The sequence below is a fragment of the Photobacterium profundum genome (assembly GCF_003026285.1).
GTDB classification, from domain to species: domain Bacteria; phylum Pseudomonadota; class Gammaproteobacteria; order Enterobacterales; family Vibrionaceae; genus Photobacterium; species Photobacterium profundum.
Genome location: NZ_PYOD01000003.1, coordinates 115,343 through 230,685, shown reverse-complemented (window position 1 = coordinate 230,685; position 115,343 = coordinate 115,343). Strand labels below are relative to the sequence as shown.

The window sequence follows — 115,343 nt, the reverse complement described above, 5'->3', positions numbered from 1 at the left end:
TGGTCTGTATCTGCATGGTTGGTATAGCAAGCATCGCACCCCATCGGCATACCAGATAGCTTACCCATGAAGTGATCTTCAAGGCCTGCACGGATGATCTGTTGATGGTTATAAAGGTACTCAGGACCAATAAAACCAACAACGGTATTCACCAAGTGCGGGTTATAACGCTGTGCAAGCGCGTAACAACGAGCTTCCATCGTCATCTGATCAGCACCATGGTGCGCATCTGCTGATAATTCTGAGCCCTGTCCAGTCTCGAAATACATCATGTTTTCGCCGGCCAGATTGCAGTACTGCTTACCGATTTCGTAGGCTTCATCCAGCATCTCGACACTGACACCAAACTCAGTAAGGCCTTTTTCAGAACCCGCAATACTTTGAAATAAGAGACCGCCAGGTGCGCCGCGGCGAACCGCTTCCATTTGGGTCGTAATGTGTGACAACACACAAGGTTGAGTTGGAATATCCCACTTATTGATCACATCCTGAATCGCATTCAGCATCTGAGTCGTATTTTCAACGCTGTCTGTCACCGGGTTGATGCCAATCACGGCATCGCCACAGCCGTAGGTCAAGCCTTCAAAAGTCTGAGCCAAAATTGAGCTAACATTGTCGCGGGTATCGTTTGGCTGTAAGCGACAGCTAAAGTGGCCAGGTAAACCGACCGTTGCATTGGCCTTAGTCACCACCGGCATTTTTTTTGCGCCATACATCAAGTCGCCGTTCGAGCAAACCTTACCAACCGCCGAAACGATCTCAGCCGTTAAACCCTTGCGTACGCGCTGCATGTCTTCGTGCGTCATGTCGTCTGACAATAAATACTCACGCAACTCACTCACAGACCAATTCTGGATCTTCTCAAACATCGAACGGTTTAGACTATCTTGATTAATCCGAGTAATGATGTCGCTTTCGTAGCTAACTACTGGGTTTTCACGCAAATCTTTCAAGGTCAATTCAGAAAGCACATGCTTAGCAGCAACACGCTCCTGAGCGGTTTCAGCAGCAACACCCGCTAAGATGTCGCCCGAACGTAGGTCAGAGGCTTTCGCCAATACTTCTTTTACATCCCTGAATTGGTAAGTTTGACCAAACAGGTGGGTTTTCAACTTCATGCATAACTCCTATTAAGACGGGAAGGCGAGTGATTTAACTGTCAAAGGAACGATCTCCCCGCCGAAGTAACTGTTGCCAATATCGATGTAGTCACCTTCATGGGTGATCACTTCATCTATTACGCTCACAGGTTGTGGATGGAGTAATGGCTGTAACTCCATGCCGAGCGCTTTTCCAATATCGTTGTGCACGACGATAAATGCTGGTGACTGGTGATTACCATGCTCACGATAAAAACGAGCTAGCTCGCAAGCCACATGCTGAACAGCGTAATAACGCACGGGCATGCCACTATCGATTGCAATTGCATAGCGATCACAGCCCAACGCTAAATCCATTCGCTCTGCAGCAATCACAATTTCAGCGCAAATCGAAGGGCTTTCACTTTCCCAATCAACCGCCGGATGCACCACCGGAATGTTTTTCAGTGGTAGCTCATCAGAATTCAACCAAATCGTAGATCCTGATAGCGAAAGCGAATACGCACCAGCACCGATAACAGTGGCGCGCACAGTCTGGTTGGGTTTTCTTACTGGTCGATCAGCGAGATCATGATGGCTTAGTAAGGCATTAGCCAAACGCGGACCAATATCACCAAACTGTTTTTCTTCGCTATTTCGCTGGTAATAACACTCACCAACACCACCGCTCAAAAAGACAGCATCAATGTCTGCCAGAGAATCTAACGCTGGAGTTTGTAGAAGCTGTACCGCGAGGGGGGATAGTTGCCCCGTCATCACCTCGACAATCAAATCAGCCATACGTGAGACAATTCTATTCAAGTGATCAACGGTAATTTGCCGTGGGTTTAATGCTTCACCAAATAGATCTTGCATCACAGCAATAGCGGGCTTGTGTACAAAAGTGATATCTCCCTGTTCATTCAACTCAACCAAGCGCCCACCAATATTCAGGCAAGCTGTCGACACAACACGACCGCAGTCAAATACCACATAATTCGAGGTACCCCCGCCGATATCGATATTCATTACCTTAAGATGATTATGTTGTGATAACTCCTGAGCACCACTTCCGCGACCAGCAATCACCGACTCCAAGTTCGGTCCTGCTGTTGCCACTACGAAATCACCCAGCTGCTGCGACAAATCCATAATGGCATCACGCGCGTTGTGTGCTTTCGCAGTTTCACCCGTGATTATAATGGCACCAGTCTCAACGCCTTCTGCGGCAAAGCCAGCCAATTCAATCTGCTGCTCAATAAACTGACGTAGACGATTCGCATCAATCGTGCCCTGATGGTTAATCGGGGTGAAAGACACCGGACTTTCATACGATATTTCGCGATCAACAAACTCATAAACTGGTACTTGCGATGCAGGAGCACGGTTGACTACGGTCAAATTCGAAAAAATCACTTGGGTTGTCGTAGTACCGATATCAATGCCGACACTGTGGACAATTTTCCTATCCATCAGCAATATCCCTCTGGTAGTTGCCCTGCAATAACTTGCTTCAACAACTCAACGATCTGAACTGGCGTTACCTGACGAGGGTTGCCCTGCAAGCAAATATCTTGCATAGCTTGTTCTGCCAACAAAGCCAAATCCTGTTCGGTAATACCAACATCGGCCAGTGATGTCGGTAATCCTAAATCCACGACTAGCTGACGCACCGTTAAAATAGCGGCACGGCAACGATCACGTTGGGTCATCGCTTCGCGGCTCACTCCTAGTGCATTGGCAATTTCGGCATAATCGGCTTCACAGCTCAATGCATTGAAGGCCATTACATAAGGCAATAATATGGCGTTAGCCACACCGTGTGGTAGGTGGTATCGAGCACCGATTTGGTGTGCGATAGCATGTGTTAATCCCAAACCAGCATTGCTAAATGCCAGCCCGGCTTTATAAGCCGCCACTGCCATGTCGTAACGTTTATCCATATCTTGACCATACCCCACAGCAACCGGCAGCGCTTTAATCAACGCTTCAATCGCATGATAGGCATAGGCTTTTGATAATGGGTTTGTCTGGCGAGACACGTAGGCTTCAACTGCATGAGTTAAGGTATCAACCCCTGTTGCTGCCGTAATACTAGCCGGAACACCCAGCATCAAGGCGGGATCCAGTAACGCCAGATCAGGCACCAAAGCAGGCCCTTTCACTGGCACCTTGATATCTAATTCGACGTCTTTAATTACCGTGATATCGGTCACTTCCGATCCCGTGCCTGCTGTTGTTGGAATAGCTCCAAGCCCGACTTGACGAGAGGCAATACCACCGACTTTAAATGCAGTCAATGGACCTTGATAATCACCAATAACTGCAATTGCCTTGGCTGCATCCAGAGCAGAACCGCCACCAATACCAAGCACAAAATCAGCCTTGCTTGTCGATAGAACAGCCTGGCCGCGAGCAATTAGGCGGCTATCAGGCTCCCCTTCGACGTCGGTGAACAGCGTCAGTTTCAAACCAGCCAAACGAATGGCATTTTCACTGCCCGTTGTAAGCCCCAATTGATAAACCATCTTATCGGCGACGAGTAAAACATGAGTCGCACCGAGCTCAAGCAAAATGTCACCCAGTTGATTTACACAATGCCCCCCCGTCACCGTAATGGCAGGCGAACGAAACGTAAAACCGCGATAAGGTCGATATTGCTGCAATGTCTGCTGCACAATAGAGGCTATTTCGTTACTGGATACCGACATGACTTACTCCTTCCCCTTCAGCGTGAGGCCATAACTAGCAATCGCAAGCGGTGTCAGGTACAGCGCGCGCGTCAGCTCAACCACTTCCAGAGCAGGGAACGTTTTACGGAAGATCTGGGCAAAACCAGCAATCAAGGTGCCACCACCAGTCAGATAAATGATGCCCGGCTGGTGTTCTGCAATATGGCCTTCGACAATATCTGACATTTTTTCAATGACTGGCTTCGCCATCGCCGCAATCAATGGGTCTTCATGGCTTCGGCGTTTTTGTTGCTCCGCTTCTTCCATATCAATACCCAAACCACCCGCGATAGCCAAGCTGACATGACGCCCACCAGATGGCTCATCCAGAGAACTGACCAATTGCCCATTCTCAATGATTGCCGTACCTGTCGTACCGCCACCAACATCTACAACCGCACCGTTCTCAATATGCAGTAATCCCGCCACACTGCATGGTTCATCAATAACATGACTTACAATAATACCTGCAGATTCAACAACATTGATTGAAATACGGGGATCGGTACCAGGAGGGTAAGAGGTAATCGCTTCTTCCACTAAAATGCCGAATTTCTGCTGAACTTTTGCCAGTTGAGCACGAACAATGCGACAAGCACCCACGTAATCAACAACAACCCCATCGCGAACGACATCGGCCCAGTCAAGGAACGCCGCAACAGGCGTTCCTTCTCCATCAATGACCACGGTCTGAATATCAGCAGTACCCAAATCAATACCGATAAACCAAGTATCAGGTGCTGTACTCGCTGTCTCGTCATTGACTATCTCATCGATAATCAACAAATTTTGGTTAGCTTGTTCGAGGTATGTCGTCATGACTTATACAATCCTGAATGCATCAACAGCAGTACAACGACGCTTACGAGTAAAGGTCAACGCGTTCGTAACCCCTTCCCCTGTTGGCGTCGAGATTGTCATCGTTGTCCAGCCTTCGCCACCCGCACCAATCGCCGCAATAGCCGGACCATTTTTAGCCAACAGGCTACAGTCCATCTCGTAAGCCATACGAGTCAACACATCAATATTCTTGGAGTGAATTGCTGCAGTGTGGCGATTGCCTGATTCCAACTCTACTGCCCAATCTATGGCCTGATCAGCATTGGCAGCACGAATTAACGGAAGAATCGGCATCATCTGTTCAATTACCGCAAATACATGCGATTTATCGGCATCAAAGATCAACAAGCGGGTATCAGCAGGTACATCAATTCCTGCTGCTTCCGCTAGTTTGGCTGCATCACGCCCAACCCATTTGGGATTAGCCGTAGGCTTATCACCCGGATAACATTTCAGTACCACACGAGCAATCGCTTCTGCTTGCTCTGGTGTTACCTCATAAGCCCCATGACGACACATCTGTGCTTTAAGCTCATCAGCAATAGAAGCAACAGCGATGATCTCTTTTTCAGTAGCGCAGACAATATTGTTATCGAATGATGCCCCTTGAACGATAGAGATTGCAGCACGCTCTAAGTCAGCAGTTTCATCAACCACAACCGGTGGGTTACCTGGTCCTGCTGCAATCAAACGTTTGTCTGTCACTTTACGGGCAGCATCAACAACAGCATCACCACCGGTAACAACCAACAAACCAATACCTGGATAAGTAAATAGAGCCTGCGCATTTTCTAGCGAAGGCGTCGCCACAGATGTACAGATATTGGCTGGTCCACCAACACTTTCAGACGCTTTGTTAACCAACTGAATCGCGTACTGAGACACTTTTTTCGCCGCTGGGTGCGGGGCAAATACCACGGCATTACCAGCAGCAATCATACTAATTGCATTATTAATAACAGTGCATGATGGGTTAGTGCTTGGTGTTACTGACGCAATCACCCCCCACGGGGCATTTTCCATCAGGCTCATACCGGCATCACCCGATACCGCCTGCGGAACAAGAATTTCCGTACCAGGAGTACGGTGTGCTACCAAAAGATGCTTAGCTACTTTGTCTTCAACACGGCCAAAGCCGGTTTCTGCCACCGCCATCTCGGATAGCTCTTTGGCATGTTTTTTCGCCGTTCGGCGAACAGCTAATATAATGTCATCACGCAGGGCAAGGGTACGAATTTCACGCTGGGCAGATTTCGCAGCTGCCACGGCACCATCCAATGTCGGATAAATACCGTAATCCCCTTGTTCATTCACAGAAGGCGTGCCTACCGCGCTGCCATTAAGCTGCAGGACGACACGTCTAACAATCTCTTCTATTTGCTGCTGATCCATAAGGAACCTTCTCCAAACAGCTAGCCGCGCTTACTATACAATTGCTTGCTAGCTGCTGTTACTTCATCAATAATTCCGACCACACAAAGGTCAACCGGAGAATCGTTTTCCACACTGCCATAAGCGGCTCGAGCGGAACTGCCGGAAACAACCATTACCCACTCACCTTCACCAGCACCAAGCTGATCCATTGCGATATGAATATCCCCTGATGTACCACCATTCTTATCAACAAATTCAACGAGACAAAGCTTGTCCATTCGCATGTGCTGACTTCGAACCGTAGCAATCACATGGCCTATAACGCGTGCAACTCGCATACGATCTCCTACCTTTTCGAATACTCCTCATTTATCGCTAAGGGGAATCGAATTATTTAATTTTAATTGGAAACACTTTTTCCAAATCACTATGAGGGCGAGGGATAACGTGTACAGCAACAAGTTCACCCAAACGTTGTGCAACAACAGAACCCGCATCTGTCGCCGCTTTACAAGAAGCAACATCACCGCGGATTAACGCTGTTACATAGCCAGAACCAATTTGCTGATAACCAACGAGCTCAACACGCGCGGCTTTCACCATTGCATCAGATGCTTCAATCAGTGCAGTTAGCCCTTTTGTTTCTAGAATTCCTAAAGCGTCCATTTATTTGTCCTCACTCAGATTTATTTGGTTGTATTACGAGGTTTGGCCGCAGCCGTTTTTGTTTCTTCTTCTTCAATAGTAATTGGGAAGATTGCTTCCAAATCACCATGTGGACGAGGGATAACATGAACCGCAACCACTTCGCCAAGACGTTGCGCAGCAGCCGCGCCTGCATCTGTTGCCGCTTTGCAAGCAGCTACGTCGCCGCGAACCATCGCAGACACGATGCCCGAACCGATTTGCTTGTAACCGACCAACTGTACGCGTGCTGCTTTGACCATCGCATCAGATGCTTCGATCAGTGCCGTTAGACCTTTGGTTTCAATTATGCCTAGCGCTTCCATTATTAAATCCTTAGAGTTCTTTACTGGTTAAATAGGTTTATTTACACAGGCTAGATGCCAAAACCGATATATCAACGATATCGTTCGCACTACAGCCCCGAGATAAATCATGCACCGGTGACGCCAAGCCTTGCAGCATCGGGCCCAGTGCGATATAGCCACCTAAACGTTGGGCAACTTTGTATGCAATATTGCCCGCATTCAAAGATGGAAAGATAAACACATTTGCCAGACCGCCTAGTGGGCTATCAGGCATTTTCTGTGCAGCAACGGCCGGAACAATTGCAGCATCAAACTGTACTTCACCATCGATGATCAGATCAGGTTGACGCTGGCGAACCATCTCCGTCGCTTCCGTCACCTTACTAACTGCAGGATGATCCGCACTGCCTTTGGTTGAAAACGACAACATCGCCACACGCGGAATATTGCCCGTTAGCTGTTGATAGTTACGTGCGGTATCAATCGCAATATCGGCTAACTGCTCAGCCGTCGGCAACGGAATGACCCCCGCATCCGAAAAAGCATGAACCTGTTCACCATCGGGCGAGAGCATCAAGAAGAAGCTAGAAACTGTTTTAGAACCCGGCGCAACGCCTGTACCGCGAATGGCAGCACGAATAACATCACCCGTTGTTGACACATTGCCGCCGATACAAATATCGGCGTAACCCTGATCCACCATCATCATGGCAAAATCGAGGGGCTTTTTAAGACGATCGGTAGCCTCTTCGACCGTAATAGGCTTGCGTTGCTTGGCAATATAACTCTTCACCATCTCATCAAAGCAACCCGCAGATTCTGGCGATAACAACGTCAGACAAGGCACGGCAATACCACTACGGTGCGCAAGGTCACGTAACTGAAACGGACTACCCAACAAGATTGGCTCAGCTAATCCTGCAAGCTTCATGTCATTGGCGGCGTGCAGTAAACGAACATCATTGGCATCAGGAAATACGATACGTTTTGGGCTCTTCAAACACTGAGCACGGCATTGCTCAAGTAATTTCATTGCACAAACCTCTTAATATCGACGATTGACCGTTTTGGCATTGAAGTACCAAAATCATCACCACATACACCGCGCTGGATAATCGGTTCAAGCCAGCAACGATGTCATTGCGAGTCAGTTGCATGCTGTGATCCATATAGACTTGACTAGCCATCAGCTCTAACTCACGTACTAAGGCACGTAAGTAGTTCAATTGAGCGACTAATCCGCCGTAACTCACATCTGGCAACAAATGGTCATGGCCTAGATAACGCAATGGAGTATGCGACCAGCGATGAACTACATCGGCATTAAACTCACCCATAGTGGGCTCAGGTAACAGGTTTTCCGTAACCTCACATTGCATGGTTTGACCAAGATAAGAACGAATGTCCGCCATAAAACCCTGAAGCATATCTGGCTGTTGTTCCATCGCACATTGCACTAAGACACAATAGCTAATGCAACTGTCGAGTTTGCCTCGCAGCTGAATTCTTGGATGCGTTTTGGGTACCAGCATGTGATCGTTTAAATGCGTCATCAACGCAGGTTTTTGTTCAACATCTGAACCACATAGCATGCAGGCATTATCAGGGCGTACATTGTTAGTCTTGAGCGGGTGTACCTTTTCCAGCACCTGACCCTGCTCTGTTTCTTCACCAACAAATACCTGACCTTTTTCATCTCTCCAATGCACTGTGATCTGCTTTTCGCTCAGCATTTGCTGTGCAGATGGTGTAAATCGGGTACCAAGAGGAAGATGGATCTCCCCTCCCTGACGCAGCCCAACATGCTGGCGAAGGTAATCTTCGGTGACAAACGAAGGTGTGACAGGCTTATCCATACTTACGCCCACTCAACCGGATAAGTAATGTAGACGTATCGCACATGAGTAGGAGTACCAAACTCAACCGAACTTCCCTTCGGGATAAAAATGACATCACCAGGCTTACCAATCGTTGTGCCGGCAGCCGTTTTTACGTGGAATTCACCTTCTAGTACGACATTGACTTCGTCATAGCACAGGGTCCATGGAAAAAATGCATTCTCCCACCCCATATACCCGACCCCCATATTGCTATTTTCCTGAGCACCAATCACATCTGTCAGACCAATATTCTTACCCGGGGCACCATCAAACGCGCCGAGCTGAACAGCATTACCACGTACAAGTACAATACCGTCATCATTAATTTGGCGAGGCGAATCTGGTGCCTGCATATTAAAATCAGCTAAAGCTTTGGCAACTAACGCTTGAATTAACTCACTTTTTTCGCCATTAACGTTGGCAAGCTTTGATTCAACTTCAGCTTGAATATCTTTCGCGATAGATGAGGTCGGCACAACCGCAGGCTGTATTGGCTGAACTTGCATTTCTGCTGTTAACACCGGTGCTGCCACTGGAGGGGTTATTTGCGGTTGCGGCGCAGCAGGCGCTTCATCAACAAACTCGATGCCTTCCACTTTGGCAACATCGCGGGCTTCAGGTGTAATAATAAAATCTTTCACGGGTGCGATTAGGTACAGACGGTTTTCCGACTTTGCCTTACGCACATCCGCAGCAGAGATTAATGTTTTCATTACTGCAATCCTTGGTGGTTACACACAACTCACTCCAACACGACAGGCTGGAATGAAAGTAAATGGTCATAGAGCTGATCAATTGATGCCTGATCAAAAATGGACGTATAAAAAAATGGTCCATGAATACCGTGTTGTTTGAACAGAGCACTTGCTCGCTCACAATCAGCACCTTCTGCATCAACCTTACTAATTACCCCAACAATATTTTTATTAGGATATACACGCAATAAACCACTCGGAGCAGTTAATCTTTTTGCCGTAGCAGGCTGCAAAATCACAATTGTTTTAACACTGGATATCGTTGAAAGCAGTGCACCATTCCACGAACGATTATCAATAAACTCTCCAGGAGTATCGATAACACGCCCCTGATAAAATATCGGTGACTGAGTTTTACCAATATTAGTTTCCTGATCGATTAATTTATTAATTAGCGCAGACTTACCTGCGTCAACCTCACCAATAAAAGCGATATTTCCTAACTGAGTATTTTCCATAATTATGTTCGCGTTAAATCGCAGGTGTTATAAGCCAACGTATCATTTAATACTCTTACAACGGTTTTTAATGACTCCTCTACAGAAGCAACACTACCTGTAATAACAAGCGCCCCTGAAAATCGGTCAAGAAAACCAATACTGACATTGGCAGCTTTGGTTGCTATATCACCAGCAATGATGGATGTTTCACCAGGTGTTAAAGTTAGGATTCCTATCGCACCTAAACTTTCTACCCCTACTCGTTCACATAACTCTTCGGTTGGATTTGCAACAAGATGCGCAAGTGTGACTTGCTTTCCCGGTACAAACTCCTGAATTATTCGCTCTTTACCAGCATTAATATCTATCATCAGATCATTATTCAGAACAATACGAATTGCATATAATCTACACCTGAATATAGAGTTATTACTCAACTTACGTCACATTTTTTGTGTAATTAGTCATTAAGTATCATATTGCGTTCTGAATTTTTGAGCCATATCACCTTATTGGGTATATGGGTATAAGCCATTTCATTTATCTTGCCACCAAAGCTAACCAGTAATACTCAATTAATAAAAGTATTAACAGCTCCTGAACAAATTAAAACTAGATAAACAATTAACATTTCATATAAATAAAATGTAAGCAAACATTAACAATGGCGGGGATTAATTATTTCAACAAACAAAATAATTACCCCCCCAGCTCTTATTGTTAATACTTTGTTTATTCTTTTACTGTGAAAAATATTCTTTCATTATTGATAATATAATATAGAAAATATATTTTTCAGGTATGTTGTTCATTAGCGCTTATTAGACGATTTCCGGATGTGATGCTTTCTTACTCAGTTATATACAGGCTCTATGCTAAGAATTCCCCCTCAACCAGGGAGGTCTATTTGCTTTCAATCTAATAAAATTAGCCGAACAAAAAAACGGCGCTTAATGCGCCGTACTAGTCGAATAGTGAGATGTCACGTTGATATCTTAAACATCATATCCAAATGGGTTATCAATCGAATGAGCAGGCTCGGTAAACCATTTAGGACCCGATTCTGTCATATAGAAATGATCTTCTAAACGAATACCAAACTCTCCGGGAACACAAATCATCGGCTCGTTACTAAAAACCATACCAACAGCAAGCGGTGTCATGTCGCTTCTCACTAAATATGGCCATTCATGAATATCTAAGCCGGTACCATGCCCGGTGCGATGTGGTAGTCCAGGTAAGGCATAATCACTTTCAAAACCATCTAGCAGAAGCTGTTGTCGTGCTGCAAGATCAACACTCCCACATGGCTCGCCTAATTTAGCCGCTTCAAATGCTGCTTGTTGAGAGGCTTTTTCTGCATTCCAGACCTGACGTTGCCTCTCATTGGGTTCACCGTACACATAGGTACGTGTAATATCTGATTTATAACCTTCAACCTCACAACCCGTGTCGATTAAAACGATGTCACCTTCCTTTAGAAGCTGAGGATTTTTTACACCATGTGGGAACGAAGAACATACACCGAACAAAACGGTACAGAAAAATGCCCCTTTGGGGGCACCAACCTTAATGTGTGCTTGGTGGATAAAATCTCGTACTTCCGTTGTACAAATACCTGTTTTTAGAATACGAGCAGTGGCTTTATGCACTTCCATTGTCATTTCTTTTGCACGCTGTAAATAGGCTATTTCAGTCTGTGTTTTACAGCTACGGCAACCTGCAGTTACAGGTTTCGCATCAACGAGTTGATACCCTTCTGTCGCTAAATGTATGCCATTTGAAATAAAAAATGGGGTTGATTCATCAATACCAATATTGCCAGAAGCTACATTCAGTTCAGCAAGCATTTGGCTAAACAACTGATACGGGCTTTCATCTTCATGCCAGCAATAAATTTCACCACTTAACACCATAAAATCTTTAATTGTATCTTCTTCGAAAGCGGGGGCGATATATTGCACCATACCCTGTGCAGGCAACACAGCCCCTACCATACGCTCACTGGGTTTCCATTGCATACCCGTAAAATAAAACAGGTTTGTTCCGGCATTGAGGTAAACAGCAACAATGCCTTCTCGCTGCATGATTTGCTGTGCCCCTACAATTCGACGTTGATACTCACCCTGCGACACAGGTTCAATCCCTGTGGTCATATCGAATAATCTTGCCAGTTCCTTTTCTGGAGTGGAGCCTCCAACACCAACTGTCATCGCCATTTAATTTCTCTCTGTCTATAAGGATAAAACTTAGGCTACCTAACGAATCATATAAGCTCGCTTACTCAATCAGTAAATAGCTACTATTCAATGTATATTTCGCTGTACGTAACTTATCAGCAATTATGTTGACCGACGCTTTTAACATGACCGACTTTTCTGGAAAAACATCAAAAAATGGCTTTAATAAATGAATTATACTGGTTTCATATTTTTCAGTTTCTAATTGCTCACGTTTAACCAAAGATATTATATTCAGTAACAAACGCTCATATGCATCTGTTTGTTGACGGTGATAAAGATGACTACTTTTAGTGTTACTACATAATGGGTAAGCATCGAACATATTATTAAGCACTATTTCAATATCACTTCGAAGTATTTGCGGTATTGAACGTTTGATACGAGTTCTCTAATTATATTTTTATATAATATTGACCTCAGAAACCTGAATGAATACTGACATCACTCAATCAGCCCATGATCAACCTCACAAAAATGAGGCTAAAACACAACCCATTACGGCCATGAATCAATCATGATAGCTCTTATTAGCCCATATAATACCCGCACTTAGAGTTGCTCAAAAAATACCCGACTAAAACAGTGGGTTATCGTCAATAATGTGACACCGAGTGGAAAAATAATGACTATCACAGATAATTCTACCTAGATATGCGTTAATCCCGCCGAGCCTCTGGCTATCAATAATAATGAAAAAACGTGTGGGGCTTTCATTCTATTTATCACAAACTGTAAATAGCACGAACCTTAAAATTAAAATTAAAATGAGGGATTTTAGTTTGAATTTATCAATTAAAAACAAACTATCTTTAACATTTGCCGGAATAATACTGACAATTGCAAGTGTACAAACATGGCTCACAAGCGAACGGTTAGAACAAGATGCAGATCGCTCGACTCAGCAACTTATATCATCATTAACAGATGCAAATATTAACAGTATCGAACAATGGCTTGATGGAAAAAAAGCCATTGTTGAAGCCTCTATCGAAGGATTTAATCAACAATCAGAACCGATACCATCACTGCATCAGGCCATTTTGGCTGGTAATTTTGATCTTGTATACGCGGGTACAAAAGCTGGGCAAGTCATAACTGGTAAACCTATCACCTTTCCTGACAATTATGATCCTCGCCAGCGCCCTTGGTATTTGGATGCTGTTAAAGCAAATAGTATGACGGTTACTTCCCCATATGTTGATGCTGCATCCGGTAAATTAGTCATCACAATAGCAAAGCCTTTCACTGCTAAAGAAAATGCTGGAGTTATTGCAGGTGATGTTTCAATCGATGCGTTAATTAGCGATATTTTAGCGGTTAAACAAGACGGTGTTTATGCCACGCTGTTAAGCGGTAATGGTATAATTATCGCGCACCCTAATCAGGCATTTACCCTAAAACCGACCACTGAACTCAATAGCACCTTAAACGCTAATACGATAAAGCAAGCGGCAGCCAGTAATGAGCTGATTACATTAACGGTCGATGGCAGCGAAAGCCTTGTTGGTATAAAGCAGGTACCCGGCACAGATTGGTACTTTTCACTTGTTATGGATAAGAAACTTGCCTACCAGCATGTCAATGATGCGTTTACTGATGCAATAATTGGTGTGATTATTCAATTAATTTTAGTTATTGGTGTCGCAACGCTGCTTGTAACTCGTGCACTAAAGCCATTGAATGCCCTTTCTGATGCAATGAAAGATCTATCACAAGGCGATGGTGATCTAACTCGTCGCCTCGCAATTGAACAAGATGATGAGATTGGTCAGTTAGGCAAAGAAGTGAATGCCTTTATTGAAAAGCTACATACTTCAATAACAGGAATTTCAACCTCGTCGGTGCAGCTTTCGCAACAAGCAAAAACCAGCCATGACGCTGCGTTAACAACCAGCAATGCTTTAAACGTACAGTTAAATGAAATATCACAAATTGCTACGGCTATTCATGAGATGTCAGCCACTGCACAAGAGGTTGCAAGCCACGCAGAGCAAACGGCATCAGCAGCACGTGCATCAAACGATAATTGTAATGAAGGTAAAGCGGTAATCACTCGCAACCAAGAATCAATTACTCACCTTGCAAATCATGTGCAAGATGCTTCTGCTATCATCAAAGAGCTAGAAAATAATGCCCAAGGTATTAATGCTATTCTTTCTACCATTCGTGATATTGCAGAACAAACTAATTTACTTGCACTGAATGCTGCGATTGAAGCTGCACGCGCCGGTGATCAAGGTCGTGGCTTTGCAGTTGTTGCCGACGAAGTACGTGTACTGTCTCAACGTACGCATAGTTCAACAGAAGAAATTCGCTCAATGATCGAAACACTCCAACGTAATACGCACAATGCAGTAGAAACCATGCAGCAAGGTAAAGACTTAGCAAACTCCAGTGTAGCTGATGCTAATAATGCCACCAATGCCTTAGAACGTATTACCGGTTCGATACAAGACATCTCTGACATGGCGACCCACATTTCAAGTGCAGCAGAAGAGCAACGTGCAGTAAGCGATGAGATTAGCCGCAATGTTCAAGCAGTGAATGATGTGTCCGATCAAATGTCGACAGAAGCAGATCACGCACAAACTTCATCACAGGAGCTAAATGAAATAGCTCAACATCTAAACAGTGAGGTGAGTAAGTTCCGTATCTAAGCTGAACTTAGGCTAAGAAGTAGACTGAAAGAATGACTGTTCGTGGAGGTCATAAATTTCTCCAACTTCCCTCAAAAAGGCGATATGTTGTAATGTATCGCCTTTCTAGTATTGTCTCGCTTTTAAAGCCAATTTAAACTAAATATTACCGTATGCATTTGCAGGAATTTTTAGCGCATCAATGATGACATAATCATTGCCCGTAACGCATGAGGCCAATCTCTTTATTTTTGCTTCTCCTTCCTTTTGAGTTGTGTAATCAATGGCTACAATATGATGAAATGGCGAATCAAGCTTAGTAAAAGGGTTAATCTTGAAATCAACGACTGTGTAATTACACGAAGCGTTTGAATAATGAAGGATTTCATTGCACTTTTCGAAAGCTTCTGACCCCATATTTCGCCTTATGTGTAAGCTTCTTAAGTTAGATATGACATCTGCATCATTTTTATATAAGTCACATGGTCCACCGTAAGCTACCGAATTAACAGAACTCATAAGAGGCTGGTAGCCTTCAGCAATAGCCATCGTGCATGTCTTCTTGTTGATAATTCCGGTTGAATGTACTCCTAGCTTCGTCTGGGCCAGCGAGATAACTTGCCTTTGGTCTTTACCTTCGAGGTAGGCTTTTGCATCACCTCTTTGGCTCTCAGTAACATATTTGTAAGCGAGTACATCTGTAGTAGAAGATGAAAACTTCTTTATATCTTCAGAAAAGATATTCAGTAAAGTAAAACCAGTCGCGATAACGATAGGAATAAAAATAAACTTAAAGCCATTCTTTTTAACCGCAACCTTCTCTCCACAATGAACACAGCTCTCATCATGGCTAGAGATGTTTTTTTGACAGTAGGGACAATTTATAATCATACAAATGCCTTTCTTTATAATCCAAGCTCAATTTTAGTTCGTAGGGCAATTACGCCACCTCAAGGATATTTCTCACATAAAATTTCGAATGACTATTATTTCGTAGTAAACACCACCTTTGTGAATTTATTACTTAACAAGGTAAAGCATCAATACCTTCTTATATTGTATCGCTCTACGATTTTATAAATATCGAATCATCATGAGTTTTATTAACACCCACACATCGCCGTCGTTATATATATTCACATGCTAAATGCTATTAATTACTTCCAAGTGCACATATTCATAAATACACTCTATAAGCATATTTTGCGGATAATCCCCCTAAAATCAACATGAAGAACGAACAAAACACCTTCAGGTTGCGCTTAAATCAGTGATGGTGATAAGTTTGTTATATTATCGATGTCTTGTATCTTAGCTCTAGCCCTTTAGTAGAGCGGTTTTGCTAAGGGTCATAGTGGATAATTACTACAGAAAGCAAAGAATTATAATATTGTAACCTCATGTAACCTTGTTAATATTTAATGACACAATTAAGATTACAAATTGAACATTTCAAATGAAAAATAAGTTCAGAAAAATAATTAATTTAGAACGATTAAAATAAATACATTTTCAATCATTCAAATTAACATTATAAGTTCAAATTCAAGAACATTATTATTAGAACAATCAGTAGAAAGTTCACTCTATGGGATGTTCAAACAGGTTACCCTCAAAAAACCTGACATTTTTTTGACGATACAATGAACCGTACTTACCAACATGATGAGATACACTGTTTGGGGATTTGCTGCATATTTTTATAACTATAACGGTAACTTGAATGGTGTTTTAACGCATTTGATATCACTAGAAAGACAAAAACGCCAACGCAAGATATAAATCTGTACGCTGGCGTTTTGTATGATTTATCAGCTCAATCGTTTTGGAACACTTACGGTTCAATATAACTGTTACGCATGATTAGAACTTACGCTTTACTGTTATATCTTCACACTCACCATCAATCACATCATGTGACGGCGTTGCTTTATCTAAAGGCGATTCATCGAAAGATCTTTGCTCGGCAGTAGTAGAGTAAGCATGTGCCATTTTTCGTTGAATAAATGGCTTAGCTATAAATGCCGCCACTCCGATAAATAATGCCATTATTGCTGCGAACGACACCGTAAATAGACCAATGACAATAGCAATAAAACCAGCAATAATATTTCTCATAATCGTGCCTCTTTCATAATTCAATTTGGCCTAAACCATCACTTGCTGTGAACTTACCTCAGTAAATGCAACTTAGCAAATCACATTAGACCTCTTACCATCATATTAGATTGCTCTATTGAGTGTGAATCTAACTTGAACAGAAGTAATATTTCGCAACCATTTCATGTATGATTTAACGCAAATTACCTCAACGTCATTATGCTCCGATAATTACAGCAGGCTTTATGATTACATCGCTTTCCATCAATAACTATCGCTCTGTTTTACAATTAACATTACCTTTAGGCCCGCTAAACGTTATTACTGGCGCCAATGGAAGTGGAAAATCAAATCTATATAAAGCTCTGAAATTATTAGCAGATACTGCTAATGGTGGCGTGATAAATACATTGGCTTCTGAAGGCGGATTAGATTCCACCTTTTGGGCTGGTCCCGAAAATATTACCGCAGCAATGCGTCGCGGCGATGTGCCAATAGAAGGAAGTGTACGTACTGAAGTACGACGTTTACGTTTAGGATTTACCACCGAAGATTTTGGTTATTCAATCGCACTTGGTTTACCTGAACCATCCAACTCATACTTTTCACTCGATCCTGAAATAAAACGTGAATGTATATGGAGTGGTCCGTTTTATCGTCCAGCCAGTGCATTGGTTGACCGTAAAGGCTCGATGATAAAAGTACGTAACGGGCGAAGTTGGCAAGTAGCTTCTCAGCACATTCAGCACTTCAACAGTATGTTCGATCACATATCAGATCCTAATGGCGCACCCGAAGTCTTTCACATGCGCGAACTCATTCGCAGCTGGCGGTTTTATGATCATTTTCGTACAGATAAAGACGCACCAGCCCGCAAGCCACAACTAGGTACACGTACTCCCGTATTACATCACGATGGGCATGATTTGGCAGCTGCGCTACAAACCATTATTGAGATTGGTGACAGCGTCACTTTACATAAAACTATTGATGATGCTTTTCCAGGAGCTCGCCTTCGCATTGTCTGTCACGAAGATAGTCGGTTCTCCATTGAATTTCATCAAGAAGGACTACTCCGCCCTTTATCCGGCGCAGAACTCTCTGATGGCACTTTACGTTATTTACTTTGGGTAGCAGCATTGCTAACACCACGCCCACCCAATTTGATGGTTTTGAATGAACCTGAAACCAGTTTACATCCTGATTTATTACCAGCATTGGCCCGTTTAATTTTACATGCTTCAGAACAAACTCAAGTCTGGGTGGTATCACATGCCAGCCGCCTGATTGCAGCTCTAGAAGAACACCCTTCATGTAATGCAATCAATTTAGATAAACAGCTCGGTGAAACCATCATTCCCGATCAGGGCTTACTTGATGTTCCGTCTTGGTATTGGCCAGATAAACACTAGTCTGATTACCTCGTGTATTCACTTATGGCGTAAATAAAAAATCCCTCAGTGAATGTATTAATACTCACTGAGGGATAGTTTTTTGTGAATACCTACCCTGTAGCTAAGGTAGATAACAGTAGTTAATTATGCAACTCGCTATATCGTTGTCGCGTAATTATTTCGTTGAAACAGGTAAACCTACACCACGTTCACCACTACGTTTTTGCACAAATACAACTGGTGTCCATGCTGGTACTGTCAACTTGGTATCTGCTACTGATGCACCTGTTGTTAACGCTGTCGTATGCTTCTCACTCACAGTGAAACCAGTCTGCTTAATATCAAACGTCTTCACGGCTGGCGTTGCGTTAATCACAATCACCAGCGCATCTAACGTTGAATCTAAATCTGTACCAGAAGTGGTTCCGTTATCGATACTCATCACAATCAGACCCGCTTCTTGTGTTGTACCTGTGTTATGGAAATCAACACGCGCATTAACTTCTTCGCCCGTACCTAACGTGATGAGAGGATAAGATTGACGAAGATTAGCTAGCTCTTGATAGAAGCTCACCATATCTTCCATATTCTGTGATGTTGGCTTAGCATTTTCACCGCTGCCTTCAATCACTTCGGTGATAATGTCGTAGTTATCACCATCTTTATCTTTACGCGGCAACCCTTTATTCCAGTTGTTATCTTCTAGCGTAAAATCAACCTTGTTGAACCAATCACCTGAATCGTATGAGTCACGCTGCATTGATTTAGAGCGTAGAAGCTCTGATCCCATATGCAAGAAAGGTACACCTTGACCTAACATAGCCGTTGATAAAGACACCGTTTGCATTCTTACACGTGTCGCTGATGTTACACCATACGGGATCTTGTATTGATTGTTATCCCACAAGGTTTGATTATCGTGCTTAGATACGTAGTTTTGTACTTCCGAAGGGTCAACCGCATAGCCAGCAGGTTGACCATTGTAATCAACTTGGTCACCACGCACTTTACTTCCAGTTGAATCAACCATTACGAAACTTTCAAGGTTTCCAGCCATACCCAAACGCGTCAGATCAGCTAAGTGTAATGCTGTTTCTTTATCCGTTGTTGTAATGTCATTTGGTTGAACAAACGCACCATTACCAAAACCTTGGTTTTCACGTAACCCATTACCGCCATCAAATGGACCACCACCACGGACGGCATCACGTAAACGGTCAGAGAAACTACCTATGCCCGTACCACCTAAGTTAGGTTGTGTTGCTTGTACAAAAAGACGATCGTTTTCAACTTCACCAAAGTTCCAGCCTTCACCATAAAAGTAAGTATTCGGATCGACATTTTTAACGGCTGCTAATGACTCTTGGATTTGTGCTAATGGGTGATGCCCCATCAAGTCAAAACGGAATGAATCAATCTTGTAATCACGAGACCACACCACCAGCGAGTCTTTTATCAACTTACCCATCATCGCGCGTTCAGGTGCGGTGTTTGAACAACACGTCGAGTTTTTGACATTGCCTGTTTCAGGGTCTAGGCGGTTGTAGTACCAAGGTACAATCTTATCTAGCACTGATGTTTTAGATTCAGGACCTGCCGAATTCGTATGGTTGTATACCACATCCATAACAACGTTCATGCCAATGTCTGTTTTAATCGACTTCACCATTTCACGCATTTCTAAAATACGTGTAGTGCCATCAGGATTGCTCGAGTAAGACCCTTCAGGCACAGTGTAATGCAATGGGTCATAACCCCAATTAAAGCTATCAGTAGCAGACACTAGACGGTTAAGTTCTTGAACAGATGGATTGGCTGTTGTGTCGTTGCCCTGCTCACGCTCAAGTACTTCAGCAATAGTTAAGCCAGAAGAGCAATCATTCTTAAACGATGACGTTTTCACATCTGAGTTCACATCGCATAACTTACTGAAGGGTTCATTAATGTTAGCAACTTGATTTGGATCTTCATTGATAGTCGCTATATCAAAGATTGGTAATAATTGCAGGTGAGTCACACCGTTCTCTTGTAACGACTTAAGGTGACGAACAGGCACAGTGTCGTCTTGAGTGAATGCCTCAAACTTCCCGCGAACTGCTTCTGGTGTTGATGTATCTTGAGCAGAGAAATCGCGCACGTGCGATTCATAAATAACAAACTTTGATGGATTATCTTGTTTGAACGGACGCTCTAATGAGTCCCAACCATCTGGCTTCAATGCTGGATCATCAAGATCTATCACTTGGCTATATTCCGAGTTCGTCGACAAGCTCAGGGAATATGGGTCAGTAACTTCGTATTCTTCAACATCACCCGTTACAGGGTGAACGACTGACACTAAGTAACGGTAGAAGGTACCGCTTGGTGCTTTATCTGTCTTAAGAGACCACACACCAGAGTCTTCATCAAAGTCCATCTGTAAGCGACCTAACTCTTTCTTGTTGGCATCGTATAATACGGTAACAATATTTTGTGCCGACGGTGCCCATACTTGGAATGTCGCTTCACTACCCGCGAGTACTACTCCTAATTCAGCATTACGCGCATACTGTGCAAACATATCATCATAGGCACCAGCTGGTTGTACTTTGGTACCGCCAAGAACATTGCCGTCTTTATCTACAGCAATCACTGCCATTTCGGCTTTCATTACTGGGCGCATATTAATTGCGCTATCGACACTGAACGCAGGTTTACCAACCAATTGTGGGAATTTCGTAATAGCATCGGCCGACATTGTGCCACTGTCTAATACGATATAATCATTTTCATACGCGTAAGCATCACCTTTAGGTTCAATGTCTGCTGCTAACGACACATATAAACGAACTTCATCTGCCCCTTCTGCGCCATCCCACACTAATGTATTTTGATCGACTAAATGCGCAGAGGCGTTAGCTATACCAGAAATTGAAACAAATGCACTTTCACGGCTATCAACTGAGGTTCCACTCCCTGCAACAATAGAAGCGGTTCGGTCGGTAATATCATCAAAATTGATTGAACCATCAGTACCAAGCAAATTTTGCTTATTGTTATCTCGTACAATCAAGTTAATACAATTCGTACTACCTGCCGTTAATGGCAACTTCCAGTACGGACCATACTGATCGGCACCAACTGGTTTATTGCTTTCATCATCCCACCCTACTAATAGTTCATCATCAGCACGGTCACATTTGTCATTGTTCCAAATATGCAGGCTGTAATTTAAATAATCAGCGGTACTTTTAGCCACCGCAGAATCACTTTTTTCAACAAAATAGAGCACAGCCTCGCCATTAGCGGCTTGAATAGGCTCTTCAACAGCACCACCTGCTGGCAGTTTTGCGACTGGACCATCTGTTGCGGGTAGATTGATATCAATCGGTGGTGGATTTGTGGTATCGAAATATCCGTTACCAGAATCACCAGAAGAATCTGATGAACTATTACAACCAACAATGGCAGCAGTAGAAAGCAGAGGGAACATCAGTTTAGCTATCGTAGACAATTTAAAATTCACGTTTCTTTCCTTGAATAATTCATTCTTATTGGTCTTGGGGAAGATAAGAGTGTTTTATTTTTATGAGCGGAAAGTAAGATAAAACTGTCTATACAAACTGTGATTTCAGACACTTACTGGTAATTAATATAAGTAATTTTATGCTTATTAGCAGATAGTCACAGATTGTAGGCATACAAATTAACCAACTGTAATGTACAAAATGATAGATAGATCAATATTTTAAGCTGAGAACAAAATAGACCGTTTTTTTATACCATGTAAACTATCACTAATGATTAATAGCGATCGCCTAAAATAAAAACAAACAGTTCAAAACTCCTTCAGGTGTATTTTCAACTGTTACCCTTTACTGCCCAGATCTTGTATTAACGATTTGTTTAATCAAATAGAACATAACCATTAGACAAGATATAAAAAATCACAAATGTGATAACCTTTCCTTATGATTTTAATTTAACATTCGAAAATATTATGCTGAATAACCAATGGCTGAATACATTTATTACGCTGGTCGATGTAGGGCATTTCACTCAAACGTCAGAAAAACTCTTTATGACGCAGCCTGGTGTTAGCCAGCATATAAAAAAGTTAGAGGATCAAGTTGGCACCCTGCTATTGCATCGTATTGGCAAGAAATTTGAGCTAACTCAAGCCGGTGAAGCGCTTTATCATTTTGGTCGGCGACGCGCAAATGAAGAGGCTGAATTATTGGTATCATTAAAAACTGACACCCCCTATGCAGGTGACTGTCGTTTTGGATGCTCAGGGTCTATGGCGATGTTTCTCTACCCCAAATTTTTAGCAAGGCAAAGCGAGCACACCGACCTTCATATCTCTATTGAAGCTGCACCAGACCAACGTATCATCAATGAAGTTTTAAATAATAATATTGATATAGGTATTATTACACAGCATGTTATTTCAACAGAACTCGAACAAGAATCACTCGGACATGATGCTCTTTGTTTAGTCGTACCTCATCAATATAAAAATCAAAAAATGACGTTAGTAGAACTTAATCAGTTAGGGTTTATTAATCACCCCAATGGTGAACAATATGCAGATCAAGTATTACGTGCGAATTATAAAGATGATTATCAATCAATAAAACAGATTAAAAAAAGCAGTTACATTAACCAACTCAATCAAATTTTATTGCCAGTATCTATGGGATTAGGCTACACCGTACTGCCTAGAACAACAATCGAACAATTTGAATTACAAGATAGTATTGCCATTTTACCAAGCGATACAATCGTGAATGAAGAACACTTTTTGATTAAGAAAAAGTTTCGACAACTCCCTAAACGTTATCAATGGTTTATCGATCTGATAAAGAAACAATAATGATATAAGCAGATTTAATAGAAATGGACAGCCTCGATAGCATTCTTTTGTTCGAACAAACGTTCGTTATAACAATTGATACTATCAAGGCTTTTATACTCAAGATATTACATTTTACTCTTTATCTAAGTCGGCCAGTGGTAACCAATCAACATCGACCCCTGCCTGCGTAAACATACCTTGGCTGATTTTAATTTTATCACCCCAGCGAGATAAGAAGTCTTCACTCTGCTCAGGGCAATGCACCATTGATATACCCGTTTGGATAATTTTTGCAGCACAATTTGGACAAGGAAAGTGGGTTACCCAAATTTCACACCCTGACAGGTCCCTTTTCGCAAAAAGAATTGCATTCTCTTCCGCGTGAAGTGTTTTAAGTAATTTCATATCGCGATCGTCGGTATTTGCACTGTCTGAAATACCGTGTGGATAGCCGTTGAAGCCCACAGAAACAATACGATTATGCTCTGTAATAACTGCACCTACCTGTGTAGAAGGATCTTTACTCCAAGAGCCAACTAACTCTGCCATTTGAAAAAAACGTTGTGCCCATTTTGAAATCATACTCTCTTCCTCTACTGCAAATGCGTTCTATTCATCATTGTGCAAAACTTAACGCTAGGTCTCAACTAGCATTCGCTTTTAAGGTTACTTTTCTTTATACATTTTATGTGTAAATGCTTAATCGAGTGGATTTTGGTCGAGATATGCCCATAAGGCAAGCGCATAAAGTCATTGATAGCGTGTGAATACTACTAGCATAAAAAACGACGCTCTATAAAGAGCGTCGCACTTAATAAAGAACAATATTATAAAAGCAATATTAAGCCATTATTTTTGCGCTTTAGGCTGAATAATTAGCATGATGCCGTCAACATCAATAACCTCGACGAGTACACCAGCTTCTAAAGCAACATCGGTTCGGACAAGCCATGTTGTATCACCTAACCTCATTCGGCCAGTACCTGCTGCTAAGGGCTTGTCTAACACAGAAACTTGCCCTATAAGCTGTTCTGAACGTTTATTGAGCGTGCGCCCTTCATCTTCAGCTCGGTCTTTCTTGCTTTGATAACGCCACCATAACCACGTTGTAAATAACGAGAAAACCGCAAACGTTAGCCATTGCAATGACCAACTCAATGGTAGAAACGACAAGAGCAATCCAACAAGAACAGCAGAGACACCCAACCAAAGCAAGTACCCAGCAGTTCCGAGTAATTCAAGTAGCAACAAGGCTAAACCAAATGCTACCCAATGCCAGAAGTTCATCTGTTCAAGTAGGGCTATCATGCGTTGTTACCCTTCGTATTATCTGATTTAGATTGACTTAATAATTCTGCAATACCCGCAACAGAGCCCATCAAGCCTGTTGCCTCAAGCGGCAGCATTATTACTTTGCCATTTTCCGATTGACCAATCGCTTTCAATGCATCGGTATAACCCTGTGCAATAAAGTAATTAATAGCTTTAACGTCACCCTTGGCTATTGCCTCTGATACAACGCTTGTTGCTTTTGCTTCGGCTTCGGCTTCACGCTCACGTGCTTCTGCTTGAAGAATAACCGCTTGCTTATCACCTTCTGCACGTAAGATTTCTGATTGCTTGTGGCCTTCAGCTTTAAGGATCTCAGCCTGACGAACACCTTCGGCTTCTAGAATATCTGCACGCTTATTACGCTCTGCTTTCATCTGCGCATTCATCGCAGCAATAAGATCAGCGGGTGGCTGCACATCTCGAATTTCAATACGTGTAACCTTTACACCCCAAGAATTCGTCGCATGATCAACAATGGTCAGCAATCGGGTATTGATGGTATCTCGCTGAGATAGCATTTCATCAAGCTCCATCGAGCCTAATACTGTACGCATATTGGTAAGCGTTAAATTACGAATCGCATGTTCTAAATCACTGACTTCATACGCAGCTTTCGCAGCATCAATGACTTGAATAAAACACACGGCATCGATAGTCACACTCGCATTATCACGAGAAATAACTTCTTGCGCGGGAATATCGAGTACTCTTTCCATCACACTGATTTTATTACCAATACCATCAATAAATGGCACAATTAAGTTCAAACCAGGTTGAAGTGTTTTCGTGTATCGCCCAAAGCGCTCTACTGTCCAATGGCTACCTTGGGGCACCATCTTTACACCAGAGGCAATGAACGCGATTGCAACAACAATCAGTACACCGATAGTAATTAATGAATCATATGGCATTTACTTATCTCCTTGACAAAAACCGAAGGTGGTAAAAGAGGTGTCAGGGGTCTATTGTATATGCCTCGCCAAATAGCTCTACTGCTTTATGATTGATTTTTCAGTGAAATTAAATGAATCAGCGTTTTATTGAATATAACAGGCAAAATTTTACTCGTCTATATGAAATGAAACTTCATTCATACAACTTATACTTTCTTATCTTCATAACTAATAATCGATAATACTGATCCGCAATTATCCATAAAGGAACATAAACGCCCTACTCCTGGAACATCCATCGGGGCAAAAACAGCTTTACCCCCCGCTATTTCAACTTGCGACAATGTGGCATCAACATCATCCACCGTCACATACACTCCCCAATGATTAGGTACATGGCTCGCTTCTTGTGGTTTTGCCATCAGCCCACCAACAGGTTGCCCGTCGGCTTTAAATACATAATAGGTACCAGTAGACATCGGCATTTCCTCGACATCCCAGCCAATCACATCTTTATAAAATGCGAGTGCTTTTTCTGGTTCATCAACCATCAACTCAGCCCAACTGAACGCACCATGTTGTTTAAACTGATTGTTCATTATTTGCTCCTTTAGCATTACACATGCTAGAAATGAAAAAGATAATTCATACTGATTACTTATAAAAATAGCTTATTCTGACAAAGCAGCACGATTGATACCCTGCTCATGGTTTTATACTACTGGAAGGAACTTAGGAGTAGCTATGTGGATTTCTTGCAATTCATCACAAAGCTCATACACTGCTCATTATAGGTAGCAGCGTGTTGATTTTAATTACAAAAGAAAAACAGGGCAGAACGAAATGGATGTAACAGTACAGCTTCCCATAAACTTACTGTCTCGGTATGCTTTAGATGCGTTTAATAGCAAAAATCGTTTACAGTATCCTTTAAATGGACAGCTCGTTTCGAATTTAGAAGCCGTCGTTTTTTACCTGCAAGAAGCGCTTACACTGTCATCTTCAAGCTTTGAACATCATTTCACCTTAGCCAACATGCTGACCTTTAGCGGCGATATACATTCTGCCCTAAAGTCTTACCAACAAGTTTTGCTAACAACACAAAACCATCAAGATAAAGTCACGGCTTTAACCTACCTTTCTGTTTGGCTACACCATCAAAACGCTCATAAAAAAATGACATCTTACCTGAGTCAACTCGAAACGTTAGATTCGCATCACGCGTTACAAGTAAGAACATTGCTCGCGACATTAGAAGTAATTCTAAATTATCCTATGGATTGTTTATCTCGATGTTCAACATCAAAAAAAACAATGAATAAAACGGCACCTTCTAACTATGCCATTATCGCCTTGGGTTATTTATTGAATGATGACGGGGCAATTGCACCGCCATTATTAAAGCGATTAACACTGACGCTCTCTCTGGCGAATAAATATCCGAAAGCGCTTATTATCGTTACAGGAGGGTTAGCTAAAGCTGGACAAACAGAGTCTTCAGCAATGAAAACATGGTTAGTTGAACAAGGAGTGAATAAAGATAGAGTTATCGAAGAAAATAAAGCAACAAACACCATTGATAATGCCAGATTAAGTTTAGCGTTATTGAATAAATACAACATTCAAGCGGCAACACTGGTGAGTGCTTCTATTCATGTTCACCGCTCTCATATTTTATTCGATGTTTTACATTGGCAGAATAATTTACAAAATAACAAAATAACGCAAAGCATTACTTTTAGTCATGTTGCAGTTAACGACAAACTCTCTACATCTGATTTTCCAGAAGGCAAAGTAAAACGTGATTGCTATATCGATGCCTTACGCAGTTTTGGCTTACCGGCTTTTAATTGTCCGCCGTTTGTTCAAATTTAAATTCCTTGCACCTATGCCTGATCATAATCTTAACCTTTAAAGTCGAAGCTAGGATTCAACTATTGCTGGTTAATCAGCGTTGATAATAACCGACCCCAACTAACTTATTATCAAGTACTCGGTAATAAGTGTGCTTAGCTTCAGCTTTACCTGTAGTCGGGTTTTCCCACAGATAGGTTAACTCGCCTTTTCCTTCTTCTTTGGCTTGATTAAGCATTTTAGTGATCACTGCTTTACCATCAGGGCTAAACACTTCATTGTGCGACTGTCCGATCAATGATGGTGTACTACCATGCGCGATAAATGTGCCTTTCTTCATGTCTAATACAAACACATATAAGTCATTTTTTACAAAGTTACCATCAGGCTGATTAAAGGCTTTCAACGCTTCACCTTCATTCGTTACCATAGCTTTAACGGCATCATCCAAAAACTTGCGTGCTTGAAAAGACGTGGCACGTGAAGGGTAATAACCGACAGCAACGATGATGTCTCCCACGCGTTTAAACATTGTTCTTTTAGGTTCACCTTGGCTATCAGTTGGGTTCGTCCAATGGTATTCAACCATACCACCGCCATCATTCACTGCCTTTTCAATCATTTCACGAAAGAACGGTTTACCAAAAACATCGGTAGTATCTAGTACTGTGTCACCAACCAGAACAGAAGATGAACCACCACTTGCAAGAAAGCGTCCATCGACTCGTAAAGCAAATACATACAATTCACGATCAGTAAACTCAGCCTTTTGGCTAAAATCATTAACCCCGTCAGGCCCTTTCTCTTTCACATTTTCAACTGCAAGGTTTAATAATTTAACAGCACGTTGTTCATCTTCCGCCATTTTATGCGGTTTAATAATACCGCTTTCTTCTACCATTTCAGTTGCTGGCTGCGAGCTAGTATTGGCACTTGCTGCACCACTGATTACTGTAATTATCGCAAAAATAACAATGCGATGTTGATTGATCATTCTTTGAACAAACTCTTTTACTGAGGCACTCATTCACACGCTCTCCACATTATTTAAACCTTGCGTCTATAACTGTTTTTTTAGCACTAACTTTTGAATACAACTAATAACCCACCATCGATGGCAGCCATAAGGTTAGTTGAGGAAAGAAAGCGATAAGGAATACACCAATAACCGACGCCATAACAAATGGATGAATCCGTGCTGTTATTTCTTCAACCGTTGAACCACCAATACCGGAGGCTACAAAGATATTCTCACCCAGCGGCGGCGTTGCAAAACCGATAGAAAGAGCACATACAATAACGATACCAACATGTGTTGGATCAGCACCTAACATGTACATTATTGGCAGCAATACAGGAACAATTATCATAATAGCGGCTAATGTTTCCATGAACATGCCAATAAATAACAACAGCATGATAGTTAACGCCCACACTAGATACATGTTGTCCGTTAAGCTCAACAAAGAATCTGCAACAATTACTGGGATTTTTTGTTCGATTAATAAACGTCCAAATACCGTTGCGGCAAATAAGATTAATAATACTCGCCCAGTTATCCATGTGGTGGTGGTTAATGATTTAAGTACGTTTTTAAAAATCAGTTCACGGTGAATAACAAAACCGACAAAAAGTGAATAAAAGATAGCAACAATTGCTGATTCCGTTGGTGTAAACATGCCACTATAAATACCACCAAGAATAAGGAAGGGTGCCATAATCGACCAAATGCCAGCGCGTAACGTGCTTCTCACCTCACCAAAAGACCATTTCTCTGTTAACCCTTTATAACCACGCTTATTCGCAATGATATAGTTCGTTACGATCAAAGTTGTTGCCATCAATAAACCAGGTACAACACCCGCCACAAATAATTTGGGAATGGATAATGATGCAAACTGACCATGAAGTGCAATCGCTTCTGGTGGCGGCATTAAACCCATGGATGAAATACCAAAAATAACAATTGGAATAGAAGGTGGAATAATAATACCCAAACCGCCAGATGCAGCCGTTACTGCCGAGGCATAGCTTCTTTCATAGTCACGCTTTACCATTGCAGGTACCATCAACATGCCAACTGCAGCTGTGGTGGCAGGCCCTGAACCCGAAATTGCTCCAAAGAATAAACACGCAATAACGGTTGCGGCACCTAAGCCTCCAGTTACCGGCCCAGCAAGGCTTTCGGCTATGTCAACCAAACGTTTAGAAATGCCTGCGGCTTCCATTAAAGCCCCTGCCAATACAAACGCAGGCAAAGCCATTAAGGGGAAATTACCCACAGATGTAAAAGCGATTTGTACTAGCGCTATTGGGTTTTTATCCAACAGTAAATAGGCAGCCATTGAAGCACCAGCAAGCGATACAGTTATGGGTGCGCCTAGCAACAACAACAAAAGAAAACCGCCAAACAGTATGAGTGTTAAATATGCTTCCATGAATATTCCCTACTTCAATTAGAGCCTGTTAGACGGCTGAATTTTGAACGTTAATTTTTTCCATTTTCTTAATTTCTTTTGTTTCTGGATCAAGCGTTTCTACACCTTTAAACAGGCGTTCATAGTTGTTCCATAAGATGCGGATTGTCATTAATGTAAAGGCAATAGGCAGGATCATATAAAAATATTTCATCGGAATACCCGTAGTTTGGGACTTCCAAAACAAATTCATCTTGTTAAATACAAAGTCATGACTTAAATAAACAAAATACAAATTAAAAGCGACCCATAATAGATCAGCAATGGTTTCGCTTATTGTTTTAACAATAGGTGGAAACCATTTAAAGTGAAAACTCACACGATTATGTGCCGACATTTTTGCTGCAACGACAGCCCCTAGATAGGCAAACCAAACAAACATATAGGTTGCAACTTCATCTCCCCATGGGATCGAATATTGAAAAAATTGACGTAATAAAATTTGTAAAAACAGCAGTACAACAAATACAGCAAGTAATAGAGCACACATGTACTCTTCTATATTATTCAGGTGCTTTAAAATAGTATGTTTGGTAGACATATTGCCTCCAGTAACCACTTAGCGAAATACGCGCCATTTAAAGGCAATAAGGTATACATGGGTAAAATAAAGCAGGGCATAATAATGCCCTGCCCGTTTTAATTAACGCCCCAGTACTGTTAGTGCAGTATCAAGTTTGTCTTTACCACCGATGCTAGCGTAGAACTTAGGCCAAACAGCCGTTGTTACTTTCTCGATCCATTCTTTTTCATTATTTGCAGGGTCTGTAAATACCATGCCTTTAGCAGCTAGATCTTTCTTAATATTGTCTTCCGTTGCTAGCAAGTAATCGTAGCTGTACGCTGTTGCTTCTTTACTGGCTTCTAAGATGGCTTTTTGCATTTCAGGTGTTTGCTGTTGGAATACTGATTCACTAATGATCAATGGTTCAAGTGAGAAAATATAACGCAAATTCGTCACGTATTTTTGCACTTCATTAAACTTCATGGCTGAAACAGTGATATATGGGTTGTCTTGACCATCGACTACACCTTGCTGTAAACCAGTAAAAGTTTCAGACCATGCCATAGGGGTTGGGTTCACACCCCAAGCTTGGTACGACGCAATCATAATTTCATTACGAGGAACGCGAATAACCAATCCTTTCAAATCTTTCGGTGATTCAATTGGACGTTTAGAGTTAGTTAAAACTCGAAAGCCAGAATAGGCCCAACCGATAATACGGACACCCGCATCACGTAATGTGTTATCCACTAATTCTTGCCCGATCTTTCCTTGAGTTAGGGCTTTTGCATCTTCAGGACTTTGAATAACGTATGGCATAGTGAGCAAGCCAACAGTAGGTGAAAAAGGTGTTACGTTATTTATTGCCAGTACAGAAAAATCGAGCAAGCCAATGGCAGCATCATTGACCGTATCTTGTTCATTACCAAGCTGGCCATTGGGAAATAAATCTACTTTAGCTTTACCACCGGTTTTTTCGGCTAACAGTTCCGTAAATTTAGTCCCAAGCTCCCATTGTGTACCACCAGCAGCATCACCCAGTGCCATTTTATAGGTTTGGGCCATTACAAGGGGGGAAGCAACAGTCAAACTAGCAGCTGTGACCAATGGAATTAATACGCTTTTCGTGAACGTCATAGTAGTAACCTTTTTAATCAATATCGCATTACATTTAATGTTTGCGTTGGTTTAAGGAGACCAAGGTATAACTGCATACATGCCTCAACATGCTCAACCAAGGTTTTACTTACATGTATCAACTTTCCTTTTCACTTATACCAACTTAAATTGGTATAACTTTCTTATTTACAGCGACTATCTAGCCCGTATCAACTATCAAAAATTCAGATTAAAGCACTTCATCTTTAAGGTGATACCAACGGTATAAAAAGTTTTGCCCTAAGCGTCTAAACGGAGCAAAGGCTTCTGATTCAACGACTTCTCGTATATTGGGGAACGGTAATTTAGACTGAAATATAGGAAGATCTAATTGTGTGCCTTCACCAGCAATCCACTGAGCTAATCGCTTGCCTGCTTGCGCAGAATACATCACACCATTTCCACCATAACCCATTGCATAATAGATAGTTTCTGATGAGTTAGGCTGGTAAACTCTTGGCATCATATCGTGACTAACATCGACCCAGCCCCACCATGAGTAATCCACATCAATACCCTTTAACGCGGGAAACTTACGGGCTAAATCATTCTTCAACATTTGTGCATATTTACTATCTGGCGCATCTTTTCCAGTAATTGCACTTCGCGTTCCAATTTGTACGCGATTGTCAGGCAGCAAACGGTAGTAATGACGTAAAATGCGCGTGTCGGTAATCACTTGGTTAGTTTTAAAGTTACACGCTTCTATTTCAGCATTAGACAATGGTCGAGTAACCATAGAATTAGAAAGAATAGGCAATAAGCGATTCTTTAATTGTGAATGTAAACCTTGCGACGTATAGCCTCCTGTTGCGACACCTACAGAGCGTGCTCTAACGATACCGCCCGGCGTTCTAATGTGGTGAATACCATTGCGAGTTTCCCAACCAATAACAGGGCTAGAAGGGTGAACCGTTGCGCCAAGAGCACGTGCTTTCTTTAAATATCCAAATGCTAGTTTTCCTGCGTGGATACCGATACCTTCTGGTTCATGCATTGCTCCAGCTGCTTCATTGTCACCAACAAAATCACGCTTCACGGTATCTGCATCGAGTATTTGCGCATCGTAATTAAAGGTTGTACGTAATAATTTGGCTTCTTTTTCTAACGTAGGCATTACCTTAGAACGGTGAGCAACATACAAGTGCCCTCCCGTTTGTGGATCACAGTCAATATCTTTGATCAGGTTCTTAAAGGTTTCCATGCCATCAAGACATTCTTCATGCATTTTTAAGGCAGTATCAACACCCCAACGTTCAATCCATTGCGAGCGTTTAAGTCGGCCCGATGCACATTGTGCTTGTCCGCCATTACGGGTGCTACATCCCCAGCTTGCACGGTTTGCTTCCAGTACGGTCGCTTTTATACCGTAATTTTCAGCAAGGTGAATGGCCGTCGTCAAACCGGTGTAGCCCGAGCCAATTATCACAACATCTACGTCGACATCACTGTCTATTGGTCCATCATCTGCTGGTGGTTCACCCGCACTATCGACCCAATATGTTGGTGCATAGTCGCGACCTTGCCCTGGTGTTTTATCCACTAACGGGTCATAAGATGGATCATATGCTTTTGTTGGTTGTGTCGATTTTTTTATACTGGCTGTTGTTGTTACATCTGAATCTTTAAGTACTTCACGCTCTTCAACAACAAAACTCATATCCCTGCTCCTTATATCAACATGATGTTAATTCGGTATTAACGGTCAGAATTGAAAAAAGCAGGTCGATCTTTTCTAAAAGCATTTTTAACTTGGATTTTCCCATCATGAAGTGTGAAAACATCAACCATACGCGCTTCAATACGGCTTCCGTCAGGTTTAGTGGCACAAAATGTTGACTCACTCACCGCACGATCACCGGAAACAAAATGTTCACCGTCAAGCCATTGTGCATCTGGGAAGTTTTTCCAGACCAGTTGAAAGCTTTCACGTACCGCCTCACGGCCAGAGAATGTGCTGCCTTGTACATCAGGACCTGCCGCAGTATGAAAAACACAATTATCGGTAACAAATGTCATTAATTCATCAATGTCGTGGCTATTCCATGCATGACTAAATGCTTCTAAAAATGCCACATTTACCTGATTTTGATTGCTAACACTGGTTTGAACACTCATTTTATTTCCCTTTTAAATTAAAACGTTACAAAAACCGAGTCACTTAAAACGCTCAAATGTTAATATTTCGTTAAATATATCATTAAGAAACACATCGTCAAATTAAAACATCAACAAACGAGACATAACGTTTTGTTTTTATCTAACTACATTCTCTTACGCCATATTCAGACTAATTACCTATTTACTTTTAACGATTAAGATTTAAAACCAACTATTAGGATAATTAAGATATTTTATTCAACTTTAAAAGTATCGTTAACCGTTCAATACAGACATCCACCGTTGCCATCAATTGAAACCAAACATCTCATTAACAAAAACTTAACTTAACATTAGACTCGACTCATGCATCCGTCAACAAATAAACCATAAATTGAAACAAATAATTCCGGAAAATGAGAGATGAGTGTTTTGGTGATTTTTTAGATTAAAAAAGGTAGGGGAAAACATGAACGACAGAACAACCACTCACGCTTTCTTCTTGATAAATAAGAAGATATTATATATTTGGCACTGTATCTCGGTACTGTCTATATTGCAGATACAACAATAAGCCCCTTTCGAGGCATTATTTATGAAGAGGAATCATAATTAACTAAGGCAGCTAACAAGCCGTCAGTAATAGAGAGGAGCTGGATTAATCAAAATCAAAATCTTTCGTGTAAGACTGTTTATATTGTAGAAAGCCATCAAGTGATTCATTGCTCTCAGAGCCTTGGCTTACACCTTTCATCAACGGCTTATGTCGATGTTCTCTCTTCCCTCCGCTTGGTGCATTAAGATTTGTCCGGAAGAAACTAAGAGCGTTATCAGTAGACAAATTAAATTCAAGGCCACATTTATTCTCAAAGGGAGCTTCGAACAGCTTATTAATATGCCGACATAAACCATCCAAATCTGGATAAATCATTCGTTCATTAATACCGCATTGATCGAGTTCTATAAGTAGCTTTTCTTTCATTTCAGGCAGAATCGGGATCTCTAAAAGGATGTCGTTGCCAGACAGCTCTACTTCTAATGGAATGAATCGTTGCTCTATATCGTCAGTATTATTGCTGCTGGGGTGAACGGTAAACCAACCATTCTGAGCATCGCGTTTAGGGTGGCATAATTTGGGGTGAAATACCCTTGTGTAGTGTTGCTCAAACGGATCTGAATTGAAATCTACATCAAGTAAAGTATCTGCTTTTAACAAATAAACGTGCGGACGTGTCCCTGGTGTTTGGCAGGCAAACCATAAGGCAACTAGTGGATTACTACTCCAATCGAGTAGTCTTGTTTTCAAGCCAAAATGTTGAGCTTCTGATAATAAATACCAGTAACCTGAGTATTCTGCCGATAATTTAGAGGCGCCATATTTTCGCAGTACATCGAGCATATCTTTTTCTATCGAAATGGAATGAATATGTTCCATATTTCTTGCGATAGCAGGAAGTAGACTGCGCTTTTTATTCGGTTGCCCTCTGAACAATGTCAGGTTATTACCCACACTAAACTCACCAACAGCATCTAAATACTTAGATACAGAACTCACATAAGATGAAGACTTCATGAAAACCCCTAAATACTAATATCATGTCTGTTTTAGCCTTTCGGCTATCCTTTACAGCACTTTTCCTTTATTTATATCTCTCCCCTTTCAGTCAGATACGACCTAAATACACAATGCACAACATATAGGCAGCAATAAACACGGCATTACCCATTAGTAAAATAACGGGCTTCCAACCTAATTCAGACAGTTTTTCAAACGACGTTTTAACCCCTAACGCGGCGATTGAAATAACTAAACACCACTTAGAAATATCGGAACTAAGGTTTGCAGCATCAGCAGAGATCCAACCAAAGCTGTTAAGAACAACTAACCCGATGAAGACAACAAGAAACAAAGGCACGATGGGTTGCTTTTGCGCTCCGCTATCACCATACTTTTCGCGATCTTTACGAAACATAAAGACAAACAAAACGACCACGGGCATCAACATCGCTACCCTAAACATTTTGGCTAACGTTGCTGCATCACCGACTTCAGGGGAGATCATAAACCCAGCCCCAACCACTTGAGCTACATCATGAATAGAACCACCAAGAAATAACCCAGCTTCTGCAATTGTTAATCCACTCGTCGTAACAACTAAGGGGTACAACACCATTGCGACAGTTGAAAAGGTCGCGACACCAATCGCGGTCAACAATGTGTAATGTTCATTGTCACGGTTTTGAGGCAGTGTTGATGAAATAGCCATTGCCGCCGAAATACCACAGATCCCCGTTGCCCCACCCGACAGTAACCCCAGCATAGGGGGTAACTTCAACATACGCGCAAGCAATAAACTAAAACCGATCGTTAATACAACGGCACCTACCAAAGCGCCCACACCAGCAGCTCCTAAATCACTAACATCACTCACCGCTATTCTAACGCCAAGTAATGCGACACCAATTCTGACTAGCTTCTTTGCAGACATTTCGATGCCAGCTTTGCATTTATGGTTATCAGAAAGGAAATGAAATGCGATACCAATAAGCAAAGCGTAAAGAAACTTGGGCCCCCCATAGTGATCAGATACAAATGAAGCGGCTGCCGCTATTACAATACACAGTAAAAAACCAGGAAGGACCAAGCTAAAGTCATTAAACATGACTCTTGGCATTCTTATCGTTCTTGTTGTCATCAAAGATTACCTCATTTCGTGAAAAAAAAGCCTGACTCAGAGATCTGTGTCAGGCTGTTCTGCGAAGTGGGAATTACACGTAATCTTTGTACTTATCTAAGAAACGAACGGGGGTAGACAGCGCATCTCTACGGAACGGGTCACCAAGCTCTTGCGTACACATAATTTCAATGACGGTTGTTTTACCTTCATTCATCTGCATATCTAGCGCTTTCTTCAAGGCAGGGCCAACATCAGCCAAGCTATCAACAGTAATGCCTTCGGCACCCATTGCGCGTGCAATTTCAGCAAAACTCTGATTCTCAAGCTCACCCGCAACAAAGCGACGATTGTAAAAATCAACTTGGTTTTTCTTCTCTGCACCCCATTGGCGGTTATGGAATACGACAGCGGTTACTGGAATATTATGACGAACACATGTCATTGTTTCCATTAAGCTCATGCCCCAAGCACCATCCCCCGCATACGAAATAGCCGGACGATGTGGTGCAGCCGCCTTTGCACCAATAATGGTAGGGAACGCGTAACCACAATTACCAAAGCTCATTGCAGCAAAGAAACTGCGGGGCTTTTCAAAACGCAAGTAACTGTTTGCGACCGAGTTTATGTTGCCAATGTCTGTTGATACCATGACATCTTCTGGCATCGCTTTTTCTAATTCACGTAATACCTGACGAGGATGTAAATATTCACCACCTGAGAATGGTTTTTCTTTGGCATTTTCATCGATCATATCCAAGCTGAATGCATCACGTTCGTGCGTCCAATCGTCTAATTCTTTCTCCCAGATTTCTTTTTCTGCTTGTACTTTATTAAAGCGGTCATCTTTGGTTGCATCACAACCTAGAGTTCGGCCTTCTAGGCGCTCACTCAGAGCAACAGCTGCGGCTTTGGCATCACCACAAATGCCTACTGATATTTTCTTTACCAGCCCCAACATTTTGTGGTCGGCATCAATCTGAATTATCTTGGCATCTTTCGGCCAATACTCCATTCCGTGCTGCGGTAACGTACCAAATGGACCAAGGCGAGAACCCAATGCTACAACAACATCCGCTTGCGAAATCAACTTCATTGCCGCTTTAGAACCTTGGTAGCCAAGGGGACCACACCACAATGGGTGACTAGCTGGGAATGAATCATTGTGCAAATAACTGTTCACAACGGGTGCACCTAAACGTTCAGCCAACGCCTTACATTCTTCAACCGCACCAGCCATTACAACACCACCACCCGAAATAATGACGGGGAATTTAGCTTCTGCTAGCAAGTCTGCCGCTTCATTTAAGCTTTGCTCGCCACCCGGTCCACGATCTAAACGGGCTGGTTTTGGAATTTCGCACGTCACTTCACCATAGAAATAATCACGCGGAATATTCAGCTGAGTCGGTCCCATTTCACTCATTGCGCGATCAAAACAGCGACCAGTGTATTCAGCCATACGTGAGGGATGCGTTACATGCCCTTGATACTTAGTGAACTCTTGGAACATAGGTAGCTGGTTACATTCTTGGAAGCCACCTAACCCCATTGTTGTTGTACCCGTTTCTGGGGTCACAATAACAACAGGGCTGTGTGCCCAATAAGCCGCTGCAATCGCTGTTACACAGTTACTGATACCCGGTCCATTCTGACCGATAACCACTCCATGATTACCCGAAACACGCGAATACCCATCGGCCATATGTGCAGCGCCCTGCTCATGAACAACGGGAACTAAACGAATACCTGCTGGTGCAAAAATATCCATGGCATCCATAAATGCAGAACCCATGATACCGAACATATCCGTTACACCATTCGCTACCATCGTTTCAACGAAAGCTTCTGAAGGGGTCATTTTAGTTGGACCAGTAACAACAGTACGTTCACCTTGATCATTCATTATCTGTCTCTCCTTGATGATGACACTTATAACCGTAAATGGAACTTAACGTATCGATATCCGAAACTTGGTTTAACCCTAGCGTTCAATAAACACACCGTCAAGAAAAAACAATAAAACGATACAAATAATTCCGAAAAGTGATATTCAACTATTGTTTTGAGTATCCTCTGTCAGTATATTGAGAAAGAAATCATAGATAGCCACACATCACCAATCACACAAGAAATGGATAAATAAAATCATTTTTAAATTGCTTTAATGATGAGCGAACTAAATAGCAGTGATGCAGAGGGAAATAATGGAGAATAAGCCGATGACAGATATAGCGCTTTGCAAACCTGACACAATGGTTTCCGTACGAAGTATGTTTGGAATTGATTCAGACCTTCAAGTACCCGCTTTTTCTGAACGTGATGATCATGTACCAGACATTGATCATGCTTACCGTTTTAATCCAGAAGTAACACTGGCTATTCTAGCTGGGTTTGCACAAGACCGACGCACTATGGTTCAAGGAATGCACGGCACGGGAAAATCGACACATATTGAACAAGTCGCTGCTCGGTTAAATTGGCCTTGCGTACGCATTAACTTAGATGGGCACTTAAGTAGGCTTGATCTGGTAGGAAAAGATACCATTGTTATTCGTGGCGGCAAACAGATCACCGAATTTCAAGAAGGCATCGTACCATGGTCATTACAACGTCCAATCGCGCTGATCTTTGATGAATACGATGCAGGTCGCCCAGATGTTATGTTTGTTATTCAACGCATACTCGAGCGCGATGGTAAATTTACTCTGCTTGATCAAAACCGTGTCATTCATCCACATCCTGCATTCCGTATGTTTGCAACGTCTAACACCGTTGGGCTCGGTAATCTCTCAGGGCTATATCACGGTACGCAATTACTCAATCATGCACAACTTGATCGCTGGAATATCGTTGCCACACTGAATTATTTACCCCAAGAAGAAGAAATAGCTATTGTTCTCGCACGTGTGTCAAGTAAAGATACCAAATTAGGTCGAGAGCTTATTCAGCGTATGGTTTCAATCGCAGACTTAACCAGAAAAGGCTTTGCTGCAGGCGATTTATCGACCTTAATGTCACCTCGAACTGTGATCACATGGGCTGAAAACTGTGAGATATTTCGCAATCCTGCACTGGCTTTTCGACTCTCGTTTTTAAATAAGTGTGACGATGCCGAACGACATATTGTCGCTGAATATTACCAACGTTGCTTTAATGAAGAACTGGAAGAGTCTTGGCTGTACCATGCAGGAGGAATTCAGTAATGGCAGAGCAACCTAAAACACCCCATCAACACAAAACCAATGAACTGTATGCAGCAACAGTGCGGGCGCTCAGTAACAACAGCCATATTCATTACCGACGAAATAGGCTTTATCAAGGCAACACTCCACTACCTTTCTTTGCGGCACATTTACAAAGCCCTATCATAGAAAGTAATATCAGCGCGAAACGCGGCAATATCGATGCGATATCTCTGCGCTTGAATCATTCTGATATCGAATTACATCAGCAACTTAGCCCTACAGAACCAACTGAACGATTGCTGTTTGAATTACTGGAACAATTCCGCGTAGAGACTTGTATACCGCCACAATTGTCTGGCATGAAAACTAATATTCAACATAACTTTTCACTCTGGGCGGATCAATTCCATCACACAGGATTAACCGGTACTCGATTAGGCCTTTTACTTTATACCGTTGCCCAGATCAGCCGATCACGCTTAATGGCACAGCCTGTTTCTGCACATACCGAAGACTTTATTGAATCAACCCGCGCGGCTATTGTTCCGATTTTAGGAGAGGCTCTTTCAGGGCTTCGGCGCTGTAAAAACAGCCAACAAGATTACGCACAGTATGCTTTAGAACTAGCGAAAATTGTCAGCGATATGATTCAAGCTGAGATGCAGAACAACCCTGATGATGCAGAAAATAAAACCGACCAAAAAACACTTAATGCCTTTTCTTTACTATTAGATTTTGACAGTGATGAAAGTGCTAACATCGCAGCCGTAGTCAGTGGTAGCAGCAAAATTTACCAAGAAAACCATCAGTACTATCAGGTTTATACCACACAATATGATCGTGAAATAGAAGCAGCTACGCTTGTTAGAGATGCCCTGCTGATTGAATACAGAGAAAAACTAGATAAGCGTATTCAACACCAAGGCATTAATATCAAAAACATTGCTCAACAGCTAGCAGCCATACTTTGCACTCCACAGAGAAATGGCTGGTCATTTGATGAAGAAGAAGGTCATCTTGATGGTCGTCGTCTGAGTCAACTCATCAGCTCTCCCGCTGAACGGCGGCTTTTTTGTACCGAACAATATAAACCCCATTCCGACAGTATTGTTAGCTTTCTGATCGATTGTTCTGGTTCAATGAGGGAACATATTGAAAACATCACCATCATTATCGATATCATGGTAAAAGCATTAGGAATGGCAGGCATTACCAGTGAAGTGCTTGGGTTTACCACTAACGCATGGAATGGTGGTAAAGCGTATTCTGACTGGCTAAGTACCGGACGTCCCGCCTTTCCCGGACGGTTAAATGAAGCGTGCCATCTTATATTTAAAGATGCTGATACTAATTGGCGGCGCAGCCGCAAGAATATAGCAGCCTTATTAAAAGCCGACTTATTTAGAGAAGGAATAGATGGTGAAGCGATAGAATGGGCGTGTAACCGCATGCTATTACGAAAAGAAAATCGCCGTATTCTTTTTGTAATATCAGACGGGTGCCCAATGGATACCGCAACTAATTTATCTAATGATAAGTTTTATCTCGATAACCATTTAAAAGATGCAATCTCTCGATTCGATAAAACGAGAGAAGTCGATATTTTAGGGCTAGGTGTGGGGCTTGATTTGAGTCTTTATTACCGAAAACATTTAGCAATTGAAACTGCTGATACTGTCGATAATGCCTTGTTCCATCGTATTCTTAAGTTAATTGCCAGCCTACGTCGCTAAAGAAGTCTTACGTTACACAAATAGCGGTATTACATAAACAATGCAAGATAAGAAGAGGTTATCAAAGAAATACCGATTAACATTAAAACACTAAAGACAACCCGTCGCATGGCGTCTGCGCTTAACGGCGGCGGAAAGCGACGCCCAATAAACGTCATCAGTGTTACCGCAGGCAAGGCAAATGCCGTTAACAGCAATATGTCTGCATTCAGTTGCCCTTGTATGCCGATAAACATGCTACGAAATACGGAAGTACATGCAAATATCACCAACAACATATTGCGTATAGTTTTTATATCAAATGGTTGGCGATAAAGTTGATAAACGAGCGGAGGGCCTCCCATGCCGAATAATCCACCAGTTAATCCTGAGCTAAATCCACTCACAAAAAAGCTAGTATCACCTGTACGTTCAGTTTTTTTTGTAGGACTTACCAAAAAGCTCAAACCACTATAAACAACCATAATGCCAAGTAGACCTTGTAAAATACTGGTTGCAGAGGCACTTAATAGCTCTAATAACAAAACACCCGTAATAATTCCGGGGATTGCTCCTACTGCGACAGCGCCAATAGCACGCCAATCTATCTGTTTAGTTGCACCAGGTAATGCCACGGCACAATTAACGACGGTGACTAAACTTACAACGGCAGCCATCATCGCAACCGTTGCTAAATCTAGCGCACTAGAGCCACCAATAACAATAATACCTAACCCAAACCCCGTCACGGTTTGAAAGTATGTTCCAACCATAATTATGGCAACTAAAGCTAGCAGTGTTTCTGTACTCATTAATTAGTGTTCTCTCATGTTATTGTCAATTCTGGGGCACGTTTTTTCACTATCTCAGACTGTTGAGCTTGTACAACAGTAACAGCAATAACATGGTATATATCATCGGTATTACACCCGCGAGACAAATCATTAGCAGGTTTAGCCAACCCTTGTAGCAAGGGGCCAATGGCGACAGCACCTCCAACACGTTCAGCCAACTTATACCCAATATTTCCCGCCTCAAGATTTGGGAATATCAACACATTGGACTGCCCTTTCACTTTTGAACCTGGTACTTTCTTATCCGCAATCTCAGCCACAATAGCAGCATCTAGCTGAACATCATCATCAATAGCCAGATTAGGAGATTTTGCCTGAACGATTTGAGAAGCTGCTACCACTTTATCAACAGCAGTATGCTTTGCACTGCCATTGGTTGAAAAAGACAGCATAGCGACTTTAGGCTCTTCCATTAATAAACCACGAGCACTGTCAGATGCTGATAACGCAATATCAGCTAATTGCTTAGCATTAGGATCAACCACCAGCCCACAATCTGAAAAAATCATACCACCTTTTAGATGATGGAATGGTTGACAAAGCATCATAAGAAAAAAGCTAGACACCAACTTACAGTCAGGTTTAGTTCCTATTATTTGGATGGCATTTTTAACAACATCACCAGTGGTATGTACTGCCCCTGAAACAGAGCCATCAGCCATTCCCTTTCTTACCATTAAATTGGAAAAACATAGTGGTTTAAGCACTTCTTGCTTGGCTGTTTCTAAAGTCATTCCTTTTTCAGACCTTAAATTAAAAAGGCATTGGCTAAAAGATTCGCGTAAAGGGGAAGTTTTTGGATCGATCACAACCATACTTTCAAGTGAGATAAATTGCTCTGCTGCTATGCGTAACACATTAGATTTATTACCCACTAATATAATGCTAGCAATCCCTTCCTGTGTAACACGGTATGCTGCTTGTAGTACTCGCGGGTCTTCAGCTTCGCATAAAACAATACACGCCGGTTTCTTTTTTGCCTGTTCAACAATACGAATAATTGCTTTCATCTTTAGTGTCCTTATTCGCCTCACAACAAAAAACATTATATAATGAGACAATTCATTCCATATATTGATATAAAGTTAAATATTAATCATTATTTAATAGATCGTCAACGTATAATCAAATAAACGATATAATTGTTATGATGTATTTGTTATATAGAAGGAACTCAAATAGATATGATGACGAATGTGAAAGAAATTAAAAAAGCTGAACAAGTACGTGTTGAAGGCGACACACCAACTTTACGCCTCTTCTCTCTGCTTGAAGTTATAGCCGAGAAAGATGAGTTTTTCTCTCTACAAGGATTAGTCGAAGAAACAGGATTACCTAAACCAACGCTCCATAGAATGCTGCAACAGTTAGAAACCGCCGGTATTATTCAGCGTGACGGCGACGATCGCCATTACAGTTCTGGGGTTAGACTGCGTAATCTTGCAGAAAAATTGCTGTTAAACAGCACAACCCACAGTGCACGGCATGCTGTTCTCGCGCAGTTAAAAGCAGAAGTGGGTGAAAGCTGTAACTTAACCGCACTTTCTGGTGGGGAAATTATCTACGTAGACCGAGTAGAAACAGAAGCCCCGCTACGTTTTTACTTACAAGCTGGTTCTCGCGTGCCAGTACATTGCTCTGCGACGGGTAAGCTTTTTCTCGCTAATATGAGCCCTTCACAACGTCGCCGATTGTTAACCAATGCACCACTAATGCAATACACAGAAAAAACCATTATCGATGTAGCAACCTTAGAAACTGAACTTGAAAACGTAAAACTGACAGGCTATGCAATTGATAACGAAGAATTCCTTCCTGGTTTATTTTGTGTCGCGGTATTAGTGCCAGCAATTAATGGTCGTTCTAACTTAGGCATTGCTATACAAGCGCCCATTATGCGTTTGAAACCAGAACAAGCATTACATTTTTTACCCGCCCTACAACGGGCAGCCAAAGCGCTTGCTAAAATTGAAGCTGAAAGCTGGCCAGAAATTTAGCATGTTGCAAAAGAGTTCATTGAAAAAGCTCGCTCATTGATTCAGTTGAAATGGCGAGCTTTCAATAAACCAAGTCAATAATCAGACGAGCCATTCTGTCTTACTTAAAATAGGCAATTTCTTCTGGTGTTAGAAAACGCCACTTCCCGACCTCAACATCCAATTTAATATTACCAATCTGCTCTCTGTGTAACGTAACTACGCGATTACCAATTGCAGAAAACATGCGTTTTACTTGATGATACTTACCTTCTGTTATCGTCAGCAACACCTCGTTAGAAGTTACCACATCAAGTTTTGCAGGCAATGTAAGTTGCTTCTCACCTTGTAACTTCACGCCCTGTGCAAACTTCTCGGCGGCATCTTCTGCAATTGGATTTCTCAACCCAACACGGTACGTTTTTTCACATTGTTTATTTGGCGTAATAATATTAAAAGACCAACGACCATCATCAGTTATCAATACTAAACCTGTGGTATCTGCATCTAAACGTCCTGCAATATGCAGATCATCTGCTTTTTCTACGTCGATGTAGTTAAACAATGATGGGTATACTTCATCGATATTCGAACAAATAGTATTCAAGGGTTTATGCATCAAAATATAACGCGAAGCACGTGCTATTAATTTTATTCCATCTAACAGAACATCATTATTTTCATGAACCTGAGTCGCCTCATTGCTAACGACTTCATTGTTAACGATTATATTCCCCGCATTGATCAACTGAGTCGCTTCAGTTCGGGTTAGATCGGTACTTTTACAAATGAATTTATCAAGACGCATTACAAGCAACATTAAGACAGTAAACAGAGGTCGCTATTATCCTTATTCATCAATGAAAGACCAGCAAGGATGATTATAAATTTGCAGTATATGACTATCAATGTCGCGAATGGTCAGGGTTTAAGACAACAATAAAAGTACTTGCTGATTCGTCGAACGTTTAATGAGTATGGTTATTTAATTCTGCCGTTCATCGGCTTCACAGTCAGCCATAATCACAATGAGACACAGGCTTCCATTAACACGCCTTTGGACAGAAGCATGTCAGTAATTTAACCAATTTAGCAAAATGAGGATTAGTCCTTGAAATGAATTACAACTACGCAGACCTATCACCAACACTAATTGAACGCGTAATATCAAGATTTAGAGCTACAAAATTCCACTCAATTGTGGCTCTAAGTCTCTTTTCTAAAAAGAAAAAAACTCCCCAGCACGAAGTACCAGAGAGTTTTACTGTAAACCTAATTATTAATCTAACGACTAACAAGCGTGATTAGTTAACTTGGTTAGTCGATACCTGAGGTTTATTAACTTCCGTCAACAGCCCTTTAAACAGGCTCACACTGCCCAACAGAAGAATAATAGTAAACGGCATTGCTGCAATAATGGTGATTGATTGCAGAGCTTGAATAGATTGAGTGCCACCAATCCACAACATAACCATTGCGATAGCACCAGAGATAACAGCCCAAACTACCTTTTGTTTCACTGGTACTTCTAACTTACCACCTGCGGTCATACCATCAATAACGATAGAGCCTGAATCTAACGTTGTTACAAAGAAAACGATAATCAGTGCTACAGCAATAAAGGATAGAATATCCCCGAACGGGTAAGCATCTAGCATATGGAACAAGCTTAGAGAGACATCGGTAATCCCTTGATCTACACCTAATTTCCCAACTTTATCTATTACTTGTTGAATAGCAACGCCACCGAAGATTGACATCCAAGCCGTTGTTACCATTGTCGGAATAAGCATTACACAAAGAAGGAATTCGCGAACGGTGCGTCCTTTAGATATACGAGCTACAAACATACCAAAGAAAGGTGCATACGCAACCCACCACGCCCAATAGAACACAGTCCAACCATGCAACCACGTTGTATCATCACGACCCGAGGTTTGACTTAACGGAATAATGTTTTTTACATAACCCGTTACAGCAGTTACTAAGGAATCCAATACTGTAGTGAAATTCAAAATAGCAATAAGGCCAAGGAATATAAATGCGATAACCATATTTAGGTTACTGAGAAACTTAACCCCGCCATCCATACCACGCAGAACAGAAATAATGGCTAAGCCCATAATCAATACGATAATGGACTGTTGAAGGTAGATATTATTTTCCATTCCGAAAACATGGCTGATACCACTAGCCGCCTGTGTGCCCCCTAAACCAAGAGACGTTGCAAGGCCAAACAAAGTAACCAATACCGTTAAGATATCAATCACATCACCTGTTTTCCCCCAAACTCGATCACCTAATAATGGGTAAAACACAGAGCGCATTGAGAGTGGTAAGCCTTTATTGTAAACAAAGTAGGCAAGGCAAAGTGCTGTCATGCCATAGATAGCCCATGCATGTAAGCCCCAATGGAAGACGGTTGCGCCTAATGCCAGTTCACGACCCGCCTCTGTAAAAGGTTCAACATTAAGTGGAGTTCCAAACCAGTTGGTAAAGAACGCGGTTGGCTCTGCAACACCCCAGAAAATAAGTCCAATACCCATACCGGCAGCGAATAGCATCGAAATCCAAGATGCTTTTGAATAATCTGGCGTTGCGTTTTCACCACCTAAGCGAATTTTACCTAAAGGTGAAAAGGCTATAATAATGGCAAAGATTAATAAGATGTTGGCTCCCCACATAAAGAGGAAGTCAAAATTTGATAGCACAGCACCCTTAATGGAATCAATAGCTGCTTTTGCATCTGCTGGCGGTAATGCGAGAAGGGTGACAATGAAGAGAATAGATAAGCCGACTGAGGCTACGAAAACTGTGTTGTGGACATCCATGCCCCATTTACTGATGTTATCTTGACCAACTTGATAATCAGTAGAATCAATACTGTACTTTTTTGATTTAAAACCCATAAATTATGATGTTCACATACCCGAATCAACGAATACAAGGACCAACTCCATATCCAGTTACTACTTGATTGGCTAGCCGCACCATATAAACAAACATGATATAAATCACCGCTGTAGGTGATTAATGGCTTTTTGCTCAATCCCAAGCGACGTATTGTAACACAAAATGGCGCTGCCTGATTAGATGTTAACCAATAGCCTTTCCCTTCTCTGTCTGCAAAAAAGGGAAAGGCTATGGGAGAATTGCGAAACCATGGGCTTCACAATCAAAAGAACTGACAGAAATATCTTTAATTATTGCTGGAATCAACACATTCTGCACCATCACAAATAGCTCAAATCTATCCGCGCTACTGCTATCTAATCAATGCTTGCAACCCACTTTGGGGCAATTCTGAGTGACACAGCCCCATTAACACACTGCTGGACAGAAACATATCAATGGCTTTGCTAAATTAGCATTTCATGGATTATCTCAGGTATAGGAGGCTGCGATAGGCGAAAAGCAATACTGTCCCCATGAATTGTGCTTAACTAAAAATGAAAAAGGCGTTAGCAAACTCTACTCTGCTAACGCCTTAAATAAATAGAACATCATGTTATGTATGATGAGCATGTTTAAGTTTAATGATTACGCTTAGTTTGACTCTTCATCAATGTCGCAATCAGTACAACTTTGTAGTGCGATTTCGTGTTCAAAGACTGCGGCATCGTTACCTTCTGCCAGTAGCTCTGCTATTTCATCTGCTACTTCTTGCTCATCTTTCGCTTCAACTTGATTCGCTAGTTCTTCTTCTGAGTAACCGTAGAAATTCAGCAATAAGTAATCACGCGCTTCGTCTTTAGTACAGGTCACGTTCACCGAAAGATCTGGCTCAACGTTACCTTGCGCGATAATCGCAGCCACTTGCGCTAGGACATTATCTTTCATCGCAGCCGTTAACCAACCAAGATCAGTGCTTACTGTGGTTTTTTTACAGTTAAAACAAGGAAGTTGATGAAAGTAATATTGAAAATCAGTCATAGGTAATTTCTTCTTTGAGTGTTGTATAGCAAGATTATGCGCGTTTTCTAGCAAAATACTATCTCAATAGACATTGAAGACTGGATTGCCGTGGATAATTTGAGGCGGGGCGCAGAGCGAGGTAACGCTGAACACTCAGCTAATACTAAAAACATAGTTTATAGGCTCACTAATCAACCTCTAGTAATGATATGACCCACTTATGTAGTGGATCGTCATTGTACCGAGAATGCCAAGCGGCAATAACATCAAAACTATCAGGACTCTGCTCAAGTGGAATGGTTACTACATCCAACCCTTTAATCGCTCTTGAAGGTAAAAACGCTATGGAGTCAGTGGTTTCGAGATACATTGGTACGATAGAAAAACAGGGAGCCGATATAACAACATTTCTTTTTAAGCCAAATTGCGAAAACCAATCATCAATCGAACCTTTAAAATTAGGACGAGAAGGTGAAGCGATAATGGTTGGGAACGCTGCAACTTCAGCCAATGAAGGTGTTTTGTTAGATATCGATGAATGACTTGATGTGACACATACGTGATGCTCTTCAAATAGCTTTACGACCCTATAGCTCTCAGGAATATAGTCTGGAAAGGCGATAGCTAAATTGACTTTGCCACTTTCCATTAAATCATGAAGTTTATCTATTTCGAAATCCCTGACTATCAATTTCAAATTTGGAGCTTGTTTCCTCAGCTTTGCTATCAAGTTCGGTAAAATAACCTGCTGAGCATAATCTGTTGCAGAGATAACAAATGTCCCCCTAGTCTTGTGAGGAATAAAGTTTGTCTGTGAAATCAATGTATTGAAATCAATCAGTAACCTGTCAACTTTAGCAGAAAGATCTTCAGCAAATGGCGTGGGAACAAAACCATTGGTTTTCCTAATAAACAATCTGTCATCAAACACATCTCTCAGTTTTTTCAGATGCTCACTAACCGCTTGTTGCGTCAACCCAAGTTCGCTTGCTGCTTTAGAGGCGTTCTCTTCTCGTATAAGTGCCTGAAACACCCTCAATTGCTTTATATCTAATCGATCTAATTTACTCACGGCCTACCTCACTATAAACATAGTCTTGCTTTGCCACCTTTCACTTAACCAATATATCTTGTATCACTTACAATTTCCTATTGTTTCTAATTGTTTTAAGCAATAGGTAAAGTCTCACCATCAAATTAATTCAATGATTGGAGAGCAAAATGAAGACAGTAATTTTAATTGGCGCATTAGGTAAAATGGGACAAGCGGCACTATCAGGCCTGGGGAATCACAAGGTAATTACAGCGGGTCGTTCAGGCGATGTGGATCATATCGTGGATATCACCGATGAGAAATCAATTGAAGCACTGTATGAAAAGGTGGGACACTTTGATGCAGTGGTCAATACTGTGGGATTTTGTGAATATGCCACCTTTCCAGAAATGACGGAAGCCCAATGGATGACGACTGTCATGAGCAAAATGATGGGGCAAATTAACCTAGTTCGTATCGGTCAAAAATACATTGCTGATCGAGGTTCATTTACCTTAATAAGCGGTATTTTAAATGTAAAACCTATTCCATACGCCATTGCAGATGCCACTACCAGTGGAGCCATTGATACATTTGTAAAATGTGTTGCCTATGAGATGCCCAGAAATACAAGGATCAATGTAGTAAACCCTACAGTACTTGCTGAAGCCTGGGATATATATGGTGAAATGATGCCTGGTTTTGAGCCTGTACCAAGTAAATTAGTTGGTAAAGCATTTGAGCGTTCTGTTGACGGGTTCATTAACGGTGAAGTCATTTTTGTCGATGCTTAACATTCAAAATTTGACGTCTATGAGCCAGGTTCCTACTTGATCACGATAACTCGTAAAAGCTCCTGAACTTAGGAGCTTTGCGAATTAGCTTACTTCACAAGTACTTCTCTATTGGTAATAACTGTAAGAAGCGTGATTGAAATCGCTCCCATCGGCCTGTCTCTGGTTCGCTTTCCCAGCTTTTTTGACCTGAATACCAACGGACTTCGCCTTCTTGTAATTTCAATCGCCAGCTATTATCCTCGTTCATCGCCTGTTCTATATCATCAGCAAGACTTTCAGCAACACTTTGATTTTCAATGACTAGAATAGACTCGGTGTTAAGGTAGGTTGAACGTAAGTTGAAGTTAAAAGAGCCGATGCTAGCCACGCGTCTGTCAAAAACAGCAGACTTAGCATGAAGACCATAAGCTAAGGTCGGAGCGCATTTAGACACGTCTCGAGTAGATTCTTCACACAGATTAGTGTCTGGTTTCAACTCAAACAACTGTATGCCGTGTTCAAGCATGTCCTGACGTCGACCTGCGTAGCCAGAGTGGTTAGTTGTTAGATCATTAGAGGCCATTGAATTGGTCAATGCTGTTATCTGAACGCCATTACTAGTCAATTTCTGCACCTCTTCTAATTGACGATCATCAAATATGAGGTATGCAGATTCCAATAATATTTCTTGCTCAGATTCACGAGCTAGTTCAGCCAATACTCTGGCAGTCGCCTTCGGTTCACTGGTGTTATCTTCGTCGACTGGTACTGGTCGGTCAGAAACAAAACGAGCTTGAACCCAAGTCATCTCACCCATTAAATCTTTTAAGAATCGATTTGCTGCCTTACTTCCTTCTGGCAAGGCGGGATAATTCTTGTAACTAGGCGCGGCAATCGCATCTAACACTGGCTTATATGGTGCGACTTCACCTCCCAGTAAATCGACTGGGTAAGACCAACGGCTGTCCCAGTATTCTCCAAAGCTAGCTTGGATGTCGGTAACTACCGAGCCCATTACCAATACATCGCGGTCACGAAAATTGATTTCATCAGAAAGGTCAAAATATTCATCACCGATATTACGCCCACCAACAATGGAAAAAGCACCATCAACGGTAAATGATTTATTGTGCATGCGGCGGTTTAGACGAGAGAAATCACCTAAGAAATTTAGCCACTTTGTGACGCCACGACGAGTTGGGATAGGATTAAATATACGGATCTCGATTTGAGGATGAGAATCAAGAGCAACGAGCAGATCCTCTCGTTCATTAAGATTAATATCATCCAGCATTACACGGACTTTAACACCACGATCTGCAGCCGCTATCAAACGGTTTGCTAGGTAGTGACCCGAAGCATCTGAATTCCATATGTAATACTGAATATCGATACTGTGTTCGGCGGTTTCGATTAATGCCAACCGCTGCGCCAATGCGTCCCAGCCTATATCTTGCAGCAGAATCGCACTCGTTTCTTGAGTAGACTGTTGAAGCTGATAAATGTCACTCAATTCGGACAATGTACTCGTTAATGGAGTGGCTACAGGCTCATTAGGATGATTAACCTCTTCGGGAAGTGATGCGCACCCAGTGAGAATAGCGACAAAGAATAGGGTTATATGAATACGTTGGAACACAGACATTTATTAAACTTCCTTTTTTAACTTTGAGTAACCAATTCTGGCTCTATCTGCTAATTATTTCTGGTGAAGCCTGAAATTGATAGGTACTTGTCTATAAAAAATAGTATACCAAACTGGCTACCTTCCCCTGCTACTGAATAATTACATTGAAACACAATGGGACAAAAACTTGCTGGAGATGAAAGTCCATTCGTGGTCGTGAGCTGTTAAATTTGGTCGAGTCATAAAATCGACTATAACTTGTTCATACGTAATAAAAAAGCCGAGTACATTGAATGTACTCGGCTTTTAGCATTTACAACGTCGTTCAACTGATCATATCAACCCTAACCGATCAGTTTTGATTATACGTTTGCACTACTTTTTCCAACTCAACCACTTCTGGTTCAGGAATGTTTTCATCTGGATATGCGTCACGCACCTTCTCTGTAAGCCCCTTCGCAAAGACTTGATAAAGAACACGTGTTGACACTGTAATCGGATATTGTAGATCTTGAGGTAATTCAAAGCGCTCGCTACGCGTTTCACCCGACTTAATTCTCGTATCTTTACCAATTTTCACATAGCGCCAAAAACGTAGACCGACAGGCTTGCCGTCTTTATCGACACCGACTTTAATGAATTTACGCGCATCTTTCGGTATATAACCATCTTTCATTACACCACTGGTATATACGGTTTTTCCATTTACGTCAGTCACAATAACTTCTAGCCAAACCTGCCGCCTTGCACCACCCGGCATATCATGCCCGGAATTAACATTAGTAACGTTAGCTATAAATTGATTACCATCTTTGTTTACTGAAAGGGTTAATGCCGTTTTGAGTATGTCGATACTCATTTTCTTGTGTTCTGGATTACGCATCCCAGTGAAGTAATAGTTCCCTCCCACTAGATGATGTGAACGTAAGTTCGATTTTACTGGTCCATCATTTGTTGATTGACCACCAACGCGATTATCAAAATCAGTTACATCTTGGGTCATGTGGCAATCGATACAGGTTTTATTTTTCTTCGGGTCATCGGGGGCATTAAAAGGTGATGCCAGCCACTCACCAAAGTTGTCGTTAACATTTGCCCCCTGACCTGTTGTAAATTCATTATGGCATGTCGCGCAATATAACGAACTCTGGTACAAATCAGGATTTGAATACGATGCTTTATGCTTCGCTGGAAGTGCATTAATCTGTTTTTCAGACAACCATTTCAGCATGCTATTTTTTGCATCTTCAAAGACATAACTCTCGCGATCTTTAATGTTAACGGTCATGTCTGTATTACCACCAGCATTTTCAGCTTTGGTTACCCGATGACAGAAAACACAGCCTGTTCCACGTTCACTCACAGATTTTCCATGTGCGAATGCTTCTTTTAAATCTTGTCCACCTTTACTGTACATATCGCCAAAACCTGACAACGCTTTCGTATCGTTGTTAATCACCATTTGCGGTGCATGGCAACCTCGGCAAAGTACCCGAAACTCTTCCCCTTCGCTTTGTGCAGCAACATCTTCTTGGAACCGATAGTACGGATGATCCATGTTCATACCATGGTTAGAATCTGCCCACTGGTCATAAATGGTAGTATGACAATCAGCACACTCTGCCGAGTTCACCCATTCGTCAGGGTGTGTATAACGTTTTCTATCATCAAGTCGAAGCCATGTTGAAAGATAAGGTAAGTTTTCAGGGGCTCGAACATATTCATTCAATGCAGACATCATTTTTGCCGCTTCAAGTGGCGGGCTTTCTACGCTGATAAGAGGTAAAGCATCCTCTCTTGGATCACCGCCCATTCCGCCCTGTGTCTTTTGAATAATGTCGATATATGCACCAATTACATCACCTGCAATCATCTTTCTAACATCGACGTGACCCGTCACCGCGTTGCTAAACCGATCTTTTTTACCATCTTCCATTAACTGGCGATTGGTAAAATTAAAGCCATCCAAATGACAGGAATTACAGCTCATCCAAAAGTCTCCTGCCATTGGGAAGTTCGGAGAATCTGCAATATTGGCACTGTTAAATAAAGTTTTACCTTCACGAAGCTGCTTCGGTAGTGGATCTGCCTTCACCAAATCAGCAAAATTGGCTTGCGTTAATTTAACCTTGGCAAATGGGCCCGCAGCCCCAGTATCAAACTTAGCAATGTCTAATGACATCGCGTTTTGTACATAAAGCTCTCGTCCATTAATCAATAGACCTCTTGGGTTATTGCCGGGAACATTACGGTATATTTGAGTTGCTTTAACCCCACCTTGAAACTTCTTACGACGGTGACGTTTTTTGTTCTTCTTACCTTGCCGCGATAAATCAAACACCATCAGGTCTTCTGAGCCTGCAAGGGTGAAAATGACCTTTTTACCATCATCGGTAAAGGCGCCATCATGTGGGTTAGAGACAATACGTACTCGGTTGCCACTTTCTATTATATTAATTTGCTTAAATAACTGCTTACGCTCATCAATGATTTCATGTTCATCGCCAACCGTCAGGTCTAAAAGAGAAATCGTTGGAAAGACTGTCGACTGAAACTGAAAGTCATGCCCGAACGACCACAAGACATGAGGCAACCAAGCCTGAGTACCGTCAGGAGAAATTACAATGTTATCCAGTAAACGAGGTTTGCCCTGAGGGTTTGTTTTAACCGAGTCGGCCTCACTATCCACTAATTGAATCGTTTTAGTCAATTTTGGCTGTTTCTTGGTTACATCATAAATAGAAACCTGACCAGACAGCGAATGCGTCACCAGCAGGCGACCATCGTCCGTCAAAGCTAGACCACGAGGCGTTGATGCTGTATCAAGCGTTTGTGTGATATCTCCCTGTCGATTTATGACTAGCAGCTTATCGCGTTCAAAACTGGTTACATAAAATTGCTGGTTCAACGCATCAAATACCACCCCAAAAGGACGAGAAGGTACAGCTGTTACTTGTTTAGTTTGTAATGTTTTAGCATCAAGAAGAACAACCTGATCATTTAAATAATCAGTCGCCAATAACAATTTGCCATCATTGGTCAGCGCAATGCGTCGAATGTCTCGACCAATGGTTGATTCATTGACCAACGCACCCGTTTCTCGATCAAGAATACTGACACTTCCGGCATCAAAATTAGCGCTAATAATTTGTGTTTTTTCCTGACTAAACAACATTGAGCTGCTTTTCTCTGAGCCAAATACCGATTGACTCAACAGCACTAACATCAACAGAAAAAGCTGCTTTGCAGGCTTATATTTACTACTTAACATCATTCGCCTATCCACTCACATTTTTTCAAGCCAGTAAGCTGAGTCACTGACTAATTTGATATAAAAAAAGACGCCTTTCACCAATAAATCTTGGAAGGAACTGCGTAACCAACGTCTGCTGGTCTAATCGTGTTCCTGATAATCGCCAAGCACTCTTAGGTGCCTGTTTCGCCGCTGCGCGTAATGCCCATTTACTGCTGGGGTAATACATGTCGTAGATTGAATAGCTCGCCAACTGATCGCGCAATAGGTTTACACTATAGTTGGTGCCCACAACATTCACTTGCGGGTGCGCTTTAATCCAAACTATCGCTTGTTGAATCGGTGCTTCCCGCTGTACCGATGAATACGTTTGATAACCTAGCGATAAACAATACAAAACAGCACCAACAGCACAGATATGCGCTGGATTTATCAACATTTTATTGGCAATATCGCTATGCGCTAATAAGGCTAATTGAACCGAAAAGACAACTAAAAACACAAATAGAACAGGTGCCCAATGCCTCAAGTTATCAGGGTTTTGCCCCACAGTTACCCAAAGCCAATACATGCCAGCAATAGCTGCAATCAAGGCTAGTTTTTGCTTTATTCCGTGTGATGTTGAATGGTTAACACCCAGACCAAACTTTGATGACAATCCGCTATACATTGCACAAAACAGTGATAAAGCAGCACACCCGACACCAACCCAACCAAAGCCCTTGCTTAAAGAGACATACCATTGATGAAGACTATTCGTATTACCTTCTGCGGTATTACCCCAAATCGAAAAGTGCCCTAACGTAAAACGCCGACCCTCTTCGAAATAAGCAGCGCCATCGTGCGCCCAAATATAAAGCAAACAACCAGCACCAATAACAGCGATAACAACACCAGCTTGTAAATATGCACGTATTGTAGAACTCGTACGATCCTCCCAATAGGGTACTAATAGCATTGCGAAAGCTAACGGCATATAAGAAGGACGCGTCGCCAGCATTAAACCTAGCCACAAACCAACCCTCCCATTTTTCTGTTGCATTGCAGCAATCAAAGCCATTAGAAACAACATGATTGCTGCTGAATCCGACAGCCCACTGAGTGCTATCGACGCAAGCAGCGGTTGCCCCAATGCCAGCAAACACCCCAAAGTTGCAGCCGCCCATGAACCACAAAGCACTAACACTAAGCGAGCAACAAGTACGGGGATCATCATCGCTGACAATAATGAAACCCATATAGGAGCAATCGTTACATCAACCCAAATCGCGGCTATTCGAGCAAAACCGATAAACGCCGGATAACCAGGAAAATGAGGACGAAACTCTAAAACTGAAAAACGTACAACACCCCGTGAGAAATTCAGCGCATCATCACTGGTTAACGCCATAGGGAAACTGCGTATCCCCCCCCACCACAGTACGTATACAGACGTGATGACGAGTAAACAACAAAGCTTATACCTCGTTGTATTAAAACGGCTGTTTACCAATAATGAGTGATACATTAATCACTCATTCAATGGGTTAATTGCATTTATTAACAAATCACGCTGCTGTTTAAATACCGCTGGATCAGCGGGCGCTTGACCAACCCCGAATACTCCAGGATTACCAATCGCGCTCAATACTCCTTGAATTGCCGATACTGCTTGCTGTCGTTGGGTGTCATCAAGCTTGGGTAACAGCAAATCAAGAAACAACTTACTTTTCACCACTAGCACTTTCGCTACCTGATAATCAGCCAAGTTATTTTCTGCTCCATCTAATCGACGAACGATCTCTTCAAACACGGCACGATCCATCACCGACTCCACCTTAGCGGCATCTTTTTCAGCCAAAGCTTGTGTCATGGGGGTCATTAAATCTACTTTGTGTTCATTCAGTAAATACGTAAATTCGTCGTTCAAACCATCAACAGTCGATTTAACCGTCGCGAAATCATTATTAGCCAGTGCCTGCATGATGGTTTCTCGCCCATCAATAACAGGTTCTTTCCCTGCAGCCGCGTAGGAATACGCCTGACTTACGGTGCTGGTCATCAGCCCTAAACAAACAACGAAGCATAAGCGTAATACACGTGCAGATATGATTAGTTTCATCTATTTCTCCTTGTACCAAGGCATGGCTTTAAGCCACGCTTTGCACTTCAATCACTGTCTTTTCATTACGAAAATCGAAAATTTCTCGTCGTCGGTCAACACCATCAATAATCGATTCTGCTGCCATCATGCCCATTTCCATTGCTGTATCGGTGAAGATATAACGGAACGTGCCCTGACGACCAGTCATGATCAGATTGTCAAACTGCGACAAATGAGTAATAGCCTTTTCACGTTTAGCTTGATAAGTCATGTCCATCAATGGATAGGCATGCTCGGTATAAGAGGTGAAATATTCCTTCGTTGCATGCTTAGGATCGACACCTAGCGTTTCAAGGTCCTTCAATACTCGTTGCTGCAGCTGGTCACCCTGCATATTCCACACGTCATCACCTTTATCACATGGGATCTCGATCATGACGGAAGTACGCCCTTCAGGAGACATGAAAGATGAACGACGTTTAGGTTCTTGCAGTCGTGTGCCCAGAATTTCCGGATCAGACAAATACTGCCATGTATTATCAGAGACATTTTCAACCTCCATCGGCATATTAAGAAAACGTAACGACCTGAACGTGAGCTCACTGTCGAAGCCTGTTAACTTACACATCAGCGACAATGGCAATGTCGATATAACCTGATCACACGCCAGCGTTTTCACTGTATCTTCATGTTGATATTCAATGACTTCTATCTGGTTATCTGCATTCACTTTTACGCCACAAACATCGCTATTTAGAACAATCTCAACCCCTCTTTTTTCTAACTCTTCTGCTAAGCGTGTATATAGTTGTCCAAATCCCAGTTTTGGGTAACGATACTGGCGAGCATATGTACGTACCGACGAACGACGCCCCGGTAATAAACGGCGAGCAACGTCTTTTAAATCCATTAGACTGATTCGTTGAGATGCCCAATCACCTGATAATGTCGCCGGATCAATCCCCCACAGTTTAGCGGTGTAGCCTTCAAAAAAGTTTTTATACAACGTGGTACCAAAGCGACTTTCTATCCATTGTGCAAAGCTTACCGCTGATTGGTCTTGTGGCTTCGGTTTGAATAATTGTTTGCCCAGATCAATAGCACCGCCAACCAACAAAGGTAACGGTGCATTTTTAATTAAATCAACTAAGGCAAGCGGGTACTGGTAAATACGTCCACGGTAACGAATAACACTTTTACGTTGTGCAAAAAGTAAATCGTCCCCCATAAGCTCATCGACAAACGAAAGCAATTTAGGGTTTTTAGTTATGAAGCGGTGTCCGCCGAAATCAAAGCGATATTCACCGTGCTCACCCTTAAATGTCTGAGTCGCACACATTCCACCAACATGATCATCACGATCAAGAATGGTAACTTGATACCCTGCTTCCACTAACTCCCACGCAGCCATTAAGCCAGCAGGACCTGCACCTAGTACGGCTATATGTTTATTTGTTGAATGACTCATGCTTGTTTATAGCCTCGGTGCCAGAAAAAAGTGAAAGTGAACATGTAACCGCCCCACACTACTAGCTGTAGTAAACCTGGTGACGAGTTATAACCGAATAGTGCTCGTAAGAAAGTACCAAATACACCGCGGTCATCTAAGATGTGTGAAATATCAAAAAGCTGGGCATGAAGAATAGGAAGTATATGAGCGGCTTGCAGCATATTGATAGCTGATGACAACAGACCTGCCGCAATGATAATAATGAATAAGCTTGTCCAGCGGAAAAACGAACGTAACGGTACATTACGGGTACCTTTTAGCATTACCCATACCAATAACAATGCGCACACTAACCCAGCAATAGCCCCGATAAGTGCATCTTGAGTACTGAATTCTCCCATGCTTGAATACATTAATGCAGAGAAAAATAGAATGGTTTCAAAACCTTCTCGTAATACTGCTAACGTTGATAGTAAAATCAATCCCCATAAATTACCGGTACTGACCATATCTGTTAGTTCTTTTTGCATTTGAGCAACTTGGTTTTTAGCTTGGCGCTGCATCCAAATCGCCATATACGTCAATACGATGGTGGCAAAAATCAATATGCCAGCCATCAAATAGTTACGGTATAGCTCGTTACTAAACTGATCAACAACAACCTGAAACACAACAGCAACAGCTAAAGAAAGCAGTAGCCCAACAAATGCCCCTAAATAAATGTACTTGTTATAATGTCGTGCATTTAATTTTGCTAGGTACGACAAAGCGATACCGACTAATAGAAATGCCTCTAACCCTTCGCGAAGGGTAATTAAAAAACTGGGTAACATGAATTCCTCACTATAAATACATGTGATTTAATTCGGCCTTTTCGGCTCTCATCGTATTAAGTATTTTTTAACATTCATGACACTCCAACGCATCGCATGTCGAAACACTAATGGTGCTAACAACCAAGATGAGTAAAAGTGTACATTTTGAATAATCACGCCCAAGGTATTCCCCGGCGTACCATAGAAAAACAAGTAAAAACCACTAAGGCTGCAAGCAATAAGCAACCACTCAATCGCAGTACCTGTTTGACGCAGGAATGGCTTTTTGCTGGATTGTATTAGTCGACGATGGGCAGCCCAAAAAGCCCCTACCACAATCGAAAATAGAGTAACGCCAACAAGCATGTGAAATAACAATGTCCAACGTTCAACTTGCCAACTGGTGTTGATCGTATCCCACAACAGTAATCCACTAAAAAACATCAAATAAAGTAACGATTCAGCCCATTTATGGTGATAAGCCAAATGCTGCCACCACAAACTAAGGCGGCTCATAGTAGGTTTATGATCTGACATTACAGATATCGACATAACAACAACCCATTCACTGCAATGCAGAGCATTGCGCGATAATGAACAAAAACGACAAAGGCAGCGACTTATGATCGCTGCCTAAATGGGTAACTAACACGCTCTATTGATTACTCAACGCTAGCCTTGTTAGCCATTGTCATTGCTGTACCAAACTTACCGCCAGCGGCAATAATTTGTGGTACACCATCTTCATCGGTATCAGTTGATAGGCTACCTTTCACTTGGTTTTCACCAGAATCGCCCATCCACTCAGCCATTTGCATTCCGCCATTAATAACAGTGCGGAACCAGCTAACATAGCGATCCGTTAGTGCTGTTAATTCTAGTGCTGACTCATTTTCACCTTCTTCATTTTTTAGGTGAAGAATCGCTTCACGTAAACCACCTGAAATTGCAGCTTCGGTATAAGGCGTATGAATTGTCGCCTTACCCGGCACAGTTGCCCATGTATTGATACCCTTATCAAACATGTTCTTATCAACGGCAAGGTAAATTGAACGAGCTGCTTGCTTATACTTCACATCATCGGTTGCAAGGTAAGCGGCTACAAGACCACGAATTGCAGCAAATTGTGCATCAAGTGATTTATTTTTGCTGTGCGTATTGGCTTTACCTAACGTCAGGCCATCGAACACAAGACCGTCTTTATCAACTAATTGATTAATAATGAAATCGGCCTGACCTTTAATCATCGCAAGTGCTTGCTTGCCTGCATCTGTTTTCAGATCTACATTGCCAGAATCAGCTGAAGCGTAGCCAACCGGTAAAGCATCTTTCGCGCGTTGGTAAATAGACAGAGCAACAAGCGAGTATGCAGCGTCATAAGTATCTACCTTATTACCTTGCTTACCGTCTTTGTATTCTGTTACTAAGGTGCCTTTTTCTTTGTTGTAATGCAGTGCTGCAATGTTCTTGAAGAGTAAGTTGGAAATGTTGTTTGCCAACGAGAATGCATCATCTGCAATTACGTCATTCTTATCATTCGAATCAATGTTTACCGCTGGTGATGCAGCAAAAGGAGCACCATCAAACACAGCTAAGAATGCAGGATTTTGCGCACTGTTCGCTGTACGTTGATCACTGAAAGCGAAGAACTCAGAAACAGGCCACAATGCCGACCACGTATCACGCAGCGTTGATGAACCATCAGTAACACTCAAGCTTGCAATAGAGTTCACGCCATTATCAGAGCCCTCTGTAACTGCAACTTTATGTGCAAACCAAATTGGTCCCTTAGCTGGATCATAATCAGGACCGAATGCTACACCCAGTTTTTTACCATCAAATCCAAGCTGTTGCTGCATAATCAATAGCTTATCGATAGAAATTTCTGTCAGCATCATGCCGTTAAAGCCATCGGCAGCAGAAACACCCAAGCTGTGCTTGCCGTCTAAATCCATTTTTGCAGATTCAGCTTCAACTTCTTCATCAGTCGTTGTTACGTGCATGCCACCTAAGAAATCTTGTGCCCACATCACTTCTTTTAAAAGAATGCCGCCAGTTGCTGCAGGACTGAATGACTTATCGAATGACGCTTCGTTCCAAGCTAACGATTTATAATCACGAAAATAAGCTGGTACCACTGTCTGTACTGTTTTGCTGTTACCTTTCGCAGTGGTTATTTCAACTTCGTCACCATTTACCGTAGTTACATCAGGCTTTTGAGCAAACTCAGGGCTACCAGATACATATGGAATAGAAATCGGGTACATGTTCTGAGGAATTTCACTAGCAGGGAAACCTACAGCTGCTGCCATCTCGATAACACGCTTACCCAGATCTGACATCTTGCCGCCACGTGCACGGTTAACAGGTCCATTAACTAGGTGCGGCCCCATTGTTGACTGATAATTCAGTGCGTACATCGCCTCTTCTGAGTATTCATAGCTCTCGATACCAGCAGCAAAATCAAAAGGTGTTGGATCATCAGCGACATTTGGATCAAGTACATCCAAATCTAAACCAAGAGATTCAGCTAACGGTTCACCCGAAAGCTCAAACTCGGTATAGGCTAAAAAGTTACCAGCTGGTTCATGGGTTTTATCTAATACTTTCACTTGAGCTGTAGCACTCACTGCTGACGAAAACACTGCAGCAGTAATAGCGATACTAAGAATTGATTTCTTCACGTTTTATCCTTTTTATTTTTTCATCTCATTGAGCAAGCTTGATGCCTAAATCGTTTTTTATATCCATCAAACGAGAATAGTTCGCATTCTACATGTTTCTAAATGTAAATGCAGCAATGAAAATCATTATTATTTGCATTATTGATCCAAATCAAACCATTATGAGCACGCATACATAAGAAAAGAAGTATTGATACAACCCATAAAGTTGAGTGCAAAACAATCAAATAAGACAAAAAATCGAAAGGTTCGATGAAACTTGTATCGAAAGAAATGTAAGTAGGTGTTAAGCAGAGTTCGGTAAGGTATTTAAAGGTGATATGGCTTTCACGTTGCAACAAAGCCTTAAGGAATAAAGGAAAACACCAATATGCGTCAAAACAGTATTGGTGTTTTTTTGAGTGCTATTACGCGTTATTCATCACATTATCGAGGTGATGACGCATTTCACGTTCAGCAAGGTCAGGGTCACCCTGCTGAATGGCTTTGAAGATTTCCACATGATGCTCGCAACTGATTTGATGCAGCTTGGCAAACGTTTCTGGGTTACGCGAGCGAATCAACCACTGTACTAAGGATTCATAAATCGTTGTCACCATTGGATTACCCAAAATTTCAGTAATCGTACGGTGGAATGCGATATCCGTGTCGATAAAACGATCATAATTATCGACTTGTGCCAAGTTGTTTTCTAACGCAGCAGAAAGCTTTTCAACATCTTCTTCAGTTCTGACTCGAGCAGCTTCACGTACCACAGAGATTTCAAACAATTGTCTGAGATGTTCGAACTGCATCTTCTCTTTATCTTGCGACAATAGACCAATAGCAATACCTGATAGGCCACTAACGATCGTTTGAGTACAAGGACGAGTAACACGTGTCTTTTCGCCACTATTGATTTCAACTAAGCCTTTTTGAGACAGCTTTTGCAAGGCTTCACGAACAGACGGACGCCCCACGCCAAACGCAGTCATAAGCTCTCTTTCTGAAGGTAGAACATCCCCTTCTTTAAACGTATTATCTAAAATTAATTTTTCGATTTCATCGGTCACGAAATCCGAAAGCTTAACCTTCTTTAGGGGTTTCAATGTTAAATTGTCAAGCGTTGACATAACCAATCCTTATTAGCACATTGCTGTGTTAAGTGCATAATATCTTAAAACTTTACTGGTCAAAACCAGGAATCAATGCTTTTTGTGCTTGCCGCGCTTTTTTCAAACATTCCACTGGTACACTCTCGAATGGAAATCGCATAGTTGGTGTAATGCCGCTCCATGTTCCCATCGTAGCCATAAACTTATCGACAGCTGCATTACAGTACCCTTCCTCAAGTATAAACGGTGCAATTTCTTCACTCATAAATTGCTGTATACGTTGTTCGGTTTCAAGCGCCTGTGGATCTAACATCAAACACTGCTGAGTCCATGTTTGTGTTGCTTTCGGGCCTAAGCAACACACATTTGAGTACGCACCTTTTGCTCCAACATACGCATCGGTCGCAAGAAAATGACCAGCAACAAAAATAGATGCCTTTTGCGGTAATCCTGTAGCAACGATTTCATCAGTAATTCTTGGCAGCTTAAAACCAACTACGGTATCAATCTCATCAAATATAATACGAAGTTGTTCCGCGGTTAAACACACTTTAGCATGAGGAGGATTGTATAAAATAATGGGGATACCTTGACACACACTTTCCACTTTTCGGAGGAAGATCAATGCAGTTTGAGTATTACACGGAAACCAATTAGGTAAGATCACTTGAATAGCAGTTGGCTGCAAAGTTGCTGCAAATTGCGCACGCCTCACCGCATCTTGTGGATGACAATGAGATGCACCAATTTGAAACGGCATACCAACAGCACTGCACTTCGTCGCAAGTAACTCACTGATACGCTCGAACTCTTCTTCAGTTTGGGTATAAAACTCTCCAGCAGTCCCATTGGAATAAATACCATCCACACCCGCTGCGATAAAATAATCAATCTGATCAGCCAACAGCATATAATTAATGGCTTCATTTTCTATTGGCAACAATAATGTAGCCCAGTTACCTTTAATAGTTGCTGTGCTTTCCTTCAGCTTCATAGCCAATCCTCCTTCACTTTGATCACGATTTTTTCAATCATGCAGGGCGCTTCAACGCAAAGCATCGGCCGGTGCCACTCGCCAGGAAAAAATGTAACGCATTGATGCTCCATCAGGGTGAATACTTGCTCATTCGCAATATCCGTTTGTAGTGCAGCATCGTTATCAGCATCAAAATTTGGCACATTGCCCACATCTACGGTCGCAAGAGGCGCGGCGTACTTTTCTTGCCCTTGTAAAACAATATGAACATCGATATAGCGGTTATGAATTTCTGACAATGCGTCATCCAATAGCTTTGTCGTACTACTAATTCGATTAACGAAAACATTCTCGCCATCGATCACATTGATGCCTGTTGCAAACTGCATAGGATCTCGTGACATCACATCGAGAATAATACGCTCAAGGGCTGAAGGCGTGCTTTTGGCGGTAATGGTAGAAATCGTTGTTAAAATCATGATGTATTAGCAGGTTAACTGCCATCCTCACTGTCATATTGGAAGGTTATTTTTTTATTACTACCTAATGTTCACCGTGCATTGTCAGTCACAAGCACACGGTGAGCTTAAGGGTAAATTTTCTGACTATTATCTCTTATAGCAACATGTTAGGTAAAAACAACACGAGTTGCGGGAAGAAGATAATCAGCAGCAGAACAGCAATAAGAGGAATTAAGAACACAATCACTGAACGCGCTAAGACTTCATAAGGGATGTTACCGACCTTAGATACCACAAAGAGTGATACCCCCATTGGTGGCGTCAAAATCCCCAACATCATGTTCAGCACTACAACTACACCGAAATGCACAGGATCTATCCCCAACTGCACAGTAATTGGCAGTAGAATCGGAACCAGAATCAATAGCAATGCTAAAGTTTCAATGAATGCCCCCAGAATAAACAGCATCACAGAAACCATTAACAAGAAAACAATTGGTGAATCTGTTACTTGTAAAAACAGCTCAGCAGCTTTCATTGGAATATCTTCTTTGATAATCAGATAACCAAATAAACTCACACCACCAATCAAAAAACCTATAACAGCTGAAGTATTTACGGTTTCATGAATCAAACGCACCAAAGTGCTAAACGTCAATTCTTTATAAACAAAGAAACCCAAGAACATGGCATATAATGAGGCGACAACAGCGGCTTCTGTTGGCGTAACAATACCCGAGAAAATACCGCCAATGATGATCACTGGTGTTAGTAAAGCCAAGAATGCCTCTTTAAATGAAGAGAAAATCATCTTCATCGACGCACGCGGGTAAACCTTGTAGTTTTTCTTTTTCGCAATGATATAAACCATCACCATTAAGGCTACAGTACATAACAATGCAGGTACAATCCCCGCCAAGAATAAAGCACCGACAGACGCGCCAGACATCACCCCATAAATCACCATTGGAATACTCGGTGGCATCAATGGGCCTATCACACTCGATGCTGCGGTGATCGCGCCCGAAAAACCATCGTCGTAGCCTTCATCACGCATCGCTTTAATTTCAAGCTGCCCTAGACCACCGGCATCTGCATGGGCAGATCCTGACATTCCCGAGAACAACAAACTCGCTAAGATATTTACATGACCTAATGACCCCGTAAAGTGACCCGTTAAGTTACGGGCAAAATTGAACATCTTGTCGGTAATACCTGCCGAATTCATTAGTAAGCCACTGAAGATGAAAAAAGGTACAGCCAACAATGGAAATGAGTTCAAGCCAGAAATGATTTTTTGTGGGGAAAGTGCAATCCCCGTATTCATAAGTAAATAAGCAATGGAGACGACATACAGCGTGAAAGCAACGGGCATGCCGACAGCCAACAGTGCTCCCCAGCCAGAAAAAATACCTAACATAATAAATCCCTATTTATCCGCAGTTTTCATTAATGGGGTAAGTTGCTTTTTGTTCACGCGCATATCCTGCAATGCCACGAAAGAGGTACCAACATTCAACAAGGACTTTATTAGAATCAATGTGAAGCCCAATGGGACAGCCATATACAAGACAGACATTTGCACATCCATTGTGATAGAACCTAAACGGTCCATACGTTGAGCAAATAAATAGCCACGGTAAATAATAACGACAGAGGTAGCTGCAAAAACCAAGTGAATCATAATATCTAACACGTAATTAGCTGATTCACTCAAACGATTTGGAACGATGTCAATCGCGATATGATCGCGACGGGATACCGCTTCACTGGCTCCTACAAAAATAATGTAGATATATAGCCAACGAGATAACTCTTCAGTCCAGGGAATTGCAATTGAAAAGAAATAGCGACTCACGATCTGAACCGTCAGTACCAGTAACATTGCAATAAACAGTGAAACTGAAATGTATTTCTCTATCAGTTCCATTTTTCTTATAATATTTTTCATTTTCCATCACCATTAAACGGGTGGCAGCATCATGAAGCTACCACCCTACTCAGTGTTATTGAGCAGCTGTATCAGGCAGCGTTATTGTGTATCAATCAGCGTTTGCGTGAAGTTATCGCCAAACTGCTTATCTAATTTCGCATAGTACGGCTTCATCGCGACACGGAATGGGGCTAAATCTGGATAAGTGACTGTTACACCAGCATCTTTAAACGCCGCCAAGTCTTTTTCTGTACCTTCTACAATTAATTTTTCTGCTTCCTTCCCTCCAACCGCAAGCGCTTTCATTAACCAATCTTGCTCTTGCTTAGACAGGCTATTCCAACGTGCGCCCGAGATAGAGATCGTCTGGTCTTGCACCACGTGGTTAGTCATTGCGAGGTAAGGCTGTACTTCATAGAATTTCATCGCTTCAATAGATGAAATTGGGTTCTCTTGACCATCAACGGCATTTGTTTGTAGCGCTAAGTACACTTCTGCATAAGCAATTGGCGATGGGATTGCTCCGACACCTTTCGCATAATCGATCAAGGCTTTCGCGTTCGGCGTACGCAGCTTCATGCCTTTCATGTCATTAATGGAATTAATCGGACGGTTAGAGGTCGTTTCTCGCACACCAAAGAACCAGCTATCAATAGGCTTAAGATCAAACTCTGTTTCAAGCTCTTTACGTGCTTCCATGCCCCACGGGCTATCGAATATTGCAGATAGATGTTTATAATCACGCACAAGGTACGCCGTTTCTAATGCACCTAAACGAGGTAGGTATTGTGCATAGCCACCGAAGACTTGCATCGACATATCTAACTCGCCCAATGACACTTGCTCTAGCATTTCATGAACATTACCAAGTTGCCCACCTTCATAAAGGCGTAACGTCATCTCTCCGCCTGAAATCTTTTTCAGTTCATCGGCTGCTGTCACCATACCGTGGTAAATAGGGCTATTGTAAGCCTCATTGAAGCCCACTTTCAGTTGGGTTTCAGCAGACACATTGGCAGCAAATAATGCAGTAGCAACCATGCTTAGAGTAAAGAGCTTTTTCATGTTATGTCCTTATTTTTGTGTAGAGTGTTTCTCATTATTGTTTTAGAGGTAGAGCTGTTCTTACTGCATAGTAATTCTTTCGAAAGACACGCAGTTTTGTAACGGTTCGCCGTTAAACAAACGGTGAATTTGCTTTACATACACGTCGATTTTTTTTGTATTTTCATTGCCGCATCCACCACCAGTATGTTGGGTTAGATGTATATTCGGTGTTGTCCATAACGGTGAATGAGTTGGCAAAGGTTCTTGCTTCGTCACATCTAAACAAGCTGTAAATGTACTGTCTGCCAATGCTTTTTCTACCAAGTCATCTTCATTCACGACTTGACCCCGCCCCACGTTAACCACCATGCCACCAGCACGCATTTTGTTGAACACTTCACAGTCCAACAGGTTGTGCGTGGTATCCGTGGCTGGAATGGTTGATATCAAAATGTCGCAATGCGCCACCGCTTCAATCAAGCCAGCCTTACCATTTACTTCCATGTCTGTCGTATCAAAGCAATGAATGGTCGCCCCAAAGGCTTCAAACAGCTTGGCAGCTTGTTTACCAATACTGCCGTACCCTAAGATCAAAATATCAGCTTCACCAACAAGGCGTTTGGTAAAACGAATAGCATCTTTTTCCCACGCGCCTAACGCTTTAGCTGTCTGCAATGTCGGAAGTTGACGATAAATACTCAAGACATTCGCGACAATTTCTTCTGCAACAGGAGCGGAAAAGAAGCCTTGTAAGTTACATACTGTGATATGGCGATTTTCTGGCCAGTCATAACCATTAAAATTATCGGTCCCGACAGAATCCAATAAAATGGTCGTCAGGCATGGCATGTCATTGATCCAATCTGTTGGAATATTACCGATAGCAATATCGGCATCTTTGGCCCTTTTAAACTCATTGCTGCCATCATTAAAATGACAAGTCGCGTTAGCTGGGAGTTGCTGTGTTAAATAGTTCACTTCACGTTCGTTCAATACAGGATGAATATAAATGTTCATAAGACCCTTCGATTAATCGGCTCATTCAATAACGAGGTTTATACTGAGTGATTAAATTACGCTTTCACCCAATGGCGATGACTGTCTTCTAATTGTTGTAAGCCGTCTTCCATTGGAAAACAGTGGTACAGCGCATCGTTGGTATGAGGAAATTGCCCCTCAATGTCGTCGGTTAACGTGACACCTAAGCCAATATCATCACCTAGATGGAAGTGGCCATCGTGAATACGAGACTCAAGATTGCACATGACATTGCGCAGCTCAAAATGAGGCATCGGATATTCAATCAATGAGCATCCTGTGGCAAACGCCGCTACATAATTCGCCATCATTGCAACCGGCCCACCCCAAGAGTGCACAACAGGATTCACGCTACGTTGCTTAGCGTATTCACAAACAGCAATCGTGTCGCCAATCCCACCTAAAACAGAAGCGTCGGGTTGCACCACGTTGTAATAATTGGCATCAATACGGTCGAACAACTCTTCTTTAGTGGTCACAATTTCGCCACCAGCAACCGCTATGCCCTCTTGCAAAGCTAACAAAGGCAGTTGGGTCAGTTTGTCTAGACCTAAGCACTCTTCAACAAACACCAACTCTTCACCGGTTTCACGCTGAATAAGGTCGCAAAAAGCTTGTACTTGCTCGGCAGTTTGCCCCTCAATCGAGAGATTCTGTGTCATATCAACAGCAACACGAATACCATATTGACGACCAGCTTCAATGGTCCAAATAGTTTTAGCCGCTTGATGATGACGCGCGCGAATTTTGATCGTTTGAATACCACGTTGTGCAAGCTGTTCAAGCTCTTGCGCCATATATTGCGGATGTAATGAATCCCCTCCAGACCCATACATAGCAATTGACTCTACTTTTTTACCACCGAACAGCTCTACTGCTGGAATCTCACGTACACGGGATAAGGCATCCACCAATGCAATTTCGATTGCCGAAATAACATGCTGCGCCGCACCTTGTAACGACCAATATGCTGTAACAGTTTTGGCTTTTGCCAACACAGCACCGTAACCATTACTGATGTCATCACCCGTAATAGCAGTGCCAACCAAGCGTGCAATACTGGTAAATACATCCGGTGCAAAAACACCCAGATACCCTTCTCCCAGTCCTTTTACACCATTATCCAGGGTGATCTCGACCATGGAACATCCACGAATACCATTCGGTAAATGCAAGGCATTCTCTGCACAGCCTTCAAACCCGTAAGGCGTACTCAATAATACTGGACGAACATTGACGATCTTCGCCATTAGACCAATCCTTTTAGCTGAGGGAGTATTGCTGCACCGCGCACACCACTAGAATCACCGTGTTCCGCTTTCACCACTTGGGTGGTCACCGCTTTACTGAAGGTGTAACGGCTCAATTTGTCTTGTACCAAAGGATAAATACAGCCTTGGTTTGACATACCACCTCCCAGCACAATAACCTCTGGGTCAATGACATTCACAATGCTACCCAGTGAACGCGCTAGTTGATCGGTATAGGTATCAATATGCTGCAAGGCGTCAGCATCACCTTGTTCGGCTTGTTCAAAAATAGTTTTAGCTTTTAACGGCACATGCTTGGCAGCATAGGTACGCTCAAAGCCCGTACCAGAACAAAACGACTCGATACAATTTGTTGACCCGCAATAGCAAGTAACCGCTTCACCATCTTGCTCTTGCGTATAGCCGGGCAATGGGTTGTGCCCCATCTCGCCACCCAAGTTATTTAGGCCAGTTACAACGTCACCATTAATGATAATACCAGAACCACAACCCGTACCGATAATGACGGCAATACAAGAATTTTCAGCATGTTTTGCCGCACCGGATTTAAACTCAGAGATAGCTAAACAATCTGCATCATTAGCAATCGCAATCGGTAAGGCGATGTATTCTTTCAAGTCTCCAATGAAGTCTTCACCATTGAGATATAACAAGTTGGAGCCCTGCATACGCTGTGTATCTTTACTCAACGAACCGCAACAACCAATACCCACCGATATAGGTGCTTGATCGCTTGATAACGCTTCAATGGTTGATACAACCGCATCAAGAAAAGCAGCATAGTTATCTTTTGGCGTCGCTACCCTGACCTTATTGATCAGGGTGTACGTTGAAGGGTCAAGGCAGACCCCTTCAATCTTTGTTCCGCCTATGTCTAGGCCAATTAGCATACACCCGCCTCAATCAGTGCATTCAAGGTGGCTTTGTGCTCATCAGTCACAACATTCAATGGACGGCGGCAATGCTCGTTTTGAATAATGCCTTTTTGCTTCAAAACATATTTCAAGCCAGGAATCACACCAGCACCGACTAAGGCATCAATCAGCACATTCGCTTCACGTTGCAAGGCTGTTGCTTGCTGCGCATTATTCGTGAAAATTGCGGCTTGGATATCAATCATTCGCTGTGCTTGAATATTATAAGTAGAACCAATACCACCATTTGCACCTGCAACAAGGCCAGAAGCCAATATTTCATCAAACCCGTTAAATACTGTTTTCTCAGGATTTTGACGAGTAACTTGTTCCATTTGGTATAAGTTGGCAGACGTTTGCTTAAGAGCGACAACACCATCAATATTCAACAATTCATTAATTTGCTCACCCGATAGATTCATACCCGCGAAAGCTGGGAAATTATAAACAATCATGGGTTTACCCGCAGCTTGAATCACATCACTGTAATGCTTCTTCAGCTCATTGAATGCCACCGGGTAGTAAAACGGCGTGACCGCTGAAATCGCTTGATAAGGCATCGCCCCTGCTGCGCGCGCCAAAATTTCACTTTTCTTCGTCGAGATATCACCTACATGCGCGATTAACGTCATATCTGCAGTCGCAGCTTCTGCTGTTAGCTCAAGGGTCTGAATCCGCTCTTCGGTAGAACAAAGAAAAGCTTCTGCTGTAGAGCCGCCCACGTATAAACCGTCTAAGCCACTCTCACAGTTGAATTTCACTAACGATGCCAAGTCATCATGGTTAATCGTTTCATCGAGATTAAAAGGAGTCAGTGTTGCTGCGTATAAACCTGAAAAATTCATCATATTTCCAATTACAGAGGACTAAGTTTTGGTGTGCCTAGTATGCTGTTATACCAGTGTCATTTTCTGTGATTGAATTCACAACCAAAGAGGCTGTAGGAAATAAGTACAGATTATGTGATTACCGTAGAATTAATGGCAGGAAGAGTTGAATTAATAAGCAATGCGGGTTATTTCGCGCGTGTAAATTTATAGGGGGATTTAAAAAGAAAAGGCAGCTTCATAACAAAGCTGCCAAAACACTTATGAGTAAGAGTGAAAATAGATTTACTTCATTGATGAATGAAAAGCAGGAAAAGCAGGAAAAGCGTGTGACATTTTAAAAATTAGCCGACCAAGGCTGCACTAATATTAGAAAAAGTGAAGGATAATTAAGCGGCTGTTGTTATAGATTAACGTACCTTTTGAGCTGGTGATCCTGGGAAAAATAAACCTGTTCTGATACGACAATACAGCGTTAGTCCCTTTGCATCTACCTACACATTTAAGTAAATTAGTTATTACACTACCATTGATAAAACTTATCTTACATACGAGAACTGAAGATGATTCTACGTGTTTTTCGTACAGGATAGTTTAATCTGTAATATTCTGTTTTTTCTATGTGCATTACTGAATCTAATATTAAAAAGATAACCGCAAAGCAAAGACGTGAGGAAATACTTGCTCACATTAGAACGCACAACAAAGGAGACGTGAACAAATTTGCTCAAAAATATAAAGTATCAACGGTAACTATTCGTAATGATCTTAATTACTTAGAAAAGAAAGGTTGTGTGACACGCTGTTATGGTGGAGCTTTACTGAATGATCTATTTACCTTTGACCAGGCACTAAATGACAAGAAAAAAATTAATAGCAATATAAAAGCACGTCTTGGTGCCTACGCGGCATCATTAATTAATCATGGTGATACTGTGATCCTCGATTCAGGATCTACAACAGAACAAATTGCTTACCATCTACAAGACAAACGTCAACTTACAATAATGACAAACGGTATTAATATCGCTTATCAGTTGGCTAGCCAGCCCGATATTGACGTTATGGTCACGGGTGGCACTATACGTAAAAAGTCCTACTCACTTCACGGTAGTAATGGCGAAGAACTACTTACTGGTTTTCGTTTTAATAAACTGTTTATTGGTGTTGATGGATTCGATATCAATACTGGTATAACAACGCCTCATCAAGGCGAAGCCGACATAAACCGAAAAATGGTTGAAGCCGCTCAAACAATTATTGCCTTAACTGACTCCTCTAAATTTGGTCGTCAAAGCTTTTGCTTAATCGCTCGTCCAGAGCAGCTCAACATACTGATCACCGATAGTGGTATTCCACCACATTATCACACTGAGCTTATCCAAATGGGTGTTGATGTTCGTATCATCGATTAATAATAAATCAAAGAGAAAACAATAAAACGAGGTTTGTAACTTTATATTTTACTCCTCGTTTTTTCGGTAAAACACAAAATTGTGACCTCACGCAGATAACACTCCGAAATCCCCAATTTCATCCTTTTCACACCATCACTTTCGATTCTCATTTCATTCAATCCAAGCTCTATCAGGCTTTCGGTCTATTACTCTTCTACAAAAACGAAAGGCAACACTTTCGGTTTAAGTAAACCGAAAGGAATTTACACTTAAAAACGAAAGAACAACCACTGTGATCTAGCTTTAACTTTTATTTACATTGCCCTGCTTTAATACAAATCAAAAGAAAGCGAAACATTTCGAACTCAATAACGAAATGAAACAAAAGATGAGGTTAAGGCATGACTAGCGTAGAACGCAGACAAAAAATCATGATTCACATTCGCCAACATGGTTCAAGCAAAGTCGACCATTTTGTCGACTTGTTTAATGTCTCTGCAGTCACGATCCGACATGACCTCAACTTATTGGAAAAAGAGGGATGCGTATTCCGTTGTTACGGAGGGGCTAGTCTTAACCCTAACTTCGCCTTTGATCAACCTTTGTACCGTAAAGATCAACTTAATCGCAGTGTTAAACAAAGTATCGCTAAAGCTGCAGCAGATCTCATTAACGATGGTGAAGCGGTTATTTTAGATTCTGGTTCAACTATCGGATTAATGCCGCAATATCTCACGCACAAGCAACAATTAGTTGTTATGACCAATGCTCTAAATACGGCTTATCAGCTCAGTGGCGTTGAAAATATAGATCTACATGTCATTGGTGGAAGCTTGCGCCGTGCATCGTGCTCACTTGTCGGCTCACATGGTGAACAACAAATTCGCTCCTACCTCTTCGACAAACTTTTCTTAGGGGTTGATGGCTTTGATCTAAGTGCTGGCATCACCACTCCCGATAGCAACGAAGCACAAATTAACCGTGCAATGTGCGAAGTTGCTCACCAAGTTATTGCTGTTACTGACTCAAGTAAATTTGGCCGCAAGAGCTTCTGCATGATTCGAGCGGCTAGCCAAATCGATGTCTTAGTCACCGATAGCCAAATTCCTCACGCTACCCATCAAGCACTGCTTGAGCTGGGTGTTGACGTCATTATTGCAGACCAAATAGTTAACTAGGAAAGATCATGAAATCGTTACTTTCATTAATACAAAAACATAAGCAAGGACAGGCAACTGGAATTTATTCGGTATGTTCTGCTCACCCTTTGGTTATTGAAGCAGCACTAAAACAAGCCGCGAAAGACAAGCAACTGGTACTGATCGAAGCGACATCAAATCAGGTAAATCAATTTGGTGGCTACACAGGAATGACACCAAAAGACTTTACTGAGCGTGTATTCAAACTTGCAGATCAACTGAGCTTTCCGATTAAAAATATTGTGCTAGGAGGCGACCACTTGGGCCCTAACTGCTGGCAAAACCTTTCAGCAGAAGATGCAATGAAATTATCGGAACAAATGGTCCACGACTATGTCACCGCGGGCTTTAAGAAAATTCATCTTGATTGCTCAATGCCATGCGCTGACGACACTACGCCGTTAAGCGAAGATATTATGGCAGAGCGTGCTGCAAAACTCTGTTTAGCAGCCGAACAAGCATTTCAAGCAATAGATGGGGAAGCACCTGTTTATGTTATTGGTACAGAGGTTCCAACACCAGGCGGAGCGCTGGAGTCGTTAGACGAAGGTGTTGAAGTTACTAAGCCAGAAGAAGCCATCACCACTTTGAATGCTCACCATCAAGCCTTTAGTGACTTTGGACTTGGTTATGTTTGGCCTCGCGTTATTGGCCTTGTTGTTCAACCAGGGGTTGAGTTTGATCACCACTCGATCCATCACTACCAGCACCAAGCAGCCAAACCGCTCAGTAAGATGATTGAAAAACAGCCTTACCTTGTGTTTGAGGCACACTCGACGGATTATCAAAATCCAGCGGCTTACCAACAATTAGTTGAAGACCATTTTGCCATCTTAAAAGTCGGCCCTGCCCTCACATTTGCTCTTCGTGAAGCCCTATTCGGTTTAGACCGGGCTGAGAAAGAATGGCTAGGCACTCACCACGCTTCCCACTTACGCGAAACCATCGAACAAGTAATGCACGAACAACCAGATTACTGGCGTTCATATTACCTAAGCAAAGGCCACCAACAATTCCTTGATTGCAACTACAGCTTAAGCGATCGCATTCGTTACTACTGGACACATCCAGATGTGCAAGCCGCACAACACGCGTTGTTTGAACACTTAACAGCAAACCCACTACCTGTCACGTTGCTTAGCCAGTACTTACCTAATCAAGCTAAAGCGATTACCCAACAACTTATTGACAATACGCCAGCTGACATCGTCATTCACAAGATCATGGAAGTGACAAGCGTCTATTCCAACGCTTGTTATGTCAACAACGTGGCGAGCAAGGAGACCATCTGATGACAACATTTTTAAACTACCAAGATAAATGGCTAGAACAACGCAATGGTATTCATACCGCACGTGAAATTAACCAACAACCAAGGTTATGGCGTGAGCTTGGCATGATATTGGAACAGCAATTTGACGATGTGAACGCATTCTTATCTCCTCTCACATCACGCTCTGATTTACGCATTATCTTAACGGGCGCTGGCACATCTGCCTTCGTTGGTGATGCTGCAGTACCTTTCATTCAGGCTGGGCTTAACTTCCAAGTTGAATCGATTCCAACAACAGATTTAGTGTCCAACCCTGAGCAATATTTAGACTCAAGCCGACCAACACTTTTAGTGTCATACGCGCGCTCAGGTAACAGCCCTGAAAGTGTGGCGGCAGTTGAACTTGTTGATCAGTTTATCGACGAAAGCTACCACCTGTTTTTAACCTGCAATAGTGAAGGCGCGCTTTCTCATTTTGCTCAAGATGCAAGTCATGCATATTGCATGTTAATGCCTGAAGGCACCAACGATAAAAGCTTTGCAATGACATCCAGCTTTAGCTGCATGTTAATGGCTACGCTCACCTTACTGAGTGGTGATATGCCAAAACTGTGGCGCAGCCAAATCGATGTAACCGCTCAGCTCTGTGAAGACAAATTATCTCAATGGTCAGAAGCTATTAAACAACTCGCAACCGAACCTTATGAGCGCTTAATTGTTCTCGGCAGTGGTGGTTTCTCTGGCTTAGCACGTGAAGCCTCTCTGAAATCGCTTGAGCTAAGTGCAGGCAAAGTGATGACGACTTTTGACTCATCACTCGGGTTCCGTCACGGACCTAAATTTACCATCAACGACAAAGCATTGGTGATTCAGTTTTTCTCAAGTGATGAATACACCCGCTTGTACGACACCGACCTCTACAACGAGATCAGCAAAGACCAACTTGCACTGCGCCATATTGCGTTAAGTGAGAGTGCAATCAATGGCGAAGGGGCATTTGAACTTGGTCATCTTGGGCTAGGCGATGCATGGCTCTGTTTCCCATACATCTTGTTCTGCCAAATGTTGGCCTTTGAGAAATCACTCCAGTTAGGTTTTGGCCCTGATAACCCATGCCCAACAGGCGAAGTAAACCGTGTGGTACAAGGCGTCACTATCTATCCACACACAAAATAACCTACCCATTTAACAAGTAACCGCATTTAAAAAGGACAATACAATGCCAAATATCGTTTTAAGTCGAATAGATGAACGCTTAGTCCACGGCCAAGTAGGCGTGCAATGGGTAGGTTTTGCTGATGCAAATATTGTTGTCGTGGTTAACGACGAAGTCGCGAACGATGAAATCCAACAAAACCTAATGGAAATGGTACTGGCTGATGGTATTGCTATCCGTTTTTGGACAGTGCAAAAAACCATCAACACCATTCACAAAGCCGCCGACCGCCAGCGTATTTTATTAGTTTGTCGTACGCCTCGCGATTTCCGTCAATTGGTCGAAGGAGGTGTGCCTATCACCAAGATCAACATCGGCAATATGCACTACGCCGAAGGGAAAAAACAAATTTATAAAACTGTTTCAGTTGATGCTGAAGATATAACGGAATTTGAAAAGCTAAAAGCACTAGGGGTGAATTGCACAATACAAGGTGTACCCACTGAAGGTGCTACCGACCTCTTTACTCTTATTTGATAAAAAGGACAATACTAATGGAAATAGGATTCTTACAGGCATTGATGCTCGGCATCTTAGCCTTCTTTGCTGGCCTTGACTTGTTCAATGGCTTAACCCACTTTCACCGCCCTGTCGTATTAGGGCCTCTGGTCGGCTTCATTCTAGGCGACTTGCAAACCGGTATCTTAGTTGGAGGGACGTTAGAGTTAATTTGGATGGGTCTAGCCCCTCTAGCTGGTGCTCAGCCACCTAACGTGATTATCGGCACGATCGTAGGTACCACTTTTGCAATCAGCACCAGCGTTGAGCCAAACGTGGCGGTAGGTGTAGCTGTACCTTTCGCGGTCGCGGTACAAATGGGGATCACACTCCTGTTCTCAGCAATGTCAGCAGTAATGTCTAAATGTGATGAGTATGCACAAAACGCTGATACTGACGGCATCGAGCGCGTCAACTACTTTGCGCTAGCAGTACTCGGTACCTTCTATTTCCTATGTGCATTTTTACCCGTTTACCTTGGCGCAGAACACGCAGGAGCCATTGTTGAAACCCTACCGAAAGAGCTTGTCGACGGTTTAGGCGTAGCAGGCGGCATCATGCCAGCGATTGGTTTCGCGGTACTAATGAAAATCATGATGAAAAACGTCTACATCCCTTACTTTATTCTAGGTTTTGTTGCTGCTGCGTGGCTTCAACTACCCATCCTCGCAATTGCTGCTGCAGCAACAGCCATGGCGGTAATTGACTTCATGCGTAAATCTGAACCTACACCTGTCACTGCACCTGCTGAGGATCTTGAAGATGGAATCTAATGTAAGTAACGAACTTGACCTTCGTACAACCCAACTTGCCGATGTACAACCAGCTCCTAGTGCCGCTCAAGATGAGTATGAAAACAAAGAAATTGGAGCAGAGTTAAACAAATCAGACATCAACCGCATGGTTTGGCGCTCTTTGTTGTTGCAAGCATCATTTAACTTTGAGCGTATGCAGGCATCAGGTTGGCTTTACGGTTTATTACCCGCACTGAAGAAAATCCACACTAATAAAGCGGATCTTTCTAAAGCGATGCAAGGCCACATGGGCTTCTTCAATACGCACCCATTTTTGGTGACCTTTGTGATGGGCATTGTGCTGGCAATGGAACGATCTAAGCAGAACGTCAGCAGTATCCAAAGTACCAAAATTGCCGTTGGTGCACCAATGGGCGGTATCGGTGATGCAATGTTCTGGCTCACCCTACTACCTATCTGCGGAGGTATTGGCGCTGACCTTGCGTTACAAGGATCCATAATGGGTGCTGTGTTCTTCATCGTTCTTTTTAACGTTGTGCATTTTGGCCTCCGCTTCGGCCTTGCTCACTATGCCTACCGTATGGGTGTTGCAGCCATCCCGATGATTAAGGCAAACACCAAGAAAGTTGGCCACGCAGCTTCTGTTGTCGGTATGACGGTGATCGGCGCACTGGTTGCTACCTACGTTCGCCTGTCAACAACCGCAGAAATCACAGCTGGGGATGCAGTAGTTAAATTGCAGGCCGATGTTATCGATAAACTGATGCCAGCATTTCTACCATTGCTTTACACCCTCGCAATGTATGCGTTAGTGAAACGTGGTTGGAGCCCAATAAAACTTATTGGTCTCACTGTGACACTGGGTGTTGCTGGGCGTTTCATGGGCTTCTTATAAGTAGATTAAGTCACTCACATATTATCAATAAACCATTATGGGGCCAGCGTGTTTGGCTCCAAAAAAGGAATGCTACATGATTGCTGTAATTCTATCTGGACACGGTGCTTTCGCTTCCGGAATCGAGCAAGCCATTCATCAAATCATCGGTGAACAAGATCAATTTAGAGCCATTGATTTTCCTGTCGATATGACGACACCGCAACTTGAAACGACAATGCGCACAGCCATTAACGAATTAGATTCGAATGACGGCATTATCTTCCTTACCGACCTACTGGGTGGAACCCCTTTTCGTACCGCTTCGCTATTAAGCCAAGAGCGCCAAGACATCGAAGTGATTACAGGCACCAACATGCAAATGGCAGCTGAAATGCTACTTGAGCGTGACGAACTCACCATTGCTGAATTCCCTAAGCAAGCGTTGGAATGCGGTCGTAGAGGTATCACCTCACTGACTATTGAAATGGAACTAAAATCAGAAAAATCTGTGGCGGTAGCAGAAGATGGGATCTAACCACCAACATTATCGTGCAGCGCGAGTATTAAAAGACGAGCAGTGGCTAAACGATGGTGTCGTCTCTGTCGCAGCCGATGGCACTATCGCAGCCATTGAAAGCTATCGCGTGAGCAAGCACAGTGACATCACCAATTTAGGCAATGTGAGCTTACTACCCGGCATGATTGATAGCCACGTTCACGGTGCAAAAGGCTGCGATGTGATGGACGCAAGCCATGACAGCCTTAATCACATGTCACGTTTTTTCGCGAGCCAAGGGGTCACGGGGTTTGTCGCAACAACAGTGACCGCACCCGTAGCAAAAATTCGCGCAGCGCTTCAACAAATCGCACAAAGTAAACACACAGGCGTCGATGGTGCCTCAATTTTGGGATCGTACCTCGAAGGACCTTACTTTACTGAAAAGCACAAAGGAGCTCATCCAACCGAATGGTTTCGCGCTCTATCTATTGAAGAGATCGACAATTGGATCTCTTACAGTGATGGCGAGCTGATTACCGTCGCGCTTGCGCCAGAAAAAGCAGGCGCACTAAAGGCGATTCAGCACCTTAAACAACAGGGTATCAAAGTGATGCTTGGCCATACTGATGCGAGTTTTGATCAAGTTCAAGCCGCATTCGATGCTGGAGCTGATGGCATTGTGCATTGTTATAACGGAATGCGCGGATTACATCATCGTGATCCTGGTGTAGTGGGCGCAGGACTTTGTCATCCAAATAGCTTCGTCGAAATCATTGCAGACGGTCACCATGTGCATCCAACCGCCATCGATGTGGCGCATCGTTGCTGCCAATCTCGATTAACACTGATCACTGACGCCATGTGCGCAACGCACATGCCGGATGGGCAATATCGACTCGGTGAGTTCATTGTCACTGTGCAAGGCGGCATTGCAATGACCAATTCAGGTAGCTTAGCAGGCAGTACGTTAACCATGCCAATGGCTGTTCAAAATATTCAACGCTGGCTCAACCTATCCCTTGAGCAAGCGTGGCTGTTGGCCTCACTTACGCCAGCAAAATCTTTAGGTATTCAAGATCAACTCGGCACACTCGCAGTAGGCAAGCACGCCTCTATGGTCGCACTGAGTTCAGATTTCATCATTTTAAAAACATGGGTGAAAGGGCGTCTAGTATTTGATGCGGTTTCAATTCCCAATCAGGAGGCTTTATGTATCTAATTTCTTCACGTGAAATGTTAAAACGCGCTCAACTTGGCGGTTACGCAGTTCCTGCTTTCAATATCCATAACCTTGAAACAGTGCAAGTAATTGTTGAAACTGCTTCTGAAATGGGATCACCTGTAATTCTTGCAGGCACTCCGGGTACATACGATTATGCCGGTACCGATTACTTGATCAGCATCTGTAAAGAAGCTGCACATAAACACTCAATGCCACTCGTGCTGCACCTAGATCACCATGAAGATCGTCAAGACATTATCCACAAAGTTGAGCACGGCATCCGTTCAGTTATGATCGATGGTTCCCATTACGCATTTGATCAAAATATCGATATCGTTCGTTCTGTGGTTGAACACTGTAATCGCTACGATGCAAGCGTTGAAGCAGAGCTAGGGCGCTTAGGTGGTCAAGAAGATGACTTGATCGTTGATAGCGCCAATGCACTCATGACAGACCCGGCTTCTGCGGCTGAATTTGTTCGTCGAACAGGTATTGATGCCCTCGCCGTTGCTATTGGTACCGCTCACGGCCTTTATAAAGCAGAGCCAAGGCTCGACTTTTCTCGCTTAGAAAAAATTCGAGCAGTCGTTGATATTCCATTAGTATTACACGGTGCGTCAGGTGTACCAGATAACATGGTAAGACGCTGCATCGATCTTGGGGTGTGCAAAGTAAATGTTGCTACTGAATTAAAAATCGCATTCTCCAATGCAGTAAAACAGCACTTTGCCGAGAACCCAGAAGCGAATGACCCTCGTAAATACATCACGCCAGGTAAAGCGGCGATGAAGCAAGTCGTTATCGATAAAATTCGTATGTGTGGTAGTGAAGGCAAACTTTAAACCAATACCACAACAACACTAAATCGGTGAAATCCACCCTAGAAACCTTCTTACAAGTTGCCTCTTCGCGAGGCAACCTTTTTGAAAATATCTATCTTAAATAACTCAAAGAAAAAAGCTTTACCCTCATATTTTGGTCATGCTGCTAAATCTTTCAAAAAGAAATTCCAAGAATAATCGAATACGTTTTGGCTGATACTTCTTACTAATGTAAACGACATTCAAGTCTGCGCTTGATACAGACATCGATGTGTTGAAGTTCTTCATGTATCCATTAAGCACCGTAACAAGACGCAGGTTATTAATGTGACATTTTAAAAATTAGCCGACCAAGGCTGCACTAATATTAGAAAAAGTGAAGGATAATTAAGCGGCTGTTGTTATAGATATTAAGCACAGCCATTTTGATATAGAGCAGTTAACGCTAAATTAATATTTGCTCTACATTGCCAACATCATATAATTCTCACATATTCCTTTAAGCGGAAATCAGCATGCCACTTTCTAAAAAGTCATTAAAAACTATTCACGTTATTGCTCACTCAGGTAGTTTTGCTGTCGCCGCAGAAAGGTTGAACCGTGTACCTTCAGCTGTAAGTTACACCGTAAAAAAAATGGAGGAAGAACTAGGTTTTTCATTATTTGATCGAACTGGTCGGCAAGTAAAACTCACCCCAGCAGGCAAGTATTTTATCGACCAAAGCCAATGGATGCTAGATTCCTACGAAGAATTAGTACGTAACACTGCGATGATCAGCTCAGGTGTCGATGTATCATTCTCTATTGCCATCAACAATATCATTAATCGTGAAGATCTGATTCCTCTTATCGGAAAATTGAACCAGCAGTTTCCTTCAACTCAAATTTCGGTCAAAACGGAAGTCTATAATGGCTGCTGGGATGCATTGTATGGTCGTCGGGCAGACTTAGTTATTGGAGCTCCACACTCAGCCCCCAAAATGGAAGGTATCGTTTATCATTCGATTGGTAATATTGACTGGGATTTCATTGTCGCCCAAACACATCCACTGGCAAGCCAAGTTTCAGCTTTAACAGCAGAAGAGTTACGCTATTATCCCGTCATTGTCGTTAAAGACACCTCACAACATATCTCACCACAAGATACCTGGTCATTAACTGGGCAAAAAATCATCTATGCACCAGAACTCACCACTGCGATCAAAATGATCGAGCACGGTATTGGCATTGGTTATGCTCCCCATCACCGTATTAAAGGTAAACTTGATCAAGGTACAATCCTAAAGAAAGCTATTATTGAACATAAGCAACCTACTCAGCTTTTCTATGCTTGGCATGCAAACCGTGAAAGCCCAGTTCTAAATTGGTGTATCGAATACTTGATGAGCTCAGAGAATCACTCACAATGGTGTCGTTAATACTTCCTCGTTATTAGTAAGACAATTCGTTACAGGAAATCGGAACCAGTAATACCTCTAATACAGTGGTTCCCTTTTACACAAAGAACCCATCCTCTCTAGTCTCTTCTGTGACGAACCTCTTATTTCGTTATTTAAATGCTATCGAAAAGCTACAATCACCCTTCAAATTTTTAGATGTAAGAAAGCAAAATGTGACTAATATCTAATTCAATGAAAAGTGAATCACGAATTTGTGACTAAGTACTCATGCAAGTTCAACTAATCAAATTTTTTGATGATAGGAAGCTTAATTACTCACTTTTTTATTTAATGGCGACTAGATAATATCTGTTCTGTCCCAACCATTTTGAGTTAACCAAAACCAATAATTAAGGTAATTAAAACTATGACTAGAACATTTAATGCCGAACCTTTCGCCCTAGAATTTAGCCCAGTAAACACTGCATTAGTGATCATCGATATGCAGCGCGATTTTGTTGAACCTGGTGGATTTGGAGAAGCGCTTGGTAACGATGTTTCACTAGTGCGCTCAGCTATTGAACCTTGTGGAAAAGTACTTAAAGCCGCTCGTGATGCAGGAATAATGGTTATTCATACCCGAGAAGGCCATAGAGCAGATCTTAGTGATTGCCCCCCAGCGAAACTCACTCGTGGTGGACAAACATTTATTGGTGAAGAAAGCCCTAAAGGTCGTATTCTTATTCGAGGTGAAGAAGGTCATGATATTATCCCTGAGCTATACCCAATTGCAGGTGAGCCAATAATCGACAAGCCAGGAAAAGGTGCATTTTACCAGACGGATTTACACCTAATTTTACAAAACCGCAATATCAAAACCTTAATTGTATGCGGCGTAACAACTGAAGTTTGTGTGACGACCACAGTACGTGAAGCTAATGACCGTGGCTATGAGTGCATCATTCCAGAAGACTGTGTTGGGTCTTATTTTCCTAAATTTCAAAAGTATTCGCTTGAGATGATCAAGGCTCAAGGGGCTATTTTCGGTTGGGTATCAAACTCAGAAAATATCATTGATGGGATCAAGTAAGTCGCTTAAATGATTATCGCGCTTACTAAGGGATACCTTTGCCCGTCCATATCTTTTGATGGCAAGGTACATAGTGTTTTTACACGTTCAGTCAATATCGTGACGGATCTGAAACAAACACCTTGGGTATCCCTACTTGATGCTTCTTTACCAGAAACGCCAACAGCATTTCAGTGTTCATTTGCATTATCGACTGATTTAACATCTCGTTTGAATATGGGTGATTCTGTTTTTATGCGAGGCGGCGTTATTCGCTTTCCATCATGTTCTTCATTGATAATAAATACATTGACGGCAACTGATTGGGGAAAAGCGCCCTCTTTATCACAAGTAAATAAAGAGAAAATAAAAAAGAATGTTCTCATAGCGGAAACGTTATTAACAGATTACATATCCTTAAATAATAAAGAGCATATATCTTCAACGTCAGCATATTTGAATTATCTACACATAGTTACACCTAATTCTATTCAGGTCGAACCTGAACAATTAATTAGTAATATAGGTAAGGGTAAAGGCTTAACCCCCTCAGGCGATGACTTTCTTATTGGTGTGCTAGCTGTGTTATCTGCTCTGCACAACACGATTCCTGAAGCCGATGTCATTTATCATCGACTTAAAGCATCAATGCTATATGTTATTGATAAAACAACCGATATTAGTGCTCACTATTTAACGATAGCACTTTCACAACATTTTTCGCATCCGGTGCAATGGCTGGTTTATCACTTATTCCATGCAACGGACAAAAACGAAATTCAGGCAGCGGTAACCACTAACCTAAGCATTGGTTCGAGTTCTGGTGTCGATACTATTGCAGGTATTCTGTACTGCATTAATGAATTATTACTGCGCTAACAAATTTAAACTAACTGGTATTTATATGGTTATTAAATATAAGGCATTTGAGAATCTTTACCAAGATTCTGTTTCCTTGATGCAACTTTCTTCTCAACTAAATAAAATTGACGGCATTCAAGAAGCATCTGTCGTCATGGGCACTGAGGCTAATCTATCACGTATGGCTGATGCTGGATTTGGTTCAGATATTATCGCCAAGCCCAATGATTTAGTTATTGCAGTTAAAGGTCATGATGATGCGTGTAATGAAGCAATTGAACGTGCTCAAGATGCCCTGACAGCCAAACCAGATGAAGGCGACAATGGTCAACAATTCTCACAGCCACTCACCAGCTTTTCTCTTGGGTTAGAACAACACCCAGAAGCCAATCTTGCTCTGATTTCTGTACCGGGCGAATATGCGGCAGCAGAGGCAATGAAAGCACTGAACCTAGGGCTGAACGTTATGATGTTCAGTGACAACGTGTCTCTCGACAGTGAAAGAAAGATCAAAGAGTTGGCCCTGAAAAAAGATCTGATGGTTATGGGGCCAGATTGTGGCACAGCGATTATTAATGGTGTTCCACTTGGCTTTGCTAATGTAGTTCGTCGCGGTGCTATTGGGGTTGTAGCCGCATCAGGTACTGGCCTTCAAGAAGCGACCTGCCGTATTCACCAATTAGGTGAAGGTGTATCACAAGCAATGGGAACCGGTGGTCATGATCTTCACCAAGAAATCGGTGGGATCTCAATGCTTCAAGGTTTACATGCCCTTGCTGATGACCCTGACACCCAGGTTATCGTCTTAATATCTAAGCCACCTTCAACAGAAATTGCCGAACGTATTTTGGCAGTGGCATCACAAATCAACAAACCCGTTGTAGTGAACTTCCTTGGTGCAACCAATACCGACGTTCAACTTAATAACGTACATTTTGCTGATACTTTGGCTCATTCCGCGGAAGTGGCGGTTGCTATTCTTCGTAACGAAAACATTCCTAACCTTAGTAGCCAGAGCAATACGCAAAAAGAACTGGAGAACATCACTCAGTCTTTAAATACTACGCAGCGTTATATCCGAGGTGTATTTGCTGGTGGGACATTCTGCTATGAAGCTCAAATCATTACAGGTCAATATGGTTTACAAGCATATTCTAATACGCCAATGCAGGGGAATAAACTGCTCGATGATGTATGGACTAGCCAACAGCACACCATCATAGACCTAGGTGACGATGCCTTTACCCAAGGTCGCCCTCACCCAATGATAGATCCAACACTTCGCAACCAACGCATTCTTCAAGATGCACAAGACCCCGAAACTGCCGTAGTGCTATTTGATGTGGTTTTAGGTTATGGCGCGTCTGAACATCCATTGTCTGACCTGCTTACCATAATCGATCAAGTTCGCAATGAGCAAAGTTTAACACCGGTATTTATTGCTCATGTCTGTGGTACGGATTCGGATCCGCAATCACGCGATCTAATCCGCCAATCTCTGGTCAATGCAGGTGTTCAGATCGCTGACAGCAACGCCGATGCGGCACATCTTGCTGCTCTTCTTGTCTCTCAACTTGGCTAATTAGGTACTACTAATGAAAGCACTTTTTACTCAAAAGCTTACTGTTCTTAACGCTGGCCTAACTAGCTTTGCCACAAATATTGAGCGAGCTGGCGGTGAAGCTATTTCGATGAATTGGCAGCCACCAGCTGGCGGCGATATCGAGGGTGGTTTGGCACTCGCGACCTTGTTAAATCAACCTAAGATTGAAATAGCTAATCAAGAAGCAATGAATCGCTATCTGTCAGCCCATCCTATGCTGGTCGATGTAATGATCGCAGGTGAAGCAATTCCTGCCTTAGCAGAAAAAAAACTGATCCTTCATGCTGGTCCACCTATTGCTTGGAAAGATATGTGTGGCCCCGTTCAAGGCGCGATTCTAGGCGCTATTTTATTCGAGAAATGGGCTGATAACCTAGAGCAAGCTGAAGCACTTATCGTGCAAGGTGAAGTCGATTTTGAGCCTTGTCATCACTACGATGCCGTTGGTCCAATGGCCGGAATTATTAGTCGTTCAATGCCTTTATGGGTTGTCGAAAACACGGCTAACAATAATCAACGTGTGTTCAGTAATTTTAATGAAGGGTTAGGCAAAGTACTCCGCTTTGGTGCTAATAGTGATGTCGTTATTGAGCGTCTTGAATGGATGGGTTCTGAGTTAGCCTCTGCAATGAAAGCCATGCTAATTGAGTCTGGACCTATCGAGCTAAAACCTATTATGGCGCAAGCGCTTCACATGGGAGATGAAGTGCATAACCGTAATGCTGCGGCAACGGGCTTACTGCTTAAACAGCTTGTGCCTGCACTATTAAATACCTCACTGCCTCATGACCAAATTCAGCGAGTCATTGGTTTCATTACTGCCAACGATCATTTCTTCTTAAACCTGTCGATGGCTGCATGTAAAAGCATGCTTAAAGCAGCAGAAGATGTGCCGTACAGCACAATGGTTACCGTGATGGCCCGTAACGGCGTCAATTTTGGTATTCGCCTTTCAGGAACAGGTAATACATGGTTCCAAGCACCTGCCAATCCAGTTAATGGTCTGTTCTTCCCCGGTTACGGCGTCGATGATGCAGCTGCCGATTTAGGCGACAGCGCTATTACTGAAACTGCCGGTGTTGGTGGGTTTGCAATGGCGTCATCACCCGCGATTGTGAAGTTTGTCGGAGGCACTCCTGCAGATGCAACCAACAACAGTCGTTCTATGCAAGCAATCACACTTGGTGGCAATCCGGCTTTCACACTTCCAGCCTTGAATTTTGCTCCAACGGCAGCAGGCATTGATGCCCGTAAAGTAGTCGATCACTCCATTCTACCGATCATCAACACCGGAATTGCCCACAAGAAAGCCGGAGTTGGTCAAATTGGCGCAGGGATTACAACGGCACCAATGTCATGTTTTGTGGATGCCTTACGTTCGATCGCTACTCAATACTACCGCTAGGAGATTGACATGAAAAAGAAACCTCTTGCTGTCGTTGCTTTCGGTGGAAACGCCCTAATTGACGATAATGCCCATAGCTCAATTCAAGACCAATACCAAACAGTCATTAATAACGTTGGTTACTTAGTTGACTTAATCGAACAAGGTTGGGATCTGGTACTTACCCACGGCAATGGTCCTCAGGTTGGCTTTATTCTTCGCCGTTCAGAGTTGGCCGCCCATGAAGTGGATCCAGTACCGATTGATTACGCAGTCGGTGACACCCAAGGAGCAATTGGATACATGTTCCAAAAAGCATTATCCAATGAGCTACAACGCCGTGGGCTTAGTCGCCCGGTTGTTACCCTAGTAACCCAGACAAGAGTCAGCACGGATGATCTCGCTTTTAATGCACCTAATAAGCCGATTGGATCATTTATGGATAAAGCCACCGCAGAAAAATGTGCGACTGAACTGGGCTGGCACATCATGGAAGATTCAGGTCGAGGTTGGCGACGCTGCGTAGCTAGCCCACAGCCCCATGAAATTATTGAGCTAGACAGCATCAAAACACTCTTAGAATGCGGGTCTCTGGTCATTGCTGCTGGCGGCGGTGGTATCCCAGTAGAACGCAATTCAGAAGGTGAATTAGTTGGGGTCGAAGCTGTCATTGATAAAGACGTCGCCTCAGCCTTACTGGCAAAAGAACTGCAAGCCGACATGCTAATCATCCCAACAGGCGTTGAGAAAGTTGCTATCAACTTTGGTCAAGCAAATGAACAGTGGCTGAATCAATTAACCCCAGCAGATGCCCTCGCTTTCGGTAACCAAGGTCAATTTGGCGAAGGTTCAATGAAACCTAAAGTCGATGCGTTACTTCAGTTCTTAGAAGGTAATCCACAGGGTGCAGGGCTGATTACCAAAGCCAATACATTAATTCAAGCAATTAATGGCACCACTGGTACTTGGATTCGCAACAATTACTAATTCAATGTGGTTCGCTATAACCGAACCACCTATTTACGGAGTATACCTATGTCTAACACTACCCTTTTAGCCGTTAACGGCACCCTGATGCGCGGCCTTGAACTTAACCCGAATCTAACCAATGTCGGTGCAACGTTTATCCGTGAAGACAAAACTGATTCACATTACCGTCTATGGTCGATTAACGATGTACACCCAGCCATGATCCGCACCAAAGAAAGAAATAATAGCGTTGAGTTAGAAGTATGGGAACTACCGATGGAAGCATTTGCCTCTGTTCTGAGTAATGAGCCTGCAGGTCTATCTATTGGTAAAGTCAAACTGGCCGATGGCACTGATATTCTGGGCGTTCTAGGTGAACCTTGGCTCGTAGAAGGTAAATTAGAAATCACAGAAATGGGTGGCTGGCGTCAATATACCGAAGCAAAAAAAACAAAACTACAGCCCTAAATAATACTAATAAATCATAACATTATTGCCACTTGAAGATCTTTAACCAAATTAAACCGTGAAGAAAAGGTGTAGTAATATGAGTAGCGAAAAGAAAACGGATTTATCGAATACAGCATCTGGTCTCCAAATTTCAATTATCCTTCTGGGGATCCTTGTAACGCCAGTCTTATTAGCATCATCAAGCTTGGGTAGCCAGCTTTCCTTAGGAACAGCCGCTGCTGTCATTGCCGTGGGTAGTTTAATTCTGACTGTGCTGGCCGTGATTAATATTTCGATTGGTGAAAAAGCACGTTTGCCGACCTATGGTATCGTGAAATATTCCTTTGGTAGCAAAGGTGCAACCGCCATCAATGTTATCATGGCTATCAGTCTATTTGGCTGGATTGCCGTAACGGCCAACATGTTTGGACACACGGTAAGTGATCTACTTATCACCCAGTTCAATCTTGACCTACCAATACCTGTAATCGTGGCATTTGGTTGTATTATTTTCGTTACTTCTACCGCCTTTGGCTTTGAAGCTCTTGGCAAGGTGTCGAAATTTGCAGTACCCATTATTACCCTGATCATGTTTGTAATCTTGTTCTTAGCGCTCAATAGCTCAGTATCTGTTGCTGAAAAAGTCAGTAACTTAAGCTTTGGTGCAGCAGTCTCATCAGTCGTCGGTACCATTATTGTTCTTGTCGCAACCTCACCAGATTTCGGTAGTTTTGTTCATAATCGAAAACACGCTGTAATGGCTGGAATACTGACATTTGGCGTTGCATACCCAGTGCTTTTTCTCGTCGGTGCAGTTCCTGGCTCTATTACTTCTGAAGGGTCTCTGCTTGCTGCAATGGCGATTATCGGTACGACACTGCCTGCGGCAATTTTACTGATATTTGCTTGTATCACGGGCAATGCAGGCAACATGTTCCAAGGAACTCTGGTTGTTTCTACTCTGTTCTCCCAGTTTCCAAAATGGAAGATCACTGTTGCATTGGGTATTCTTGCCACTGTTGTCGGCAGCATGGATATCATGGCTTGGTTTATCCCGTTCTTACTCTTCTTAGGTATTGCTACACCGCCTATCTCAGGTATCTATATTGCAGATTACTTCATCAATCGCCAAAAAGGCTATGATGAAGCCAGCTTAGAAAAGGATTCTTCGATCAAACCACTTACATTTGTTGCTTGGGGAGGAGGTTCTCTGGTTGGTTTCTGTACGGTCAATGGCTGGTTCACATTATCAGGTATCCCATCACTCGATTCCATCTTAATTGCTTCATTTGGGTATTACCTATTTTCAAAAATGAATGCCTCTAAAAACAAGTTGGAAGCTAACAACGCTTAATTCGTTACTACAACTTAAGCACTAACGATCTTAATTCCCCTAATCATAATTTTGATTATGGGGAATTTTTGTTTATTCATATAAATAACGCATATGCTTTATAATTATCCTGAATAATAAAACGTTTACCACTCATGTACTTTTATCGTCATTACAATATGCATACTATGATGCGGTGCGAGTATAGATAAGCTGTTAGAACTATCATCTAAATACAAGGTCTTGTGCGAGTTGACACTCTGACTTTGAGGCTCTAAACACAAAAAATCACTGTACCCTGTGGGTTTATATACCTGCAGATAACGGCATGGGCTGGTTACCACCACAGCTACCCTATTGGGATGCTTCAAAATAATATTTACGCCATCTTCAGCAAGGTAGTACCCATTATTAATCCATACTGTTGGTATTGTTTTACCCTGCCCAAAATTGAATACATCTGGAATATGTTCCATAAAATCAGTCGGAAGATAATGTACATCTTCAAGCCAAATGCCTTGTGCTGAAAATTTAATCAAGGTATCGGGTAAACAATGGAAAAAGGGATGAAACCCTATACCGAAAGGAAATACCTCATCACCAATGTTAGTGAGACATAATGTGATCGTTAAACGATCGCCATCAAGCTTATAAGTTTGTTCTGCCTCGTAGTGGCATACACCTTCTATATCGGATGCCATCGCTAACTTAAGTACCGTATGTTCACACTCAGCATTAGCCTGACATTGCCACTGTGTTAGCCAACCATTACCATGTAAAAAGAAATGTGAATCAACACTCTCATTAATAGGCAAAACTACACGTCGTCCTTGCCAATCAAACTGATTATCACGAATACGGTTTACCATAGGCAACATCGGGAATAAACTGCTGTTCCCTGCGAAGTTCGTACCATCATGAATGCGCGGACGAAGGATATCAAACGGGCGTTCATCTCCATATGTGAAGACATCTATCACCCCTCCCATCTCATTAATTACAACTTTCAGCCTACCATTTTCTAGTGTGTGAATTGCCATTGATAAACCCTTTTCCAATTGTGATAGCTTGATGTACTACTGTATATTCAGGGCTTACCATTGAGCGATATCAATGTCACAACGAATACTAAACAATGATTACTAATACGTTTGCAGACTCTATCCATAAAGGATTGAACAACCAACAAGTGCGGCAATATAACAGCCGTATGATCATGGCCTTGTTGTATAAAAATAAGGGGATGAGTAAGTCACAATTGGCGCAAACAACACAATTGAGCATTCCCGCTATCAGTAAGATAATAGGTGCTCTTATCGAACAAGGGCGCGTTGAAAACACAACCACAGATCATGTGAGAAAAGGCAACTTCAAAGGGCTATACAACGTATCACGCAATCGACCAGATACAATCTGCTTGAATGTATCACCCACTTGCATTCAAGCTGTAATGGTAGACAACGAGATTAACTCATGCTCTGATTTCATCAACCAGGCTATTGCACCAACAACACCAAACGAATTAATCGATGCGATAGTGTCAGTGATCGTCGCATGCCGACAAGTCAACCGAGCAACACCCTATCGCCTCTCTATTGCGGTACATGGCCAAGTTGATACTCTCGTTGGATCATCAATGCACATGCCACAAGCCCCGTGGACAGAAAATATCGAACTAAAGTACATCTTAGAGCAACGTTTGAATGTGGACGTTTTAGTCGATAATGACTGCGTGATGATAGCGCTTGCTGAGAAATGGTTAGATGGGCATGACGGGCAAGATTTTTGTGTGCTGAATGTCGATTACGGAATTGGTTCTTCTTTTCTAATTAACAATAATATCTACCGTGGCAAGATGTATGGTAGTGGTCAAATCGGACACACCAAAGTCACAGATAATGGCATCATCTGTGGCTGCGGGCGTGAAGGCTGCTTAGAAACCGAGGCCTCCTCAAAAGCTTTGTGTGATAAATATCTCCGGCAGACATCACTGCTCACTCAAGAATCAGTACCTATATCATTTGATGATTTTGTAACACGTTACGATCGGCAAGACGCCATTGCACAGGACGTGGCTAATCACGCAGCTAACATCGTTGGTCAGTCATTGTATAATTTTCTTATTACCTTAGATATCAACAAAATAATATTATATGGCAACACATGTGCACTTGGAGATAAGTGGTTAAAAGCGATTACTAAACAAACCCTGAATAACCCATTCGAAGATAAAACGGCTAGAAAACAAGACCAAACACTCGTGTCATATGGTGCACTTTCTAATGTAGAGTTGGTAATGGGTATGAGTTATTTATGGGTAGAACAAGAACTAGATGAACTCTTTCAATAATCACTTCACACACAACATCTTAGTGCAGAGACAAATACCTAAAAGGTCACCAAACTGGCGACCTTTTTCATTATTACAAACTAACGCAGTTGATTACGCGTTCACTTTTTTACCCACATTTCCAGCTTGTGCCACCAGCTCTTTCTCTAATTCTTCTAAAGAACGACCTTTAGTTTCAGGTACTCTACGATAGATGAAAACAAACCCACAGGCACAGATCACACCATAAAGTAAGAAACTACCAGATGCTCCTAATCCTGCATTTAATAATGGGAAAGTGTAAGTCAGTACAAAACACGCAACCCATAGGGAAAAGGTACAAACTGACATCGCAGTACCACGTACTTTATTTGGAAAAATTTCAGACAACAATACCCATGTCACTGGCGCCAAAGTTAATGCATAAATCGAGATAGCAACTAGCACCAATAACAGAACAGGTAAGCCCAGCACGCCAAATGCATACGCCGCTGACATTAATCCATAAATCACCGTCAAACCGAATGAACCAACAATCATCAGCTTGCGACGACCAATTTTATCAACGAATGGAATTGCGAGAATCGTGAAGAGCAAGTTAATGAGACCTGTTGCCACAATAGACTTCAACGTATCATTAATATCAAAACCTGCTGATGCAAAGATTTCTTGTGCATAGTTAAAGATCACGTTAATCCCACACCACTGCTGAAACACAGCCAATACAATACCAATAATCAAAATGGGTTTAACGTCAGGCTTGAGTAATGCACTAAATGGTAACGAACGTGTTTCAGCCGACAGTGTACTTTCTATCTCTTCCACCGTACGCTCTGCATAACTGTCACTACCAATACGTCGTAGTGTGTCTTTAGCACGATCCACCATGCCCATCTTCACCAACCAACGTGGAGATTCAGGCACTACAAACATCAATAGTAAAAAAGCAAATGCTGGCACTAACTCTGCGCCAAACATATAACGCCATCCCATTTGACCATTCCATGTTTGGAGTATATCCGCTTGTGCTGCGCCCGCAGCCACTGGCTCTGCAATCATAAGATTAATGATTTGTGCCGCCAATACACCAATCACAATCGTTAGCTGGTTGATTGCCACAAACTTACCACGCTTCTCTGCTGGTGCAATTTCAGCAATGTACATTGGTGACAATGCTGATGCCAAACCAATACCGACACCACCAATAATACGGAACAGCAAAAAAGCATTAAAGGAATCAGCCGCCGCAGTGCCCCATGCGGAAATCACAAACAACAATGCTGCTAAAATTAATGGACGTTTACGACCATATTTGTCAGATACAGTGCCTGCAATAAGCGCACCTGCCATACAACCTAATAGTGCTGAACTCATTGCCCAACCTGACAACGAAGCGCTGGTAATATTGAAGTACGCTTCGTAAAACGGTTTTGCACCACCAATTACTACCCAGTCGTAACCAAATAACAACCCACCGCATGCAGCAACTAGGCTAATGAGCCATATATTTCTCATGTTGAGTTGATCGCTTGTCTTACTCATAATCAATCCTTGTAGAGGTACACTTTTATTTAAATTATTGTGTTGTGGTCACCTCAGGAGATAGAGATAGTTCACCCCTGAGGTGACCTATCCATTACGCCTGACCGTATAGATCAAATGCGTAGCTATGTTTTGCAACTTCTTTGAATAAATTAGCTTTTGTGTGTGCTGGCGATTGCGTTAGCAACGTCTGCAATATATGTTCAAAATCCTTTTTGCTATCAGAACCCGGCGACACAGATTGTGTGACCAACGCCAGCCCTAACTGCCCCATTGCTTTTACAAACAAGCAGTGTTGCATATGTTCGGCTTGCGTATCCGTATCAAACACTATCAATGCTGGTAACGAAACAGCGAAGAAATCGACTTCAACCGGCGTATGGCATTCCGCTTCCGCCCAAACAATCATGTTTTCGTAAATAGCTATCGCTTGATCGGTACGCCCCAATTGATGCAATGCTGCCGCTTGGTAGAACAAGTAATCTGCAGGTTGATCGTTATAATAACGACTTTGGCCTATATCTTGTTTTCCCTGTATTGCACAATTAAAATGCTCCGTTGCCTGTTCATGCAAATCAAGCTGCTGGTGGCAAAATCCTAAATAATAATGCAGATCGTTATCGGTTTGACCGACTAAACGCCCTTCACCCAAGTTATGCGGATAATGCAATGCAGCTTCCAAACAATCGATCGCCTCTTGGAAGCGTTGTTCACGTATCAGACGTAACGCTAACCGAAGCTTATTCACCACAAATTGGCCTGTAATACGCCCTTCACCGCCTTCCCACGGGTGAAACTGCCGAGTAGCTAAACAATCAGCGGCGCGATCAAGATCACCAGTGATATTACATATATTTAACAGTTCGGCGGTCAGATCATCACGCTTAGCAACTATATCCAGGTGTGGGTTCAAAATCTGTAACCGCTCAGCTGGCGAAATGGCAGCCGCTTTATGGAGGTAATCTAACTCGTACAAAATACGGGCATCATCAGGCGCTAATGCAAACGCGTATGACATCAGTTCGATCGCTTTATTTATATCTTGGCATTTGTTGTGCGCATGTACTGATAAGTTTCGTAGTACCGGTGCATAGTTTGGATTTAGATACAGCACCTTCTCCCAATGACTTACTGCACGTGTATAATCCCGCTTGGCATAGAAGAAACAGCCTAATAAATATTGAGGAAAGTCATTATCAGGGAATGCCTCAAGTACTGCGATTTCTGTCAACGTATTCGGGAATAACACATTGTCGGCAAATATTTTTGACGCAGTACTCAATAAATCTTTGACCTCTTGATGGCTATCCGACAAATATGCTTGATAAATATACGTCATTGCCCCTTGGCTTCCGCAGTACATCAGAAGTGTTTTGGCGCTTTCTATTGCTCCTATCGATAGGTAAAAATTCGCGAGGTGAATCGCATTGGCTTCGCGCCCATTCATCAATGCTTTAAAAGCGTGTAAATCCCCTTCCGCCTGCGTCAGTTGATATTTCTGGAATACCAATCCGTAACCAAGAGGCTGATTGCCGCTCTGATCATCTATAAACTGTAAAGCCTCAGTATGTCGATTGAGATCTGTCAGTAAATAGGCTTTTAACGTTGCCGCCTGGTAATGCGTGCCATTGAGCTGCAATGTGCGATCTACGTATTCCAGTGCTTCGCGCAATCTCGATTGCTTAGTCGCTATACGCGCGGCAGCATAAAAACCCGTGTCACGACAATTACCGCTCCACGTAGACTTGAATACATCACTGAACGCCTCTTCCAATCGCCCTAACTTTTCGTTGGCACAACCACGTAAATAACTCGCTTTACCACACAATGGGTTCTTATTGAGTTTATGAGCTCGTACTAATGCAGCCTCAGCGTAAGCAATAGTCGCATGATAATCAGCGCGTTCATAAGCTAGAGCTGCCATCGCCACATTGCTTTGGTAATGGTTCGGATCACGTGTTAACGCTTCTTGGTAATAATCGACCGAATTGCGCGTCGCATGGTGATACTGCTGTAAGTGTTGCCCTATGAAAAACAGTTCCTCGACGTTATCTACATCCTGCGGCATGGCTGGCGCAGTTGCAGACTCAGGGGCTGGCTCATCTCTTACACGATCATGCTCGGTGTATTCCAACCAAGTGTGCCCATCCTTCGAGACCACAGACATTGTCAAGGTATCACTACCGGTATAGTCAAGTTGTCCCTCACGGGTTTCACCAGGCATTAAGGTTAATGCAGATTCAAACAACGGGACTTCGGCGTCTTTGATCACCAAGGCATAATCAGTGATTTCAGCAATCGCATATACAGCCCATTGGATAGCACCCTGTGTTCGCTCGAGCTTTATCACCACTTCAGTATTCGCATTATGGACATTGCCTAAGCTGCTATATGGCATGAAGTGTTGCACAAAGATTTTTTCTTCATGACTTTCAATCCAAGTAAAATCAGGTTGGTTATCAGTGAAGACTCCCGTCATTAATTCAATGTACGGACCATTGGTATCTGTGAGCTGGCGATCCCATGCAATACCGAAATCACAATTGCCCCACGTCCACTGTTTTTTACCCGGAGAGACATGATGATTGGCAACATGCAGCAAACCACCTTGTTCATCATGGCTGTAAGCACCCACAAAATCATATGCTGATTTATCTGCCATATACGACGTCGGCACTGGCAAGTTCTTATAGCGCGAGATGTCCGTACCCGGTGAATAATCCACCTTATAGTACTCACCTGTCGCAATAGGAAAATTAGATACATCACGTTTACCGTGGTCATACACAGCCGTGACGTCCGGTGGGAAAATACTTTGATGATCGTCTCCTCCTTTTACCGCAGGATTCGACCACCATAAGAACTGACGAGGGGTCTCATTTCCGTTGTACACCTTACCAGTGATTTCTATCAACGCTTTATTTGGGTACACCTTAAAGCCAGCCATGATCTGTAGGCCATACATGTGCTCAACTTCACCCATCCACACTGTGACGGAGCCATCATCATGATGTTCAATGGTGAAGTCCGTTGGCATATAAGTAGTTGGTCGATGATGTTGCGGCCAATTAAATTCAATACCACCAGAGATCCACGGACCCAATAAACCCACCAGTGCAGGCTTCACCACCTCATTATAATAAACAAAATCACGCCCTTTAACTTTGTCATATGCACGATGAATCCTGCCTCCTAACTCAGGTAACAGCATGATTTTTATATAATCATTTTCGATATAAACCGCTTGATAGGTTTGCTCGACTTTAACGTCGGAAATGCTATCAATCACCCCGTATGGGTATACTGAACCAGAAGAGCCTTGGTAAACGCGGTTCTCTAAAAAAAGAGGATTAGGGTCAACCTTACCTGTTGGGTAAGTAGGAAGAACAATCTCTTCAACCCATGCTTTTGCATTCGTACTCATGACTTATAACTACCTATAAACCGTTATGATTAAGTTATGAGTATTGTAAAAAGCTTTTTAAGATTGAATGTGCGAAGCAATCACGACCTTTACTAAACAATGATTAGTAATAAATGAGACCTATCAACAGCTTCATACAATAGGGGGGAAAACAGGAAATACATGCCAAATCTGATAGAAGTCTTGAGCGGTGTATGGAGCCTACCAAGACTCAGCACCAGATAAGATTGATCTAGTGTTTCAACCTCAAGAAACCACAAGGTAACGGTAAAAACACTAACTACTTAATATAAAAAATTAAATACGCTTTCTTAATCAACCTAGATATTAAAAGCACTCTGTAATTCTATACCCACCGCCTCCTTTTAATACTCGAACATTAAAACCGTTATCTTTAAGTGCACTATAGTTATGACCTGCTATTGATGGCCAAACAGCAAGTGCCGACAATCGCGAGTTTCCCGTATTCACTAACCGGTGAGCGATGAACCCGCCAATATGATGGATACTCCCCGGAAAGACTTTTTCAATGCTCACTGTACCTGTTTGAGCTTGCAAGATAAGCAGGCCTTCACCAGCACTTCCAAAATAGTATTCAGCTTGCTCGATACGTTCGTGAAAGTGACCTCGGGTCATAAAAAATTCATCACCAACGCTACCCGCTTCAATATGTGATACACCAAAGTTAAGCTCTCCTTCTGCAGATTCTGCTGGCAGCATTTCAACACTGTATATAACACGATCCTCAGGCAGTGAAGCATAGGCAGCTTTATCGGCAAAAACACCATCAAGTGATGATAACAACGTTACTTTTTCAACAAGATTCCCCGCATTTATCTTACCCGTCACATAGTTAATACTGGGAGGTGTTAATACGTTCATATAATGTCCTTACTTTGCAACTCTAAGCAGTTCTGAAAATGCTAGAAATAGGTGATAAAAAGTACTCGCTGGTGAGTTTTTTTGTAATGGCAGCCCTTCGCAATCCAGTTGATCAAACCAAAGACCGTTCTGAGCCGGATTCAAGTAAGCACTAAAAATCACATCAACAGCTTGGCAAACACATTGTTCCCGTTCAGGAGATGGATGGCGCTCCCATAGTGCTATCTGAGCTTTAAGATATTCGGTTTGGCACCATAATCTAGATGTTGAGCGAAATACCACCCCGTTATTTTTCACTTCATCTCTAACCAAACCGTTATCGTTATGCCCATACATAGAAGCAAAATGATTCAATCTCTCGATGTAAACTGACACATCGATTTTTGTCAGCTTTTGATAATGATGTAGCAACCAAATCCATTCATAATGGTGTCCAGGATCGACGAGATTACTTAGCGGGTGTTTCGGGGCAAGCTGACTATCAAAAAACTCACATAAATACTCGTCTTGTATAAAGCGGTCTATAAACAAATTAAAAATACTGCTTGCTCGCTCCAGCCATTGAACATCATCGGTGTGTTCATAGCACACCATTAAAGCTTCAAATAAGTGCATGTGCGGGTTCTGGCAGCGTAACGAAAAATAATGCGTTGATGAGTAAAACCCACCATTTTCTACGTCTGCTAATTCACACTGAAACCATAGATAGATGGCTTCCATTTTGTCTAGGCTGGCTTGTTCTCCCGTCAAACGGTAATGCCATGCATAACCCAACAACGCAAAAGCATGTTCATAAGCATTGGTTTCACCATTTTTAATGTTCAGTTCATCATCGAGTGAGAATACAAATGTCTCTTTCTCAGTTTGAAATAGAGGGAAGCCAAGATCAGTTGCTTGCTCTACCTCTTGCCGAGCATCAATAAGACCAAGCTCTGTAGCATGAGCATAAACATATAATTGACGAGGCTGAACACGAAAGCGGATAACGTTTTCTTGGTAAACACGGCCATCTTGATAAATGCCTTCAGGGAAAATGCCTATCTTTTTATCAAAGTAGTGATGCCATCGTGGAAGTGCATGTTCAGAAAGCCATACCTGGCAGCGTTTCGCTTGCTGCGAAATGGTATTCATCGTGATATCTCTCTGTTTAGAAGGGAAGAGAGAGCCAAAGCCCTCTCATTATTCGCTTACCTTAAAAGAAGCCAATCGCGACACCAATGGCCGAGATAACAACCAAAGACAACATGGCTTTTACTGGGCTTAGGTTTTTCTTTGCCATTGCATACCAGGTTCCAAGTACAATCACCAATGGCATCAATTTAGGGAAAATGCCGTCAAGCATCGCCTGAACATTGATATCTACACCATCACTGGTTACAAACTCAAGCCCTGTACCAAGGTTGACATAACTCGCAGCCACGCCCCCCATCACAAAGACCCCCAGCAACGAGAGCGCCTCTCGAATTTTTGTCGATTTATGGCTAACCAGTACTTCGACTGAACCCGTACCCATCTTATATCCCTTCATAAACAAGGTATAAGAACCGACAATGACAATGGCATTAAATGCAATAATATAAAACAGTGGTCCTAGCATACTGCCACCAGCAGCCAAGGCCATACCTATGCTGAGAAGAATAGGTACAAGCATGCCGGGTACCATAGAATCGCCAATACCAGCAATCGGCCCCATCAAACCGACTTTCAACGTATTAATAGTTTCGCCATCAATAGGCTCACCATTGGCTTTCTTTTCTTCTAAACCCACCGCCAAACCACTGATGATGGCGCCGAGCTGTGGTTCAGTATTATAGAAAGAGGAGTGGCGTTTCATTGCCTCCTGACGCTTATCTTTGTTGGGATAAAGCTTTTTAAGTGCAGGCATTATTCCAAGGCAAAAGCCGAATGACGCCAAACGCTCGAAACTCATTGATGAAAGGTTGTACATCATCCACGAACGCCAACATTTAATGAGGTCTTTCTTATCCAACGCGATCTTGGCATTAATATCAGTGCTGAGTTGATCATGTTTTGTAGTCATTAGAATTCATCCTCATCGTCATCCATTACTTGATTTGGTGTTACAGCCGTAGGCTGTGGATCTGGCTTGTAGTTGTAATGCAGTAACGCAAACAGTGCACCGATCATCACAAGACCAACCATATTGAGGTTCAGAAAGACAATGCAGACAAAACCAACAAGGAAATAAATCAGCATCGACGTTTCTTTGATTATTTGTTTTAGCAAGATGGCGATACCAACGGCAGGCAAGATACCACCCAGTACAGTCATGGTATTAATAACCAAATCAGGCAAGCTTGCCATGAAGCCTTCGATATATTGATTGCCAAAATAAACAGCGATAAAGGTAGGAATGAAGCGCATCAAAAAGTTGGTGATCTGAGGATAAATAGCGGTATTCATATATACCCCCTTGTCATCACCATCATCTACCGACAAATCGGCACGGTGATTCCAATAAGAGTTCAGTACCATCATGAAGTTAAAAATAATGGTTCCTGCAATACCAATTGTTGCCGCAATCGCGACGGCTACTTCGACCCCCTGCCCCGACATAATACCGAGTGCAACAGCAGGGTACGCGACAAAGTTAAGATCGGCTGGCATCGAACCACCTGGTGTCACCATCGCAATATAGACTGCCTGAACAGCTACACCCACCATTATACCCGTCTGAATATCACCTAATACAATGCCAACCAACATTCCAGAAACCAATGGTCGACTTAATGTGTACCAGCCACCAGTAAGACCTAGCAACCAAGGGGTTGATAACGCACCGAGATAACACAGTATCCCGATAACAACTGCTTCAAAAAACATAATCTGTTCCTTCTAATCACGTCAAAAAATTTGGACCGCTGTTATTTATTTAATTTTTTCTGTGCGGTATCCCAGTTGTAGGCGCTAGCATCCGGAACAAGCCGGAAATCTATTTGATGCCCCAATTGAGATAGGTATTCAAAAGCTGAAACTTCATCTGGGTTTACGCTCTGATTATTTCCTATTGTTGTCGTTCCTTCTCGTGCACTCATTGGGCCTACATTAATCTTTCCATTTAAATTAGAAAGATCGATACCGGCTTCGCTGATTCTCTGCAGCGTGACTGGTGATTTGGCAATAACAAAATATTTCTTATCACTCGCAATCACTTTCGGCAGCTTACTAATCGCTGTATCTGCATCAAATAACCAGACTTTCACATCGGTCACCGCCCCTTTCATTACCTGGGAAAGTAATGGATCGGCAGCTACTGCATCATCAATGGCCACAATGCCATCACACGGTAATTCTTTCGCCCAGCGAGTCATTAACTGACCGTGAATCACACGGTCGTCGATTCTTACAAATGAAATAGTCATGCTTGCTCCTTAAAAATCGTCGTCTTGTTCAACACTCACCGGTTTTGCAACCACGATCGTGTTAAGCGCTTCTTGTTGTAATGTCTGTGCAACGGATGCTGGATCTGACTCTTCCACAAAATCAGCCGTCATCAGCAACGTTGGAAAATTAATGCCCGTGACTACTTCAACAGGAACAGGAAAACTCCCATCAAATGCGTAAGTACAGGCAATGTTATAAGGTGTACCGCATTCCAAATCACAGAGCACCACAATGCCCTCGACTTGGCCGGCTATATCTCGAATCTCAGTATTAAAGTCTTGTTTGAATTGCTCTATACCGCCCTCTTCGGTAAGCGATACACACGATGTATTCTGAAGTTCACCAAACACCATTTTTGCGCTTGAAATTAATGCACTAGCCAGTGGCCCATGAGTTGCTATTAAAAAGTGCAGCATAATTAACCCCTTACGTATGCTTTAATGGTTGCAATTTCTGTCCCTTCACTCGCCCCATACGGCTGAATAATGTATTCACCTACTTGAGCCGGAATAACAAAGGTTTCTGCATAGTGAACAACAAATGGAGCAAATAAATTGTCGGGGCTCAATACCAGCGCCTCTTTGCCTTCCACCAAGTTCAGAACATTGACGTTGCCCTCAGTATTGTGACTAACAGGTTGGCTGAACCAATGACGGCGCGTTTCGATAAACTCTCGCTCATGGAGTCCCGTCTTCTCTTCTCGCCATCCTTTCCCTTCAGCAATAGGAGTAATAGCATTCACCAAATGCTCTTCACACCATTCCGTATTGCAATTCCATTGAATAACTTCTTTACCGTGGTCAAGGTGCACCGGACGAGGTTGACCGTCTAAGCCTAAACGGTCCCAATCCCAGAGTTTGAATGTAAAGATATACGGCGTCGCGCTAATCTCTAACACCATAGAATTAGAACCCGAACAGTGAACAGTGCCGGCTGGAATCAAAAAGTGATCATGTTTCTTTGCTGGAAATTGATTAATAAAACGTTCATCGTCAAAGGTCTTTTCTCCTCGCTGTGCTGCTTCAAGATCTGCCATCATCTCGTCGGGGTTCGTCCCCGTTTTTGTGCCTAAATACACACTCGCATCATCACCAACATCAAGCATGTAATAGCTTTCATCTTGAGTGTAATGCATACCAAACTCTTGTTGGATGTATTCGGTCAACGGGTGTACTTGAAGGCTAAGGTGCTGACCTTCCATGGTATCGAGAAAATCAAAGCGGATCGGAAATTCAGCCCCAAAACGTGCGTGCACTTCTTCACCGAGCAATCGCTTAGGTTCGAGTAATACGAGGTCTTGGGAAGGCACTTCAACAATCACATCATCGTATTTAAGCAAAAGACTATTTTCTTCAGGCACGCAGTCAAAACACCAAGCATAATTTGGCTTTGTTTCATCTAAATCACAGACTTCCTTCATCCACTGTCCGCCCCAAACGCCAGGGTCAAAGAATGGCACTAGACGAAAAGGCTGTTGTACGGTTTGTTCTAAACCCGCCATAAATGCTTTACCCGTCACCATTTTCGGCGTTAGTGCAACGTTTGTATCCAACAGAAAATCAGCTTGAGGGAGTAGTTTCGTTTTATAACGGTCGAAGACACGCCATTCGATGAAGAATGCACGTTTATAGCGGCGTAAAACATCTTCATCGGTATTTTCAACGCCCCAGTTACCCAACTCTCCACGACGAAAACGCTGCTGAATTTCCCATCGCGCAAGATCGGCGTAGATGAACGTATCACCTTCAGCAAATAATTTTGCCCCGTGGCCATACACCACAATTAAACCATCGGTTGCACTTTCAATTTGATGTTTGATCTCGGAGAGTTTTTCAGCATCAAAAAACTCATTTAATTTATGCGGAGCAATCACCCCAAACACACGATCATCGGTAATATTGCGCTCTAGCATCTCGAAGATGTGTTCTTCGCTATATTTAGCTTCGTCTGTAAATACTACGTGGCTAGGCTTTAATGGCGTGATGAGCTGCTCGAGTAACTCATTATGATCAACACCGTGGTACGTATCGATAACCAAAACATGCTTTTGGTTATTACTCACTCGTTGTTCAACTTCTGCAACTATCGTTGACCAATCTTGCCAGGCTTGATTGCCAAACCCTGTAATTTCCACATGCGGAAATTTGTCATAATTCGAGTTGCCAGATAGATACTTCATACATCACCCTTGGTTAATCTGTTGGTAATATATTAATCAGCAAGTACGCTTCCCATCAAATAGGTTAACGCGGTTAACCCATCATTTATCATTCATTAACCCTTTAAACATGCCAATTTATCGATATCGATCACAGTTATTCGCCGCTTTTTTGCTCAAATTGGGTTAAACGATTAATCGCAAAGTTAACCAAAATGTAAGGACATTTATGGCAAAACCAACCATTGCTGATGTGGCAAAATATTGCGGAGTTTCAACCGCAACAGTTTCGATGGTTTTAACCAGTAAAGGACGAATATCAGAAGCCACTCGCAGTAAAGTACTGCAAGCAATTGAAGAACTTGGATATGTTTATAATCAAGCGGCTGCCAATTTACGCCATAAGCGGAGCAATCTTGTTGGGTTAGTCATTCCTGATATCACCAACCCGTTTTATTCCGAGATGATTGCAGGACTTAGCCATTATTTGGAACAACAAAATACATTACTTTTTTTAGCCAACGCCGAAGAAAATGTAGAGCGCCAAGATAAGTTTATCGACTCACTAATTAGCCAAAATGCAGGCGGCATGGTGATGTGCCCAGCCACTGATACTAATGTTGATTACCTCAAAACAGTAAGAGGACGAGGCTTTCCTGTTGTGCTTGCTGTTCGTCCCGTAGGGGAAGGACAATTTGATTTTGTTGGCACCAATAATTTTTTAGGACTGCAGGTCGCTACCGAGCATTTAATCCAACTAGGCCACAAGCACATTGCCTTTATCGGTGGACAAGAAAGATCCAAAACTCGTTCTCATCGTTTAGGTGGATACATGTCAAAACTAATAGAACACGGTATCCCCTTCAATGAAAAATATATTAGTACCTGTGGGGCTAGCCGGTCTGAAGGTGCTCTTGAGACAAGAAAAATGCTTGAAAAGCACCCTCAAATTACCGCGATTATTGGCTATCAGGATATTGTGGCATTTGGTGTAATGCGGGCAATTAAAGATCGAGGTTTGACGGTAGGTAAAGATATTGCCGTTGTGGGATTTGATGATGTTCCTGAGGCTTCAGATACCTTCCCATCATTAACGACCATATCTGTATGCGCAAAAGAGATCGGTAGAGCTGCTGGTGAAATCCTTTTAGCTCGAATGAATGGCAATGAGGAACCGATTAAAAGCCTTATATTCCCACCGAAGCTAATGATAAGGCAATCTTGCTCGAGTGAAATCAGCTTAAATAATAAACCTACTCCCAATACCCCCCCACAATAATTGTTATCACTCACCATAAACCATCGCCATGAATCATTAACATTTAGCATAAACGCATAGCCTTGCCTCATCTAACCAATGAGGCAATCGTCATCATGAGCTGCAAATAAATTGGGCGTTTTGCCGATGAAACTCTTTTTCCGCACAAGAGAGTCGCTCGCTTAATAGCACTAATGCAATAAACCATAAACACAAAGGGAGCGGCTTTACCCTCATATTTTGGTCATGCTGCTAAATCTTTCAAAAAGAAAGTCCAAAAATAATCGAATACGTTTTGGCTGATACTTTTTACTAATGTAAACGACATTCAAGTCTGCGCTTGATACAGACATCGATGTGTTGAAGTTCTTCATGTATCCATTGAGCACCGTAACAAGACGCAGGTTATTAATATCAGCTTGCACGTCTAGAACAGATTTAAGCGCAATCCCTACTCCGTCTAATGCCCAATATCTAATTACCTCACCATCATCTGAAAATCGCTTTGGTACAACGGTAATTGCGTTCTTCTTATCTTGTTCCTGAAAATGCCATGTCTTTAGTTCTTCATTGCTACGAAGCATTGCTAGGCAATCATGGTTAACTAAGTCTTGCGGCTTTAATGGCGTTCCATGCTTTGATAGGTACTCGGGCGATGCGCATAGCACTCGTCGGCTTGGTGACAATCGTCGTGATATTAAACTGCTATCTGCAAGCTCTCCATATCGAATCACGATATCCATACCTGACTCAGCAATATTAGAGATGTGGTCGTCCAAATATAAATAAGGCACAACATCTGGATACTGTTTACAGAACTCAGACAATATAGGAAGAATATATTGTTTACCAATGTCTTTGGGTGCGACGATTTTTAGTGAACCTTTCACTTCCTTAACTCCATTCTGGATCAGGTTTTCAGCTTCACTGACGTTATCCAATATCTCAATACAGGCTTTATGGTAGAGCTCACCAGAGTCTGTAAGTGATACATGCCTTGTGCTTCGGTTAAGCAGCTTCACACCATACCGCTCTTCAAGTGCCTGAAGCCTTGCCGTCATTGTCGCTGGAGAAAGGCCAAGATCACGCCCTGCAGCCGCTAGCCCTTGATGCTTCACTATGCTCACGAACATTGCCATATCAGAAAACTTGTCCACGTCTCACCCCTATTGTTCAGGTTATCCGAATAATGACTTTACATTTTACTCAATTATCAAATTAATACGAATAAATATAATGGCAACCATCAACAAGAACAACGAAAAGGAACGAATTATGAGACAGGAAAAAACAACGTACATCATCATTGGCGGCACATCAGGTATCGGGGAAGCCGTCGCGAAACACTTCGATAATGGCAATAACATTGTCCATGTTGCAAGCCGTAAGACAGGGCTAGATATCAGTGACGAAAAAGCGGTGCATTGTTACTTCGAATCGATTGGCCCTTTCGATCACCTTGTTATTACCGCTGGCTCATTCGCTCCTGCCGGAAAGGTGACAGATGTCGCCATTGATGATGCGAAAAAAGCATTTGATACCAAATTCTGGGGAACAATTAATGTCGCGAAACATGCGGCTCGTTATATGACACCGAATGGTTCTATCACGCTAACAACGGGAATGCTTTCACGCAAAGTAGTTGCCAACACTTACACAAAAACAGCCATTAATGCCGCTTTAGAAGCCGTGACGAAGGTGCTCGCTAAAGAGCTGTCACCAATTCGAGTTAACGCTGTCAGCCCTGGCCTCACAATGACCACGGCCTATAACAACATGGATGAAACAGCGCGTGAAGCCATGTATAAAAACGCAAAACAGAATTTACCCGCTGGTAAAGTTGGCGAGGCATCAGATATTGCGATGGCTTACGTCATGGCAATCACGAATCAATACATGACTGGCTCAATCATCGATATCGATGGTGGCGCTTTAGTCAACTAACACATAAAAATGCTGCATGGGCGTACAAGACAAATCCCATTAATACGCCCATCAATATCGAAAAATAAGTAGAGATAATTAATCATGAATAAAGAAAAAATGCCATTTCAAGTCTGGATTTTAACACTCGCAGCATTTGCCATCGGCACCGCAGAGTTTGTTATTGCAGGTATTCTTCCTCAGATAGCAACGTCACTCTCTATTACTGAAGGTCAGGCTGGTTACTTAATCAGTGCTTACGCATTAGCCATTGTTATCGGCGGTCCAATCTTAACCATTTATTTAGCCCGTTTTAATAAGAAGATTGTACTGACAGGATTAATGGCACTGTTTATTATCGGTAATATACTGTCAGCGTTGGCACCCAACTATAACTTACTATTGGTTAGCCGCGTTATTGCAGGTCTTGTACAGGGTCCGTTTTATGGCATTGGCGCTGTTGTCGCGACCAACTTGGTATCAGAAAAAATGGCAGGCCGTGCTGTTGGGCAGATGTTCGCAGGTCTGACTCTTGCTAATGTACTGGGTGTTCCTGCAGGTACTTGGATCAGCTTGCAGTTCGGATGGCACAACACATTCTTTACTGTTGCCGCATTCGGTGCTGTCGCAATGATTTCAATTCTAACGTCTATCAAATCAACGGGCCACGGTGAAGCGAAGAACATTAAAGCCCAGCTTATGGCATTCAAAAATCCCATGCTATTAATTAGCTTAGCGATTACCGCTTTATCATGGTCTGGTTTTATGACGCTATATGGCTACCTTGCACCCATTGCTATGCACACGACAGGTTACGGTGAAGAAGCCGTTACTTGGATCCTTGTAATTGTTGGGGTGGGCCTAATCATTGGTAATATTCTGGGTGGTCGTTCTTCCGACAAAAACCTAGGCAAAGCATCCATGTTCTGGGCTGTTGCAATGATTATTTCACTGGTTGCTGTAGGTCTAGTCGTTGATAACAAGATTTTGTTTGTCGTCGCCGCATTTATATTTGGTATTGCATCGTTTGCAAACGTACCCGCAATGCAACTTCGAGTGATGAATCATGGTGGTGAAGGTCAGGAACTTGCAGCAACCGCGAACATTTCAGCCTTTAACTTAGCAAATGCGTTTGGTGGATTCCTTGGCGGCATGGTGCTTGATAGCCAACTAGGCGCTGGCATGATCCCTTTCGCGGCAATCATTGTTCCAATAATTGGCTTACTGTTCATCGCTAAAGCAAACAGACGTGAAAAAACACAAGGTAAATTAGCAACCAACCTTATCTAAGGTAACCCATTAATTAATAATGAAAAATAATGTAACTTTATAAGAATAAAAAGCTAAGCCCACTAATTTTTACGAGTAGTAAGAATTAGTGGGTTTTATACATCAGAGAAATGCTTGAAAACACAGTCATTGTCTATAAAGACTAAAATGCTCGCCTTGACGTTCTTCTGAATATATAAGAAGCAATAATAAGTATCAGTTCTGAAAATAAGAGATGATTAAAATCGACAAAGTTCAATTCGTAAATGCGTTTCGTCTTCGTAAGCAAGTACTGATTGAAAATGATCGCTTTTATCGATTTGTTCTGAAAATATATCTTTATACTCTGGTGAACCGATGAATAGGATTTGAGTTGTTTTGATCATCAACCCTTCTTCATCGAAAATAGCTTGTAGGTCAGATTCAATCACACAGACGAGTACTTGACCAAACCGAGCCTGTAAATCAAGTTCACGCGCATTAGCGAACTGAACCTTCGTGGTTAGCTGAGATTCGACCATACTGATCAGTTCAACAAAACGGTGCATATCAGTCGAACAATTTTCAATCAGTTTCATCTGCTCAGACAAAAGTAACGATTCCAATCCGTCGTTAAGTTTAGCTGTGATTAACCACTGTTTAATATTCTTTTTAATGCGTTTGTAACGATTGGATTTAATAGCACGCTTTAGAAACTGATTTAGTTTGATGTTTCGTTCGGCAATGGTTAGTTTTTTATCAAGGTTACAAAATTCAATGTGCAATAAAGCATGGGTCGTTATATCAAGAAGAAGCGTTGAGTTCATTTCTGTTCCGTTGAAACTTTAAGGTCCAAATCATCATACTACCGACGGCTTATATATGTCTAACTAACATTAGATCGCAATGCTTACCAATAACAGCATATGAACAGGCTCAAGCATCTATTTGGCTGATAAACATCTATTTGACTTATAAACATCTATTTGACTTATAAACACTGATATTGAATTTAAGAGAATTTCCGTTCAAATACGAAAACAGTCCACTTTTCACTACTTCAAATTTGGATAATCAAACATCTGGCAGTTTATCTGCTTCATTGACACAAGAGCTAGAATCTTACATTGGTGACATCAAGTTAGATAGGAGCATGTAACTAATCCTGTAGGTTGGTCACCTCGTACACCTCAGAATAAACGTACAATGACAGTAACCCAATTAACAATATTGATAAAAACGACACTCTCTTATTAGTGAGTAAACATCCTTGTATAAATACGATAGCTCGAGCTACTCTAGTTATTCTCTGTGCTTCACGAGAAGCTTCAAGACCTGATGAGAACATAATATCTTAATAAGAGATACGCAGTTTGTGGTTGCCGTTCTAATGATTCTTTTGCGCTCTCCGATGTCGTTTGTTATTCCAACCTTCATCATCGTATTGCAGCTAGATTGAAGAATATTAAAGAAACCCTTCTTTGTCATAATCAAAACCATACCCAAAACATATTGGGCATCCAGTGCCAGTAATATGATCGTATGCACTCTGAATGAAGTCACCATGCTTAGCGCAACTGATAGTAAAATCGCATGTACCGCCAGTGTATTTTATATTGTCGTTGTACCTGCCTTTATGAATGAACGTTTCTCTGGCTTATTTTTCCCCTATCATAACCATGCAGGAGAACACCAATGCCCCCCTGGCATCCAAATTTTTTTGTCTGTAGAAACTCAGAAGTTCATATTCTGTTATTTTTTTCCACTATTATTATATGACCACATTTCGAACACGATCTTGACAAGTGTTTAGACGGTTTTAACTTCTTCACAAGGCATTAATACTCTCGATTAATACTAAAAGTATTGTTTTGGTAAAAAACAATCACGTTTTAAAGATCATATCTATAGAACTTACCTTCAAATGAAAATAATGTTTTATTGCAATGTAACTAATTTATTTAACGAACACTTTTACATAGTTTTTAGAGGTGAAAACGTACAGATTTTAAGATGTGATTGTACTGTGAAAGAGGTGTTCCCCATTGGAAGTTAAGGGTTTATTTTTAGTTAATAAACCTAGTCTTGGATATTTTACAATGATTTTGGTTTCAAAGGAGGCTGGAAGGCTTGCTCCTGTGGCTTACTTATCTTCTGAATGTTTGAGAGCTAATCTGTACCACATTGCGGGTAGTTTTTCGGCATCTGATTTTGGTCGAGTTATTTATTGTTTAGCTATGATATAATTATACACCATGATGATAATCAATCACGCAAACATATAATATAAGAATAGCAATACTGTTTAATTATCATACAGATCAATTGAAATCTTTGATTGTCATTTCAGTAGTATTCACTTTCTGACAATATGCTAACATCAGCACCAAACATATATAATTAAATTAATTAGATATTCATCGTTATATTAAAAAATTAATCTCCCTAGATTTTATATATAACATGCTACTGGTTATTATCTGTATTTACTTAATAATAACATTTAAATAAAAATAATGACCGACCATAAATACCATGGTATTTTTTAAATCAAAGGTTTAAAATATAATGTCTAAAAATAAACAGTCTGCACCTCAAAAAATTATTAAGGGCCTTGGTGGCGCAAGTAATATTAAATTTATGACTTGTTGTGCTACTCGTCTGCGTTTTGAGTTACATAATGGTGAAATTGCGGATAAAGCCGCAATCGATGCAATTCCTGAAGTCATGGGCGCAGTCCCACAAAGTGGCGATCGTTTCCAGATCGTTATTGGTGGTGGTGTTCAATCAATGATGGCAGAGATTAACAATCTACCTGAAATGAATGGAGAGAGTTCTGAAGGTACTCCAGCTGAAAAAGATGATGCATCAAACGATGATCTAAAAGCTGAACTTCGTTCAAATGGTGTTCGTGGCAAGATTGCTTGGGTTGATGGTTTTTTTGAGTACCTTTCTGACTCTTTCCGTCCAATTCTCGGAATTTTATTAGGTGCATCTCTCATTATTGCTATGACAGCAGTATTAGATGCATTACATATTGTTGATTTTCGTGGTGATAAATCTGCTGGCTGGGTTTTTGTTGATTCAATGTGGCACACCGTCTTTTATTTCCTCCCTATCATGATTGCTTACAACGCCTCTAAAAAGCTGAAGGTTGATCCTTGGTTAGGTGCTGCAATTATGGGAGCCTTAATGACGCCTGACTTCCAGAAATTAACGTCTATGGCCTCAACCACTTCCATTAAAGACTCAACGCTTGGTATCACCTCCCATGTTGCTCATATCTTTGGGCTTCCAATGCAACTTAATGATTACTCTGGTCAAGTATTTGTTCCGTTAATCATGGTTGCAGTATTAGCGGTTGTTTATCGTTTCTTGAAGAAGGTATTCCCTGAAAACGTACAGATGGTATTTGTTCCATTCTTATCGTTAGTGATCATGATTCCATTAACGGCATTCTTAATCGGTCCTCTAGGTGTTTGGATTGGTACTGACTTAGGTACTGGTCTAGCTTGGTTAAATACTAATGCGCCATTCGTATTCGCACTATTAATTCCTTTACTATACCCATTCCTAGTTCCATTAGGTCTACATTGGCCACTTAATGCGCTAATGCTAGTAAACATCCAAACTTTGGGTTATGACTTTATCCAAGGTCCAATGGGTGTATGGAACTTCGCTTGTTTCGGTGCAACAGCAGGTGTATTACTGATCTCTATCCGTGAAAAAGATAAGATGATGCGTCAAACTTCTGTAGGTGCGTTAGCTGCAGGTCTATTTGGTGGTATCTCTGAACCATCTCTATACGGTATCCACTTACGTTTTAAGCGTATTTATTCTCGCCTGCTTCCAGGTTGTGTGGCTGGTGGACTTGTAATTGCAACTCTTGGCGGTGTAAAAACCACAGCTTTTGCTTTTACTTCACTACTAACTATTCCAGTATTTAGTCCAATGTGGGTTTATGCTACGGCGATTACCGTTGCCTTTATTGTTCCAATGGCGTTAATTTTCTTCTTCGATTACCGTACACCAAAAGAGAAAGCTGAAGCTCTAAAAAATAACTAATTTACACTTAGGTTTATCTCCTGAACTAAGTAAATAGTAAGCAATTTAAAGTAGTTCTAGTTTCCACTCTAGAGCTACTTTTTTATTATCAATGGATGTCCCTAATTTGAACTGTACTTTTTCTGCCCTACCATAGCCATACCCGAAATCAAGTTAATTCAGCAAAGTGAGCGAAAGGTGCAGTTGAGACACTTCCTATCAATGTTGGTCTATTTTAAATAATATTTCACAGCTAGACAAAATTGCAACGGTTCACGAGTACAAAGATTGGCCTTTGTATCTAAGTGAATAAACAGGGATGTTGAAATTCAAATCGTAAAGTAGGAATACAATGTTATTGGTTCTGGCAGGATTTGCTTGAATAATAAGCCAGTCTCAAACAATCCTTATGATGATTATCATATTTCTTCATAAATCATTGACATTTATCGCTAACGTCATAGCCTTGTCTCATCTAACCAATGAGGCAAGCGTAATCATGACCAGCAAAGAAATTTTTAATCCTGAACTATGGGATGAAGTCCCTGGCTTTGATTTTGAAGACGTCACCTATCATCGCGCCAAAGCACACGGGACTGTTCGTATTGCAATCAGCCGCCCTGATTGCTTGAATGCATTTCGCCCGAAAACTGTAGATGAGCTTTTCACTGCCCTTGACCATGCTCGCCAAACGTCTGATGTAGGCTGTGTACTGCTAACCGGTAATGGCCCGTCGAAAAAAGGCCAATGGTCATTCTCTTCCGGTGGTGACCAACGTATCCGAGGTAAAGACGGATACAAATACGAAGGTGAAGAAGCAGGCAAAGCGGATGTTGCTCGCATGGGTCGACTACATATTCTTGAAGTTCAGCGTATGATTCGCTTTATGCCAAAAGTCGTTATCGCTGTAGTACCAGGATGGGCAGTAGGTGGTGGCCATAGTTTACACGTAGTGTGTGACTTAACTCTTGCATCAAAAGAACACGCTGTATTCAAACAGACAGATCCTGATGTCGCATCATTTGACTCAGGCTACGGCTCGGCTTACCTTGCCAAGATGATTGGCCAGAAACGTGCCCGTGAAATCTTCTTCTGTGGTTTTAACTACAGTGCACAAGAAGCTTATGACATGGGGATGGTCAATAAGGTTGTTGAACACGTTGAACTTGAAAATGAAGCACTTGTTTGGGCTAAAGAGATCAATAGCAAATCACCAACCGCGATGCGCATGCTTAAATACGGTTTCAACATGTCTGACGATGGCTTAGTCGGACAGCAACTATTTGCAGGTGAAGCAACTCGTCTAGCCTATGGCACCGAAGAAGCACAAGAAGGCCGTGATGCCTTTTTGGAAAAACGAGATCAAGACTTCAGCCGTTTTCCTTGGCATTACTAATACCAGTCTAATTTTTTGATTTAAAACCCTGTTCGCAGGAATTGAATATTCACTCATACTTGATGTGATAATAGAAAAATGGCATTCATTTTTATGAATGCCATTTTATTTAAATCATATCATCAATCGACGACTTCTCTCTACGCTAAGCCCACTTTGGTTTTCGACACACCGATAACCATACCTACGATGATCTCTATAATTCCAATAAGGCTTGAGACCCCTACACAGACAAAATGCTAAGCATCTCTTTTGCACATTAACATTCATATATAAAGTACCTATTGATTTATAAAATCACATGAGAGTACAAATAAAATAGACATAATTAACCATATTCCAGTCATATCTATTGAAAATATTTACATTTTGTAATAACTTGCTCGCCATCAAAAGAACACCGTTCAAATGTTACGTCTGATTTTAAAAACACAACCATTCCACAACAGAAAATACTTATATGAAATATAAAACACTTGCTATATTAATCTCAATTAGCCTTTCACTTTCTGGGTGTGGCGGCGGAGGTGGTGATGACTCATCATCGCAATCTATTACCCCTACCCCAGCACCGACAAAGCCAACGACAAGCCTCCCTGTACCTCAGCCGTCCAAACAGCCAAGAATGCAACTAAATGTTGAAGATATTGAGCTCACGTACGGTCAATATAATGACGTTAGCCTTACTATCGAAAATCAAATTGGCACGCTGAACTATGAGCTGCTTAGCTCAAGTAATAACAATATTGCTGACCTTGACCCTTTCAATAATAAGTTCACCATACTTAACGCGGGGGAACTCACTTATAAAGTGACTGACACAAGTGATGACTACCAAACTTCTAGCTCAACCTTTACTATCAAAGTTAAAAAGGCAAAAGCTCCAAATCCATTTTCAAATGAAGTCATTCTTGATCAAAAAGATACATCCAGAAGCTTCACTGTTGATAACCCTCGCGGCGATTTAAGCATTGAGCTAGATTCTGCATCTCGCGAACTCGTTAATCTTCAATATGCAGGTGGTTATACATTTACGATTGAACCTAAGCGTTCAGGTATTGCAACTGGATTTATTGTCGATGCAGGTAACCGAAATTACGATGGCTACAAGATCCCATTTCACATTGATATTAGAAAAGCAATTACCAACGATTTCAAAGATATAACAATGAAGTATGGTATACAGCCATTTCGTCAAACTTTAAGTAGCGAAGCGACTTATATATTTCGTGCAGAAGACTCTGAAATCATAAACATAGATAAAGCATCAGGTAATATCCAGCCTTTAAAAGTTGGTAAAACTTACGTCAGCGTAGACTTTAAATCTATACACTCAAGCCTACCAGCAACTCAAAATGGCTTTTATGTAAACGTTGAAAAAGGCGATCGCCCTACCGTTTTTAACGCGAGTATTGCAAACGAGATTCCTTACTCAACAATGACTCAGCCATTGAACGTACAGTTAGCTCATCAAGAAGGACAGTTAAGCTATGAGCTTATCTCTGGTAATAACATCAAAAATATCAGTAAAACTAATGGCTCTTTCCTAACGGAAGGCTTAGGTGAAGTTAAAGTAAAAGTAACTGATAAAAGTTTGAATTATGTTGATGCATCAGCTGTGGTCACTTTTAATGTTGTTAAAGCAACGCACCCAGTCTTAACACCACAGACAGCCAACTACACATATTCCAAGTCTGAGCATATCG

101 protein-coding genes and 1 pseudogene (2 of these 102 running past the window's edge) are annotated in these 115,343 nt (G+C 42.1%); 33 read left to right on the top strand and 69 right to left on the bottom strand.

Features of this window, described 5'->3' with window-relative positions; genetic code table 11:
- The 15 genes from C9J48_RS10540 to C9J48_RS10470 all read right to left on the bottom strand — a co-directional run.
- Positions 1 to 1,118 carry the 5' portion of an ethanolamine ammonia-lyase subunit EutB gene (locus C9J48_RS10540; protein WP_006229882.1) on the bottom strand. It extends 247 nt beyond the left edge of the window, so 1,118 of the gene's 1,365 nt are visible here — the first part of the coding sequence; its start codon is at positions 1,116 to 1,118; its stop codon lies beyond the left edge, outside the window.
- 12 nt (positions 1,119 to 1,130) lie between these two features.
- A complete protein-coding gene (locus tag C9J48_RS10535) occupies positions 1,131 to 2,552 on the bottom strand; it encodes an ethanolamine ammonia-lyase reactivating factor EutA (protein ID WP_107281112.1) in 1,422 nt (473 codons plus the stop codon).
- The gene (locus C9J48_RS10530) at positions 2,552 to 3,790 is read right to left on the bottom strand and encodes an iron-containing alcohol dehydrogenase family protein (RefSeq protein ID WP_006229880.1); all 1,239 of its coding nucleotides are present in this window, start codon (positions 3,788 to 3,790) and stop codon (positions 2,552 to 2,554) included. The genes C9J48_RS10535 and C9J48_RS10530 overlap by 1 nt, the downstream gene beginning before the upstream one ends.
- A 3-nt stretch (positions 3,791 to 3,793) precedes the next feature.
- Positions 3,794 to 4,630, bottom strand: a complete 837-nt coding sequence (gene eutJ / locus C9J48_RS10525) for an ethanolamine utilization protein EutJ (RefSeq protein ID WP_006229879.1) — start codon at positions 4,628 to 4,630, stop codon at positions 3,794 to 3,796.
- Between the two features lie 3 nt (positions 4,631 to 4,633).
- Positions 4,634 to 6,043: an aldehyde dehydrogenase family protein gene (locus C9J48_RS10520; RefSeq protein ID WP_006229878.1), complete on the bottom strand. Its 1,410-nt coding sequence runs from the start codon at positions 6,041 to 6,043 to the stop codon at positions 4,634 to 4,636.
- A gap of 20 nt (positions 6,044 to 6,063) precedes the next feature.
- Positions 6,064 to 6,363 (bottom strand): EutN/CcmL family microcompartment protein, encoded by a 300-nt coding sequence (locus tag C9J48_RS10515; protein ID WP_006229877.1) that lies wholly within the window; start codon positions 6,361 to 6,363, stop codon positions 6,064 to 6,066.
- 52 nt (positions 6,364 to 6,415) lie between these two features.
- Positions 6,416 to 6,691 (bottom strand): ethanolamine utilization microcompartment protein EutM, encoded by a 276-nt coding sequence (eutM, locus tag C9J48_RS10510; RefSeq protein ID WP_006229876.1) that lies wholly within the window; start codon positions 6,689 to 6,691, stop codon positions 6,416 to 6,418.
- A 20-nt stretch (positions 6,692 to 6,711) separates the two neighbouring features.
- Positions 6,712 to 7,035: an ethanolamine utilization microcompartment protein EutM gene (gene eutM / locus C9J48_RS10505; protein ID WP_006229875.1), complete on the bottom strand. Its 324-nt coding sequence runs from the start codon at positions 7,033 to 7,035 to the stop codon at positions 6,712 to 6,714.
- Positions 7,036 to 7,072: 37 nt separating this feature from the next.
- The gene (gene pta, locus C9J48_RS10500; protein WP_006229874.1) at positions 7,073 to 8,050 is read right to left on the bottom strand and encodes a phosphate acetyltransferase; all 978 of its coding nucleotides are present in this window, start codon (positions 8,048 to 8,050) and stop codon (positions 7,073 to 7,075) included.
- A complete protein-coding gene (gene eutT, locus C9J48_RS10495; protein WP_006229873.1) occupies positions 8,037 to 8,873 on the bottom strand; it encodes an ethanolamine utilization cob(I)yrinic acid a,c-diamide adenosyltransferase EutT in 837 nt (278 codons plus the stop codon). Before eutT ends, pta (C9J48_RS10500) begins: the two co-directional genes overlap by 14 nt.
- A 2-nt stretch (positions 8,874 to 8,875) precedes the next feature.
- Entirely contained in the window at positions 8,876 to 9,610 is a 735-nt protein-coding gene (gene eutQ, locus C9J48_RS10490) for an ethanolamine utilization acetate kinase EutQ (RefSeq protein ID WP_006229872.1), read from the bottom strand.
- 29 nt (positions 9,611 to 9,639) lie between these two features.
- A complete protein-coding gene (locus tag C9J48_RS10485) occupies positions 9,640 to 10,110 on the bottom strand; it encodes a EutP/PduV family microcompartment system protein (protein WP_006229871.1) in 471 nt (156 codons plus the stop codon).
- Between the two features lie 2 nt (positions 10,111 to 10,112).
- Positions 10,113 to 10,463 (bottom strand): ethanolamine utilization microcompartment protein EutS, encoded by a 351-nt coding sequence (gene eutS / locus C9J48_RS10480; RefSeq protein ID WP_006229870.1) that lies wholly within the window; start codon positions 10,461 to 10,463, stop codon positions 10,113 to 10,115.
- A gap of 624 nt (positions 10,464 to 11,087) precedes the next feature.
- Positions 11,088 to 12,311 (bottom strand): M24 family metallopeptidase, encoded by a 1,224-nt coding sequence (locus C9J48_RS10475; protein WP_006229869.1) that lies wholly within the window; start codon positions 12,309 to 12,311, stop codon positions 11,088 to 11,090.
- A gap of 61 nt (positions 12,312 to 12,372) precedes the next feature.
- Positions 12,373 to 12,669, bottom strand: coding sequence for a hypothetical protein (locus C9J48_RS10470; RefSeq protein WP_131541635.1), 297 nt, complete (start codon positions 12,667 to 12,669; stop codon positions 12,373 to 12,375).
- A gap of 445 nt (positions 12,670 to 13,114) precedes the next feature.
- Between C9J48_RS10470 and C9J48_RS10465 the strand changes: the two genes are divergently transcribed.
- Complete coding sequence (locus C9J48_RS10465; protein ID WP_036803040.1) at positions 13,115 to 14,992, top strand: methyl-accepting chemotaxis protein; 1,878 nt, start codon at positions 13,115 to 13,117, stop codon at positions 14,990 to 14,992.
- Between the two features lie 138 nt (positions 14,993 to 15,130).
- On the opposite strand, the gene C9J48_RS10460 is transcribed toward C9J48_RS10465, so the two are convergent.
- Positions 15,131 to 15,862: a hypothetical protein gene (locus C9J48_RS10460; protein WP_006229865.1), complete on the bottom strand. Its 732-nt coding sequence runs from the start codon at positions 15,860 to 15,862 to the stop codon at positions 15,131 to 15,133.
- Positions 15,863 to 16,834: 972 nt separating this feature from the next.
- Complete coding sequence (locus C9J48_RS10455) at positions 16,835 to 17,089, bottom strand: hypothetical protein (protein ID WP_006229864.1); 255 nt, start codon at positions 17,087 to 17,089, stop codon at positions 16,835 to 16,837.
- A 227-nt stretch (positions 17,090 to 17,316) separates the two neighbouring features.
- Between C9J48_RS10455 and C9J48_RS10450 the strand changes: the two genes are divergently transcribed.
- Positions 17,317 to 18,483, top strand: coding sequence for an AAA family ATPase (locus C9J48_RS10450; RefSeq protein WP_006229863.1), 1,167 nt, complete (start codon positions 17,317 to 17,319; stop codon positions 18,481 to 18,483).
- A gap of 157 nt (positions 18,484 to 18,640) precedes the next feature.
- Here the strand turns inward: C9J48_RS10450 and pulA are convergent, their stop codons facing one another.
- On the bottom strand, positions 18,641 to 21,970 hold the full coding sequence (gene pulA / locus C9J48_RS10445; RefSeq protein ID WP_006229862.1) for a pullulanase-type alpha-1,6-glucosidase: 3,330 nt from the start codon (positions 21,968 to 21,970) through the stop codon (positions 18,641 to 18,643).
- A gap of 474 nt (positions 21,971 to 22,444) precedes the next feature.
- Here pulA and C9J48_RS10440 point away from each other — a divergent pair, with 474 nt between their 5' ends.
- Positions 22,445 to 23,320, top strand: a complete 876-nt coding sequence (locus tag C9J48_RS10440) for a LysR family transcriptional regulator (protein ID WP_036802701.1) — start codon at positions 22,445 to 22,447, stop codon at positions 23,318 to 23,320.
- Between the two features lie 114 nt (positions 23,321 to 23,434).
- Here the strand turns inward: C9J48_RS10440 and C9J48_RS10435 are convergent, their stop codons facing one another.
- The 4 genes from C9J48_RS10435 to C9J48_RS10420 all read right to left on the bottom strand — a co-directional run bounded on the left by C9J48_RS10435 (position 23,435) and on the right by C9J48_RS10420 (position 26,126).
- Positions 23,435 to 23,884, bottom strand: coding sequence for a dCMP deaminase family protein (locus C9J48_RS10435; RefSeq protein ID WP_006229860.1), 450 nt, complete (start codon positions 23,882 to 23,884; stop codon positions 23,435 to 23,437).
- A gap of 267 nt (positions 23,885 to 24,151) precedes the next feature.
- Positions 24,152 to 24,610: an NfeD family protein gene (locus C9J48_RS10430; protein WP_006229859.1), complete on the bottom strand. Its 459-nt coding sequence runs from the start codon at positions 24,608 to 24,610 to the stop codon at positions 24,152 to 24,154.
- Complete coding sequence (locus tag C9J48_RS10425) at positions 24,607 to 25,545, bottom strand: SPFH domain-containing protein (RefSeq protein ID WP_006229858.1); 939 nt, start codon at positions 25,543 to 25,545, stop codon at positions 24,607 to 24,609. Before C9J48_RS10425 ends, C9J48_RS10430 begins: the two co-directional genes overlap by 4 nt.
- Positions 25,546 to 25,733: 188 nt before the next feature.
- Entirely contained in the window at positions 25,734 to 26,126 is a 393-nt protein-coding gene (locus tag C9J48_RS10420; protein ID WP_006229857.1) for a VOC family protein, read from the bottom strand.
- A gap of 244 nt (positions 26,127 to 26,370) precedes the next feature.
- Here C9J48_RS10420 and C9J48_RS10415 point away from each other — a divergent pair, with 244 nt between their 5' ends.
- On the top strand, positions 26,371 to 27,402 hold the full coding sequence (locus tag C9J48_RS10415) for a YdcF family protein (protein ID WP_006229856.1): 1,032 nt from the start codon (positions 26,371 to 26,373) through the stop codon (positions 27,400 to 27,402).
- A gap of 73 nt (positions 27,403 to 27,475) precedes the next feature.
- Here C9J48_RS10415 and C9J48_RS10410 read toward each other — a convergent pair whose 3' ends face one another.
- From C9J48_RS10410 to xsc, 9 genes are all read right to left on the bottom strand, one after another.
- Positions 27,476 to 28,372 (bottom strand): cache domain-containing protein, encoded by an 897-nt coding sequence (locus tag C9J48_RS10410; RefSeq protein ID WP_036803038.1) that lies wholly within the window; start codon positions 28,370 to 28,372, stop codon positions 27,476 to 27,478.
- A gap of 106 nt (positions 28,373 to 28,478) precedes the next feature.
- A complete protein-coding gene (locus C9J48_RS10405) occupies positions 28,479 to 29,819 on the bottom strand; it encodes a TRAP transporter large permease (protein WP_006229854.1) in 1,341 nt (446 codons plus the stop codon).
- Between the two features lie 28 nt (positions 29,820 to 29,847).
- Positions 29,848 to 30,399 (bottom strand): TRAP transporter small permease, encoded by a 552-nt coding sequence (locus C9J48_RS10400; protein WP_006229853.1) that lies wholly within the window; start codon positions 30,397 to 30,399, stop codon positions 29,848 to 29,850.
- Positions 30,400 to 30,501: 102 nt separating this feature from the next.
- Entirely contained in the window at positions 30,502 to 31,428 is a 927-nt protein-coding gene (locus tag C9J48_RS10395) for a TRAP transporter substrate-binding protein (RefSeq protein ID WP_242610828.1), read from the bottom strand.
- Positions 31,429 to 31,711: 283 nt separating this feature from the next.
- A complete protein-coding gene (locus C9J48_RS10390) occupies positions 31,712 to 33,181 on the bottom strand; it encodes an NAD(P)/FAD-dependent oxidoreductase (RefSeq protein ID WP_006229851.1) in 1,470 nt (489 codons plus the stop codon).
- Between the two features lie 38 nt (positions 33,182 to 33,219).
- Positions 33,220 to 33,639, bottom strand: a complete 420-nt coding sequence (locus tag C9J48_RS10385) for a nuclear transport factor 2 family protein (protein ID WP_006229850.1) — start codon at positions 33,637 to 33,639, stop codon at positions 33,220 to 33,222.
- A gap of 640 nt (positions 33,640 to 34,279) precedes the next feature.
- Positions 34,280 to 35,194, bottom strand: a complete 915-nt coding sequence (locus tag C9J48_RS10380; RefSeq protein ID WP_006229849.1) for an FRG domain-containing protein — start codon at positions 35,192 to 35,194, stop codon at positions 34,280 to 34,282.
- A 91-nt stretch (positions 35,195 to 35,285) separates the two neighbouring features.
- Positions 35,286 to 36,317, bottom strand: coding sequence for a YeiH family protein (locus tag C9J48_RS10375; RefSeq protein ID WP_036802698.1), 1,032 nt, complete (start codon positions 36,315 to 36,317; stop codon positions 35,286 to 35,288).
- Positions 36,318 to 36,390: 73 nt separating this feature from the next.
- Complete coding sequence (xsc, locus tag C9J48_RS10370; protein WP_006229847.1) at positions 36,391 to 38,202, bottom strand: sulfoacetaldehyde acetyltransferase; 1,812 nt, start codon at positions 38,200 to 38,202, stop codon at positions 36,391 to 36,393.
- A gap of 316 nt (positions 38,203 to 38,518) precedes the next feature.
- Between xsc and C9J48_RS10365 the strand changes: the two genes are divergently transcribed.
- Both C9J48_RS10365 and C9J48_RS10360 read left to right on the top strand, forming a co-directional pair.
- Complete coding sequence (locus C9J48_RS10365) at positions 38,519 to 39,502, top strand: AAA family ATPase (RefSeq protein WP_036802696.1); 984 nt, start codon at positions 38,519 to 38,521, stop codon at positions 39,500 to 39,502.
- Positions 39,502 to 41,217, top strand: a complete 1,716-nt coding sequence (locus C9J48_RS10360) for a cobaltochelatase CobT-related protein (RefSeq protein ID WP_107281111.1) — start codon at positions 39,502 to 39,504, stop codon at positions 41,215 to 41,217. The genes C9J48_RS10365 and C9J48_RS10360 overlap by 1 nt, the downstream gene beginning before the upstream one ends.
- Before the next feature lie 29 nt (positions 41,218 to 41,246).
- On the opposite strand, the gene C9J48_RS10355 is transcribed toward C9J48_RS10360, so the two are convergent.
- Positions 41,247 to 42,008: a sulfite exporter TauE/SafE family protein gene (locus C9J48_RS10355; RefSeq protein ID WP_107281110.1), complete on the bottom strand. Its 762-nt coding sequence runs from the start codon at positions 42,006 to 42,008 to the stop codon at positions 41,247 to 41,249.
- Between the two features lie 14 nt (positions 42,009 to 42,022).
- Positions 42,023 to 43,060, bottom strand: coding sequence for a phosphate acetyltransferase (gene pta, locus C9J48_RS10350; RefSeq protein ID WP_006229890.1), 1,038 nt, complete (start codon positions 43,058 to 43,060; stop codon positions 42,023 to 42,025).
- A gap of 174 nt (positions 43,061 to 43,234) precedes the next feature.
- On the opposite strand from pta (C9J48_RS10350), the gene C9J48_RS10345 reads away from it, so the two are divergent.
- Positions 43,235 to 44,047 (top strand): IclR family transcriptional regulator, encoded by an 813-nt coding sequence (locus C9J48_RS10345; protein ID WP_006229891.1) that lies wholly within the window; start codon positions 43,235 to 43,237, stop codon positions 44,045 to 44,047.
- Positions 44,048 to 44,147: 100 nt separating this feature from the next.
- Here the strand turns inward: C9J48_RS10345 and C9J48_RS10340 are convergent, their stop codons facing one another.
- The 4 genes from C9J48_RS10340 to C9J48_RS10320 all read right to left on the bottom strand — a co-directional run bounded on the left by C9J48_RS10340 (position 44,148) and on the right by C9J48_RS10320 (position 49,013).
- Complete coding sequence (locus C9J48_RS10340; RefSeq protein WP_036803050.1) at positions 44,148 to 44,834, bottom strand: pseudouridine synthase; 687 nt, start codon at positions 44,832 to 44,834, stop codon at positions 44,148 to 44,150.
- Positions 44,835 to 45,330: 496 nt separating this feature from the next.
- Entirely contained in the window at positions 45,331 to 46,935 is a 1,605-nt protein-coding gene (locus C9J48_RS10330) for a BCCT family transporter (RefSeq protein WP_006229894.1), read from the bottom strand.
- 637 nt (positions 46,936 to 47,572) lie between these two features.
- Complete coding sequence (locus tag C9J48_RS10325; protein ID WP_006229895.1) at positions 47,573 to 47,959, bottom strand: hypothetical protein; 387 nt, start codon at positions 47,957 to 47,959, stop codon at positions 47,573 to 47,575.
- A gap of 169 nt (positions 47,960 to 48,128) precedes the next feature.
- Complete coding sequence (locus C9J48_RS10320) at positions 48,129 to 49,013, bottom strand: LysR family transcriptional regulator (RefSeq protein WP_006229896.1); 885 nt, start codon at positions 49,011 to 49,013, stop codon at positions 48,129 to 48,131.
- Between the two features lie 149 nt (positions 49,014 to 49,162).
- On the opposite strand from C9J48_RS10320, the gene C9J48_RS10315 reads away from it, so the two are divergent.
- Positions 49,163 to 49,768 (top strand): short chain dehydrogenase, encoded by a 606-nt coding sequence (locus C9J48_RS10315; RefSeq protein WP_006229897.1) that lies wholly within the window; start codon positions 49,163 to 49,165, stop codon positions 49,766 to 49,768.
- A gap of 94 nt (positions 49,769 to 49,862) precedes the next feature.
- Here the strand turns inward: C9J48_RS10315 and C9J48_RS10310 are convergent, their stop codons facing one another.
- The 18 genes from C9J48_RS10310 to C9J48_RS10225 all read right to left on the bottom strand — a co-directional run bounded on the left by C9J48_RS10310 (position 49,863) and on the right by C9J48_RS10225 (position 71,244).
- Complete coding sequence (locus C9J48_RS10310) at positions 49,863 to 51,395, bottom strand: phospholipase D family protein (RefSeq protein ID WP_006229898.1); 1,533 nt, start codon at positions 51,393 to 51,395, stop codon at positions 49,863 to 49,865.
- 334 nt (positions 51,396 to 51,729) lie between these two features.
- Positions 51,730 to 54,651, bottom strand: coding sequence for a cytochrome D1 domain-containing protein (locus C9J48_RS10305; protein ID WP_006229899.1), 2,922 nt, complete (start codon positions 54,649 to 54,651; stop codon positions 51,730 to 51,732).
- A 40-nt stretch (positions 54,652 to 54,691) separates the two neighbouring features.
- A complete protein-coding gene (locus C9J48_RS10300) occupies positions 54,692 to 56,137 on the bottom strand; it encodes a hypothetical protein (RefSeq protein ID WP_050764827.1) in 1,446 nt (481 codons plus the stop codon).
- A gap of 3 nt (positions 56,138 to 56,140) precedes the next feature.
- Entirely contained in the window at positions 56,141 to 56,731 is a 591-nt protein-coding gene (locus C9J48_RS10295; protein ID WP_006229902.1) for a hypothetical protein, read from the bottom strand.
- 28 nt (positions 56,732 to 56,759) lie between these two features.
- Positions 56,760 to 58,181 carry an NAD(P)/FAD-dependent oxidoreductase gene (locus C9J48_RS10290; RefSeq protein ID WP_006229903.1) on the bottom strand — a complete coding sequence of 474 codons (1,422 nt, stop codon included), beginning with the start codon at positions 58,179 to 58,181 and terminating at the stop codon, positions 56,760 to 56,762.
- A complete protein-coding gene (locus C9J48_RS10285) occupies positions 58,178 to 58,996 on the bottom strand; it encodes an FTR1 family iron permease (RefSeq protein WP_006229904.1) in 819 nt (272 codons plus the stop codon). Before C9J48_RS10285 ends, C9J48_RS10290 begins: the two co-directional genes overlap by 4 nt.
- Before the next feature lie 48 nt (positions 58,997 to 59,044).
- Positions 59,045 to 59,530, bottom strand: coding sequence for a hypothetical protein (locus C9J48_RS10280; protein ID WP_006229905.1), 486 nt, complete (start codon positions 59,528 to 59,530; stop codon positions 59,045 to 59,047).
- A 110-nt stretch (positions 59,531 to 59,640) separates the two neighbouring features.
- Complete coding sequence (locus tag C9J48_RS10275) at positions 59,641 to 61,662, bottom strand: hypothetical protein (RefSeq protein WP_006229906.1); 2,022 nt, start codon at positions 61,660 to 61,662, stop codon at positions 59,641 to 59,643.
- A gap of 407 nt (positions 61,663 to 62,069) precedes the next feature.
- Complete coding sequence (locus C9J48_RS10270) at positions 62,070 to 62,774, bottom strand: FCD domain-containing protein (RefSeq protein WP_006229907.1); 705 nt, start codon at positions 62,772 to 62,774, stop codon at positions 62,070 to 62,072.
- A 52-nt stretch (positions 62,775 to 62,826) separates the two neighbouring features.
- On the bottom strand, positions 62,827 to 63,750 hold the full coding sequence (locus C9J48_RS10265) for a dihydrodipicolinate synthase family protein (protein ID WP_006229908.1): 924 nt from the start codon (positions 63,748 to 63,750) through the stop codon (positions 62,827 to 62,829).
- Positions 63,747 to 64,211 (bottom strand): NanQ anomerase/TabA/YiaL family protein, encoded by a 465-nt coding sequence (locus C9J48_RS10260; RefSeq protein ID WP_006229909.1) that lies wholly within the window; start codon positions 64,209 to 64,211, stop codon positions 63,747 to 63,749. Before C9J48_RS10260 ends, C9J48_RS10265 begins: the two co-directional genes overlap by 4 nt.
- 136 nt (positions 64,212 to 64,347) lie before the next feature.
- A complete protein-coding gene (locus C9J48_RS10255; RefSeq protein ID WP_006229910.1) occupies positions 64,348 to 65,613 on the bottom strand; it encodes a TRAP transporter large permease in 1,266 nt (421 codons plus the stop codon).
- A 9-nt stretch (positions 65,614 to 65,622) separates the two neighbouring features.
- Positions 65,623 to 66,144 (bottom strand): TRAP transporter small permease, encoded by a 522-nt coding sequence (locus C9J48_RS10250; protein ID WP_006229911.1) that lies wholly within the window; start codon positions 66,142 to 66,144, stop codon positions 65,623 to 65,625.
- A gap of 81 nt (positions 66,145 to 66,225) precedes the next feature.
- Positions 66,226 to 67,191 carry a sialic acid TRAP transporter substrate-binding protein SiaP gene (locus C9J48_RS10245; RefSeq protein ID WP_006229912.1) on the bottom strand — a complete coding sequence of 322 codons (966 nt, stop codon included), beginning with the start codon at positions 67,189 to 67,191 and terminating at the stop codon, positions 66,226 to 66,228.
- 60 nt (positions 67,192 to 67,251) lie between these two features.
- Positions 67,252 to 68,190 carry an NAD(P)-dependent oxidoreductase gene (locus C9J48_RS10240; protein ID WP_006229913.1) on the bottom strand — a complete coding sequence of 313 codons (939 nt, stop codon included), beginning with the start codon at positions 68,188 to 68,190 and terminating at the stop codon, positions 67,252 to 67,254.
- Positions 68,191 to 68,246: 56 nt separating this feature from the next.
- A complete protein-coding gene (locus C9J48_RS10235) occupies positions 68,247 to 69,461 on the bottom strand; it encodes an enolase C-terminal domain-like protein (protein ID WP_006229914.1) in 1,215 nt (404 codons plus the stop codon).
- The gene (locus C9J48_RS10230; RefSeq protein ID WP_006229915.1) at positions 69,461 to 70,372 is read right to left on the bottom strand and encodes an ROK family protein; all 912 of its coding nucleotides are present in this window, start codon (positions 70,370 to 70,372) and stop codon (positions 69,461 to 69,463) included. The genes C9J48_RS10235 and C9J48_RS10230 overlap by 1 nt, the downstream gene beginning before the upstream one ends.
- Complete coding sequence (locus C9J48_RS10225) at positions 70,366 to 71,244, bottom strand: N-acetylneuraminate lyase (RefSeq protein WP_242610808.1); 879 nt, start codon at positions 71,242 to 71,244, stop codon at positions 70,366 to 70,368. Before C9J48_RS10225 ends, C9J48_RS10230 begins: the two co-directional genes overlap by 7 nt.
- Before the next feature lie 599 nt (positions 71,245 to 71,843).
- Here C9J48_RS10225 and agaR (C9J48_RS10220) point away from each other — a divergent pair.
- The 10 genes from agaR (C9J48_RS10220) (at position 71,844) to C9J48_RS10175 (ending at position 81,001) form a co-directional block, all read left to right on the top strand.
- On the top strand, positions 71,844 to 72,638 hold the full coding sequence (gene agaR, locus C9J48_RS10220; RefSeq protein WP_050764828.1) for a transcriptional repressor AgaR: 795 nt from the start codon (positions 71,844 to 71,846) through the stop codon (positions 72,636 to 72,638).
- Between the two features lie 383 nt (positions 72,639 to 73,021).
- Positions 73,022 to 73,798: a transcriptional repressor AgaR gene (gene agaR / locus C9J48_RS10215; RefSeq protein ID WP_006229918.1), complete on the top strand. Its 777-nt coding sequence runs from the start codon at positions 73,022 to 73,024 to the stop codon at positions 73,796 to 73,798.
- A gap of 8 nt (positions 73,799 to 73,806) precedes the next feature.
- The gene (locus tag C9J48_RS10210) at positions 73,807 to 75,111 is read left to right on the top strand and encodes a D-tagatose-bisphosphate aldolase, class II, non-catalytic subunit (RefSeq protein ID WP_006229919.1); all 1,305 of its coding nucleotides are present in this window, start codon (positions 73,807 to 73,809) and stop codon (positions 75,109 to 75,111) included.
- Positions 75,111 to 76,268: an SIS domain-containing protein gene (locus C9J48_RS10205; RefSeq protein ID WP_006229920.1), complete on the top strand. Its 1,158-nt coding sequence runs from the start codon at positions 75,111 to 75,113 to the stop codon at positions 76,266 to 76,268. The genes C9J48_RS10210 and C9J48_RS10205 overlap by 1 nt, the downstream gene beginning before the upstream one ends.
- A gap of 43 nt (positions 76,269 to 76,311) precedes the next feature.
- Complete coding sequence (agaV, locus tag C9J48_RS10200) at positions 76,312 to 76,785, top strand: PTS N-acetylgalactosamine transporter subunit IIB (RefSeq protein ID WP_006229921.1); 474 nt, start codon at positions 76,312 to 76,314, stop codon at positions 76,783 to 76,785.
- A gap of 17 nt (positions 76,786 to 76,802) precedes the next feature.
- Positions 76,803 to 77,579, top strand: a complete 777-nt coding sequence (gene agaW, locus C9J48_RS10195) for a PTS N-acetylgalactosamine transporter subunit IIC (protein ID WP_006229922.1) — start codon at positions 76,803 to 76,805, stop codon at positions 77,577 to 77,579.
- Positions 77,569 to 78,456, top strand: a complete 888-nt coding sequence (gene agaE, locus C9J48_RS10190) for a PTS N-acetylgalactosamine transporter subunit IID (RefSeq protein ID WP_006229923.1) — start codon at positions 77,569 to 77,571, stop codon at positions 78,454 to 78,456. The genes agaW and agaE overlap by 11 nt, the downstream gene beginning before the upstream one ends.
- A gap of 76 nt (positions 78,457 to 78,532) precedes the next feature.
- Positions 78,533 to 78,973 carry a PTS galactosamine/N-acetylgalactosamine transporter subunit IIA gene (agaF, locus tag C9J48_RS10185; protein WP_006229924.1) on the top strand — a complete coding sequence of 147 codons (441 nt, stop codon included), beginning with the start codon at positions 78,533 to 78,535 and terminating at the stop codon, positions 78,971 to 78,973.
- On the top strand, positions 78,963 to 80,156 hold the full coding sequence (nagA, locus tag C9J48_RS10180; RefSeq protein ID WP_006229925.1) for an N-acetylglucosamine-6-phosphate deacetylase: 1,194 nt from the start codon (positions 78,963 to 78,965) through the stop codon (positions 80,154 to 80,156). The genes agaF and nagA overlap by 11 nt, the downstream gene beginning before the upstream one ends.
- Positions 80,147 to 81,001 (top strand): tagatose bisphosphate family class II aldolase, encoded by an 855-nt coding sequence (locus C9J48_RS10175; RefSeq protein WP_006229926.1) that lies wholly within the window; start codon positions 80,147 to 80,149, stop codon positions 80,999 to 81,001. Before nagA ends, C9J48_RS10175 begins: the two co-directional genes overlap by 10 nt.
- A gap of 126 nt (positions 81,002 to 81,127) precedes the next feature.
- Here the strand turns inward: C9J48_RS10175 and C9J48_RS10170 are convergent.
- Positions 81,128 to 81,307, bottom strand: a pseudogene (locus C9J48_RS10170) (LysR family transcriptional regulator); the annotation flags it as partial.
- 188 nt (positions 81,308 to 81,495) lie between these two features.
- Between C9J48_RS10170 and C9J48_RS10165 the strand changes: the two are divergent.
- The 8 genes from C9J48_RS10165 (at position 81,496) to C9J48_RS10130 (ending at position 90,049) form a co-directional block, all read left to right on the top strand.
- Positions 81,496 to 82,398: a LysR substrate-binding domain-containing protein gene (locus C9J48_RS10165; RefSeq protein WP_006229927.1), complete on the top strand. Its 903-nt coding sequence runs from the start codon at positions 81,496 to 81,498 to the stop codon at positions 82,396 to 82,398.
- Between the two features lie 388 nt (positions 82,399 to 82,786).
- Complete coding sequence (locus C9J48_RS10160) at positions 82,787 to 83,449, top strand: cysteine hydrolase family protein (RefSeq protein ID WP_006229928.1); 663 nt, start codon at positions 82,787 to 82,789, stop codon at positions 83,447 to 83,449.
- Between the two features lie 9 nt (positions 83,450 to 83,458).
- Positions 83,459 to 84,307 (top strand): oxamate carbamoyltransferase subunit AllH family protein, encoded by an 849-nt coding sequence (locus tag C9J48_RS10155; protein ID WP_006229929.1) that lies wholly within the window; start codon positions 83,459 to 83,461, stop codon positions 84,305 to 84,307.
- A 25-nt stretch (positions 84,308 to 84,332) separates the two neighbouring features.
- Positions 84,333 to 85,871: an acyl-CoA synthetase FdrA gene (gene fdrA, locus C9J48_RS10150; protein WP_036803058.1), complete on the top strand. Its 1,539-nt coding sequence runs from the start codon at positions 84,333 to 84,335 to the stop codon at positions 85,869 to 85,871.
- Between the two features lie 13 nt (positions 85,872 to 85,884).
- On the top strand, positions 85,885 to 87,297 hold the full coding sequence (locus tag C9J48_RS10145) for a YlbE family protein (RefSeq protein WP_006229931.1): 1,413 nt from the start codon (positions 85,885 to 85,887) through the stop codon (positions 87,295 to 87,297).
- A gap of 9 nt (positions 87,298 to 87,306) precedes the next feature.
- A complete protein-coding gene (locus C9J48_RS10140; protein WP_006229932.1) occupies positions 87,307 to 88,263 on the top strand; it encodes a carbamate kinase in 957 nt (318 codons plus the stop codon).
- Positions 88,264 to 88,311: 48 nt separating this feature from the next.
- A complete protein-coding gene (locus C9J48_RS10135; protein ID WP_006229933.1) occupies positions 88,312 to 88,713 on the top strand; it encodes an allophanate hydrolase-related protein in 402 nt (133 codons plus the stop codon).
- A gap of 79 nt (positions 88,714 to 88,792) precedes the next feature.
- A complete protein-coding gene (locus tag C9J48_RS10130) occupies positions 88,793 to 90,049 on the top strand; it encodes a cytosine permease (RefSeq protein WP_006229934.1) in 1,257 nt (418 codons plus the stop codon).
- Positions 90,050 to 90,174: 125 nt separating this feature from the next.
- Here the strand turns inward: C9J48_RS10130 and C9J48_RS10125 are convergent, their stop codons facing one another.
- Positions 90,175 to 91,068 (bottom strand): aldose 1-epimerase, encoded by an 894-nt coding sequence (locus C9J48_RS10125; RefSeq protein WP_006229935.1) that lies wholly within the window; start codon positions 91,066 to 91,068, stop codon positions 90,175 to 90,177.
- A 95-nt stretch (positions 91,069 to 91,163) separates the two neighbouring features.
- Here C9J48_RS10125 and C9J48_RS10120 point away from each other — a divergent pair, with 95 nt between their 5' ends.
- Entirely contained in the window at positions 91,164 to 92,378 is a 1,215-nt protein-coding gene (locus C9J48_RS10120) for an ROK family transcriptional regulator (RefSeq protein WP_006229936.1), read from the top strand.
- 93 nt (positions 92,379 to 92,471) lie between these two features.
- Here the strand turns inward: C9J48_RS10120 and C9J48_RS10115 are convergent, their stop codons facing one another.
- The 9 genes from C9J48_RS10115 to C9J48_RS10075 form a co-directional block, all read right to left on the bottom strand.
- On the bottom strand, positions 92,472 to 93,899 hold the full coding sequence (locus C9J48_RS10115; RefSeq protein ID WP_006229937.1) for a sugar porter family MFS transporter: 1,428 nt from the start codon (positions 93,897 to 93,899) through the stop codon (positions 92,472 to 92,474).
- Positions 93,900 to 93,993: 94 nt separating this feature from the next.
- Positions 93,994 to 97,323 carry a DUF5107 domain-containing protein gene (locus tag C9J48_RS10110; RefSeq protein ID WP_006229938.1) on the bottom strand — a complete coding sequence of 1,110 codons (3,330 nt, stop codon included), beginning with the start codon at positions 97,321 to 97,323 and terminating at the stop codon, positions 93,994 to 93,996.
- Between the two features lie 327 nt (positions 97,324 to 97,650).
- A complete protein-coding gene (locus C9J48_RS10105) occupies positions 97,651 to 98,205 on the bottom strand; it encodes a glucose-6-phosphate isomerase family protein (protein WP_006229939.1) in 555 nt (184 codons plus the stop codon).
- A 9-nt stretch (positions 98,206 to 98,214) separates the two neighbouring features.
- Positions 98,215 to 99,336: an AGE family epimerase/isomerase gene (locus C9J48_RS10100; RefSeq protein WP_006229940.1), complete on the bottom strand. Its 1,122-nt coding sequence runs from the start codon at positions 99,334 to 99,336 to the stop codon at positions 98,215 to 98,217.
- Positions 99,337 to 99,397: 61 nt separating this feature from the next.
- Positions 99,398 to 100,246 carry a PTS system mannose/fructose/sorbose family transporter subunit IID gene (locus C9J48_RS10095; RefSeq protein ID WP_006229941.1) on the bottom strand — a complete coding sequence of 283 codons (849 nt, stop codon included), beginning with the start codon at positions 100,244 to 100,246 and terminating at the stop codon, positions 99,398 to 99,400.
- The gene (locus tag C9J48_RS10090; protein WP_006229942.1) at positions 100,246 to 101,049 is read right to left on the bottom strand and encodes a PTS mannose/fructose/sorbose/N-acetylgalactosamine transporter subunit IIC; all 804 of its coding nucleotides are present in this window, start codon (positions 101,047 to 101,049) and stop codon (positions 100,246 to 100,248) included. Before C9J48_RS10090 ends, C9J48_RS10095 begins: the two co-directional genes overlap by 1 nt.
- A 41-nt stretch (positions 101,050 to 101,090) precedes the next feature.
- Entirely contained in the window at positions 101,091 to 101,588 is a 498-nt protein-coding gene (locus tag C9J48_RS10085; RefSeq protein WP_006229943.1) for a PTS sugar transporter subunit IIB, read from the bottom strand.
- Between the two features lie 9 nt (positions 101,589 to 101,597).
- A complete protein-coding gene (locus tag C9J48_RS10080; protein WP_006229944.1) occupies positions 101,598 to 102,026 on the bottom strand; it encodes a PTS sugar transporter subunit IIA in 429 nt (142 codons plus the stop codon).
- A 2-nt stretch (positions 102,027 to 102,028) separates the two neighbouring features.
- A complete protein-coding gene (locus C9J48_RS10075) occupies positions 102,029 to 103,789 on the bottom strand; it encodes a class I mannose-6-phosphate isomerase (RefSeq protein WP_006229945.1) in 1,761 nt (586 codons plus the stop codon).
- 208 nt (positions 103,790 to 103,997) lie between these two features.
- Between C9J48_RS10075 and C9J48_RS10070 the strand changes: the two genes are divergently transcribed.
- Positions 103,998 to 105,047 (top strand): LacI family DNA-binding transcriptional regulator, encoded by a 1,050-nt coding sequence (locus tag C9J48_RS10070; RefSeq protein ID WP_006229946.1) that lies wholly within the window; start codon positions 103,998 to 104,000, stop codon positions 105,045 to 105,047.
- A gap of 212 nt (positions 105,048 to 105,259) precedes the next feature.
- On the opposite strand, the gene C9J48_RS10065 is transcribed toward C9J48_RS10070, so the two are convergent.
- On the bottom strand, positions 105,260 to 106,183 hold the full coding sequence (locus C9J48_RS10065; protein ID WP_006229948.1) for a LysR family transcriptional regulator: 924 nt from the start codon (positions 106,181 to 106,183) through the stop codon (positions 105,260 to 105,262).
- Positions 106,184 to 106,301: 118 nt separating this feature from the next.
- Between C9J48_RS10065 and C9J48_RS10060 the strand changes: the two genes are divergently transcribed.
- Both C9J48_RS10060 and C9J48_RS10055 read left to right on the top strand, forming a co-directional pair.
- Entirely contained in the window at positions 106,302 to 106,970 is a 669-nt protein-coding gene (locus C9J48_RS10060) for an SDR family oxidoreductase (RefSeq protein ID WP_006229949.1), read from the top strand.
- Positions 106,971 to 107,054: 84 nt separating this feature from the next.
- Positions 107,055 to 108,239 carry an MFS transporter gene (locus tag C9J48_RS10055; RefSeq protein ID WP_006229950.1) on the top strand — a complete coding sequence of 395 codons (1,185 nt, stop codon included), beginning with the start codon at positions 107,055 to 107,057 and terminating at the stop codon, positions 108,237 to 108,239.
- 218 nt (positions 108,240 to 108,457) lie between these two features.
- Here the strand turns inward: C9J48_RS10055 and C9J48_RS10050 are convergent, their stop codons facing one another.
- Both C9J48_RS10050 and C9J48_RS28480 read right to left on the bottom strand, forming a co-directional pair.
- On the bottom strand, positions 108,458 to 109,024 hold the full coding sequence (locus tag C9J48_RS10050) for a DUF2913 family protein (RefSeq protein ID WP_006229951.1): 567 nt from the start codon (positions 109,022 to 109,024) through the stop codon (positions 108,458 to 108,460).
- Between the two features lie 638 nt (positions 109,025 to 109,662).
- Positions 109,663 to 109,839: a DUF723 domain-containing protein gene (locus C9J48_RS28480; RefSeq protein WP_507022034.1), complete on the bottom strand. Its 177-nt coding sequence runs from the start codon at positions 109,837 to 109,839 to the stop codon at positions 109,663 to 109,665.
- A 926-nt stretch (positions 109,840 to 110,765) separates the two neighbouring features.
- On the opposite strand from C9J48_RS28480, the gene C9J48_RS10035 reads away from it, so the two are divergent.
- From C9J48_RS10035 to C9J48_RS10025, 3 genes are all read left to right on the top strand, one after another.
- Positions 110,766 to 112,262: a PTS transporter subunit EIIC gene (locus tag C9J48_RS10035; RefSeq protein WP_006229954.1), complete on the top strand. Its 1,497-nt coding sequence runs from the start codon at positions 110,766 to 110,768 to the stop codon at positions 112,260 to 112,262.
- Between the two features lie 478 nt (positions 112,263 to 112,740).
- On the top strand, positions 112,741 to 113,637 hold the full coding sequence (locus C9J48_RS10030; RefSeq protein WP_006229955.1) for a 1,4-dihydroxy-2-naphthoyl-CoA synthase: 897 nt from the start codon (positions 112,741 to 112,743) through the stop codon (positions 113,635 to 113,637).
- 460 nt (positions 113,638 to 114,097) lie between these two features.
- A protein-coding gene (locus C9J48_RS10025) for a cadherin repeat domain-containing protein (protein ID WP_006229956.1) crosses the window boundary here: on the top strand, positions 114,098 to 115,343 show its start. The gene runs 1,907 nt beyond the window's last position; only the first 1,246 of its 3,153 coding nucleotides appear in the window; the start codon lies at positions 114,098 to 114,100; its stop codon lies off the right edge, out of view.

What these genes read in the sequence shown, in the direction of transcription:
- agaE (WP_006229923.1), top strand. Translation starts at nt 77,569, where the DNA reads ATGGAATCTAATGTAAGTAACGAACTTGACCTTCGTACAACCCAACTT.
- pta (WP_006229890.1), bottom strand. Translation starts at nt 43,060, where the DNA reads ATGAAAGCAATTATTCGTATTGTTGAACAGGCAAAAAAGAAACCGGCG.
- C9J48_RS10455 (WP_006229864.1), bottom strand. Translation starts at nt 17,089, where the DNA reads ATGAGAAATATTATTGCTGGTTTTATTGCTATTGTCATTGGTCTATTT.
- C9J48_RS10145 (WP_006229931.1), top strand. Translation starts at nt 85,885, where the DNA reads ATGAAAGCACTTTTTACTCAAAAGCTTACTGTTCTTAACGCTGGCCTA.
- C9J48_RS10160 (WP_006229928.1), top strand. Translation starts at nt 82,787, where the DNA reads ATGACTAGAACATTTAATGCCGAACCTTTCGCCCTAGAATTTAGCCCA.
- C9J48_RS10070 (WP_006229946.1), top strand. Translation starts at nt 103,998, where the DNA reads ATGGCAAAACCAACCATTGCTGATGTGGCAAAATATTGCGGAGTTTCA.
- C9J48_RS10240 (WP_006229913.1), bottom strand. Translation starts at nt 68,190, where the DNA reads ATGAACATTTATATTCATCCTGTATTGAACGAACGTGAAGTGAACTAT.
- C9J48_RS10055 (WP_006229950.1), top strand. Translation starts at nt 107,055, where the DNA reads ATGAATAAAGAAAAAATGCCATTTCAAGTCTGGATTTTAACACTCGCA.
- C9J48_RS10475 (WP_006229869.1), bottom strand. Translation starts at nt 12,311, where the DNA reads ATGGCGATGACAGTTGGTGTTGGAGGCTCCACTCCAGAAAAGGAACTG.
- C9J48_RS10310 (WP_006229898.1), bottom strand. Translation starts at nt 51,395, where the DNA reads ATGTCTGTGTTCCAACGTATTCATATAACCCTATTCTTTGTCGCTATT.
- C9J48_RS10085 (WP_006229943.1), bottom strand. Translation starts at nt 101,588, where the DNA reads ATGACTATTTCATTTGTAAGAATCGACGACCGTGTGATTCACGGTCAG.
- C9J48_RS10135 (WP_006229933.1), top strand. Translation starts at nt 88,312, where the DNA reads ATGTCTAACACTACCCTTTTAGCCGTTAACGGCACCCTGATGCGCGGC.
- C9J48_RS10400 (WP_006229853.1), bottom strand. Translation starts at nt 30,399, where the DNA reads ATGTCTACCAAACATACTATTTTAAAGCACCTGAATAATATAGAAGAG.
- eutT (WP_006229873.1), bottom strand. Translation starts at nt 8,873, where the DNA reads ATGGATAAGCCTGTCACACCTTCGTTTGTCACCGAAGATTACCTTCGC.
- C9J48_RS10060 (WP_006229949.1), top strand. Translation starts at nt 106,302, where the DNA reads ATGAGACAGGAAAAAACAACGTACATCATCATTGGCGGCACATCAGGT.
- C9J48_RS10390 (WP_006229851.1), bottom strand. Translation starts at nt 33,181, where the DNA reads ATGAGTTTTGTTGTTGAAGAGCGTGAAGTACTTAAAGATTCAGATGTA.
- C9J48_RS10130 (WP_006229934.1), top strand. Translation starts at nt 88,793, where the DNA reads ATGAGTAGCGAAAAGAAAACGGATTTATCGAATACAGCATCTGGTCTC.
- C9J48_RS10210 (WP_006229919.1), top strand. Translation starts at nt 73,807, where the DNA reads ATGAAATCGTTACTTTCATTAATACAAAAACATAAGCAAGGACAGGCA.
- C9J48_RS10175 (WP_006229926.1), top strand. Translation starts at nt 80,147, where the DNA reads ATGTATCTAATTTCTTCACGTGAAATGTTAAAACGCGCTCAACTTGGC.
- C9J48_RS10115 (WP_006229937.1), bottom strand. Translation starts at nt 93,899, where the DNA reads ATGAGTAAGACAAGCGATCAACTCAACATGAGAAATATATGGCTCATT.
- eutM (WP_006229876.1), bottom strand. Translation starts at nt 6,691, where the DNA reads ATGGACGCTTTAGGAATTCTAGAAACAAAAGGGCTAACTGCACTGATT.
- C9J48_RS10515 (WP_006229877.1), bottom strand. Translation starts at nt 6,363, where the DNA reads ATGCGAGTTGCACGCGTTATAGGCCATGTGATTGCTACGGTTCGAAGT.
- C9J48_RS10395 (WP_242610828.1), bottom strand. Translation starts at nt 31,428, where the DNA reads ATGGCCCAAACCTATAAAATGGCACTGGGTGATGCTGCTGGTGGTACA.
- C9J48_RS10100 (WP_006229940.1), bottom strand. Translation starts at nt 99,336, where the DNA reads ATGAATACCATTTCGCAGCAAGCGAAACGCTGCCAGGTATGGCTTTCT.
- C9J48_RS10520 (WP_006229878.1), bottom strand. Translation starts at nt 6,043, where the DNA reads ATGGATCAGCAGCAAATAGAAGAGATTGTTAGACGTGTCGTCCTGCAG.
- eutM (WP_006229875.1), bottom strand. Translation starts at nt 7,035, where the DNA reads ATGGAAGCGCTAGGCATAATTGAAACCAAAGGTCTAACGGCACTGATC.
- agaR (WP_006229918.1), top strand. Translation starts at nt 73,022, where the DNA reads ATGACTAGCGTAGAACGCAGACAAAAAATCATGATTCACATTCGCCAA.
- C9J48_RS10090 (WP_006229942.1), bottom strand. Translation starts at nt 101,049, where the DNA reads ATGTTTTTTGAAGCAGTTGTTATCGGGATACTGTGTTATCTCGGTGCG.
- C9J48_RS10270 (WP_006229907.1), bottom strand. Translation starts at nt 62,774, where the DNA reads ATGTCAACGCTTGACAATTTAACATTGAAACCCCTAAAGAAGGTTAAG.
- C9J48_RS10125 (WP_006229935.1), bottom strand. Translation starts at nt 91,068, where the DNA reads ATGGCAATTCACACACTAGAAAATGGTAGGCTGAAAGTTGTAATTAAT.
- agaW (WP_006229922.1), top strand. Translation starts at nt 76,803, where the DNA reads ATGGAAATAGGATTCTTACAGGCATTGATGCTCGGCATCTTAGCCTTC.
- agaV (WP_006229921.1), top strand. Translation starts at nt 76,312, where the DNA reads ATGCCAAATATCGTTTTAAGTCGAATAGATGAACGCTTAGTCCACGGC.
- C9J48_RS10425 (WP_006229858.1), bottom strand. Translation starts at nt 25,545, where the DNA reads ATGCCATATGATTCATTAATTACTATCGGTGTACTGATTGTTGTTGCA.
- C9J48_RS10280 (WP_006229905.1), bottom strand. Translation starts at nt 59,530, where the DNA reads ATGTCGATATCTGTAATGTCAGATCATAAACCTACTATGAGCCGCCTT.
- C9J48_RS10450 (WP_006229863.1), top strand. Translation starts at nt 17,317, where the DNA reads ATGATTACATCGCTTTCCATCAATAACTATCGCTCTGTTTTACAATTA.
- C9J48_RS10430 (WP_006229859.1), bottom strand. Translation starts at nt 24,610, where the DNA reads ATGATAGCCCTACTTGAACAGATGAACTTCTGGCATTGGGTAGCATTT.
- C9J48_RS10535 (WP_107281112.1), bottom strand. Translation starts at nt 2,552, where the DNA reads ATGGATAGGAAAATTGTCCACAGTGTCGGCATTGATATCGGTACTACG.
- C9J48_RS10295 (WP_006229902.1), bottom strand. Translation starts at nt 56,731, where the DNA reads ATGAAACTAATCATATCTGCACGTGTATTACGCTTATGCTTCGTTGTT.
- C9J48_RS10035 (WP_006229954.1), top strand. Translation starts at nt 110,766, where the DNA reads ATGTCTAAAAATAAACAGTCTGCACCTCAAAAAATTATTAAGGGCCTT.
- C9J48_RS10050 (WP_006229951.1), bottom strand. Translation starts at nt 109,024, where the DNA reads ATGAACTCAACGCTTCTTCTTGATATAACGACCCATGCTTTATTGCAC.
- C9J48_RS10255 (WP_006229910.1), bottom strand. Translation starts at nt 65,613, where the DNA reads ATGTTAGGTATTTTTTCTGGCTGGGGAGCACTGTTGGCTGTCGGCATG.
- C9J48_RS10530 (WP_006229880.1), bottom strand. Translation starts at nt 3,790, where the DNA reads ATGTCGGTATCCAGTAACGAAATAGCCTCTATTGTGCAGCAGACATTG.
- C9J48_RS10265 (WP_006229908.1), bottom strand. Translation starts at nt 63,750, where the DNA reads ATGAAGCTGAAGGAAAGCACAGCAACTATTAAAGGTAACTGGGCTACA.
- C9J48_RS10140 (WP_006229932.1), top strand. Translation starts at nt 87,307, where the DNA reads ATGAAAAAGAAACCTCTTGCTGTCGTTGCTTTCGGTGGAAACGCCCTA.
- C9J48_RS10315 (WP_006229897.1), top strand. Translation starts at nt 49,163, where the DNA reads ATGAAGACAGTAATTTTAATTGGCGCATTAGGTAAAATGGGACAAGCG.
- C9J48_RS10230 (WP_006229915.1), bottom strand. Translation starts at nt 70,372, where the DNA reads ATGCTAATTGGCCTAGACATAGGCGGAACAAAGATTGAAGGGGTCTGC.
- C9J48_RS10260 (WP_006229909.1), bottom strand. Translation starts at nt 64,211, where the DNA reads ATGATTTTAACAACGATTTCTACCATTACCGCCAAAAGCACGCCTTCA.
- C9J48_RS10330 (WP_006229894.1), bottom strand. Translation starts at nt 46,935, where the DNA reads ATGGGTTTTAAATCAAAAAAGTACAGTATTGATTCTACTGATTATCAA.
- C9J48_RS10030 (WP_006229955.1), top strand. Translation starts at nt 112,741, where the DNA reads ATGACCAGCAAAGAAATTTTTAATCCTGAACTATGGGATGAAGTCCCT.
- C9J48_RS10355 (WP_107281110.1), bottom strand. Translation starts at nt 42,008, where the DNA reads ATGAGTACAGAAACACTGCTAGCTTTAGTTGCCATAATTATGGTTGGA.
- C9J48_RS10385 (WP_006229850.1), bottom strand. Translation starts at nt 33,639, where the DNA reads ATGAGTGTTCAAACCAGTGTTAGCAATCAAAATCAGGTAAATGTGGCA.
- C9J48_RS10405 (WP_006229854.1), bottom strand. Translation starts at nt 29,819, where the DNA reads ATGGAAGCATATTTAACACTCATACTGTTTGGCGGTTTTCTTTTGTTG.
- C9J48_RS10225 (WP_242610808.1), bottom strand. Translation starts at nt 71,244, where the DNA reads ATGATGAATTTTTCAGGTTTATACGCAGCAACACTGACTCCTTTTAAT.
- C9J48_RS10105 (WP_006229939.1), bottom strand. Translation starts at nt 98,205, where the DNA reads ATGAACGTATTAACACCTCCCAGTATTAACTATGTGACGGGTAAGATA.
- C9J48_RS10110 (WP_006229938.1), bottom strand. Translation starts at nt 97,323, where the DNA reads ATGAGTACGAATGCAAAAGCATGGGTTGAAGAGATTGTTCTTCCTACT.
- C9J48_RS10165 (WP_006229927.1), top strand. Translation starts at nt 81,496, where the DNA reads ATGCCACTTTCTAAAAAGTCATTAAAAACTATTCACGTTATTGCTCAC.
- fdrA (WP_036803058.1), top strand. Translation starts at nt 84,333, where the DNA reads ATGGTTATTAAATATAAGGCATTTGAGAATCTTTACCAAGATTCTGTT.
- C9J48_RS10205 (WP_006229920.1), top strand. Translation starts at nt 75,111, where the DNA reads ATGACAACATTTTTAAACTACCAAGATAAATGGCTAGAACAACGCAAT.
- agaF (WP_006229924.1), top strand. Translation starts at nt 78,533, where the DNA reads ATGATTGCTGTAATTCTATCTGGACACGGTGCTTTCGCTTCCGGAATC.
- agaR (WP_050764828.1), top strand. Translation starts at nt 71,844, where the DNA reads ATGTGCATTACTGAATCTAATATTAAAAAGATAACCGCAAAGCAAAGA.
- C9J48_RS10420 (WP_006229857.1), bottom strand. Translation starts at nt 26,126, where the DNA reads ATGAACAATCAGTTTAAACAACATGGTGCGTTCAGTTGGGCTGAGTTG.
- C9J48_RS10155 (WP_006229929.1), top strand. Translation starts at nt 83,459, where the DNA reads ATGATTATCGCGCTTACTAAGGGATACCTTTGCCCGTCCATATCTTTT.
- nagA (WP_006229925.1), top strand. Translation starts at nt 78,963, where the DNA reads ATGGGATCTAACCACCAACATTATCGTGCAGCGCGAGTATTAAAAGAC.
- C9J48_RS10285 (WP_006229904.1), bottom strand. Translation starts at nt 58,996, where the DNA reads ATGTTACCCAGTTTTTTAATTACCCTTCGCGAAGGGTTAGAGGCATTT.
- C9J48_RS10245 (WP_006229912.1), bottom strand. Translation starts at nt 67,191, where the DNA reads ATGAAAAAGCTCTTTACTCTAAGCATGGTTGCTACTGCATTATTTGCT.
- C9J48_RS10075 (WP_006229945.1), bottom strand. Translation starts at nt 103,789, where the DNA reads ATGAAGTATCTATCTGGCAACTCGAATTATGACAAATTTCCGCATGTG.
- C9J48_RS10435 (WP_006229860.1), bottom strand. Translation starts at nt 23,884, where the DNA reads ATGATTTCAAAATGGGCACAACGTTTTTTTCAAATGGCAGAGTTAGTT.
- C9J48_RS10375 (WP_036802698.1), bottom strand. Translation starts at nt 36,317, where the DNA reads ATGACAACAAGAACGATAAGAATGCCAAGAGTCATGTTTAATGACTTT.
- C9J48_RS10250 (WP_006229911.1), bottom strand. Translation starts at nt 66,144, where the DNA reads ATGAAAAATATTATAAGAAAAATGGAACTGATAGAGAAATACATTTCA.
- C9J48_RS10365 (WP_036802696.1), top strand. Translation starts at nt 38,519, where the DNA reads ATGACAGATATAGCGCTTTGCAAACCTGACACAATGGTTTCCGTACGA.
- C9J48_RS10460 (WP_006229865.1), bottom strand. Translation starts at nt 15,862, where the DNA reads ATGATTATAAATTGTCCCTACTGTCAAAAAAACATCTCTAGCCATGAT.
- eutQ (WP_006229872.1), bottom strand. Translation starts at nt 9,610, where the DNA reads ATGAAAACATTAATCTCTGCTGCGGATGTGCGTAAGGCAAAGTCGGAA.
- pta (WP_006229874.1), bottom strand. Translation starts at nt 8,050, where the DNA reads ATGAAATTACTTGAGCAATGCCGTGCTCAGTGTTTGAAGAGCCCAAAA.
- C9J48_RS10325 (WP_006229895.1), bottom strand. Translation starts at nt 47,959, where the DNA reads ATGACTGATTTTCAATATTACTTTCATCAACTTCCTTGTTTTAACTGT.
- C9J48_RS10415 (WP_006229856.1), top strand. Translation starts at nt 26,371, where the DNA reads ATGGATGTAACAGTACAGCTTCCCATAAACTTACTGTCTCGGTATGCT.
- C9J48_RS10360 (WP_107281111.1), top strand. Translation starts at nt 39,502, where the DNA reads ATGGCAGAGCAACCTAAAACACCCCATCAACACAAAACCAATGAACTG.
- C9J48_RS10290 (WP_006229903.1), bottom strand. Translation starts at nt 58,181, where the DNA reads ATGAGTCATTCAACAAATAAACATATAGCCGTACTAGGTGCAGGTCCT.
- C9J48_RS10235 (WP_006229914.1), bottom strand. Translation starts at nt 69,461, where the DNA reads ATGGCGAAGATCGTCAATGTTCGTCCAGTATTATTGAGTACGCCTTAC.
- C9J48_RS10485 (WP_006229871.1), bottom strand. Translation starts at nt 10,110, where the DNA reads ATGGAAAATACTCAGTTAGGAAATATCGCTTTTATTGGTGAGGTTGAC.
- C9J48_RS10305 (WP_006229899.1), bottom strand. Translation starts at nt 54,651, where the DNA reads ATGATGTTAAGTAGTAAATATAAGCCTGCAAAGCAGCTTTTTCTGTTG.
- C9J48_RS10440 (WP_036802701.1), top strand. Translation starts at nt 22,445, where the DNA reads ATGCTGAATAACCAATGGCTGAATACATTTATTACGCTGGTCGATGTA.
- C9J48_RS10095 (WP_006229941.1), bottom strand. Translation starts at nt 100,246, where the DNA reads ATGACTACAAAACATGATCAACTCAGCACTGATATTAATGCCAAGATC.
- C9J48_RS10080 (WP_006229944.1), bottom strand. Translation starts at nt 102,026, where the DNA reads ATGCTGCACTTTTTAATAGCAACTCATGGGCCACTGGCTAGTGCATTA.
- C9J48_RS10340 (WP_036803050.1), bottom strand. Translation starts at nt 44,834, where the DNA reads ATGCGTCTTGATAAATTCATTTGTAAAAGTACCGATCTAACCCGAACT.
- eutJ (WP_006229879.1), bottom strand. Translation starts at nt 4,630, where the DNA reads ATGACGACATACCTCGAACAAGCTAACCAAAATTTGTTGATTATCGAT.
- xsc (WP_006229847.1), bottom strand. Translation starts at nt 38,202, where the DNA reads ATGAATGATCAAGGTGAACGTACTGTTGTTACTGGTCCAACTAAAATG.
- eutS (WP_006229870.1), bottom strand. Translation starts at nt 10,463, where the DNA reads ATGATAGATATTAATGCTGGTAAAGAGCGAATAATTCAGGAGTTTGTA.
- C9J48_RS10300 (WP_050764827.1), bottom strand. Translation starts at nt 56,137, where the DNA reads ATGTATCACTCATTATTGGTAAACAGCCGTTTTAATACAACGAGGTAT.
- C9J48_RS10120 (WP_006229936.1), top strand. Translation starts at nt 91,164, where the DNA reads ATGATTACTAATACGTTTGCAGACTCTATCCATAAAGGATTGAACAAC.
- C9J48_RS10345 (WP_006229891.1), top strand. Translation starts at nt 43,235, where the DNA reads ATGATGACGAATGTGAAAGAAATTAAAAAAGCTGAACAAGTACGTGTT.
- C9J48_RS10380 (WP_006229849.1), bottom strand. Translation starts at nt 35,194, where the DNA reads ATGAAGTCTTCATCTTATGTGAGTTCTGTATCTAAGTATTTAGATGCT.